The sequence below is a fragment of the Eubacteriales bacterium mix99 genome (assembly GCA_038396605.1).
Taxonomy (GTDB): Bacteria; Bacillota; Clostridia; order Caldicoprobacterales; family DTU083; genus UBA4874.
Genome location: CP121690.1, coordinates 346,029 through 461,371, shown reverse-complemented (window position 1 = coordinate 461,371; position 115,343 = coordinate 346,029). Strand labels below are relative to the sequence as shown.

90 protein-coding genes and 1 tRNA gene (1 of these 91 only partly in view) are annotated in these 115,343 nt (G+C 50.0%); 78 read left to right on the top strand and 13 right to left on the bottom strand.

What is annotated here, in order from left to right:
- From QBE55_01880 to QBE55_01850, 7 genes are all read left to right on the top strand, one after another.
- Positions 1–200: the 3' portion of a carbohydrate ABC transporter permease gene (locus QBE55_01880; GenBank protein ID WZL78941.1), read on the top strand. 673 nt of this gene lie to the left of the window's left edge; 200 of the gene's 873 nt are visible here — the last part of the coding sequence; its start codon lies off the left edge, out of view; the stop codon is at positions 198–200.
- Positions 201–273: 73 nt separating this feature from the next.
- On the top strand, positions 274–5,190 hold the full coding sequence (locus tag QBE55_01875) for a family 43 glycosylhydrolase (GenBank protein WZL78940.1): 4,917 nt from the start codon (positions 274–276) through the stop codon (positions 5,188–5,190).
- Positions 5,191–5,397: 207 nt separating this feature from the next.
- A complete protein-coding gene (locus QBE55_01870; GenBank protein WZL78939.1) occupies positions 5,398–6,315 on the top strand; it encodes a sugar ABC transporter permease in 918 nt (305 codons plus the stop codon).
- A gap of 13 nt (positions 6,316–6,328) precedes the next feature.
- On the top strand, positions 6,329–7,174 hold the full coding sequence (locus QBE55_01865; protein ID WZL78938.1) for a carbohydrate ABC transporter permease: 846 nt from the start codon (positions 6,329–6,331) through the stop codon (positions 7,172–7,174).
- A gap of 101 nt (positions 7,175–7,275) precedes the next feature.
- Positions 7,276–8,736 carry an extracellular solute-binding protein gene (locus tag QBE55_01860; protein WZL78937.1) on the top strand — a complete coding sequence of 487 codons (1,461 nt, stop codon included), beginning with the start codon at positions 7,276–7,278 and terminating at the stop codon, positions 8,734–8,736.
- A gap of 92 nt (positions 8,737–8,828) precedes the next feature.
- Complete coding sequence (locus tag QBE55_01855) at positions 8,829–11,060, top strand: family 43 glycosylhydrolase (protein ID WZL78936.1); 2,232 nt, start codon at positions 8,829–8,831, stop codon at positions 11,058–11,060.
- A gap of 91 nt (positions 11,061–11,151) precedes the next feature.
- Positions 11,152–14,760, top strand: coding sequence for a glycoside hydrolase family 2 TIM barrel-domain containing protein (locus QBE55_01850; protein WZL78935.1), 3,609 nt, complete (start codon positions 11,152–11,154; stop codon positions 14,758–14,760).
- A 19-nt stretch (positions 14,761–14,779) separates the two neighbouring features.
- Here QBE55_01850 and QBE55_01845 read toward each other — a convergent pair whose 3' ends face one another.
- Positions 14,780–15,874, bottom strand: a complete 1,095-nt coding sequence (locus QBE55_01845) for a metallophosphoesterase (GenBank protein ID WZL78934.1) — start codon at positions 15,872–15,874, stop codon at positions 14,780–14,782.
- Between the two features lie 241 nt (positions 15,875–16,115).
- On the opposite strand from QBE55_01845, the gene QBE55_01840 reads away from it, so the two are divergent.
- Positions 16,116–17,771: an amidohydrolase family protein gene (locus tag QBE55_01840; protein ID WZL79840.1), complete on the top strand. Its 1,656-nt coding sequence runs from the start codon at positions 16,116–16,118 to the stop codon at positions 17,769–17,771.
- Positions 17,772–17,827: 56 nt separating this feature from the next.
- Positions 17,828–19,060, top strand: a complete 1,233-nt coding sequence (locus QBE55_01835) for a mechanosensitive ion channel family protein (GenBank protein WZL78933.1) — start codon at positions 17,828–17,830, stop codon at positions 19,058–19,060.
- A 45-nt stretch (positions 19,061–19,105) separates the two neighbouring features.
- Here QBE55_01835 and QBE55_01830 read toward each other — a convergent pair whose 3' ends face one another.
- The gene (locus tag QBE55_01830; GenBank protein ID WZL78932.1) at positions 19,106–20,347 is read right to left on the bottom strand and encodes a pyridoxal phosphate-dependent aminotransferase; all 1,242 of its coding nucleotides are present in this window, start codon (positions 20,345–20,347) and stop codon (positions 19,106–19,108) included.
- 89 nt (positions 20,348–20,436) lie between these two features.
- Positions 20,437–22,080: a cellulase family glycosylhydrolase gene (locus QBE55_01825; protein ID WZL78931.1), complete on the bottom strand. Its 1,644-nt coding sequence runs from the start codon at positions 22,078–22,080 to the stop codon at positions 20,437–20,439.
- A gap of 447 nt (positions 22,081–22,527) precedes the next feature.
- On the opposite strand from QBE55_01825, the gene QBE55_01820 reads away from it, so the two are divergent.
- The 3 genes from QBE55_01820 (at position 22,528) to QBE55_01810 (ending at position 26,605) form a co-directional block, all read left to right on the top strand.
- Positions 22,528–22,812 carry a hypothetical protein gene (locus tag QBE55_01820; GenBank protein ID WZL78930.1) on the top strand — a complete coding sequence of 95 codons (285 nt, stop codon included), beginning with the start codon at positions 22,528–22,530 and terminating at the stop codon, positions 22,810–22,812.
- A gap of 20 nt (positions 22,813–22,832) precedes the next feature.
- Positions 22,833–24,644, top strand: a complete 1,812-nt coding sequence (locus tag QBE55_01815) for an ABC transporter ATP-binding protein (GenBank protein WZL78929.1) — start codon at positions 22,833–22,835, stop codon at positions 24,642–24,644.
- Between the two features lie 134 nt (positions 24,645–24,778).
- Positions 24,779–26,605 (top strand): ABC transporter ATP-binding protein, encoded by a 1,827-nt coding sequence (locus tag QBE55_01810; GenBank protein ID WZL78928.1) that lies wholly within the window; start codon positions 24,779–24,781, stop codon positions 26,603–26,605.
- A 109-nt stretch (positions 26,606–26,714) separates the two neighbouring features.
- Here the strand turns inward: QBE55_01810 and QBE55_01805 are convergent, their stop codons facing one another.
- Positions 26,715–26,996 (bottom strand): CD3324 family protein, encoded by a 282-nt coding sequence (locus QBE55_01805; GenBank protein WZL78927.1) that lies wholly within the window; start codon positions 26,994–26,996, stop codon positions 26,715–26,717.
- Positions 26,997–27,636: 640 nt separating this feature from the next.
- On the opposite strand from QBE55_01805, the gene QBE55_01800 reads away from it, so the two are divergent.
- The 11 genes from QBE55_01800 (at position 27,637) to QBE55_01750 (ending at position 43,233) form a co-directional block, all read left to right on the top strand.
- Positions 27,637–28,533 (top strand): sugar phosphate isomerase/epimerase, encoded by an 897-nt coding sequence (locus QBE55_01800; protein ID WZL78926.1) that lies wholly within the window; start codon positions 27,637–27,639, stop codon positions 28,531–28,533.
- Between the two features lie 12 nt (positions 28,534–28,545).
- On the top strand, positions 28,546–29,256 hold the full coding sequence (locus QBE55_01795; protein ID WZL78925.1) for a phosphoglycerate mutase family protein: 711 nt from the start codon (positions 28,546–28,548) through the stop codon (positions 29,254–29,256).
- Positions 29,257–29,727: 471 nt separating this feature from the next.
- Positions 29,728–30,510 (top strand): alpha/beta hydrolase family protein, encoded by a 783-nt coding sequence (locus QBE55_01790; GenBank protein ID WZL78924.1) that lies wholly within the window; start codon positions 29,728–29,730, stop codon positions 30,508–30,510.
- Positions 30,511–30,514: 4 nt separating this feature from the next.
- Positions 30,515–32,014: an exonuclease SbcCD subunit D gene (locus tag QBE55_01785; protein WZL78923.1), complete on the top strand. Its 1,500-nt coding sequence runs from the start codon at positions 30,515–30,517 to the stop codon at positions 32,012–32,014.
- Entirely contained in the window at positions 31,989–35,609 is a 3,621-nt protein-coding gene (locus tag QBE55_01780; protein WZL78922.1) for an AAA family ATPase, read from the top strand. The genes QBE55_01785 and QBE55_01780 overlap by 26 nt, the downstream gene beginning before the upstream one ends.
- A gap of 274 nt (positions 35,610–35,883) precedes the next feature.
- The gene (locus QBE55_01775) at positions 35,884–36,993 is read left to right on the top strand and encodes an Ldh family oxidoreductase (GenBank protein ID WZL78921.1); all 1,110 of its coding nucleotides are present in this window, start codon (positions 35,884–35,886) and stop codon (positions 36,991–36,993) included.
- Positions 36,994–37,187: 194 nt separating this feature from the next.
- Positions 37,188–38,003 carry a glycerophosphodiester phosphodiesterase gene (locus QBE55_01770; protein WZL79839.1) on the top strand — a complete coding sequence of 272 codons (816 nt, stop codon included), beginning with the start codon at positions 37,188–37,190 and terminating at the stop codon, positions 38,001–38,003.
- 150 nt (positions 38,004–38,153) lie between these two features.
- Entirely contained in the window at positions 38,154–38,717 is a 564-nt protein-coding gene (gene wrbA / locus QBE55_01765; GenBank protein WZL79838.1) for an NAD(P)H:quinone oxidoreductase, read from the top strand.
- 314 nt (positions 38,718–39,031) lie between these two features.
- A complete protein-coding gene (locus tag QBE55_01760) occupies positions 39,032–39,619 on the top strand; it encodes an HD domain-containing protein (protein WZL78920.1) in 588 nt (195 codons plus the stop codon).
- 98 nt (positions 39,620–39,717) lie between these two features.
- Entirely contained in the window at positions 39,718–40,815 is a 1,098-nt protein-coding gene (ddlA, locus tag QBE55_01755; protein WZL78919.1) for a D-alanine--D-alanine ligase, read from the top strand.
- 12 nt (positions 40,816–40,827) lie between these two features.
- Positions 40,828–43,233, top strand: a complete 2,406-nt coding sequence (locus QBE55_01750) for a family 78 glycoside hydrolase catalytic domain (protein WZL78918.1) — start codon at positions 40,828–40,830, stop codon at positions 43,231–43,233.
- Positions 43,234–43,375: 142 nt separating this feature from the next.
- Here QBE55_01750 and QBE55_01745 read toward each other — a convergent pair whose 3' ends face one another.
- Positions 43,376–43,753, bottom strand: coding sequence for a DUF1292 domain-containing protein (locus QBE55_01745; GenBank protein WZL78917.1), 378 nt, complete (start codon positions 43,751–43,753; stop codon positions 43,376–43,378).
- Positions 43,754–44,227: 474 nt separating this feature from the next.
- Here QBE55_01745 and QBE55_01740 point away from each other — a divergent pair, with 474 nt between their 5' ends.
- The 9 genes from QBE55_01740 (at position 44,228) to QBE55_01700 (ending at position 51,596) form a co-directional block, all read left to right on the top strand.
- Positions 44,228–44,674, top strand: coding sequence for a PspC domain-containing protein (locus QBE55_01740; GenBank protein WZL78916.1), 447 nt, complete (start codon positions 44,228–44,230; stop codon positions 44,672–44,674).
- 141 nt (positions 44,675–44,815) lie between these two features.
- Entirely contained in the window at positions 44,816–45,211 is a 396-nt protein-coding gene (locus tag QBE55_01735; protein ID WZL78915.1) for a NusG domain II-containing protein, read from the top strand.
- A 56-nt stretch (positions 45,212–45,267) separates the two neighbouring features.
- Positions 45,268–45,783 (top strand): Gx transporter family protein, encoded by a 516-nt coding sequence (locus QBE55_01730; GenBank protein ID WZL78914.1) that lies wholly within the window; start codon positions 45,268–45,270, stop codon positions 45,781–45,783.
- Complete coding sequence (locus QBE55_01725) at positions 45,767–46,780, top strand: polyprenyl synthetase family protein (protein WZL78913.1); 1,014 nt, start codon at positions 45,767–45,769, stop codon at positions 46,778–46,780. The genes QBE55_01730 and QBE55_01725 overlap by 17 nt, the downstream gene beginning before the upstream one ends.
- Before the next feature lie 181 nt (positions 46,781–46,961).
- Positions 46,962–49,025 (top strand): beta-galactosidase, encoded by a 2,064-nt coding sequence (locus QBE55_01720; protein WZL79837.1) that lies wholly within the window; start codon positions 46,962–46,964, stop codon positions 49,023–49,025.
- A 292-nt stretch (positions 49,026–49,317) separates the two neighbouring features.
- Positions 49,318–49,770, top strand: coding sequence for a hypothetical protein (locus tag QBE55_01715; GenBank protein ID WZL78912.1), 453 nt, complete (start codon positions 49,318–49,320; stop codon positions 49,768–49,770).
- A 1-nt stretch (position 49,771) separates the two neighbouring features.
- Entirely contained in the window at positions 49,772–50,116 is a 345-nt protein-coding gene (locus QBE55_01710) for a hypothetical protein (GenBank protein ID WZL78911.1), read from the top strand.
- Positions 50,085–51,194, top strand: a complete 1,110-nt coding sequence (locus tag QBE55_01705; GenBank protein WZL78910.1) for a transposase — start codon at positions 50,085–50,087, stop codon at positions 51,192–51,194. Before QBE55_01710 ends, QBE55_01705 begins: the two co-directional genes overlap by 32 nt.
- Positions 51,195–51,519: 325 nt before the next feature.
- Positions 51,520–51,596, top strand: a tRNA-Ala gene (locus tag QBE55_01700).
- A 546-nt stretch (positions 51,597–52,142) separates the two neighbouring features.
- On the opposite strand, the gene ucpA is transcribed toward QBE55_01700, so the two are convergent.
- Complete coding sequence (gene ucpA / locus QBE55_01695; protein WZL78909.1) at positions 52,143–52,934, bottom strand: SDR family oxidoreductase UcpA; 792 nt, start codon at positions 52,932–52,934, stop codon at positions 52,143–52,145.
- 227 nt (positions 52,935–53,161) lie between these two features.
- Here ucpA and QBE55_01690 point away from each other — a divergent pair, with 227 nt between their 5' ends.
- The 6 genes from QBE55_01690 to QBE55_01665 all read left to right on the top strand — a co-directional run bounded on the left by QBE55_01690 (position 53,162) and on the right by QBE55_01665 (position 58,870).
- On the top strand, positions 53,162–53,314 hold the full coding sequence (locus QBE55_01690) for a hypothetical protein (protein ID WZL78908.1): 153 nt from the start codon (positions 53,162–53,164) through the stop codon (positions 53,312–53,314).
- 341 nt (positions 53,315–53,655) lie between these two features.
- On the top strand, positions 53,656–54,480 hold the full coding sequence (locus QBE55_01685; GenBank protein ID WZL78907.1) for an Mrp/NBP35 family ATP-binding protein: 825 nt from the start codon (positions 53,656–53,658) through the stop codon (positions 54,478–54,480).
- A 184-nt stretch (positions 54,481–54,664) separates the two neighbouring features.
- Positions 54,665–56,317, top strand: a complete 1,653-nt coding sequence (locus QBE55_01680; GenBank protein WZL78906.1) for a spore germination protein — start codon at positions 54,665–54,667, stop codon at positions 56,315–56,317.
- The gene (locus tag QBE55_01675) at positions 56,314–57,525 is read left to right on the top strand and encodes a Ger(x)C family spore germination protein (GenBank protein WZL78905.1); all 1,212 of its coding nucleotides are present in this window, start codon (positions 56,314–56,316) and stop codon (positions 57,523–57,525) included. Before QBE55_01680 ends, QBE55_01675 begins: the two co-directional genes overlap by 4 nt.
- A 2-nt stretch (positions 57,526–57,527) precedes the next feature.
- The gene (locus QBE55_01670) at positions 57,528–58,658 is read left to right on the top strand and encodes an endospore germination permease (protein WZL79836.1); all 1,131 of its coding nucleotides are present in this window, start codon (positions 57,528–57,530) and stop codon (positions 58,656–58,658) included.
- Positions 58,655–58,870, top strand: coding sequence for a hypothetical protein (locus QBE55_01665; protein ID WZL78904.1), 216 nt, complete (start codon positions 58,655–58,657; stop codon positions 58,868–58,870). Before QBE55_01670 ends, QBE55_01665 begins: the two co-directional genes overlap by 4 nt.
- Before the next feature lie 43 nt (positions 58,871–58,913).
- On the opposite strand, the gene QBE55_01660 is transcribed toward QBE55_01665, so the two are convergent.
- A complete protein-coding gene (locus QBE55_01660) occupies positions 58,914–59,360 on the bottom strand; it encodes an Rrf2 family transcriptional regulator (protein ID WZL78903.1) in 447 nt (148 codons plus the stop codon).
- Positions 59,361–59,584: 224 nt separating this feature from the next.
- On the opposite strand from QBE55_01660, the gene QBE55_01655 reads away from it, so the two are divergent.
- The 4 genes from QBE55_01655 (at position 59,585) to cysK (ending at position 65,959) form a co-directional block, all read left to right on the top strand.
- Complete coding sequence (locus QBE55_01655; protein WZL79835.1) at positions 59,585–60,607, top strand: LacI family DNA-binding transcriptional regulator; 1,023 nt, start codon at positions 59,585–59,587, stop codon at positions 60,605–60,607.
- Positions 60,608–61,034: 427 nt separating this feature from the next.
- Positions 61,035–62,600, top strand: a complete 1,566-nt coding sequence (malQ, locus tag QBE55_01650; protein ID WZL78902.1) for a 4-alpha-glucanotransferase — start codon at positions 61,035–61,037, stop codon at positions 62,598–62,600.
- Positions 62,573–64,900, top strand: coding sequence for a glycogen/starch/alpha-glucan phosphorylase (locus tag QBE55_01645; GenBank protein ID WZL78901.1), 2,328 nt, complete (start codon positions 62,573–62,575; stop codon positions 64,898–64,900). Before malQ ends, QBE55_01645 begins: the two co-directional genes overlap by 28 nt.
- Positions 64,901–65,026: 126 nt before the next feature.
- Positions 65,027–65,959 carry a cysteine synthase A gene (cysK, locus tag QBE55_01640; GenBank protein ID WZL78900.1) on the top strand — a complete coding sequence of 311 codons (933 nt, stop codon included), beginning with the start codon at positions 65,027–65,029 and terminating at the stop codon, positions 65,957–65,959.
- Between the two features lie 203 nt (positions 65,960–66,162).
- On the opposite strand, the gene QBE55_01635 is transcribed toward cysK, so the two are convergent.
- Both QBE55_01635 and QBE55_01630 read right to left on the bottom strand, forming a co-directional pair.
- Positions 66,163–67,506: a hemolysin family protein gene (locus QBE55_01635; GenBank protein ID WZL78899.1), complete on the bottom strand. Its 1,344-nt coding sequence runs from the start codon at positions 67,504–67,506 to the stop codon at positions 66,163–66,165.
- A 436-nt stretch (positions 67,507–67,942) separates the two neighbouring features.
- Entirely contained in the window at positions 67,943–68,296 is a 354-nt protein-coding gene (locus QBE55_01630; GenBank protein ID WZL78898.1) for a hypothetical protein, read from the bottom strand.
- Between the two features lie 32 nt (positions 68,297–68,328).
- Here QBE55_01630 and QBE55_01625 point away from each other — a divergent pair, with 32 nt between their 5' ends.
- The 4 genes from QBE55_01625 (at position 68,329) to QBE55_01610 (ending at position 73,050) form a co-directional block, all read left to right on the top strand.
- Positions 68,329–68,784 carry a ferritin-like domain-containing protein gene (locus QBE55_01625; protein ID WZL78897.1) on the top strand — a complete coding sequence of 152 codons (456 nt, stop codon included), beginning with the start codon at positions 68,329–68,331 and terminating at the stop codon, positions 68,782–68,784.
- 414 nt (positions 68,785–69,198) lie between these two features.
- Positions 69,199–70,245, top strand: a complete 1,047-nt coding sequence (locus tag QBE55_01620; protein ID WZL78896.1) for a LacI family DNA-binding transcriptional regulator — start codon at positions 69,199–69,201, stop codon at positions 70,243–70,245.
- 73 nt (positions 70,246–70,318) lie between these two features.
- Positions 70,319–72,133 (top strand): L-fucose isomerase, encoded by a 1,815-nt coding sequence (locus QBE55_01615; protein WZL78895.1) that lies wholly within the window; start codon positions 70,319–70,321, stop codon positions 72,131–72,133.
- Positions 72,134–72,315: 182 nt separating this feature from the next.
- On the top strand, positions 72,316–73,050 hold the full coding sequence (locus tag QBE55_01610; GenBank protein WZL78894.1) for a sugar phosphate isomerase/epimerase: 735 nt from the start codon (positions 72,316–72,318) through the stop codon (positions 73,048–73,050).
- A gap of 294 nt (positions 73,051–73,344) precedes the next feature.
- Here the strand turns inward: QBE55_01610 and QBE55_01605 are convergent, their stop codons facing one another.
- Positions 73,345–75,156, bottom strand: coding sequence for an IS1634 family transposase (locus QBE55_01605; GenBank protein WZL78893.1), 1,812 nt, complete (start codon positions 75,154–75,156; stop codon positions 73,345–73,347).
- A gap of 310 nt (positions 75,157–75,466) precedes the next feature.
- On the opposite strand from QBE55_01605, the gene QBE55_01600 reads away from it, so the two are divergent.
- The 17 genes from QBE55_01600 to QBE55_01520 all read left to right on the top strand — a co-directional run bounded on the left by QBE55_01600 (position 75,467) and on the right by QBE55_01520 (position 94,630).
- Complete coding sequence (locus QBE55_01600; GenBank protein ID WZL78892.1) at positions 75,467–77,023, top strand: response regulator; 1,557 nt, start codon at positions 75,467–75,469, stop codon at positions 77,021–77,023.
- A gap of 135 nt (positions 77,024–77,158) precedes the next feature.
- Positions 77,159–77,518: an IS66 family insertion sequence element accessory protein TnpB gene (locus tag QBE55_01595; GenBank protein WZL78891.1), complete on the top strand. Its 360-nt coding sequence runs from the start codon at positions 77,159–77,161 to the stop codon at positions 77,516–77,518.
- Complete coding sequence (tnpB, locus tag QBE55_01590; GenBank protein ID WZL78890.1) at positions 77,518–77,868, top strand: IS66 family insertion sequence element accessory protein TnpB; 351 nt, start codon at positions 77,518–77,520, stop codon at positions 77,866–77,868. The genes QBE55_01595 and tnpB overlap by 1 nt, the downstream gene beginning before the upstream one ends.
- Before the next feature lie 64 nt (positions 77,869–77,932).
- A complete protein-coding gene (locus tag QBE55_01585; GenBank protein ID WZL78889.1) occupies positions 77,933–79,465 on the top strand; it encodes an IS66 family transposase in 1,533 nt (510 codons plus the stop codon).
- A 212-nt stretch (positions 79,466–79,677) separates the two neighbouring features.
- Positions 79,678–81,276 (top strand): sensor histidine kinase, encoded by a 1,599-nt coding sequence (locus tag QBE55_01580; protein ID WZL78888.1) that lies wholly within the window; start codon positions 79,678–79,680, stop codon positions 81,274–81,276.
- 111 nt (positions 81,277–81,387) lie between these two features.
- Complete coding sequence (locus QBE55_01575; GenBank protein WZL78887.1) at positions 81,388–82,317, top strand: ABC transporter permease subunit; 930 nt, start codon at positions 81,388–81,390, stop codon at positions 82,315–82,317.
- A gap of 16 nt (positions 82,318–82,333) precedes the next feature.
- Positions 82,334–83,209 carry a carbohydrate ABC transporter permease gene (locus QBE55_01570; protein ID WZL78886.1) on the top strand — a complete coding sequence of 292 codons (876 nt, stop codon included), beginning with the start codon at positions 82,334–82,336 and terminating at the stop codon, positions 83,207–83,209.
- 80 nt (positions 83,210–83,289) lie between these two features.
- Positions 83,290–84,825 carry an extracellular solute-binding protein gene (locus QBE55_01565; GenBank protein ID WZL78885.1) on the top strand — a complete coding sequence of 512 codons (1,536 nt, stop codon included), beginning with the start codon at positions 83,290–83,292 and terminating at the stop codon, positions 84,823–84,825.
- 160 nt (positions 84,826–84,985) lie between these two features.
- On the top strand, positions 84,986–86,239 hold the full coding sequence (locus QBE55_01560; GenBank protein ID WZL78884.1) for an FAD-dependent oxidoreductase: 1,254 nt from the start codon (positions 84,986–84,988) through the stop codon (positions 86,237–86,239).
- Positions 86,240–86,344: 105 nt separating this feature from the next.
- On the top strand, positions 86,345–86,527 hold the full coding sequence (locus tag QBE55_01555) for a hypothetical protein (GenBank protein WZL78883.1): 183 nt from the start codon (positions 86,345–86,347) through the stop codon (positions 86,525–86,527).
- Between the two features lie 457 nt (positions 86,528–86,984).
- The gene (locus tag QBE55_01550) at positions 86,985–88,088 is read left to right on the top strand and encodes a glycosyltransferase (GenBank protein WZL78882.1); all 1,104 of its coding nucleotides are present in this window, start codon (positions 86,985–86,987) and stop codon (positions 88,086–88,088) included.
- A gap of 236 nt (positions 88,089–88,324) precedes the next feature.
- Positions 88,325–90,619, top strand: a complete 2,295-nt coding sequence (locus tag QBE55_01545; protein WZL78881.1) for a glycoside hydrolase family 3 C-terminal domain-containing protein — start codon at positions 88,325–88,327, stop codon at positions 90,617–90,619.
- Positions 90,620–90,757: 138 nt separating this feature from the next.
- A complete protein-coding gene (gene acpS / locus QBE55_01540) occupies positions 90,758–91,126 on the top strand; it encodes a holo-ACP synthase (protein WZL78880.1) in 369 nt (122 codons plus the stop codon).
- Positions 91,127–91,190: 64 nt separating this feature from the next.
- Positions 91,191–92,798 carry an NAD(P)H-hydrate dehydratase gene (locus tag QBE55_01535; protein ID WZL79834.1) on the top strand — a complete coding sequence of 536 codons (1,608 nt, stop codon included), beginning with the start codon at positions 91,191–91,193 and terminating at the stop codon, positions 92,796–92,798.
- Between the two features lie 177 nt (positions 92,799–92,975).
- Positions 92,976–93,251, top strand: coding sequence for a ribbon-helix-helix protein, CopG family (locus QBE55_01530; GenBank protein WZL78879.1), 276 nt, complete (start codon positions 92,976–92,978; stop codon positions 93,249–93,251).
- Positions 93,248–93,601, top strand: coding sequence for a type II toxin-antitoxin system PemK/MazF family toxin (locus QBE55_01525; GenBank protein WZL78878.1), 354 nt, complete (start codon positions 93,248–93,250; stop codon positions 93,599–93,601). The genes QBE55_01530 and QBE55_01525 overlap by 4 nt, the downstream gene beginning before the upstream one ends.
- A gap of 162 nt (positions 93,602–93,763) precedes the next feature.
- Entirely contained in the window at positions 93,764–94,630 is an 867-nt protein-coding gene (locus tag QBE55_01520) for a YitT family protein (protein WZL78877.1), read from the top strand.
- A 96-nt stretch (positions 94,631–94,726) separates the two neighbouring features.
- Here QBE55_01520 and QBE55_01515 read toward each other — a convergent pair whose 3' ends face one another.
- The 3 genes from QBE55_01515 to QBE55_01505 all read right to left on the bottom strand — a co-directional run bounded on the left by QBE55_01515 (position 94,727) and on the right by QBE55_01505 (position 96,675).
- Positions 94,727–95,452 (bottom strand): hypothetical protein, encoded by a 726-nt coding sequence (locus tag QBE55_01515; protein WZL78876.1) that lies wholly within the window; start codon positions 95,450–95,452, stop codon positions 94,727–94,729.
- A 234-nt stretch (positions 95,453–95,686) separates the two neighbouring features.
- Positions 95,687–96,151: a transporter gene (locus QBE55_01510; protein ID WZL78875.1), complete on the bottom strand. Its 465-nt coding sequence runs from the start codon at positions 96,149–96,151 to the stop codon at positions 95,687–95,689.
- A gap of 392 nt (positions 96,152–96,543) precedes the next feature.
- Positions 96,544–96,675: a hypothetical protein gene (locus QBE55_01505; GenBank protein ID WZL78874.1), complete on the bottom strand. Its 132-nt coding sequence runs from the start codon at positions 96,673–96,675 to the stop codon at positions 96,544–96,546.
- Positions 96,676–96,978: 303 nt separating this feature from the next.
- On the opposite strand from QBE55_01505, the gene QBE55_01500 reads away from it, so the two are divergent.
- From QBE55_01500 to QBE55_01430, 15 genes are all read left to right on the top strand, one after another.
- Positions 96,979–98,475 carry a sulfatase-like hydrolase/transferase gene (locus tag QBE55_01500; protein ID WZL79833.1) on the top strand — a complete coding sequence of 499 codons (1,497 nt, stop codon included), beginning with the start codon at positions 96,979–96,981 and terminating at the stop codon, positions 98,473–98,475.
- Between the two features lie 65 nt (positions 98,476–98,540).
- Complete coding sequence (locus tag QBE55_01495) at positions 98,541–99,560, top strand: alpha/beta hydrolase family protein (GenBank protein ID WZL78873.1); 1,020 nt, start codon at positions 98,541–98,543, stop codon at positions 99,558–99,560.
- 185 nt (positions 99,561–99,745) lie between these two features.
- Positions 99,746–101,083, top strand: a complete 1,338-nt coding sequence (locus QBE55_01490; GenBank protein WZL78872.1) for a lactate racemase domain-containing protein — start codon at positions 99,746–99,748, stop codon at positions 101,081–101,083.
- A gap of 54 nt (positions 101,084–101,137) precedes the next feature.
- Positions 101,138–102,058 carry a hypothetical protein gene (locus QBE55_01485; protein ID WZL78871.1) on the top strand — a complete coding sequence of 307 codons (921 nt, stop codon included), beginning with the start codon at positions 101,138–101,140 and terminating at the stop codon, positions 102,056–102,058.
- Between the two features lie 132 nt (positions 102,059–102,190).
- A complete protein-coding gene (gndA, locus tag QBE55_01480; protein ID WZL78870.1) occupies positions 102,191–103,633 on the top strand; it encodes an NADP-dependent phosphogluconate dehydrogenase in 1,443 nt (480 codons plus the stop codon).
- A 353-nt stretch (positions 103,634–103,986) separates the two neighbouring features.
- On the top strand, positions 103,987–104,892 hold the full coding sequence (locus QBE55_01475) for a diacylglycerol kinase family lipid kinase (GenBank protein ID WZL78869.1): 906 nt from the start codon (positions 103,987–103,989) through the stop codon (positions 104,890–104,892).
- 242 nt (positions 104,893–105,134) lie between these two features.
- Positions 105,135–106,400 carry a serpin family protein gene (locus QBE55_01470; GenBank protein WZL78868.1) on the top strand — a complete coding sequence of 422 codons (1,266 nt, stop codon included), beginning with the start codon at positions 105,135–105,137 and terminating at the stop codon, positions 106,398–106,400.
- A gap of 396 nt (positions 106,401–106,796) precedes the next feature.
- Positions 106,797–108,050: a zinc-binding dehydrogenase gene (locus QBE55_01465; protein WZL79832.1), complete on the top strand. Its 1,254-nt coding sequence runs from the start codon at positions 106,797–106,799 to the stop codon at positions 108,048–108,050.
- Between the two features lie 12 nt (positions 108,051–108,062).
- Positions 108,063–109,346, top strand: a complete 1,284-nt coding sequence (locus tag QBE55_01460; GenBank protein WZL78867.1) for an ectonucleotide pyrophosphatase/phosphodiesterase — start codon at positions 108,063–108,065, stop codon at positions 109,344–109,346.
- Positions 109,347–109,409: 63 nt separating this feature from the next.
- Positions 109,410–110,471, top strand: coding sequence for an ABC transporter ATP-binding protein (locus QBE55_01455; GenBank protein ID WZL78866.1), 1,062 nt, complete (start codon positions 109,410–109,412; stop codon positions 110,469–110,471).
- Positions 110,455–111,345 carry a sugar ABC transporter permease gene (locus QBE55_01450; GenBank protein WZL78865.1) on the top strand — a complete coding sequence of 297 codons (891 nt, stop codon included), beginning with the start codon at positions 110,455–110,457 and terminating at the stop codon, positions 111,343–111,345. The genes QBE55_01455 and QBE55_01450 overlap by 17 nt, the downstream gene beginning before the upstream one ends.
- 14 nt (positions 111,346–111,359) lie before the next feature.
- Positions 111,360–112,184 carry a carbohydrate ABC transporter permease gene (locus QBE55_01445; protein ID WZL78864.1) on the top strand — a complete coding sequence of 275 codons (825 nt, stop codon included), beginning with the start codon at positions 111,360–111,362 and terminating at the stop codon, positions 112,182–112,184.
- Between the two features lie 89 nt (positions 112,185–112,273).
- On the top strand, positions 112,274–113,605 hold the full coding sequence (locus QBE55_01440) for an ABC transporter substrate-binding protein (GenBank protein WZL78863.1): 1,332 nt from the start codon (positions 112,274–112,276) through the stop codon (positions 113,603–113,605).
- 150 nt (positions 113,606–113,755) lie between these two features.
- Positions 113,756–114,367, top strand: a complete 612-nt coding sequence (locus tag QBE55_01435) for a DUF624 domain-containing protein (GenBank protein WZL78862.1) — start codon at positions 113,756–113,758, stop codon at positions 114,365–114,367.
- 48 nt (positions 114,368–114,415) lie between these two features.
- The gene (locus tag QBE55_01430) at positions 114,416–115,174 is read left to right on the top strand and encodes a DeoR/GlpR family DNA-binding transcription regulator (protein ID WZL78861.1); all 759 of its coding nucleotides are present in this window, start codon (positions 114,416–114,418) and stop codon (positions 115,172–115,174) included.
- The last annotated feature ends 169 nt before the right edge of the window (positions 115,175–115,343 follow it).

The window sequence follows — 115,343 nt, the reverse complement described above, 5'->3', positions numbered from 1 at the left end:
CTTCCACTTTGTTTGTCACACAGGAGAACATGAGAACCCTGGCGTTTTTCATGAATTCCCTGGCTTCCAACACCAATATTGTTGCCGGACAGGGCGTTGCTGCAGCGGCTGGTCTGATTATGTTCATGCCAAATGTTGTTCTCTTTGTGATTCTTCAAAGCAATGTCATGAACACAATGGCTTACTCCGGGATGAAGTAGCGGCAGATGGCTGATAATCGGACGGACTGCAGGAAGGAAAGCAGGAGAAGGAAAGATCGGGAGGGGAGAAAAATTGCGGTTTTCTGATTTCTGTAAAAAAGCCGGCATCTTGTTCATTGCCCTGTGTATGGCATTTTCTGCCGGATGCAGACCGGGAAAGCCCCGCGGTGAAAAGACTGCTGTAAAGAAAGCCAGGAAGGAGATAGAAAACGACATGCGGGAGAAGATTCCTCACCGGACGGAACGAGTTGGGTCCGAAAAGGCGGAAACCTATCAGAATCCCATGGAGATCAAGGGCCAGCATGGGAAAAGTCCATTCACCGGGAGTGGGGAATATGGGATCGGAGATCCTTTCGTGATGCGGTATAACGGCAGATATTATCTGTATCCCTCTTCCTGCGAAAACCGGGTCCGGGTCTATGAATCCGTGGATCTGGTTCACTGGGAGTATAAGGGGTATGCCACGGAAGGCGATGATGTGTATTTTGCCTATGCACCGGAAGTGGTATATTACGACGGATCCTTTTATATGTGCACCTCTCCGGAAGGCAAGGGCCATTTTATTCTGAAAAGTGAAAGTCCCCTGGGACCGTTTCGACCGGTAACCGATAATTTCGGACATTCCATAGATGGCTCTTTCTGGATCACGGACGATGAGGACCTGTTTTTCCTTTATCCGGGAGAAAACCGGATTCACTCAGCCCGTCTGGATCCTGCAACCATGCTGCCTTCTCTGCGGAAGGTGGATCTGAATGCCACCCTTCACGGCTGGACAGAGGGCCCCGGGATGTTCCGGCGGGGGAAGTATCATTACCTGACCTATACAGGAAATCATGTGCTCAGTACCGGATACCGGGTTGCCTATTCCTATACCGGGGACAATCCCTTCGGGCAGTATATCATGCCGGAGGATAATATCCTCTTTTTGCGGTCGGAGCAGGAGGATCCGTTTCACGGGCTGGGGCACAGTTCCAATGTGACAGGCCCGGATCTGGACAGCATTTATTCCCCCTATCATAATCTGGTTGCGCTGGACGGTCCCCAGAGAAGGTATGACCTGGACCGGCTGATGACCAACGGCGGGCTGGTTTACAGCACGGGAGACACGAGCTTTCCGGTACCGGTTCCCTCCATGCCTTCCATATATGGATGGCTGGACGAAGAAGATCCGCATACTACGGAATCCTTTATGGTTTCTGATCAGGGAATCCTGAGCAACGACAGGGTACCCGGCGTCTTTACCGCAGAGTATCATTTTCGATTGTCAGGGGAAAAATGTCCGGTGGATCTGAAGTTCGGGATTGACGGGGACTCCTGGTGGGCGGTCCGGGTGGATACGGAAAACAACACGCTTTCTCTAGTCTCGGCAGATCATGGGGTGGAGAAAAGGGTGGCTATGGAAAAGATCAGAGTCCACAACTATCAGAGATTGTGCACGGTTCGTGTGGAGAATACGCCGGAGGTGACCTATGTATACTGGAATGGCGCCCGAAAGCTGGCGCTTCACAAGGCGGATATTCCAGGGGGAAAAATCGGGGCTTCCGGCAGCCATGCCATATTCGGTTATATCGCGGCCAACGGGGAGGCTCTGGGTTCCGGGGATTTCGATGGGGTCAAAAACCTTCCCGGCAAGTTTGCCGCCATGCATTATCTGAAAGGAGAAAACCGGGGCTTTCATATCCGGAAGGCGGCAGAAAAGGAAGACGGACTGCGTCCCGGAGAAAAGGAAAGCAGTATGGTACACCGGAACGGATCCCATTCCCTGGTTCTGAACACTCCCGGTGACTGGACCGAATATTCTGTCAATGCTGCCGAAGACGGTCTTTACGGCGTTACGGCCACTTTGGGTCCGGAAAGCAGCGGTGCGGTGTGTCAATGGATTGTGGATGAAGATCCCGGCCAGGCGTTTTCATTTACGGTCCCGGAGACAGGACTGGAAAAGGAGGATCTGGCGGGGCTCCATCTTGGAAACCTGGAGCTGGAGAAGGGATTTCATACGCTGACGCTTTGCCTTCTGGAAGGGGAGCTGCGGGCAAACATGTTTGAATTTCATAACATCACATCCCGGGACTGGGATTATGACAGTCAGTTTTCCATCCGGCAGGACCGGAAGGAATGGCTGCTTCTGGGGCCATGGAAGATGCAAGGCGGAAAACTGGCGATAAAAGGTGAACAGGATGGAATGGCCGTGGTTGGCAAGCCGGGAATGATGGATTATGAAATGGATCTGGATATGGAAATTCCCCGGAAAGGATCCGGCGAATCCGGGGTCATGTTCCGTGTGACGAATCCATCCCGGATGGATGCACAGGTACGGGAATCCTTTACCGGGTATGGGCTCAGCATCGGCGAAGAAAATATGACATTCTGCAAGTATAACTATGGCAAAATAGGAACCAGTCGTATCATCCGGCTGGGGGAAAATCATTCGGATCATGTCCGGCTCCGGGTCGTCGTTCAAAACAACCGGATCCGCATTTACCGGAAAGGGGAAAAGAAACCGGCAATGGACTTTTACGATCCCCGGCCATGGCTGTACGGCCGGATTGGATTCTACAGTTTCGGAAGGGAACTGACAGTCCGCCACCTTTCTGTGAAACCAATTCCTTTCACGAACTCATCAATACATCAATCCGAAGGAAAGGAACGGAAAATGAAAAACACGACTTGCAACCCGATATCTCTTCCTGTGAAAACGCGGGATGGAGCAGCAGACCCCTTTATCATGCGATACAATGGATGGTATTACCTCTATACCACCGGGGAAGTAAACATCTGGCGTTCCCGGGACCTGGCGGACTGGACCTATGCGGGCACGGCCAATCCTCAAAAACCGCTGAAGGCAGCGTATGCGCCTGAGGTTTATTACCGGAACGGACAGTTTTACATGTATACGTCTCCTGCGGGGAACGGTCATTATGTTCTCCGTTCGGATCAGCCGGACGGTCCCTTTGAACCTGTAACGGACAACATTGGCCTGACGATCGACGGTTCGATTTTCATGGAAGATGACGGATCCTGGTATTTTACCCATGCAGGCGATCGGGGGATCCTGGGCCATTCCATGTCGTCTCCCACGGAGATTGATCTCCCGGGGAAGCTGCTGGGCTCCACGTATATGGGACACTGGACGGAAGGCCCCATGATCCTGAAGCGGGATGGGCGATACTTTCTGACCTATACCGGCAATCATTTCCAGAGCAGCGGGTACCGGGTGAATTATTCCGTTTCCGGGGATGGGCCACTGGGACCGTATCGCCGGCCGACAAATAATCCAATATTGATCAATGATCAGGATTCCCAGCATTCTCTGGGTCACAGTTCCTTTGTTCCCGGCCCGGATCTGGATTCCGTTTATATTGCCTATCATTGCTATTCGGAGGGCGTTTCTCCCAGACTGCTGAATCTGGATCGGCTTTCCTTCAATGGCAGTCGCATGACGGTAAACGGTCCCACCTGGTTTCCCATGCCGAAGGCGTCTCTGCCGAATTTTGCCCTGTGGCCGGAGAACGATCCGGTATCCCATATGGAAACGTCGAAGGACGGCGAATGGAAGATTTTGTTATCCCGGGAAAAGACGCAGGATTGTTATACTGCGGAATGGAACCTGTCCGGAGGAAGCGGGGATACCGGGATTGTTTGCTGCAGCGATGGGAAAGGTTCAGACATCCGCCTGCTCCGGGAAAAGGACGGGACGGAGATGAAAATTGAAAAGCACAGCAGGGGCACTGCGGAGCTTTTAGGGACCTTCGATCTGCCGGAAGGATTTGACTGGAAGGTGCTGCATACAATCCGGATCCAGTTCGGTCCGCAGAGGCTGGATGTCTTTCTGGACAATATGCATCAGCTGACATGTGCCGACCCCGGTCCGGGTGCCGGAAAAATCGGATATATCTACACCGGTTCCCGGCCGGAGATTGGCTTTACGGGCTTTTCCGATGCTTGCCGGGGATCGGGAGACGGGCAGTCAGTCAAGCCCGTACCAGGGCAATTTGATGCCATTCATCATTTGCCCGGGGAAGGTGAAGGCTTTGGCGGGAAGGTTGGGACAGGCAGCCTGCCGGGGGATGTTCGGACTTTGAAGCTGAAGGAAGAAGGAGCCTGGGCATCCTATGCGGTGAATGTGGAAAAAGAAGGTCTCTATGGGGTGGCGCTTCAGATGCGCCGAAAGGAAAAGACGACAGATGATGAGGCTTTTCAGGACAGCAAACTGGAGATCCTTCAGGATGGAAAAAGTCTTGATATTTTTTCCGCCCATCCGCAAAACGATTCGCAAAATGGGGAAAGCAGGGCAGCCTCAAAGGGAGAAAAGGCAGGCCCGGCGGATCTTTCCCCCGTTCCGCTGGGGAAAATACGGTTATCCTCCGGCCAGCACCGCCTTACCTTCCGGTTTGCCGGAGGGCGGGATCCGGAGATTCTGGACGTGCAGCTGTATCATGCGGAGAGTCTTGGTTTTCCCATGGATTTGCCGCTGACAAGGAAGCAAAAGGAAATGAAGATCATCGGCAGCCCACGCTTTGTTTTCCGTGCAGAGGGAATGAAGATGCCCCGCCGTGGCGACGGGAAGATGATCACAGGCAGTAAGGCATGGACGGATTACACGGTGCAGGTTACTGTGACGCCGGGCTCCTTTGGTATGGGAAGATCCGGACTGATGGTGCGTTCCACCAACGAATCCTATCATCCCGATCAGAATCCCAATGCCATGCAGGGCTATTTTATAGGGATGGAAAGCGACGGGATTTCCTTGTGGCGGATGAATTACGAAGATTCCAGGGTGATGGAGAAAGTGCCCTTCCAGCCGGAAAAGGGAAAAGAGTATACCCTTCGGGGAACCGTACGGGGCAGCTGCATTCAGGTATATTTGAACGACCGGAAGGATCCCGTTATTTCCTGCACGGATCCGGAGCCTTTTCTGTATGGGCGGATTGGCATCTGGTCTTTTCATGAGGAAGCCGTTTACAGGGATCTGAAGGCCTGGTCGGATTAGCCTGTTCGCTGCTGTAACTTTAAGAAATCCATTTCTGGTTTCGCATTTTTTGCCAGAAAGATGGGGATACTATCGCTTGAGCAAAGCAGGGATGGAGGGAATGATTTTTGCATCATTCTATCGGAAGCCGGCTCATTTTATCATGTATTTTATATATATTGCAGGAGTTCCATATGCTAAGCTTTGAACTGAGAGGGGAGGATGACTATGAGAGACAGGAAACATAGAAGCGGGATGGTTCGGCAGACAAACCTTTCCACAAGACTCGCACCGGTGGTATTTCTGGGGCCGGCCATTATTCTGTTGATTCTGATTTCTGTTGTGCCATTATGTTATTCACTGTATCTGAGCACACAAAACTACAATCTTTCCATGCCAAATCGGCCGATGAAGTTTGTCGGGCTGGAGAACTACCGCACCATGCTCTTAAAACCTGCGTTTCGGGAATCTCTGGGCTGGACGCTGATCTTTTCCTCGGTGTCGGTGGTGTTTGAAACCGTCCTCGGTCTGGGCATTGCCCTGATGCTGCACAGTGACAGCACAAAAAGATATTCGGCGCCGTTCAAGACCATTATGATTATCCCGATGATGATTGCGCCGGTGGTATCGGCAACCATCTGGAAACTGATGTACTATCCGGTATATGGCGTGTTGAACAACACATTGACCATGCTGGGAATCAATGGTCCGAACTGGCTCGGCGAAACGTTTTATGCGAAGATTGCCATTATCATTGTGGAGATCTGGGGGGCAACGCCCTTTTGCATTCTGGTATATCAGGCGGCGCTGAATACCGTATCCACGGAAATGATCGAAGCAGCCAGGGTGGACGGAGCCTCGGCAGGCCGGGTTTTCTTCAGCATTACCCTGCCGAGCATCCGGAATTTCATTGCATTGGTGGTGTCCATCCGGATTGCGGATTCCCTGCGGATATTTGACATCGTCATGCAGTTGACAAACGGGGCCCCCGGATCCACCACGGAAACCATCGGAACTACGATTTACAAGGCAGCGTTCCGGTATTATCAGGTAGGGCAGGGGTCGGCCGGTGCATTCCTGTTCTTTATCGTCATATCCATCGTATCATTGCTGTCCATGATGCTGATGAGAAAACGGGAAGACTAAGGAGGTGACTCATTTGAAATCAAAAAAACGTTCCGGGCACGCCGGGCGGGTTGGTATGTTTATTGGTCTGCTGGTGGCTGCAGTTTTTTTCCTGTTCCCCATATACTGGGCAATTACCATGTCCTTTAAAAAGAAGGGGGATATCCTTGTGACGATCCCGCAGTTCTTTCCCATTCGGCCAACACTGGAAAACTATGTGGAAATCATGCAGAGATCCAGTTTCCCGACGTTTGCAGGGAACAGCATTATGGTTTCCCTTGTGACCACGTTGATCTGCGTGATCATTGCTGCAATGGCAGGTTATGGACTGACGCGGTTTTCCGTATCGGGACGCAGTCAGATTTCCACCGGGATCTATATCATACGTATGGTGCCCGGGCTGGTTTACACGGTACCGCTGTATATGATCTACCAACAGATTCATCTGATTGACAACCGCTGGGGTTTGATCCTTGCATACTGTACCTTTTCCCTTCCCATGTCCATATGGCTGTTCCTCAGCTTTTATGAGGAGATCCCGAAGGAAATCTATGAATCAGCAAGCATTGACGGATGCTCGGACTACAGAATGTTTATTTCCATTGCCCTGCCGCTGGTTTTATCCGGCGTTTCCGTTGTTGCGATTCTCTGCTTTATTGGAGCCTGGAATGAGTTCAGCCTGGCACTGACGCTGACCTTCCGGGATGCTTATAAAACACTGCCCATCGGCATTAATTCCATGATCCAGAGGGAACGGGATACGCCCTTTGGTTCCATGGCTGCGGTGGGAACCATGGCCATGCTGCCTGCCATTATTCTTTCGCTGACCATGCAGAAGTACATTGTGAAGGGATTTACTGCCGGAGCGGTCAAAGGGTGATGGCTGGTACAGGCAATCACCCGGCAGGCGGAGCTCATAGAATGTTACACATTTTATAAAATTCATGTAAGTAAAATTACAACAGGAAAGGTGGATCATTGATGAAAAAGTGGAAATCCATTTCAGCCATTTTGCTGTGCATGCTGCTGCTGGCTGCTACGGCATGTAAGTCCGGCACTTCCGACAAGAAACCCGGCGGCGCCACGGCAACCCCGGGTGCTTCCGAAGCCCCGGTAAAAGGTTCGGTTTTGAAGAAATATCCGATGCTGAAAAATCTTGATCTGGACGGCACATTGAAGCCCGGCATGTACAAAGGCAAGAAGATTGTCGTTGCCACCAGCGCCGGAGATTATGAAAAAAGCATGAAGGTGTACAAACAACTGTTTCATGAACTCACCGGCGGCGAGGTGGAAATACAGTCTTTTCCGGACCAGCTGTTTGAAAAGGCACAGATGGCCCTCAATACCGGCGGCCAGTTTGACGTGATTGTCATGCCCATTGCCTATATTCATTCATTTGCCTATTCCGGTCTGCTTGCTGACTTAACGAAAATGCTGAGTTCCAAGGCCAGCCCGGGGTACGATCCGGACGATTTTCTTCCCGGCCTGTACGATACTTACGCAAACTACAATCATATGATTGTCGCGCTCCCTTTCAAGCCGGATGCGCAGATGCTTTTCTACCGCAAGGATCTTTTTGAGGACGAAACACAGAAAAAGAACTTTCAGGCAAAGAATGGACGGGAACTGACCGTCCCGGAAACACCGGAGGAAATGCTGGACGTCGCTAAATTCTTTACCAAATCTATGAATTCGGATTCCCCGGTTCAGTATGGATACTCCACCATGCTGAACAAACCCAACAGCCGTTTCTCCTGGTTCAACCGGCTTGGTTACTATGGAGGCAGCGAAGTCGGCGATCATTTTGAACCGGGTTTTACGAACGGCAGCGGGGAAAAGGCCCTTCAGTTCCAGGTGGATCTGGTGAAATGTGCTCCAGAAGATGCTCTGACCTTTGACTGGGATACGTCCAACACCTATTTTGCCCAGGGCAATGCGGCCATGATGGAACAATGGCCGGGGCTGTATCTTACCTGCAATCAGGAGGGCTCTCCCACCAAAGGGAAAGTGGGATATGCGGTTTGCCCGGGCAAGAGCCCAACCCTTGGCGGATGGGCCATGGCAATCACAGGGGACAGTGCTGAGGAGGAAATGGCGTTTAAGTTCTGTGAAATGGTTACCTCAAAGGACGGCGAATATATTAAGATCGGATACACGATGGATCCGTGCCGTACTTCAAATTATGAACGTGACATTGTAAAGGAAACCAGCGATCCGGCATTCTATAAAGCACTGATGGACAGTCTTTCCGTCGCAAGGCAGCTTGCCGATACGGATATTCCGTTTGTGTCCGCACAGATTGCGGATATTGAAGAAAACTCGATCCAGTCCGTGCTGACCGGAGACCTTTCCGTGAAGAAGGCCGTCGACCAGATGGCCAGGCAGTTCAGGGATGCGGTAAACGATGTCAGTGACCAGCTGAAATCCTCCAAAAAATCATAACTACAAAGGACAAAGGAACAAATCATAACCGGTGCGGGCCCCTTTGGGGGTCCGTGCCATATAAACTGATCCATTGCGAAAGGACGGCGCATATGAAAACGTATCAGAATCCTCTTTCGTTGCCCAGGCAGGACCCGGAACAGGGGCTCGGCGATCCATTTGTCCTTCGGTTTAACGGACGGTATTATCTGTGCCCTTCCCCCGGCGGGGAAAAGCAGGGTGTTTTATTATGGGAATCCACGGATATGGTGACATGGAGTTTCCTGGGAAATGTAGCTCCTGATGCATTGCTGCACCATACGTATGCACCGGAGATTTTTTATTACAACGGTACGTTTTATCTCGTCGGATCCCCAGACGGGGAAGGACACTACATTTTTGTTTCCGATTCTCCCGGAGGTCCGTATCGAAAGCTGACGGGGAATCTCGGCCAAACCATTGACGGTTCCATGTTTGCAGACAATGACGGTTCGCTTTATTTCTATCATGCGGAGTATCCCTCCATTTACGGACACCGCATGGATCCGGACGGTACCCTGCACCCCGGGCAGGAGCTGTACGGCACTTCCATGGGACACTGGACGGAAGGCCCCGGGGTTTTTCTGCGCGGAAACAAATACTACATTACCATGACAGGCAATCACCTGCACTCCCGGGCCTATCGTGTGGACTATGCGTACAGCAACGAGGGTCCGCTTGGCCCGTTCCGGATACCGCGGAATAAAACATTGCTGGTCAACTCGGCATATGAATATGGAAGCCTGGGACATTCCTCCACGGTGATCGGTCCGGATCTGGACAGCTACTGGATTTTCTATCACAGCTTCCGGATGGAGCCTAAGGACGCCGGCCATGGAATCCGCCGGCACGGCCGGTTTGTTCACATGGACCGCATGCTGTTCAATGGGGATGAACTATATGTAAGCGGTCCGGGCCTTTCGGAAACGCCGGTGCCGGAGCTGCCGGATTTTTACGGCTGGGCAGATGAGGAAACGGATTCAAATTCCCGGCTGTTTCTGCATAAAGATAACCTGGTGCTCTCTGCACGGGAAATGTCCCCGTGCGGAACGGCGGAAATCACGTTTTCGCCGGGAGAAAACGGCGCCGCTGTTTTTGCCTGGCAGGATGCGTCCAACTATCATGAAGCAGTGCTTTCTGACGGGGAGCTCCGTATCTTCTCCGTGAAGAACGGCAGCCGGAGCTGTCTTCTTTCAGCACCTCTTTTTGAAGGCTTTCGGCAGGATGTGCTGCATACCCTGAGGATGGAGGGAGACGAAGAAAACATTACCTTCCTTGTGGACCGGATGCGCAGGGGATGTATCCCGGCAATCTCCTGCACCGGGCGGATCGGAACGAAGGATGCGCTGCGCACATCTTACATGGCATTTACCCATCATGTTCATCAATCCAGCGACAGGGAGCATTATCAGCATATCCCCGGCTTTCTGGGCTGTATGACGGCACTGTCCGGCAGCGGCGGCGAAGCGCTGGCCTGTCCACAGGAGGAAACGCGGCGGATTCTGCATGCCGGAGAGAGCATCCGCTTTCGGATCAACGTTACCCGGGAAGCACGGTATCATCTTCAGGCTACTCTGCAGTCCTTCGGCGAAACCAAAGTGGAGTGGTGCGTGAAATCAGGGAAGGGACAAAGGGAGTTTTCCGTTCAGCCGGCCCTTCAGCGGGTCGGGCTTGGCACGGCTGTCCTGAAGAAAGGGTGTCAGGAATGGGCTCTGACTGTGTTAAGCGGGGCGCTGCAGCTGCGCGGATTTGATCTTTTTCCGGTGGAGGAACCGTCTGCTGAGGAATTCAGCGGCCTTACGCTCTGCAAAAACACAAGGCAAATCGAAGGGGACATTTGCATTGACCGGATGGAAGGGCTGCAGATGGACCGTCCGGGTCATGCCCTGTGTCAGTTTGGGTCGCGGTTCCATACCGAGGAGTGCATGGAGGCCGATGTGATTTTCCGCGGGGATGAGATCCAGCGTTCCGCAGGCATTTTTCTCCGTGTCAGTGAAAATTCTTTTTACCCGGACCAGGTCCGGATCGGCCATCGGGGATATTATGTGGGGTTTGACGGGAATCACGTGTTTATCTGGCGCATGAACTTCGATAAAAAGGTGCTGGCCCGGGCCCGCTTTCCTATTCAGCCGGGAACTTCCTGCCGGATCCGCGCGGAGATCCGGGGAAATGAGATCACGGCATCCGTAAATGGGAAATATGTCCTTTCAGCAGTGGATAACGATTCCCTGCCCTATGGGATGGCAGCAGTGGGTTCTTTTGGAGCGCGCGTTACCTTTTCACGGGTCCGCTTTGATCTGAAATAGCAGGATAACAGCACAACCTGAATAACAGCATGATCTTAATTAATGGAACGAAAGGACGAAAGGACGAAAGGACGAAAGGAGAATACGGAGTATGATTTGGACGGACCATTTTACGGAGGAGTCCCTGCAGCCGGAGCACTGGGTTTTCTGCAATATGACCAGTCCGTGTACGGAAGCTGCAAAGCATGTGGGGGATTCGGTCCTGGCACTTCCGGAGCATGACAGATGGAACGAAGGAAATTGTCTCCTGAGTCGTCGTTTTCTGCAGGAAATCAGCTGCGTCCAGGGTACGTTTACCGGATGGGACAGGGGAATTTCCGGTGCGGCAGTGGGATATTATGCAGGAGACGGCAGCTTTTCCAACTATGTGCTTCTTGCGGCTACAGAGACGCATATCGAACTGCGCGTCCCCTCCGGCGGACAGAACGGGGATGCCTTTATGCCGTCTCAGCCCAGGTGGTATGTCGTCGCACAGACGGGGTGGAAGCCCAGGTTTCCGGTACAGCTGGCTCTGAGACGAAACGGGTGTACCTATCGTGGGGAAGTCAACGGCAGGCTTTGTCTGGAGGCAGATATCCCGGAAATCCAGGGGGATGCAAGGGCTTTGTTCAAGGCCCTGCCATGGAAGGATCGGCTTACGCCAGGGTATGCCTGTCTGGACCGGGCCGGCATGGAAGGATTTGCTCCGACAGGAGAATTGTCCGGTACTGTCCGGGACGGGACGAATCAGGCTCCGGTACCTTATGCGGGAGTGCATATTGCCGGATTTGATGCGTTTTTTACACGGGCGGATGAAACCGGGCACTTTCATATAGGGGACGTACCCCGCGGCGCCCATATGCTGATCGCCGCTGCGGAGGGCTATGCGTTTTCCGGCACGGAAGTTTCCTGCATCCCGGGGCAGCTGCGGGAGGAGACCCTTGTCATTCTTCCGGAAAGCGCAGGGACCTGCCCTCGGAAAGAATACAACAACCCCTTGTTTGACCGGAGGGAAGGCGGGTTCCTGCAGCTGAACGGCACCTGGGAATTTCAGTTTGATCCGGACAATACCGGAATTCAGGATCACTGGTATGAGCCGGAGCATGTCCGGTTTGACCGGCACATACGGGTTCCGTTTTCCTGGGCTTCCCTGATGGGCTTTGGGGAAGAGCATCTTGTCTGTGGAGATACTCTGCATGAGAGCAATACCATGTTCAACAATTATCACCGGACCGGGGAGCATGCCTGGTACCGCCGGAAATTTACCGTCCCCGAATCTTTCCCGGCCGGAGAAGATGTCATTTTGCACATCGGTGCGTGCTCCAACGTCACAAATGTCTGGCTGGACGGCCGCTATCAAGGCATGCGGGTAGACGAATACAGCGATCTTTCCTTTGATCTGGGCCGGCTTGCCCCGGGTTCGGAACATTTGCTTGTCATAAAGGTGCAATATCCCCACGATATTCTATCCCACAACATGGGGAAACAGATTTTCTGGTTTTCCAGCGCGCCGGGGATCTGGCAAAGCGTGTGGCTGGAGCACCGTGCTTCCGCCTACATTGAAACCTTTCATTTGACGCCGGAGCTGGGATTCGATGGGGAGACCTGTACTGAAGCGACGGTGCGGGCCTCGGTATCCGCCTCCGGAGTGGAAGAAGGGCGGGATGGGCATATTCTCCTGTCCCTGAAGGCGCCGGAATCCGGCAGAACTTTTGAGGCGGACATTCCGCTTTCCAACGGGGGAGGAGAGATCTCCAAAAGGAAAGGACAGGCGGAAATCCCTGTCACGGAACCGGAACTTTGGCAATACCGGGAAGGGCGGCTTTATCTGGCGGAAGCAAGGCTTCTTGTACACGGAAAACAAACCGATGCCGTAAAAAGTTATGTGGGGCTCCGCAAGGTGGAAACAAAATGGCTGCCCGGGCACAGCCCGGAGGAGACCCGGGATCCGGAGGAGCAGTATCAGTATGTATACCTGAACAACCGGCCGTTTTATGTACTCGGGGTTCTGGATCAGTGCTACAACCCATTTGGCATATACACATACCGCAGTTTTGGAAAGGAAGGCCCGCAGGGAGTACGGGGATCCATCGCTTATGATATCAACCGGACCCTTGCCTATGGATACAACGTGTCCCGTGTTCACATCAAGGAAAACGAACCGCTTTGGTATTACGAATGCGACCGCGCAGGGCTGCCCGTCTGGACCGAGCATCCGTCCAATTTTTACGCAGAACCGGAAAATCCGAACTGGCAGGCGGCATATCGCCGGGAAATGACCGGCATGCTGTCCCGGCTGCACAATCATCCCTCCATCCTCATGGTATCCAGCATCAACGAATCCTGGGGCGTCACCGGTACCCATAACCGGACGCCATGGGAGAACGAGCTGAAATCCCGCTTTCTGGAAGACGCTGCCCGCGAAACAAAAAATGCCTGGCCCCATGTGCTGATTTGTGACAATTCCGGATATGGGAAAACCGCCGCCTGTGAGCTGAATGACTTTCATATCTATCCCCCGGGGCATTGGGATGCCAAAAAGCACTGGGAAAAGCTCGTCCGGGACTGCTATCCGGGTTCCACCTACAACTGCATTCATCACAGTCACTCACCCCATGCCATCGGGGAAGCGGTGCAGACCGGCCGGCCAATTCTGGTCAGCGAGTTTCTTCATATCAACGGCATTGACATGCAGCTGCGTATGTTTCAGAAGATTGCCGGATATGTGCGCATGAATGTGGCATCCCATGAGACGGAGGATTCCGGTCCGCTGACTGCGGAACGATGGGAACGGGATTATGGATACGTGGATTCGGATCTGAATCCTGTTGGCTATGATATGGTCAACAACATGGACATGGTGGTCTGGGATCAGAACCGCATCTTTTATGCCAGGCCCGGCGAAACTGTATCTGTGGGTCTCTATACTTCCCATTTTTCATGGAAAGCCGTGAAAAAGCCGGTCCTTCACATTACGGTGACGGGGATCGACACGTTGGGGCGATACCTGCCGGATTTGTTTTCCCGGGATACGGCTGTGGATTTCCTACCGTTTGCTGTGGAAAAGCAGGCTGCTTTTGAAATGGCCGTTCCTGAAACCATCCGGGGCGCTTATTTGTTCGCGGAAGTAAAGGACGGCGAAACCGTTCTATGCCGCAGCTACATTCAGCTTTGCGTGCGCAATGTCCGGGACAGGATAGGGAAACTGGCTGAGATTCCTGTGGAAAACTATCGGAGCGCACAGGGCGATTATCTGTTTGAAGAAAGCTGCGGCGGGGCTTCGGCCGTTGCCGTTCACGGGCGCGGATCCCTGGAATATTCGTTTACGGCGGAACGATCCGCGGCACAAGCCGTACTCATTCTGGAAGCCGGCGCCAGGGAGGGGAAGAATGCCGTAAAGGTAACCGATGAATGTCTCCACGGGAGCCATATTGAAATCCATCTGGATGGGAAACTTCTTCAAACCATCGCACCGGCAGATGACCCTTCGGACGAACGCGGCCTCTTCTCCAATTCCATGCAGGGCGGTGATCCGTATCATTACGGCAGGACAGGGCGGCTTGGCTACGGAGAACGCTTTGAGGTGCCGGTCCCGGATGGACTGGACAGAGGAACACATACCCTGCGCTTTTGCTGTGACGAAGGAGGCATGACCCTGTATGGTGCCTGTTCCGGCCGCTATGGTTTTGCACCCTGTTTTGTGGAAACCGCTGTGCTGTAAGTCCCGGAAATCTAAGGAATTATGGGATCCTATGCAACGGCGTGTCCGGATTTTCCTTCCGGAAATTTTCATCAGGGGACTTCAGGGAGAGCACAAAGTCAGACAGGACAGGGGTCGTCGGAAACTCGCTGCCGGATACGGGGTATCCTGTTTCATAGGGTGAGGGTCCGACGAAGGTACTTCTGGTTCCTTTCAGCCGGACCTGATCCTCCGATATCGTTACCATGGCATAAAGCGGATCCCGATAGGGCGCCGTCTTTTTAAGATAGGGATACTCCCGGTCGATTTCTTTGCTGTATCGGATATGGGAGTATTTCTCTCCCAGCCACATGTTGGAGATGCTGTTCACGTTGGCATAGCAGATCCCGCCGCGCAGGGTCACACCGTCGATATGACTGTGGCCGTTCATGCATAGAATGACACGTTTTTTGTCTTCATTGACCCTGTGGAACATCCTCCACACATCTTCCCGATTCTGTAACCCCATGTGCGAGTCCGACAGGGATGGGTGGGAAAAGACCACGGACGGCCATGGCGAAGCCATAATATCCTGTTCCAGCCAGGAAAGCTGCTCCGGAGGAAGAAACGGAAAACTTTCATTGGAATATTGGTAATGGTTGCAGTGCTGAAAGTGCAGGAACTTGCCGTCCTTTCCGCGCACATAATTGCAGTCCAGCACAATAAAATGATGATGCCCCCTGTCAAAGGAATAGAAAGCACGGCCGGCTCCCAGAAATTTCAGCGCCTGATCTCTGGTACAGATATCCATGTCATGATTGCCCAGCACATGATGGACAGGCTTTTTAAAGGAATGCAGCATGCGGATTGCCTCGCGCTTTTCATCATCCCGGTTACATTGGAAGGCCCTTGGATCTATCTTGTAGCCGGAAAGCTTTCCGTTTGTTTCCCGGTTCAGAAAGTCCCTGTCCGGATAGGAAAAGTCTCCGAGGTTTACAATAAAGTCCACATTGCAGCGCTCCGCCGCATTCAGAAAGGTTCTCAGCCGGAAAAGGGAGTCGTGCATAATATCCATGTGCAAGTCCGTAAAGACTCCAAACACAACGCTCCCTTCGCCGTTTTTTACTGTGCCGGATTTTTCATTATTTTCGTACATGATACTCCTCCTTGATCATTATAGAATTATACTACGGGTTCCATCCTGTTTCCATATTCTTTTTTGATCCGCTATTACGCCATTGCTTTATTACTCTGCTGATCTCTTTTTCCATTCACTATAATTTACGATGACTTTTTCAGCCATTGTCCATTCTCCTGGGTTTCGTAATTTGAAACAGGATGGTATAATCGAAAGGGGCGGAAGAAAAAAAGATGGGGGAGAGGTTCCTGTGAGGATCATGATAGAGGACGGCATGATTTATGACGGCAGCGGCGGAAAGGCTTACAACGGAGATATTCTGATCGAAAATGACCGGATTGCAGCAATCCGTGTCCGGCAGGGAATGCCTGCCGATCAAAATGAAGCTCATAAAAATACAATCGATACATACAATGAATGGAATCCCGACTGGGTGATGGATGCCGGCAAAAAAGCGGTGACGCCTGGTTTTATTGATTCTCACCGGCATTGCGACATTGCTGCCGTCTCGGATCCGGATTTCGGTAACCTGGAACTGGCGCAGGGGATTACGGCGGTTCTCGGCGGAAACTGCGGCATGTCGCCGTTTCCGTATACGAAGGATACCGGGCGGCAGATGCTGGATTTCATGGAACCGTGTCTCGGGAAAGCTCCGGAATGGATGAAGTTTTCCGGGTTTCCCGAATATATGAAAGCATTGGAGGATGCGAATCCGGTTCTTCATGTGGGGCAGATGATCGGAACCGGTGCCGTGAAGATTGCGGCAAAGGGATTTGAAAAGACACCTTTTACCCCATCGGAGATGGACCGGGCGAAGGGATATCTCCGGGAAGCACTGGAGGCCGGTGCTTTTGGCGTGTCTGCGGGGATCATGTATGTTCCGGAGTGCTATTCCACCACGGAAGAGTTTGCAGAACTGGTTCGGGAAGCGGCAAAAATGGGCCGGATTCTGACCTGCCATATCCGTGGGGAGGGGAACAGCCTGGTTTCTTCCGTTGAGGAAGTGCTGAAAATCGGCAGGGATGCAGAGATACCGGTGAACATCAGCCATTTCAAGGCAGTGGGCCTGAAAAACTGGCACAAAACCATATATCAGGCGATGGATAAAATTGAGAAAGCCAGAGCCGCCGGGCAGGATGTAACCGTGGATTTCTATCCCTATACCGGAGGATCCACCACTCTGATGACACTGCTTCCTCCCGGCATACAGGAACCGGACCTTCAGGATACCCTTCGCATGCTGGATACTCCCGGCGGCGCCGGGCGGTTGAAGCGGGAGATTTACCGGGAACACAAGGGCTGGGACAATATGGTTCTGGATATCGGCTGGGACCGGATCCGGATCAGCTCGGCCAATCGGGAGGAAGACAAGCCGTACGTGGGGAAAAGCATCCAGGAAGCCGCGCACGAACAAGGCTATGGGGATCCGGCAGATTTTATGTGCCGGCTGTTGGTGAAGGAACAGGGCAGAGTGGGGATTCTCCTCATGAGTATGGATCAAAGGGATGTGAATGCCATCGCGCAGCTGCCCTACTCCATGATTATCTCCGATTCTCTGTACGGCAATGTGGATTCACCCCATCCCAGGCTGTATGGCTCCTTTCCCAGAGTGATCCATGAACTGGTCCGGAACCGGAGAGTACTTCGTCTGGAAACGGCGATTCACAAAATGACGCAGATGACAGCGCAGCGTTTTCATATTGCCGGGCGGGGGACCCTGTCGGTGGGGAATTATGCGGACATCAATATTTTTGATTCGCAGAGGCTGAAGGACAGAGCGACCTATGAGAATCCGAAGCGTCCGGCGTCCGGACTGGATATGGCTTTTCTGGACGGCAGACTGGTCTGGAACGAAGGCAGGCAGATCGGTGCCTGCCATACAGGAGCCATGAGATATGGAGACGCAGGGTTTTGAGTCTGGCATGGCAGCAGGGCATATAGAAGGATAGCGATAAATAAGGCGGGGGCGTTATGGTACAATCGATTCAACAGTTTTTACTTCATCACGGGTTCTATGAGATATGGGCAAGGATTCTGGCCAATTTTGCAGCTGTCGTACTGATCCTGCTGGGCAGTACCTTTGTGTATTATGTTGTGAAGCGAATCCTTACCCGGATGGTCGAAGTGTATGGGAAATTTATTAAAAACAAATGGGGCAGTGCCCTTCGGAACGGGAAGCTCATTGTACTGCTTTCCAGGCTGGCAGCTGCGGTTGTCATTCATGTTTCGGCACCGGCATTTCCAAAGCAGCAGGGCTGGATCCAGCGGCTGGTGTTCTGCTTCATTCTATTCACGATTATCCGGATCCTGTTTACGCTGCTGGACGAGATTGAGAGGATCTATCGTTCCTTTTCCATCTCCAGGGAGAAACCGATCAAGGGGTTTCTTCAAATCGTGAAGATTGTTCTGTCCATATTGGCTGCCATTATCATTGTTTCGGCATTGATTGAGCGGTCTCCCTGGGCGCTGCTCAGCGGGATTGGCGTGTTTTCCGCCGTACTGATGCTGATTTTTCAGGACTCCATTCTGGGTTTCGTTGCAGGAGTGCAGCTTTCCGGGAACGATATGGTTCATGTGGGGGACTGGATCGAGGTGCCGAAATATAGCGCGGAAGGGGAAGTGGTGGACATTACCCTGAATACGGTGAAATTGAAGGGCGGGGATAAAACCGTTGTTATGATACCGACCCGCGCCATGGTAACCGATTCCTTCCGGAACTGGAGGGGTATGGTGGAATCCGGCGGACGGAAGATACAGAGCCCCATTTTCATCAATATGGACAGTATCGAATTTTGTAACGAAGAGATGCTGGACCGATTTGAAAAAATGGATTATTTAGAGGAGTACATCCGCGGTATCCGGCAGAAACGGGAGGCGGGAGGGGAAAGCCTCCGGATTTCCAATGTTGTAATCTTCCGGGAATATATCCAGGCTTATCTGAAACATCACCCTTCGCTGCGCGGGGATATGACCCGGATGGTGCGGCAGCTGGCTCCGTCCCAATACGGGCTTCCGGTGGAGATCTACTGCTTTGCCGATACCACGGACTGGGCAATCTGTGAGGAGATACAGGCAGATATTTTTGATCATGTCCTTGCTGTCCTGCCGCAGTTCGGTCTCCGGATTTTCCAGAGTCCGTCCGGTTCGGATATGAAAACTCCCCAGTCCGACGGCAGCGATACCACTGAATCGGGGAGATCCTGAAGATCTCTATTCTGAAGGGGTTTCCAATTCCATTCTGAAGGGGTTTTATTCTGTAGGGTTTCCTCCGTCTTCCTGCCGGTAGTCTTCCAGGAAAGAGCCGATGCGCCGGATGGCCATTTTCAGGTCTTCCTTTGCCGGCAGGAAAACCACCCGGAAATGATCCGGAGCCGGCCAGTTGAAACCGGTTCCCTGAACAAGAAGCACTTTCTTCTCCGACAGGAGATCCTTGATAAATTGCATATCGTCCGTTATATGAAACCTTTCGGTATCCACTTTGGGAAAAGCATAAAACGCGCCTTTTGGTTTCACGCAGGACAGGCCGGGAATGGCGTTCAGCATTTGATAAACGATATCCCGCTGCTCTCTCAGTCGTCCTCCCGGTACAATAAATTCCCGGATGCTTTGATAGCCGCCGAGAGCCGTCTGGATGGTGAACTGGGCCAGGGCGTTGCTGCAAAGACGCATGGATGCCAGCATATTGATGCCCTCAATGTAATCCGAGGCGCCGGACTTGTCCCCGCTCAGAACCATCCATCCGGCCCGGAACCCGGCGATCCGGTGGGATTTTGACAGCCCGTTGATGGTTACACAAAGCACCTCATCATCGATCAGGGATGCAGTGGATACATGTTTCTCATCGTCGTAAAGAATCCGGTCATAAATCTCATCCGAAAACAGGATCAGGTGATGTTCCACTGCCAGCCTCACAATTTCCTGAAGGACGGATTCAGGATAGTTTGCTCCTGTGGGGTTGTTGGGATTGATAATGACGATGCCCCTGGTCTGGGGAGTGATTTTCTTTTTCATGTCTTCAATATCGGGGTACCAGTCGGATTCCTCGTCGCACAGATAATGGACGGCAGTCCCGCCGGCCAGATTGACCGATGCGGTCCACAGCGGATAATCCGGCGCAGGCACCAGAATTTCATCTCCATGGTCCAGCAGGGCCTGCATGGACATAATAATCAGCTCGCTGGCGCCGTTTCCGATAAAGATATCATTTACCGATACATTTTCGATGTTTTTATGCTGACAGTACTGCATAACGGCCTTGCGTGCCGGGAAGATACCTTTGGAATCGGTATATCCCTGGGCATTCCGTACATTTGAAATCACATCCTGAATGATTTCGTCCGGGGCGTTCAATCCAAAGGGGGCCGGGTTGCCGATATTCAGCTTGAGAATATGGTAGCCTTCATCTTCCATACGTTTGGCTTCATCCATAACGGGACCCCGGATGTCATACAGGACATTGTCCAGCTTTGATGACTTTTTGATAACTGACATTTTCCAGCCTCCCAAATCCATTGAAAAGTAATGTATAAATTTTCATTCAGTATACATGAATTCCGGGGGAAAAGCAATGAAAATGCATCTCAGTCCTTTTGAAAAATCAGTCGGAAGAACCGGAGCGATCCGCTCAATACATGAATTTTGACAAGGGATCTTTTTGCTTCGGAAAGTCTGCATGCAAAAAGTGTCTGCGGCTGCATGGCCGGTTCCGGGGTGAACGTCCGGACCGTTTTGCTGTCCTGCGTGAAGCAAATCTGTGCAGGTTCCCTGCATAACAGCTCAACACGGACGGTGCAGCCTTCCGGTACTTCATTGATAGAATACGTTGCAAATTCTCCCTGCCGCATTTCCAGAGCCAGCAGATCCCATCCGCTGTCGAAGGCAAATCTTCGCGGAACGGGCTGCTTTTCTGCAGCAACAATTGCCATCCCGGTCCTTGTCTGATAATGATACAGATTGCCCTCAGTTCGGAAACCGCTGCAGGAAATACCCTTTCCGGGCACCAGGTTAAAGTCCGTGGCGCGTACGCTGCAGTCCGGCCGGCGAAAGACAGCATTCGTGACATCGGGATTCCACCTGCAGTGTGAAATACGGATATTCTGCAGAAATTCGTCCAGTATCTTTCTTGTCCGTTCGGTACCGGGATGCTTTGCTCCATGCGTATATTGAATGATTTCATCCCATCCTTCCGGTTTGTTCACTGAGCAGGGGGAATTTGTACAGTCCATTTTTTTCCATGGCCAGAGATTGAAACCGATTCCCAGGGAGCTGCACAGAGGATACATAGCAGTATACCATTCCAGAGTGTTTTCCCCTGTTTCTCCCAGCCATAGCGGCTGATCCAGCCGTTCGGAATACTCCAGAAAAGGCTGCAAGGCCTCCATGCCCGGTTTACAGGCATACCGATGGAAATGGATCACCATGTTCCCGTCGTATTTCTTAAAGAATATGGATGGATCGGTGGCCCATTGGGAACCTTCCATGGAAAGCATATGTCTGGTATCTGTTTTCCGGATTTCAGCAATCAGTTCCTCGTAGAATACGGATAGGGCGGGCGCCAGCGGATTCAATGCATATTCCCTGCCATGGACCGGCGACAGGGGCTCATTGAGCAGGTCATAACCGCCTACAATCCACCGGTCCCTGTAACGCCGGGCGATCTCTTTCCAAAGCTCCAGACATTTGGTTCTGCTGTCCTCATCGGTGAATAACCGGGGAATATCGTCAATGGAGTCATCAATGTTTGCGCCTGTCTGGCCGCCCGGAGCGCCGTGCAGGTCCAGAAATGCGTATAATTTGAATTCCTCACACCAATCCAGGCAGCGGTCGATCCGCGCAAAACCATCTTCCTTCCAGATACAGCCCGGGCCTTCCTCCATCAGGATCCTCCAGTTTATGGGAATTCTTACCGAATTGTAACCAAGATCCGCCATGAAGGCGATATCTTCCCGTGTCACATAATTTTCCCGGTATTGTTTCCAGAAAGCAGCTGCATAGTCCGGACCGGTCAGTTCCCGGATGACGGCTTCGATTCTTCTTGGCCGGTCAAAGCGGTTTCCGTCCCCCGCAAGCCACATATACCCTTCGGGCAATAACCAGTTTCCCAATCCCCAGCCGGTCAGCAGGATCCTGTCTCCGGATCCGTTTACAATTTTCTGCCCGCGGGTGTGCAGGAATCCTTTTACATTGGAGTTTTCTGCATGGGAAGGACAAATCTTTTCACTCATTTTGTCAGGGCCTCCTTTTTTGTATGCCGGATCTGCAGCCTTTGTGCTTTTCCTTCCGTAACGTTTCCACATCCCTGTAAAGGGGTGTGGCTGTTTCTGTGAAAATTCAGATATCCGGGGAAGCTGCATGATCCGAATGGTTCTTACCTGATTCTAACACAGGGCAAAGAATATCAAAAGAGTGCGGGACAAAGCGGGAAATAAGTATGGAGGAAAGCAAGACATTTGCCGGCGGTTCCGGAAAGAATGATTATAATCAATAGTTCTGTAAATATCTGCTTGCTTTTCCCCGGCGGACATCGTATACTGATATCTGGAAAGTGCATGGAAACTTGTTATCATTGCTTTATGAAAGTGTGTAAATTCTATTGAAAATTTCAAGGAAAAGGAGGAACCTGGAGATGAGGATGAACCGCATGAAGTTTCGAATGACAGGATGGACTGCTGATGTTTCTGCCGATACGTATGACAGTTCTGATGCCGGAATTCCTGCATACTCTTTTCCTTTCTCCATATGTTCCTGGATCGGATAATCTCTTACGATTGCCGGTTTTGCTTTTTGACAAGGAAAAGCCATGGGACTGCAGTGGAGAGCCCTGTGGCTTTTTGCAGAAAGATGTATGGGCAGCCATGCAACGATGCGCTGCCGTGAGAAATACCATTTCGCAGAAGCCATGGGAGGATCAGGCCCTGTGGCTTTTTTATGCTATAAAAGCCATCCACACAGATTAAAAACAGGAAGTGACAACTACATGAAAAACATGAAACTGCTGATGAGCTTTATGAAGGGGAGCCGTCTGCTGTATGTTGGATCCATTTTGTGTGTCGGGATATCCACCTTCCTCTCAATGATATCCCCGCTGATTGTTCGGTTTACCGTGGACTCCGTGATCGGAAAGGAACCAGCGGATCTGTCTGCCCGGATTGCCGGTCTTCTACGGTCCATCGGAGGCATGGACTATTTGAAACGCAATATGTGGATCTGCGCTTTGGTGCTGCTTGGCATCAATCTGATCAATGGCCTGTTTGTCTTTTTCAGGGGCAAATGGTCCGCCCGGGCTTCGGAGTCCATAGCGAAAAGTCTGCGGGACCGGCTGTACGGCCATTTGCAGAGCCTGGACTATGACTATCATGTCAAGGCGGAGACCGGGGATCTGATTCAGCGCTGCACCTCCGATATGGAGACCATCCGCCGTTTTCTGGCGGTGCAGCTGGTGGACGTGGGCCGTGCCCTGTTTATGCTGGTTATGGCGATTGCCATCATGCTTTCCATGAATGTACGCATGACCATTGTTTCCCTTGCCGTTGCTCCGGTTCTCTTTCTCTTTTCCTTCATCTTTTTCCGGATGGTTCAGAAAGCCTTTCTGCAGGCGGATGAATCCGAGGGAAGGTTGTCCAATACGATTCAGGAAAATCTGAACGGGGTGAGGGTCGTCCGGGCCTTTGGGCGTCAGGCCTATGAGAATGAAAAGTTTGATCAGAAAAATACGGAATACAGGGACTTGTCCTTTCGAGTTACGAATCTGATGGCCCTGTACTGGTCCCTGTCGGATCTGATTGCCATGCTGCAGATCGGCATTGTCGTTGTAATGGGCGTTTATTATACTGCGACAGGTTCCATTACACTGGGCACCTTTCTGGTGTTCAGTTCCTATGTGAATATGCTTCTCTGGCCCATACGCCAGATGGGCCGGATTTTGACCGACATGGGCAAAACCCTGGTGTCTGTGGGCCGGATCCAGGAGATCCTGGATGTTCCTTCAGAAAGTCAGGACCCGGGTTGCGGGAGGCCGTCCATTGCCGGGAATATCGTATTCCGGAATGTCAGTTTTGAATATGAAGGGGGACATCCGGTTCTGAAGGATCTTTCCTTTGAAGTGAAGAAAGGGGAAACGGTTGCCATTCTGGGCCCCACCGGTTCGGGGAAATCCTCCCTGGTTCATCTGCTGCAGAGGCTGTATGACTATAAAGGCGGATCCGTCACCATAGGCGGGGTGGAGCTGCGGAAGATTGACAGGAAGTGGCTGCGTCAGAAGGTGGGCATTGTTCTGCAGGAGCCGTTCCTGTTTTCCCGCACCATTAAGGAGAATATCGGCATTGCCAAGCGGAATGTCAGCGAAATGGAGATTTATGAAGCCAGCCGCATTGCTTCCGTTCATAAGGTGATCGAGGAATTTGACGACGGGTACGAAACCTTTGTGGGGGAAAAAGGCGTTACCCTGTCCGGCGGGCAGAAGCAGAGGGTGGCCATTGCAAGGACGTTGATCCAGGACAGCGATATCCTGATCTTTGACGATTCCCTCAGTGCGGTGGATACGGAGACCGACGCCGCGATCCGGAAGGAATTGAAGAAAAGAAGCAAGGATGTTACAACCTTTATCATATCCCACCGGATTGCAACCCTGTCTGAAGCAGACCGGATCCTGGTCCTGGACGACGGGCGGCTGATTCAGTCCGGCACCCATGAGGAATTAATTCATCAGCCCGGCCTGTATCAGCGGATCTGGTCCATACAGAACAGTCTGGAGAAGGATCTGCAGGACAACAGCCAGCTGGTTGGCTGAGAAAGGGTTTCGTACCCGGCACCTTCGTCCATGAACTCCGGCTGCGTTGGCCGATAAGTGGTCTGAGCCGAAGGGACTGAAGGATAGCGTGATTTGTTTCGACTTCGTATTTAAGAATAAGGAAGGTTCAGTGTATGAGTTATCCGGAAGAGCAGGAATATACCAAGGGACTTGACCTGGGGCTGTGGAGACAGCTCCTCCGTTATGCAAAATCCTATCGAAAACAGTTGATTGCCATTGCCTTTATTATGATCCTGACCGGCGGAATTGATGTCGTGTTTCCTCTGATGACCCGGTATGCCATTGATCATTTCATCATGCCGGGGAAACTGGAGGGCATGGGGAGGTACGCGGTTCTTTACGGCCTGTTGGTTGTCTGCCAGGCAGGGAATACCTGGATATTGATCCGCACGGCAGGAAAAGTGGAAAACGGTCTGGTTTATGATATCCGCAAAAGCGGATTTGAAAGATTGCAGGAATTGTCATTTTCCTATTATGACAAGACTCCGGTGGGCTGGATTATGGCCAGGATGACATCGGACTCCCAGCGCCTGGGGGAAACCATATCCTGGAGCCTTGTGGATCTGACCTGGGGTGTGACCATGATGCTGGGAATCGTCGTGGTCCTGCTGATGCTGAACTGGAAGCTGGCATTGATCACAATGTCCGTTGTCCCGTTCCTGGCGCTGGCCAGTGCCTATTTTCAGAAGAGAATCCTGAAGGGATACCGACAGGTCCGAAAGGTGAACTCCCGGATCACCGGAGCATTCAACGAGGGAATCCTGGGTGCCAGGACAACCAAGACCCTGGTCCGGGAAGAGCGAAACCTGGAAGAATTTGAAGGCCTGACCGGGGAAATGCGGGGCGCTTCCATCCGGGTCGCGATTTTTTCCTCCATCTTTTATCCCATTGTATCAGCACTGGGTGGAATCGGAACGGCCCTGGCACTCTGGATCGGCGGCGGAATGGTGATCCATTCTGCCATCAGCTTCGGAACGCTTGCAAGTTTTATTACCTATACCATCCAGTTTTTTGAGCCCATCGGCAATATTGCCCGTATTTTTGCCGAGCTCCAGTCCGCCCAGGCATCGGCGGAGCGGGTCTTATCCATGATTAATACCCCGCTGGAAATCGAGGACCGTCCGGATGTGCTGCAAACCTACGGGGATGCGTTTCATCCGATTCGGGAGAACTGGGAGCCCATCAAAGGGGATGTGATATTTCGGAATGTCAGCTTTTCCTACCAGGGCGGCGAAACCGTACTGGAGAATTTCAATCTGCAGGTAAAGGCAGGGGAGACCATTGCGCTGGTGGGAGAGACCGGTTCGGGGAAAAGCACCATTGTAAACCTGATCTGCCGGTTCTATGAGCCCACGAAAGGTGAAATCCTGATAGACGGGGTGGATTACCGGGACCGGTCGCAGCTCTGGCTGCAGTCCAACCTGGGCTATGTGCTGCAGTCCCCGCATCTGTTCAGTGGAACCGTGAAGGAGAATATCCGTTACGGAAGACTGGAGGCAACGGACGAAGAAGTTCGGGAGGCGGCCCGGCTGGTCAACGCGAACGGTTTTATCGAAAAACTGGAAAAAGGATACGATACGGAAGTCGGGGAAGGGGGCAACCGGCTGTCCACCGGTCAGAAGCAGCTGATATCCTTTGCCCGGGCCATCGTGGCGAATCCCAGGCTGTTTGTGCTGGATGAAGCGACTTCTTCCATCGATACGGAGACGGAACAGATCATTCAGAAAGCGATTCAGAATGTGCTGGAAGGCAGGACCAGCTTCATCATTGCCCACAGGTTGTCCACTATCCGTACTGCCGACCGCATCCTGGTGGTTGTAGACGGGAAAGTGACGGAAGAAGGGAATCATCGGCAGCTGCTTGCCCAAAATGGCTATTACTATCGGCTGTATACCAATCAGTTCATGGAGGAAGAAGGAGACCGAATCATCAACGAATGACGATAAAAATGCGGAAGACCATCCCGGAAATGGGGTACGGTTCTTCCGCATCTTTTTTATGGGAGGATGGATGGAATAAGATCTGCCCACCATTGAAATCATCGACTTCTCAGCATGTCTGTTCATGGGACGTCTTGACGATGATTTTACGGATACTGTCTTCCGACAGATGATATCGGCTGACCAGTTCTTCAATTTTTGCTCCGTTGGTATACCGGTGGTATATTTCATGGTTCCTTTTTCTTAATTCGGACCGTGTGCCGTTGTTTTCTCCCCATCCGGCACGGGCAGTACCTTCTTTCGGTATATAGACCAACTCACCCTGTATATACTTTTGCAGTTCCCGGAGCAATTCACGGGGAAGGACATCCCTCCCGTTTTTGTAACCCAATGATCATTCCCTCCTTGAAATAAGACACCGTATTCGAAGAACCAACTGAAGTTTCTGTCATCTGGGTCCCCTCCTTCCTTATTTTCTGAAATTCCCTTAAAAAAGGGTGCAAAAAACCCCGCGGAACCATCCACGGGGCAGGAAATAAAAAACACGATTTCAACCATTCGTGTTTGTGCTGACAAAAAAATTATCCGTGATCAATAGATGATGGTTGCAAAGATACGACTTCAAAGGCATCAAAAAACGACCCTGAAGTCCAATATTCAGTTCAGAAGCATAGGCCCTCCAGCTCATTTTTTGCGTTGATCATTTTATCCTGCACTCCTTTCTGCTGAATTTTTCTTTTTATCTCAACCTTTAATAAAATTATATAGTAAAATATCCCACCCTGTCAATAGGGATTTACAAAGGCCTGAATCTAGAATTTTAGACAAAGGGTATCGCCTGTACTACAGGCGATACCCTTTTTTGCCCATTTTACAGATTGACTTGGTATATACAGCAAAACAGATGTAATTCTATCATGACAAATTCCACGAAATGAGATAAGATAAGGTTTGGCAGGATCCTTATATACAGAAGGAAGGGTTACTTTTCCCTCTGCGCCATTATTTTTAGAAAAGGGGGAGGGCTTTCCATGAATGTATCCACATCCATAAATGTAATGTTCGGACAGGGTCCGGTGGCCTCACAGATGAAGCGTATATACGATGCAGGCTTTCGGCATATGGATATCAACTTTAACGACTGGGTGGATCAGAAGACCGGCAACGGTTATTTTCCCTGCTCCGAAGAGCAGTGGCAGGACTGGGTGCAGTCCATCCGGAAGTTTTCAAAACAATATGGTGTTGTACTCAATCAGGCACATGGTCCCCTGTTCAATATTTTTGCAGAGGGCGAACGCGGTGACCACCTGAGGGAAATGTGCGGACCAACATTGAAAGCCGCTGCGGAACTGGGGATTCCATGGGTTGTTTATCATGCAGGCACCGCAGAAGGGGATTTTTCGTCTCCGGAGCATGTGCGCAATCTGAAGGCAGAGAACCATCGCTTTTTTGATCCGCTGGTGAATTTGGCGGAAAAGCTTGGCGCAGGCATTGCCATTGAGAATATGTCTGATAAATTCAGCCGGAATCACAGAGGGGTTTACTGCGCCCATACCGGGGATCTTGTTGATTTGGTGGACAGTTTTGGCAGCAAACAGGTTGGCATCTGCTGGGATACCGGTCATGCCAATCTGCAGGGGGTCAATCAGCGCAAAGAGCTGAACAGGCTGGGCAGCCGGCTGAAAGTCCTGCATGTTCAGGACAGCGACGGGAAAACCGATCAGCATACCGCTCCCTTTTACGGAAACATCGACTGGGATCAGCTGCTGGCCGGGCTGCGGGATATCGGATATGCCGGGGAGCTGACCTTTGAAGCGCACATGTTGATTCGAAAGGTACCGATCAGCTGTCAGAATGTCGCACTTCAGCTGCTGTATCAACTGGGATGCGAACTGAAACGGCGCTTTGATGCCCTGCCGGTCGCATAAAGGAGGAGACCTTTGAAGATTCATATTATTCGGCATGGTGATCCGGATTATAGAAACGATGCACTTACCGAACTGGGAGAAGAGGAAGCAAAAAAGCTTTCGGATTATATGCGTTTGCTTCCGGTCACCCGGCTCTTTTCTTCTCCCATGGGCCGGGCCAGGAAAACTGCAGAATATACTTCCAGGGCTCTTGGGATGGAAGTGGAGACCCTTCCCTGGATTCACGAGGCAGGCGCATTTATGACCAGACCGCAATATACGGGGCTGGATGTTCCGGTGATTGCCTGGAATCTGCCCAGACACAAGATAGATGAGCTGGAACATCTTGGGGAGGATTGGGTTTTCTCCAACTGGTTTTCCCATCCGGACGCGGAGGATTACCTCTTCAATCTGCAAGACGGCATGAACCGGTTTTTGCGGAACTATGGGATCCGAAAGGAACAGGATGCTTTTTATGGGACAGGCCATGTTTCCCGGGAGGAAATCGCTGTTTTCTGCCATTATGGTTCCGGATTGACGGCAATCTCCTATCTTTTGGGAGTTTCGGTTCCGTTTCTCTGGAGAAGTGTCTGGCTTCCGCCTTCCAGTGTCACGACGGTTCTGGCGGAAGAGCAGCAGGACAATCGGATCAATTTCCGGATTACCGGGCTGGGTTCCTCCACTCATTTGTTTCACAGGGAGTATGTTCAGAACACCAGCGGGCTGATGTACAATACCCGCTGAAAGACCAGGCCGAAGGGAAAATAAGCCAGATAAAAGCGGATAAAATGAGAAATGCGAAAAAGCTTACGAAGAAGCCCGGGAGACAACATAAAACAGGGAGGTTGACCCTCCCTGTTCCGGTCTGCTAAAGGGCAGACCACCTTCCCAACATAATCAAATCAGACCATCTCCTTTCCGTTGGTATGATGGACCGACTTGCCTCGCCGGTCATTTTTATTTTACCGAATCCGTGAGGGGAATGCAAAGGGAAGAACAGATAAAACGGTTCTTTCCCAACGGTTTCATAAGAAAACCGGTCATGGAGCGAGGATGGCAGGAGGGAGAGGATAGAGCAGGGGGCATGCAGGAATTCCGCTGTCCCATATCGAATGACATGGAGGGGATAACGGGCTGCTCTCATCCATAAAGGCCATTCCATAACGGGGGACCAGCCGCACAATACAGATTGAACAAAATGAAAGGATGAAGAAAATGGCGTTTCTGCAATGTGACTTTTTTTCCGAGGTTCTTGGACTTTCCTGTTCCATGAACGTGATCCTGCCGCAGCAGACCAACAATCAGATCGGCATGGAGAGCCGGGCGGCCGGCAAAAAGCATCCCACTTTGTACTTGCTGCACGGACTGTCTGACGATCACACCACCTGGATGCGAAGGACTTCCATCGAACGATATGTCGCTTCTTTGGGGCTGGCTGTCGTGATGCCTGCCGTCCACCGGAGCTTTTACACCGATATGGCAAGGGGATATCGGTACTGGACCTTTATCAGCGAAGAGCTGCCGGCTATCTGCCGTTCTTTTTTTCCTCTGTCCGACAAGCGGGAGGACAATTTTGTCGCCGGACTTTCCATGGGCGGCTATGGTGCCTTTAAACTGGCTTTGGCCTGCCCGGATCAGTTTGCTGCCGGTGCCAGCCTGTCCGGTGCAGTGGGCACGGGCGTTCTGGAGGACTCAAAGCGCAATCCGGAGCTTGAAAATATTTTTGGTGATCTGGATCAGATCAGGGGCAGTGAGAATGATTTGTTCCATCTGGCAGAGCAGGTTTCCAAATCCAACGGTCCGAAGCCCAAACTGTTCCAGTGTGTCGGCACGGAGGATTTCCTGCATCAGGACAACATTGAGTTCAGGAAATATGTGGAGGGCCTTGGCCTGGATTTAACCTACGAGGAAGGCCCCGGGACTCATGAATGGGGGTATTGGAACAAAATGATACAGAAGGTGCTGGCCTGGCTTCCCCTGAAAGGCACGGGAGACTGAGCCCATGCGCATTCTGCATACGTCGGACTGGCATCTGGGAAGGACATTGGAAAATATCTCGCGGCTTCCTGAGCAGCAGGACTTTGTGGATACCCTTTGCCGTCTGGTAAAGGAGGAAAAGATCGATCTGGTGCTGATTGCAGGGGATATCTTTGATACCTATAATCCGTCCGCAGCAGCGGAAGAACTGTTTTACGATGCAATGGAGCGGCTGAACGACAGCGGGAAGCGGGCGGTGATCGCCATTGCCGGCAATCATGACAACCCGGAGCGTCTTTGCGCCGCCAGTCCCCTGACCTACCGAAACGGCATTTTCCTGCTGGGATATCCGGCCAGCGATGCCGGCGCGTATTCTTCCGGGAACGGAGAGATCCGGATTCTCCGGTCCGGTCCCGGGTGGCTGGAGCTGCGGGTGCCCGGCTGTTCCTGCTCTGCGGTGGTCCTTACCATGCCATATCCTTCCGAGTCCCGGCTGGAACAGGTATTGTCCGATGAAGCAAAGGAAGAAACCCTTGGCAGGGCCTACTCAGACAAGATTGCCGGCGTTTTTCAAAAGCTCAGCAGTCATTTCCGGGCCGATACGGTGAATCTGGTCATGGCGCACCTTTTTATGGCAGGCGGAAAGGAATCGGAATCGGAGCGCACCATTCAGGTCGGCGGAGCCATGACGGTTCATCCGTCAGCCTTGCCGGCTCATGCCCATTTTGCCGCGCTGGGGCATCTGCATCGTCCGCAGCAGATCAAGGCTGCTCCCTGTCCGGCCTATTATTCCGGTTCTCCGCTGGCCTACAGCTTTTCCGAATCGGATTATGCCAAAGCCCTCTATATTGTGGATGCGGAGCCCGGGGAACCTGCCGATATCCGTACGGTTTACCCGGATTGCGGCAAGCCTCTGCGCAGGTGGAGGGCTAAGGAAGGCGTGGAACAGGCAATACGCTGGTGTGAAGAGGGCCGCGATCCCAACGCCTGGGTCGATCTGGAGATTGTGACAGGTCGGATCCTGACGGAGGAGGAACAAAAGCGGATGAGGAAGCTGCATCCGGGGATCATCAACATCCGTCCCGTGTTTCCGTCGTCTGCCGGACAATTCGTGGAGCCGGAAAACCGGGAGAACAAAAAGATTGATGAATTGTTCCGGGATTATTACCGGTATCGGACCGGCACGGAGATCCGGGAGGATCTGATGACGGCTTTTCTGAATGTCCTGAACGAAAAGGAAGAGGATCCGGGGATTACGGAAACCGACGGCGATATGGAAAAGGAGATTCAGGAGATTTTGTCCAGGGAGGAGCCCGGACTTCAGGAGGCTGCTGCCGGAGCGGAGGAAACGGAAGAACCTGTGGAGACATCGGGATCCATGGAAACATCCGGAGAGAAGGAACCGGACAGCGGCGTAAAGACGGATGAAAAGGCGGACTGGTCGGACCGTATGGAAAAGAACGTGCCGGACTCCATGAAGGAGGAAAGGGGGAACAGACATGAGGCCAATCCGGCTGGAGATTGAAGGACTGCAGAGCTTTCGGGAGAAGCAGGCCATTGATTTCACAACCCTGAGCGAGACCGGCTTATTCGGTATTTTTGGCCCGACAGGCAGCGGCAAATCCACCATACTGGATGCCGTCACCTTCGCTCTGTACGGCAGGGTGGAGCGGGCCTACAGGGGGACACAGGGAATTATTCATGCCAATATGAATCATGTCCGTGTATCCTTTACATTTGGGCTGAAGAAGGGCAGCCGGGAGAAAGTGTATCGCGCGGAGCGGATGTATCGGCGGAAAAAGGATACAGCATCCTGTGAGCCCCGGATTGCCCGGCTGATAGAAGTAAATGAGACCGGGGAGATTCCTCTTTCGGATAAGGCGACGGACGTAACCGCCAGGGTGGAGGAATTGATCGGCCTGAACCACGATGACTTTGTACGGGCGGTGGTTTTGCCTCAGAATCGGTTTCAGGAATTCCTGATGCTGGACACTTCAAAACGGCGGGAAATGCTGGAGCGGATCTTTTATCTGGAGGAGTACGGGCAGCAGCTGACCGATCGGATAAGAAAAAAGGCGGATCATCTGGGTAAAAAACTGGATCATGTCCGGGGGATCCTGTCCGAATTGGGGGATGCTTCCGATGAAGCCGTGGAGGAAGCCAACCGGCGGGTGGATGCCGCACAGGCCGATCAGGAAAAGGCGAGCCGGATCCTAAAGGCTGCGGAAGCGGAATACCAGAGTGCAAAGGAACTCTGGCAGCTGATGCAGGATGCGGAGCTCCTGGACAGGCAGGAGCAGGCCCATGCAGTCCGGAAGGAACCAATGGCTGCAAAAGAGGCAGCCCTTCAGAAAGCCATTCAGGCAGAAGGCCTGGTGGGGATGATCCAAAAGCATCGCAGAACCGCTGCCCTTTTGAAGAAAGCCCAAAAGGAACTGGACCAGGCGGAAGCTTTGCTTCCCGCCACGGCTGCGGAAATGGACAAAATCCGCAAGCGGCAGGAGAAGGTCCGGGCCGAAGCGGAGGAGCGGCGTCCACAGCTGATGGAAGCCCGTACCCGGCTGACGGATGCTCTTTCCCTGCTGGACTCCATAGAAGAGGATACCAGGAAGCTGAAAGGGATCATTGAGAAGAAAAAAGGTCTGGACAGCAGGATTCAGGAAATGGATCGGCAAATCCGGCGGAAAAAGCAGGAATGGCAGCGGACAGACCATAGATGGAACGAAATCCGCGAGGAAATGAATTCCCTTACCGTGGATCCGGATTACCGGCAGGCCATGCAGGCCGGCGCCTCCCTTCAGGCTGAGCTTCAGACGGCAGAACGGGAATTTCACAGGAGTACGGAAAAAAGGGAACGGCTGGCGGACCGGATTGGGAAGCTGAAGCAGCAGGAGGCAGAGCGTCTGGAACAGCTGGAAAGCGAAAAGAAGGAAATCCGGCGCCTGATGGAAAAAGAGGAAAAGCAGAAGAAGGCAAAGCCGGGGGACCGGGATGTCTGCATGGAGCAAACCCGGAAGCTGAACCGCCTGCAGTCCCTGTGCGTTGAGCTGAAACGGGAAGCGGAGGATATGGCTTCCCTTCAGGGAAAAGAAAAGAAACTGCTGGAGGACAGGGAAAAGGCCGTCCGGAAGAGGGAAAAAGCAGCGGCGCAGCAGAAAGAGGCTGCAGAAGAGACAGAAAGGTGCAGAGCCCGGGCAGAAGAACAGGAAAAGGTTTTGAGACAACATTCCGCCTGGATGCTTTCTGGAAATCTGAAGGAGGGCGAGCCCTGTCCGGTCTGTGGGTCCCTTCATCATCCGCAGGTTGCCGGAACGGCCGGCAGGGCGGATATCGCAGCCGCGGAGCAGGAGGCAGCAGCTGCCGGGGATCGGGTCCGCGCCGCGGAAGATAAAGTGCATGCCAGGGAAAGGGATCTGCTGATTGCAGAGGAACAGATCCGCAGCCTGGAGAATACGCAGAAGCAGATTCAGGACGAAAAATCCGGCGCAAGGGACCGCTATTGCAGAAAGGCGGCGGATTTGCCGGAACGGCTCCGGCATTGCAGGCCGGATTCGCTTCAGGAGGATATCCGGGCGGAATGGAAACGGGTGGAGGAAACGCTGCAGTCCATCGATGCCTGGGAGACATCCTGCCGAAAGCTTCAGAATGTCATCCAGAAGGGGAAGGAAGTTTTATCAAAACGAAGTTCCGCTGCAGAGTCCATTGCCGCACAGCGAAAAGTGAATGAGGAAAACCTTTCCCAGGCGGAGGAAGAGTGCAGGGAGGCATCCCGGAAATGGGAGGAGAAAAAGACAGCCTTTGCGGAGTTCCTGCAGACCCGGCCGGGTAAAAGCCCCTCGGAGGAGCTGAAGAGAATTGCCGATCAGGACCGGAAGTTCCGCAGCCGGTCCCGGGAAGCGGATCAATTGCAGAAGACCGTGCGGGAGAGCCGGGAAATTCTGGATCAATGGACGGAGGAGCACAGCGGGCTGGAAAAGCAGGCAGAAGCACTGGAGCTGGAACGGGAAAACAGGGAGCAGTCCGTTTCCGGGAGGAAGGATAAGATTCGGCAGGTTTCCCCCGATGGGCGGATCCGGGAGGGAATCCAGCGGATCAACAAACAGCTGGACGCTTTTATCCGGGAGGAAAAGCAATGCCGGGAAAAGCAGGAGTCCCTTCAGAGCCTGTATCAGGAGCAGGTTGCCGGACAAAACGCCCTGAGGAACCAAAAGGAAATCCACGCCCATGATTATGACAAGGAAGAGGCGGAATTAAAGGACGCAAGAGCAGAGAAAGGCTTTTCTGACGACCGGGAAGCCGAAAAGGCAGCTCTTCCTGAAGAGAGCCGGAAGAAGCTGGAGGAAGAATGCAGGGAGTACCGGAAGGAAACGGATAACCTTCAGGCGCAGCGCCGGGTACTGGAGAGCCGGAGGAAAGGCCGGGTTCTCACGGAAGAGCAATGGAACGGGATTGCCGGACGGTATCAGCAGGCCGTGAAACAGGATCAGTCCGATTCCGCACGCTATGAAGTGGAAAAGCTCAGAAAGCAGGATCTGATGCAGAAACACCGGCGTTGGATTGCCTGGAATGGGGTTCAGGAGAAGCTTTCAGAGAAGCTGGGACTGCTGGAACAGATTCAGAAGCTGTTGAAAGGCGATAAGGGAAAAGACAACAGCTTTGTGGACTATGTTGCGGAGGAACGGCTGCGTTATGTGGCAGCGGAGGCATCTGAGATTCTTGGCCATATTACCCGGTATAAATATGCCCTGGAGCTGGATGTTAATGAAGGATTCCGGATTCGGGACAATGGCAACGGCGGAATCTCCAGAATGGTGACTTCGCTGTCCGGAGGAGAAATTTTCCTGACCTCCCTGTCCCTTGCCCTGGCTTTGTCCGAACAGATCCAGCTGAAAGGGCAGAGTCCCCTGGAATTTTTCTTTCTGGATGAAGGCTTCGGAGCTTTGGATAAACAACTGCTGGATATGGTAATGGACTCTTTGGAACGGCTCAGCACAAAGGAAAGGGTGATCGGGCTCATCAGCCATGTTTCGGAGCTGCAGGACCGCATTTCCAGACGCCTGATTGTGGATCCGCCCTCTTCTCAGGGAGAAGGAAGCCGGGTGCGGATCGTAAAGGCTTAAACACCTTAAAGGGATTGCAAACGTCTGTCCGGCAGGGGACAGCAACGTTTCGGAAATTTTGAAAAATAAATGATTGCTTTTATGTGAAAAGTTTATCAATAATGGGGGAGAGTTTTTCCCATTATCGGGATGCCTTTTTACGGGTTGGTCATTGGAGGAGTGGATGCGGGAAAGACAAAGATAAGGCGGATAGAGACAGAGCGCAGAAACAAGGCAGAACAAACAGAACAAACAAGACAAAAGAGACGGACAGAAAACGAAGGGAGACTGATAAATGATGGACAAGGTATGTTGGATTGATTTTGACACAATGGAACAATTTATGGTGGATGTATTTCGGGGGGTCGGCGTTCCGGAGCAGGATGCCAAAACCTGTGCGCAGGTGCTGATCACTTCGGACAAAAGAGGAATTGATTCCCACGGCACCGGACGGCTGAAGCCCATTTATGTGGACCGGATCAACGAAGGGATCATCAATCCGGTCACGAAGGTGGATGTGGTAAAGGAAGGCCCCACCACAGCAGTACTGGACGGCAACAACGGAATGGGTCAGGTCATAGGAACGAAAGCCATGGGAATGGCCATCGATAAGGCAGAAAAATATGGAATGGGTATGGTGGCGGTACGGAATTCCAATCATTACGGGATTGCCGGCTATTATGCATTAATGGCTGCGGAAAAGGGTATGATTGGAATGACCGGTACCAATGCCAGACCATCCATTGCACCGACCTTCGGTACGGAAAACATGCTGGGTACCAATCCACTTACCTTTGGGATGCCGACCGATGAAGCGTTTCCGTTTGTGCTGGACTGCGCCACTTCCATTGCCCAGAGAGGGAAAATCGAAGTCTATTCCCGGCAGGGAAAGCAGCTGCCGGAAGGATGGGTCATCGGGAAGGATGGCAAGCCCCGGACGGATACGGAGCAGGTACTGAAGGATCTGGTGACAGGCGGAGCGGCGCTGGCGCCACTTGGCGGCATAGGAGAAGATCTGGCAGGCTACAAGGGTTACGGTTATGCCACGGTGGTGGAGATTCTGTCTGCGGCTCTTCAGGGCGGCAGATTCCTGAAGGCATTGTCCGGTATGGATCATGGCAAAAAGGTTCAGTATCATCTGGGACATTTCTTCCTTGCCATCAACGTGGAGGCATTCATTTCCCTGGAGGAATTCAGGAAGACCACCGGAGATATCCTGAGAGAGCTGCGGGCATCCAGGAAGGCGCCGGGCGAGGAACGGATTTACACAGCCGGGGAGAAAGAATATCTGGCCTGGCAGTTCCGGAAGGATAAGGGAGTTCCGGTGAATGTGTCCCTGCAGAAGGATCTCATTGCGCTGAAAAAGGATCTGAACCTGACCCAATATCATTTTGAATTTGAGTAAGGAGTTCATAGGATGAAAAGTTTTGAAAAATAAGCTCTGCAATGTAATACAGGATTAGAATAAAAGATATAATAAGACAGGAGATACCCATTGATCCGGAACCTTTTCCCCCGGAAAACAAGGTGCTTTTGTTGAATGATTTGTGCTTATTCAGGGCGAGTGCCCCGTTATTCGGAGGATAAAGAGTGAAAAGTATGGAGAAGTTGATTGATCGAAAGAGCCCGCTGCTTTTTTCACACCGGGGTGGAGCCGGGCTTTTCCCGGAAAATACAATATTGGCCTATCGGCAGTCTGTGGAGCAGTTTCACGCGGATATGGTGGAATTGGACATCCACATGTCCGCGGACGGGGAGCTGGTCGTGATTCATGACAATACGGTGGACCGTACGACCAACGGCACCGGAACGGTCCGGGACATGCCATTGAAGGAGATCCGGAAACTGGATGCCGGCTGGCGGTTTACCGCCGACGGAGGGAAAACCTACCCCTATCGGGGAAAGGGAATCACCATTCCCACTCTGCGGGAAGTTTTTTCGGCTCTGAAAGACTATGAGGTCGGCATCAACATTGAGATCAAGAAGCATTACCGGAATATTGAGAACAAATTGTACAACCTGATTACCGGCTTCCATATGGCGGACCGGGTGATCGTTGTCTCCGGGCACCGTTCCGTGATGAAGCGGTTTCGGAAGATCAACAGAAGAGGCATTGTGACGGCGGCGGATGCCGTGGAGGGTGTAAAGGTTTATCTGTTGCAGAAAATGCATATGGGTCATCTTTACCGGCCCATGGGGGAAGCCCTCCAGGTGCCTTTTCGATTCAAGGGTATGGTACAGGTTGCAACCGAATCCCTGGTGTCGCTATGCAGGGAAAACGGAATCAGGCTGCATGTATGGACCATCAATGACGGCTACACAATGAAAAAGCTTCTGGACTGGAAGGTGGACGGCATCATTACAGATTATCCGGATCGGTTGTATCAGCTGTTTCGGGAATACGGATATAAGTAAGATAAGGTTTCGCACCGGCCTTTTCCGGTTATTAGTATCATGTTGAGAGTCTCTGGCGGCCGGAGAGCCACGGGATATAAAAAGTTGAGGAGGTCTTTTTCAGTGAAGATATTGGTATTGTTTTATTCAGCTTACGGACATGTGTACCAGATGGCGGAAGCCGTTGCGGAAGGCGCCCGGCAGGTGGAAGGTGCGGAAGTAACCATTAAGCAGGTTCCGGAAACTCTTCCGCAGGAAGTGCAGGAAAAAACCGGGATCGCACAGGCTCATAAGGCGTTTGCCCATATCCCGGTTGCCAAACCGGAGGAACTGGCGGATTACGATGCCATTCTTTTCGGAGCGCCGACCCGGTTCGGTATGATTGCCTCCCAGATGAAAGCTTTCCTGGATGGAACGGGAGGTCTTTGGGCCAAAAGGGCCCTGGTGGACAAGATCGGCAGCGTATTTACCAGTACCGGTACCCAGCATGGCGGGCAGGAAGCCACCATATTGAGCATGCATACGGTGCTGCTGAATCATGGCATGCTGATTGCCGGCCTTCCCTATGCCTTTGAGGGCCAGAGCCGGATGGATGAGATTACCGGGTGCTCCCCCTATGGTGCATCCACCATTGCAGGCGGGGACAGCAGCCGGATTCCCAGTGAAAATGAGCTGGATGGCGCCCGCTATCAGGGAAAGCGCGTGGCGCAGCTGGCAAGGAAACTGGCAGATTAGGATTTCAGCCGGGAGCCGGAACGAGGTTTCAGCCGAAACAAAATTGTCCGGTATAAAGTTTGGGAATAAAGATTTTGTACGAAGCAAACGTGCCGGTGGTACGGAAGATTTTTATACGGCATAAAAGTTGGAATAAAGGAAATATGGAAAATGGCAGGGAATGATTTTCGTTTCCTGCCATTTTTGAAATCTTCTTTTTTATTTTTGGATCCTTTTGCAGTCCCATATCACAGGTTGGGATGATATGATATAATAATGGGTAAAGAAAAAAAGAGACCATCCGAAAGAAAAAACCAGGGCGAAAGGGTGATACCATGGATAAGGAAAGACTGAAAAAACAAATTGATTTTATCGTGGAAATCGACAAGGCAAAGCATATTCTGCGGCGGACCGTTTTAATGGATAAATCCAGAAGGGAAAACGATGCCGAGCATTCCTGGCATCTTGCGGTTATGGCTATTTTACTGAAAGAGTATGCAGCGGAGGATGTGGATCTGGAAAAAGTCCTGAAGATGGTATTGGTACACGACCTTGTTGAAATTGATGCGGGGGATACTTACTGCTATGATGCAGAGGCCAATCTGGATAAACGGGACCGGGAGCTGTGCGCTGCGGACCGGCTCTTTGCCATTCTTCCGGAGGATCAGGAAAAGGAAGTCCGTGGCCTGTGGGAGGAGTTTGAAGACTGCACCACTCCGGAAGCGGAGTTTGCTGCTTCCCTGGATCGCTTCCAGCCCTTCCTTCATAACTTATATACGGATGGGCACACATGGAAGAACGGGGTGACCAGCGGCATGGTGCGGGACCGCATGGCGGAAGTGCGCTGCGGTGCCCCGGAGCTGTGGGAGATCGCCGACCGGAAAATAGATGAATGTGTGGAGAGAGGAATTTTGAAGGAATAGAACACTTTTTTGCCCTTTCTTTTGCCAGTTTCATGAAATTATAGATATCCTTCGTGGTTGGTGCTATAATATTTATAATTGTTTTGGGGGTGTAAGGTTTGAAAAAAATCAGACTAGGTATCATTTTTGGGGGGAAATCCCCGGAGCATGAGGTTTCCCTGCAGTCTGCAAAGAATATACTTTCTGCATTGGATCAGGAAAAATACGAACCCATTCTGATTGGAATAGACAAAACCGGGCGATGGTATCGGTTTGACAGCTCCGAGGCCCTTCTGAGCGGCGACCCGGGAAAGATTCCTCTGAGTTCATCAGGTGAGGAACTGGCTTTGGTGCCCGGAGTGGACAGCAGTCAGTTGATTCATCTTGCTGACCGAAGCAATCCGGGACAGATCGATGTGGCGTTTCCGGTCCTGCATGGCACATACGGGGAGGACGGCACGGTGCAGGGCATGTTGAAGCTAGCCAATATTCCGTTTGTCGGCGCATCCGTATTGGGTTCTGCGGTGGGCATGGACAAGGATGTTACAAAAAGGCTGTTGAAGTCGGATGGGATCCCCGTTGCAGATTTCAGGGCCTTTGGCTACGGAGAGCAGAAGGACGTTGATTTTGAAGAGATATCCGAAAAACTGGGAATGCCTGTGTTTGTCAAGCCTGCCAATATGGGATCTTCCGTCGGCGTCAGCAAAGCTTACGACCGTAAGGGACTGAAAGAGGCCATTCAAAAAGCATTCCGATACGATACAAAAATCATCATTGAGGAGAATATCAGCGGGCGGGAGTTGGAATGCTCTGTATTGGGCAATGAAAATCCCATTGCCTCACTGCCCGGTGAGATTTTGCCCCGGATGGAGTTTTATACCTATGAGGCAAAGTATATGGATGAAAACGGGGCCGCCCTGGAGATCCCGGCCAGGCTCTCCGGGCAGGAAACGGAACGGGTCCGGGAGTGTGCCCTCAGGGCCTACCGGTCTCTGTGCTGCGAGGGAATGGCCAGGGTGGATCTGTTCCGAAAGGAAAATGGGGAAATTGTGGTAAATGAAATCAATACCATTCCGGGCTTTACCAGGATCAGCATGTATCCCAAGCTCTGGGAAGTAAGCGGCCTGTCCTACGGCGAATTGATTGACCGGCTGATCGGACTTGCCCTGGAGCGCTTTAAAAGGGAACAGGCGCTGAAAACAAATGTAGAAATATAAAGGTGTGATTGAATGGCTCCAAGAAAAAAAACGAGGAATGCCTATTGGATCGGAGTGCCGGAGGAAGCCTGTCAGGCTGCCGGCATATCGGTTGGTCGGAATACAAATACAACAGCTTATTTTCGTTATGCATTTCATGTGACCCGGCCCACGGGACTGAAGTTCAGAATCAGTGCAAACAGCAGGTATCGGCTGTGGATCAATGGGCGTCCTGTTGCCTCCGGCCCCTGCAAAGGGGATTCCTGGCGGCAGTATTACGATACGATAGATGCATCCGGGTATCTTCAATCCGGTCTGAACTGTATTGCAGTCAAGGTGCTTGCCTATCCTGCCTATGCAGCAAAGGACGAAGGGATGAATCCGGCACCGCTTTCCGTCATGACAAACGGAGCGGGGCCCGCACTGATGGTGGAGGGGACCTGCCGGAAGGGAAAGGGCAGGATCCTTGCCGATATTGCGACGGGCTATGGGAAATGGCTTGTTTCCCTGGACAATGCAACTGAATGGGTCGCCTGTCCGGAGAATTTCTGGATGGGAGCATCCGAGAAGGTAAACGGAAACCGTCTCCCCTATGGATGGAAGACGCTTCCCGATCCGGAGGGGCGCTGGTTCCGGGCAAAATGTGAATGGATGGCTGCAGGGGATCCCAATGATGCCATTCATGGGATTCTGCCGCCTATGCCTCTGAAGGAACGGCCGATCCCCATGCTTTCGGAAACGAAGCGCTTTTTCCATCGGGAAATGCCCCTGGGCCATGCAGACGGGGAGTTGTCCGGCAAGCCGGCGGAGTCTTTGTCTTTTCCTGCTCTGGATCACGACGATATGGCAGTTTCACTGAAACCCATGCGTCGGTATGTGACGGTTCTGGATGCGGGAGAGCTGACGACCGGTTTCCTGATTCTGCGGCTGCGGGGCGGAGCAGACAGCTCCATCCATATCCGCTATGCGGAAAGCTTTTGTCGGACAACGGAAGACGGCGGGGTAAAAAAGGAAATACGGGATGATTCGGAACACGGCATTCTGCCGGGGCATGAGGATGTTTATCTGCCGGCCGGCAGGGAGGAACAGGAGACATATGAGCCTTTCTGGTTCCGTACCTTCCGCTTTGTCCGGCTGGAGGTGAACACAGGTGCAGATCCCATGAGCCTTTATCCTCTGACGTTTCTGGAAACCGGATACCCTTTGGATGTCATAACCAATGTGGAGTCCTCCGCTTCCTGGGTCAACGGGGTATGGGATATCAGCCTGCGGACGCTGAAGCGCTGCATGCATGAGACTTACGAGGACTGCCCGTATTATGAGCAGCTTCAGTATGCGATGGATACCCGTTCGCAGATCCTGTTCACCTATATGATAAGCGGAGATACGCAGCTCGCCGAAAAGGCCATGGAGGATTTCCGCTGCTCCCTGATGCCAAACGGACTGCTTCAGTCCCGCTATCCGTCCAGGCAGCCACAGGTGATCCCGATATTCAACATCTACTTTATTTTCATGGTGGAGGATTATTATTGGCAGACCGGAAAAGTGGATTTGATCCGGAAATACCGTTCGGTCATCGACGGGATTCTGGAATGGTTCCAGGGCCGGATCGGGAGTTCCGGTTTGATTGAGGATCTGGGATACTGGCCCTTTGTGGACTGGGTCAACGGATGGGATCATGGTGTTCCGGCGGCAGTTGAAAAGGGGCCGGCTACGGTTCACAGCCTGCTGTACGCGGCAGGATTGCAGTCTGCAGCACGACAAAATGAGCTGACCGGCAGAAAGTATATGGCGGCAGAGTATGAGGAACGTTCCCGCGGGATTCTTCAGCAGGTGGAAAGCCAGTGCTGGAGCAACAGCCAGGGTCTGTTCAAGGAAGGGCCGAAGGTTTCGGAGTTCAGCCAGCATACGCAGGTTTGGGCAGTTCTTTCAGGACTGGTCCGGGGAAAACGGGCAAAGAGCATGATGATGAAGTGCCTTGCATTGGATGATATCTATATCTGCTCCTATTCCATGCGGTTTTATCTGCTTCGGGCTTTGGAAAAGACGGATTTGTACGACCGGAGCGAAAGCATATGGGAGGACTGGCAGAAAATGCTGGAGCAGCATCTGACGACATGCCCGGAAGATGATGTGAATATGAGAAGCGATTGCCACGGCTGGAGTGCCCTGGCCCTGTATGAATTCCCACGTTGTATTCTTGGGGTAAAGCCTCTGGAGCCGGGATGGGCAAAGATCGGCATTGAGCCGCATGTGTTGTCCCTGCCTGACTTCAGCGGAAGTGTGGTGACTCCGAAGGGAGTGGTTCAGGTTTCCTGGGAGAAGCAGGACGAGCACTTTTCTATATCCGGTCATGTACCGGACGGGATTCCGCTGGAGCTGTATTTGCCCGACGGGACCAAGCAGCTTTATCTTCAGGGCGGTCCCTTTGAATTTTAACCATGACGTTAAAATCTTTCCAGGCCTTCGGGAGTGGAAGCCGTTCATTGGATTACAGAGAGCAAGAAAGCACAAAGAAAAAGAGTGGAAAAGAGAAGAGTCTCTTTCCGCTCTTTTTTAGTCCTTCCTGTGGGGAGTTTTGTTATTTTTCTGTATCGTCAGATCCTTCTCCGATGTCGGAATCGTCGGTGTCATCATATTCCACATCGTCGTATTCTTCCCAGTCCTCTTCCCCGTCTTCCCCGTCCTCTTCCTCCTCGTCGTACATGTTCTGAAGAGCATCGATGAGTTCATCCATCCTATCCTCTTCCACCGGGAGAAATTCCTCGTTTTCACCGTCTCCGACGACTTTCATGATATAGACGTCCCTTTCTCCGTCAGTGTTTTCCGGTTCCGGATCATTGGCGTCTGTCAGCAAGGCAAACTCTTCGTCCCCGTATGTGAAGTAATCAACAACCTCCATCTCAATTTCCTGTCCGCTGTCGTCCGTAAAGACCAAAAGATCTCTTTCCTCACTCATAGGAAGTACCTTCCTTTCTGTTTGATAGGATCATTTTATCCTATATTTTTTGCCAATACAATGATTTTATGAAAAAATAAGCGAGAATACGCCCGCTTCTTAAACGGTGAGGAATCGCCTCTGAATATACATCATATACTTCTGAAAAGGGGTTGCATAAAGTTACCAACAATGATACGATCAGAAGATAGGTTCTAAAGGGTAGGGAGGTGTCATTTTGTTCAAGGCATTCCTTGAGGATTTGGATAAAGCATATCAAAATTTTTTCCAGAGTAACGGTTTTCCAAAGTTTAAAAGTAAGTATGATCCTTCCCATAGTTACCGTACCCAAATGGTGAACGATAACATCAAAGAAAAAAATATGTTATAATACATCTAAGAGAAAGCGTTGTCGCAGCCGGTTTTCACGGGAAATAGACTGCCGGCAGGAACAGAAACAGGGCTTTTGATTCATACTCTGAAGGAGGTTTTCAAGTGAGCAGCAAAAAATTATACCGCTCCGCCAAACAGCGTGTTTTGGCCGGTGTCTGCGGGGGCCTGGCCGAATATTTTGACATTGATGTTACCATGGTCCGGCTGATCTGGGCACTGTCTGTTTTGCCGGGGGGTATCGGCCTGATATTGTACATTGCAGCCATTATCATTATTCCGAAAGGGGAAAACGGCAAAGGCACGGTCATCACGGATGAGGACGGAAAGGAAATCTATGTATCGGAGGACGAAGATGCCGGTACCATCAGGCATAATTCCATGCTCTTTATTGGAATTATTTTGATTGTTCTGGGCGGATTGACCTTGCTGAGCCGGCTGTATCCTTTCCGGATCTTCTGGAATCAGGTGGGGAAATACGGATGGCCCATTGTATTGATCCTCATCGGGATTGTGATATTGGTGACTGCTTTTCAAAATAAAGGCCGATAGGAATCTGTCCATGCTGGATTGAAAAAGAAAAATGCGGGCTTGCGGTTTTTTCTTCCTCTCAGGGGGGATAATGATTATCGGACAGACGGTATCACAAATCCGGAATCAGGAGGGGGACCGAAGCCGAAAGGGGCATGGAGAATGAAGGCTCCGTTTAGAATCGGTGACCTGTTGGTCTATGTGTTTATCCTGCTGCTGACGGCTGGCAGCTTTGCAGGGCTGTATCGGATGGGAGTCGGTAAGGATGTCCGCCGCGTAACGGTTGAGGTGGGAGGAAAGCTGATCGCCACATATGATCTTCCGAAAGGGAACAAGGAAAGGGAAGTTCGTGTCGACGCCGGGAATGGCTGTTATAATCTGTTGAAACTGACCAGCTCCGGCGTTTCTGTTGAGGAAGCCAACTGCCCGGATCAGGTTTGTGTAAAATGGGGCAGGATAAGCAAGCCGGGACAATCCATTGTGTGTCTTCCGCATAAGGTAGTCATCAGCATTGTCGGCAATCGGGAGGGGGAACCCCTGGACGGCATTGCATCTTAGGATGGAACCATGGAACAGCGGTTGGTATGATGGTAGGAAATAGCGGATGGTGAGGCATGAAGCAAAGCAGGAAAATGGTTTATATGGCTTTACTGATATCGCAGGCGCTGGTTCTGCATTATCTGGAAGGCTTTCTTCCGCCTCTGGCTCCGGGTGCCAGATTGGGGCTGGCCAATATCGTATCCCTGATTGCCCTGCATTTGTTCGGGTTCCGGGAGGCGATGGCCATCGTGTTGATTCGTTCTGTACTGGGACCTATTCTGGGAGGAAGCCCCATGGGGATCCTCTACAGTCTGGCGGGAGGGACGCTTAGCTGTATCGTGATGGCAGTTCTGTATAGCCGCTTTAACAAATACTTCAGCTTGCCGGGCATCAGTGTGGCAGGAGCGGTTTTTCACAATATCGGACAGATTCTGACCGCTTCCGTGGTTTATGGTACCATCGGCATTCTGTTTACTTATCTTCCAGTTTTGATGCTGTCGTCTGTTATCACCGGGAATTTTATCGGACTGGCAGCAAAATACATCATTCGGTTTCTGGACAGAAGACAGCTTTTTGAGCAGACCGGCTGAAGGGTACAGGAGGATTGCTTTTCGAAATATGGGAATCTGGGAAAAACACCGGGGGATGGAGGAGGATTTGGACAGGGTTGACAATCTGATACGGAAAACCCTGCAGTCCAGTCAGCGGACCCTGAAGGATGTGGTAAACGATCTGCTGTCCGCAGGGGGCAAACGTCTGCGGCCGGCTGTGGTGCTATTGTCCGGCAGATTCGGCAGGTATGACGTACATAAGCTGATTCCCCTTGCCGCTTCAGTTGAGATTCTGCATATGGCGACTCTGGTCCATGACGACATTATTGACAGATCAGAGATGCGCAGGGGAAAGCCCGCGGTCCACAGCCGCTGGGGCGTGGAAACGGCGGTTTTCACCGGCGATTTTTTATTTACCAGGGCATTTGATCTGCTGAACCGAACCATATCCCAAAAGAACGTCCGTTATTTGTTCCAGACCGTCCGGGCAATCTGTGAGGGAGAAGTGGAACAGTTTGAATCAAGATATCGGGAAGAGAGATCGGTAAGGGAGTATCTCGGGCGTGCCTCCCGGAAAACAGCCATGTTCTTTGCCCTTTGCTGCCGGCTGGGCGCATCGGAATCCTGCTGCCGGCACGAAACCATCCGGCATCTGAGAAAGTTCGGCCTGAATTTCGGCATGGCATTTCAAATTACCGATGATCTTCTGGACTTTGCCGGGAATGGAACGGAGATGGGAAAGCCGCTTTGCAGTGACTACCGGGAAGGCATCTATACCCTGCCGGTAATCTATACTCTGCAGGATCCTGACTACAAACATAAAATAGTTCCTTATATCGGGGAAAAAGGCCCGGACGATCAGGACATTTCCATGGTCGGGCAGCTGGTGGAAGAGAGCGGCGGCATGGCCCGGTCCCGGAGGATGGCGCAGCGTTTTCTGAATCGCAGCCGGGACAGTCTGGCTGCTTTGCCGGATATTTCTGCCAGAGAGGTGCTTTGGGAGCTGACCGATGAGCTTATCCGGCGAAAGTCCTGAGGAATGCAGCAGGAAAAATCTTCTGATTTCCTGAAAAAAGCGGATTTCGGCAGGAAAACGGCTTTTCATGGGCGAATTCCGCATATAGAATGACATGGAGTGAAACAGATGAAGAGCAAAAAAAGCAATCAATGGGTTTTACTGCATGCAATGAAATAAGCGGAAAGGTGGTCTCGTTATGATCACAAAGTATCCCCCTGTAAATGGGAAATTTCCTCACATACTGCACGGTGCTGACTACAACCCCGAACAGTGGAAGGACACCCCGGAGATATGGGATGACGATATGCGGATGATGAAGCTGGCTCACTGCAATGTGGTGTCGGTGGGGATTTTTTCATGGTCCAGTCTGGAGCCGGAGGAAGGCCGGTTTACCTTTGACTGGCTGGACAACATCCTGGACAAGCTGGCAGAAAACGGCATCCGTGCCATACTTGCCACTCCCAGCGGCGCACGGCCGGCCTGGATGTCCTATCGTTATCCGCAGGTTCTGCGGGTCCGGCAAAACCGGCAGCGCATTCTGCACGGTGAACGGCACAATCATTGCTATACTTCTCCAATCTATCGGGAAAAGGTTCAGATCATCAACCGAAAACTGGCAGAGCGGTATAAGGATCATCCGGCGCTTCTGGTATGGCATGTTTCCAACGAATACGGAGGTGCATGCCACTGCGATTTGTGCCAGGAAGCCTTCCGGGCATGGCTGAAGGAAAAATACGAAGGAGATCTGGACAAGCTGAACCGGACGTGGTGGACGGGCTTCTGGAGCCATACCTATACGGACTGGTCCCAGATTCAGTCGCCGGCCCGTCATGGGGAACAATCGTTACATGGACTGAATCTGGACTGGAAACGGTTTGTCACGCATCAGACTATTGATTTTTTCAAAAATGAGATTGTTCCTTTGAAGGAAATCACGCCGGATGTTCCGGTTACGACCAATTTCATGGGAACGTTTCCCGGTTTGGATTACTGGAAATTTGCCAGGGAACTGGATGTTGTCTCCTGGGATAGTTATCCCGCATGGCACGGGGAGATACCGGACCGGGAACTGGGCGCCAATGTCGGATTTCTCCACGATATCAATCGTTCCCTGAAAGGCGGCAAACCTTTTATGCTGATGGAAAGCACTCCCAGTGTGACCAACTGGCAGCCCGTTTCCAAGCTGAAACGGCCCGGAATGCATTTGCTTTCCTCTCTCCAGGCAGTTGCCCATGGCTCCGATACGGTGCAGTATTTTCAATGGCGCAAGAGCAGAGGGGCGTTTGAAAAATTCCATGGAGCCGTTGTGGATCACTACGGGCATGAGGACACCCGGGTTTTTCGTGATGTGACAGAGGTTGGCAAGGTACTGGGCAAGCTGGATGAACTGGTCGGTACCACCGTTCGTCCGGAGGTCGCCGTGATTTATGACTGGGAAAACCGATGGGCCATGGACGATGCACAGGGAGTCCGGCGGGAAAAGGGATATCAATCCACCTGTGAACTGCATTACAGGGCATTTTGGAATCAGGGAATCCCTGTGGATGTCATCAGTGAGGATTGCGACTTTTCCGGTTATCGCCTGCTGATTGCCCCCATGCTCTACATGGTAAAGCCCGGTGTGGCAAAACGGATGGAACAATTTGTGGAAAACGGCGGAACTTTGGTGACCACCTATTGGAGCGGGATCGTGGATGAGAATGATCTGTGCTTCCTGGGCGGCTTTCCCGGCCCGCTCCGCAGGCTGACGGGAATCTGGTCGGAGGAAATCGATTCCCTTTATGACGGGGAGTGCAATTTTGCCGTTCCTGCAGCCGGCAATTCCCTGTCCCTGAAAAGGGAGTACCGGGCAGTGGAGATGCTGGATCTGATCCATGCGGAAACGGCGCAGGTGCTGGCTTCCTACAAAACTGATTTCTATCAGGGCAGACCGGCGCTGACGGGTAATTCCTTTGGGAAAGGAAAGGCATACTACATCGCATTCCGCAGTGATTTGGACTTTCTGACGGATTTCTATACCCGGCTGGTTCATGATCTGAGGATCACAAAGGTGATCGACACGGATCTTCCGGAAGGGGTAACTGCACAGAAGCGGAGTGACGGGGAAACGGATTATGTTTTCCTGATGAACTTTTCCAATACGGAGAAGACCGTGGATCTGAACGAAGACGTTTTCCGGGATATGCTGGACGGAACCAGGGTGGAGGGCAGACTGCAGCTTTCGGGCTACGGTGTCCGGGTTCTGGAACGGAAACAGGGATAGACACAGGACACAGAGACAACGGGTTCGGGGCGCATAACAGACAAGGCGCTTATGCGTCCGGAGCCCGGTATTTTCAGAAATGAATCATTATTTATGGGAGGACATTATGCCGAGGCCGGAACATACATTTAAAACTGAAAAGTTGGTATAAGAAATCAACGATAAAAAAGCCATAAAAATAGCCAATTACAGCGATAGCGGGAAAATATTTTAGAAAAATATTGCATCCCGCTGCTTTTTATGATATAATATTACGTTATAATATATAATAACAACGTAAAGGAGGAAAAGAATGGAAGGCATTTCACAAATCCACCAGAAAATCTATCAACTGAATCAAAAAAGGTGGGAGCTGCTTGAGAAGATTATGACCCCGGGACAGCTGCTGGCTGCGTCATTTTACGAAAGAATGACCAAGTGCGGCAATCCCAACTGCAAATGTGCATCCGGTGAACTGCACGGTCCTTTCCCCTGGATCTACCAGAACCTGAAGGGCAAGAAGCTGATCTCAACTTCCTGTGTGGCGGACAAAGTCGAGGATGCCCGAAGATTTTCTGAGAATTACAAGGCGTTTAAAGAAAACCGGGCGCAAATCAAAGCATTGGATCAGGAGATCGATGAATTGGCGGCTCAGATCCAAACCTTTTATGAAGTGGACGTAACAGAATTCGTAAAGAAAGCGGGGGAAAGACGTGGTAGAAAACAAAAGAGAAGCGAAGAAGGCCCTGAAAAACAGGAAGGTTGACATGGCCATCCAAACAAATTGGCCGTTCATCGGCCCATTCATGAAATTTCTCGGGAATATGGGGATTCTGTGGGATCTCAGGAAGATCACCGGCACCCATATCAGAACGATGCTTGGAATTCATATTTATGTGCTGTTGTACTTACTGAAAATTATTGTGGGTATCCCAACAACACGGGGCAGTGAGGCGTTGCTTGGGGATAAAGGAGCCATGAGTCTGATCGGCTTTGATGTGGAGACCGTTAAGGAAGGCCTGTGTAAAAGAGGAGACGCCAATCAGCACGGAGAAGGCTATAAAAAAAATACCCTGTGTCATGAATGTGTTTACAGTATTAGACAATATTGAGAAATGCTGTATCGAAAGCACAATGGGGGTTTACAATACCGTTGTACGAAGACTCAGGAGACTGCTGCGGAGCGGAATATTTGCGTTGGACTCTACAATCGTTGAGACAAGGCCGGATTTTCCGGGGTGTGGGAAGACGAAAAGAAAAAAGGAAGGCCGTCCCAGCGACCCTCCCGAGTACAAATACATATACGGCTTCAAAGTATTCGTGCTGTATGAGATAAAGTCGCGAATCATTGTTGCCGTAAAGATTGTACCAGCAAATGAGGATGATCACAAGTATTTCTTGCCTATGATCAGGCAGGGCATACACAATTGTGGGAAAAACCGCATTGAAACGGTCATTGCGGACCGGGGCTTTCTGGACGGCGCTCAATTATGGGAATTGAAACACAGACTGAAGATTGACTTTATTATCCCGGCAAAGGCAGGCATGATTATCCGTGAAGATGCGATAGCTCTGCGGAAGGAGTATCAGAACAAGCCATTGGCACAGTGGGTTTACGGAAAGGGCATATGCCAGGGTTACGGGGTGGACGGTCTGCAGTCGTATCTTGAGTATAACCCGAAAGGAGTACAGAACAATAGCAAAACAAACGGCACTCCTCTGAATGCTGTGGTCGTCACAATGTGGAAAGGACAGGCCGTGCCTGTGGAAGATCAGATTGTACTGCTGACCAGCCTGCCGGCCGAGGAGGATGCGGCAGGCATTCCAAAAAGATATCGGCTGAGGTCGCTGATCGAAAACGGCGGGTTCCGGGAACTGAAACAGGCGGCATATCTGAAGCGGTTACCCAGAAGGAAGGGCAAGTACGCAGAAAACGCGGCATATATGCATATCATTCTATGCATCTTTGCTCATACGCTTTTCTATGCCTTTCTGGGGTGGCGTAAAAAGGAAGCTCCCAGGCAGTCTGACGGGGACTGCCTGCGGGAATGGAGAAGGCGGGAATCCATAAGGGATGGTGGTAAAATCCTTATCATCGCCAACGTTAAGTACTACGCATTCTTTGATTTAGATGAAGTACTGGATATACTTGGTGTCAGGCAGAAATTCCGGATAAAGAGGAATTGCTGAACAGACCGGCTTTTCATAAGATTACCAATTGGAATTAATTGGCATACCTAGTGTATGTCTATTCGTGTTACCCATTTTTAGTCAAATGTCGCTGTCCTGATGGATTACAGTTGGTTCTCTGGCTTAATTTAACCCAGTAACACCCATATATTTACTTTTAAAGAAATATAGTTCTAATAATGCTATTTTTATAAAAACATGTGCTGTCCCTCAGATTTTTTGCATTTCTTATACCAACTCTTCAGTACATTTAAAAAGTTTTGCTTGATTTGTTTTGCGAGATCGGTTATAATAAATGTTGTCAAAGGAAAGGTATCATATTTATGGGGACGTAGCTCAGTTGGCTAGAGTGTCTGACTGGCAGTCAGAAGGTCGAGAGTTCAAGTCTCTTCGTCTCCACCATAGAAACCTGCTGATATCAAGGATCGGCGGGTTTCTTATTTTCTTGGAGTATCATACAAAGTTAAAAATGGGGACTGTTTGGGGACCAAAGCCATATAAAGGTACAAAAATACGCAAGCAGGTAAAAATAGCAATAAAGAATTGAGAGATAGGTTTAGGTTAGTGAGAACATATGGTGGTAAAGCAGAAGACTGGGATAAGAAAGTAGGAAAGATAGAATCAGATAGATTTATTTTTGATATGTCCTTTTTCTAGAGATTGTATATCTGTATCCTTTGATGGGGAAGTTAAAGATTATAATGGTATTGATGATGTGATGAAAGATCCATTCTATGATGGGAAATCATTGAATGAAATATCTGAGAAATTGATACTTGGATAGAGGGTCGGATTTCAATTTGCTGTACAACAGTCGGAGAAGCTGAAACGCAGTTCGAAAAGTTGGATTGTCTCTTAAACATTGCCGGTATTAATGATCTCAGTTACCAAAAGCTGATGCCATGCGGCTAACCGCACGGCATCAGCTTGTACGATGGATGCATACCATCAGACACCTACGGAAACCGTTTCCGGCAATGTACTTCCTCCGTCAATCACAATCGGGGTTCCTGTGATATAGCTGGATTCATTGGATGCAAGAAAAGCGGCCAGCTCGCCAATTTCTTCAATTGTCGCAAGCCGACCCAGCGGTACTGCGTCTGCAATTCCCTTTGTTACCGAAGCCGGATCCTGTGCATTCGATTCGCGTGCAATCTGATCTGCCATCGGAGTCTGTACATATCCGGGCAGAATCGCATTGCAGGTAATCCCGTCTTTGGCAAATTCACGTGCAACGGAACGGGTAAAGCCCATAATGGCGGCTTTGGTCGTTGCATAGGCACATTCACCGGGATCTGCAACGGAAACGCCTGTCACAGAAGACATATTGACAATGCGTCCGTATTTCCTTTTCTGCATGGAAGGAATGACGGCCCTGGTGACATTCCAGACACCCTTGATATTGATATCAAATTGGAAATCGCGCATTTTGTCCGTCGTTTCAAGCAGACCGCCCAGGCGAATGACACCCGCATTGTTTACCAGTGCATCAATTCTGCCGTATTTGTCAATTGTTTGACGAACTGCCTTTTGAACGCTATCCGGATCACTGACATCTATATGAACGGCAGTTGCCTCATGTCCTGCATCTTTCAGCTGCCTGGCAGAATCCTCCACCTGATCAGAAATATCGGCGAGAATAACTTTTGCGCCGTATTTTGCCAGTACCCTGGCTATTCCAAGACCGTTGCCCATTGCAGAACCCGTGATTAATGCTATTTTTCCATCCATCTTACTCATATAACTACCTCCCAATAATAATTTCATATGGAACGAACAGGAAGAAAAAGCACCGATTCAGTGGGTTTCCAGTACTGTAAACAGCAGGAATCCCTTGTTCAAGTATATATCCGTCGGGAGGGAATTGCAATAAATTTGGCAGGAGTCTGGATTTTAAAGTGGTCATGATCATTGGGATCATTCTCTTGGTTCTGTACTTTTTGATGAGCCTGCAGGATGTTCAATTTATGGTGAAAGTCCAGGCGGTTATGCTGTTCGGAAATATTGGGGCAGCAGTGGTCACCGGATTGCTTCCGTTTTTTTCCGGCCATTGGAGTTTCTCGAATATCGCTCCGATATTTCATACGAATCTTTCTTCGTCACTGGGCATTCCGGGATAGATTATTGGTATGGCGCTTTTAATCAGCCCCTTTTTCGGGTTGATCAGTATTTTATTCATTATACTTGAGAATACGGGTACTTTTATGAAGGACTTCTTCAATCTGATGTCTTTTGGCTGCTCGGGCCTTTTTTATTACATGGTCACAGCAGCATCGAAAAAGAGTATGTGTCATTTTGTCGATCCGGAAGCAAATTCTATTCCGGTAATATTTATACAAGTGTTTTTTTATAAACTCTGATGAAACAGCAGGACAAAGAGCATGCGCATTGAAAATGGAATGAATTATGGGGTATAATGAAATGGAAGATTGTCGAAGTAAATTCAGTAAGGAGAATTCATATGAGTGAGAAACGCAATCAAAGCGGGGAAGAGCAAAGCAGTGAGCATACGGGCAGGGAAAGAGCGAATGCGGATTTTCGGGTGAAGCCGAATTCGTTCAGTCATATCAAAAAAGTCATTGGTGTGGTAAGCGGCAAGGGCGGCGTGGGGAAGTCCCTGATTACATCGCTGCTGGCAGTTTCCATGAATCGGGCGGGCTATAAAAGTGCCGTGCTGGATGCGGACATAACAGGTCCCTCCATTCCCACGATGTTCGGGCTGAAACAAAAAGCCACCGGCAACGATCAGGGTATTTTACCGGTACCAAGTAAAACCGGTATTGAAATCATGTCGCTGAATCTGCTGCTGAAAAATGAAACAGATCCTGTGATCTGGAGGGGGCCGATCCTGTCCGGAACGGTAAAGCAATTCTGGACAGAAGTAAGCTGGGGCGATATCGACTGTATGTTTATTGATATGCCTCCGGGCACAGGCGATGTGGTACTTACGGTTTTCCAGTCCATTCCCGTGGACGGGCTGATCGTAGTGACCTCTCCCCAGGAGATGGTTTCCATGATCGTATCCAAAGCGGTAAGAATGGCGGAAATGATGAGCGTACCGATTCTTGGCCTGATTGAGAACATGGGATACATTACATGTCCGGACTGTGGAAGGAAGATCAAACTGTTCGGTGAAAGTCACATTCAGGATATTGCAACAAAGCATGGAGTGGATGTGCTTGCGAGCCTCCCTGTGGATCCCGGACTGGCTGCGGCCTGTGATGAGGGAAGGATCGAGGAGTTCCGGGGCGACTGGCTGAACCATGCAGTGGACAGGCTGAAGTAATATGGGGATAACGTTTTCTGAAATAATGTCTGAAGCAACATTACCTGGAAAGTGAAAAAGCAGAGTGTCCTGCCGCGGAAAACTCTATCGTCAGTAAATTTTGAGAATAAATGAAAAAAATACATGATTTCGAATCATTTTTATCATACTATGGATGTTTGGAAAACTATGAGTATGAGAAGGAATGATTCGATTGCTTTTTGGATATATCATGCGAAAGATCCACTTTCTGATGAATTATAACCGGACACAGCACGAAGAGAACCGGAAGGCGCATCAGGAAGACACGGAGAGCAAAACGGAAACCGGGAAAGATCTTTCACAGAATCTCAACACACTGGAAGCCATGCTCAGTGACAGCAGCGATCTGAAAGTCCACTCATTCCGGACCGGGCCGGATAAGAGTCTGTCGGGAGCATTGGTCTATTTCGACGGGATGGTAAACAATACCACTCTGACGCAGGCGATTATGCGTCCTTTAATGGCCTGGAACGGGGAAAACACTCATTTGCCAACGGGGAAAGGACGCGGGAATCTGTTGGATGTGCTTGCTCAGGAAGTGCTGAATGTTGCCAGCGCATGCCCGGTGCAATGGATGGAGGAGCTGGTGTCAGGCTGTTTGTCCGGGCATACCATACTGCTTCTGGAGGATTGCCCCGGCGGCCTGGACATCAATACGGAGGGATGGGAACACCGGCAGATCACCGAACCGCAATCCGAGACGGTGGTGCGAGGTCCGCGGGAAGGGTTTACGGAGGATCTGCGTACCAATATCACCATGCTCCGGCGTAAAATCCGCAGCGGACAGCTTCACGTTGAGCAGATGAACATGGGAGAAAAAACCCGAACCGCCGTAAGCCTGCTGTATCTGAAGGATGTCGCCGATCCCCGGGTAGTGAAGACGGTAAAGACCCGTCTGGACCTCCTGGATCTGGATTCCGTCCTGGAATCGGGATATCTGGTGGAATATATCGAAGACGCGCCTTTCTCCCTGTTTTCCACCGTGGGTTACAGTGAAAAACCGGATGTCATTGCGGCGCGGGTTCTGGAAGGACGTGTGGCCGTTCTGGTGGATGGTACGCCTTTTGTTTTGACGGCGCCGATGCTGTTTGTGGAAAGTTTCCAGACAGCAGAAGATTATTATGCCAGGCCGCTGTATTCCAGTCTGATCCGGCTGCTGCGCTTTATCGCCTATCTCATGACAATATTCCTACCCGCCGTTTATATTGCCCTTACCGTCTTTCATCAGGAACTGGTCCCTACCCAGCTCCTGTTTACCTTTGCAAATGCGCGGGAGGGGACCCCCTTTCCTGCCTCTGTTGAGGTAACCACTATGATGTTTACCTATGACATCCTGCAGGAAGCGGGAATCCGTCTTCCCCGCCCGGTTGGTCAGGCCATCAGTATCGTGGGAGCCCTGGTCATGGGGGAGGCCGCTGTGGAAGCGGGCCTGGTGGGGGCTCCCACTGTGATTACCGTGGCGCTTACGGCGGTAACCAGTTTCCTGATTCCCATGCAGAACAACTCCACCTATATTTTACGCTACATCATGATTGCACTTGCATCCTTTGCAGGCATATACGGCATTTCCATGGGACTTCTGAGCCTTTTGATTCATCTGGCTTCGCTTACTTCCTTTGGGGTCCCTTATTTCGACGGGCTGTCCTGGACCCGGAACCTGCAGGATTCGGTAGCCCGCATGCCTCTTTGGACCATGACCCGGCGTCCGAAGTACATTGCCCACGGTGATATCAAAAGGCGCCATTTCTTTGTGCCGCCACGTCCCTATTCAGAGGAAGAAGGGGAAGAGGGCGGTCCGGAGGGGGATTCGACATGACGGTATCAGGGATGCGATTTCGGCGAACACGATTCCGGCGCATTACAGCAGCTGTTCTGCTGAGCTTTTTGATCCCTGCAGCTTTATCCGGCTGTTGGGACAGCCGGGAGCTGAATGAGCTGTTCATTGTCACCGGTGTCTCATTGGACAAGGCGGATAACAGCGACGAGATGAATATTGCCTTTCAGATCGGAAAACCGGAAGCCAAGGGATCCGTAGCGCCCGGCGGCGGCGGGTCCACTGAGGAAAAGCCAACATTGCTTGTCCGAAGTACATCAGATACCGTATCAGGAGCGGTTTTGGACATTGACCGGGACAGCAGCCGTACCCTGATGCTGGATCATAATCAGGCCGTGCTGATTGGGTCGGATCTGGCAAAGCAGGGGGGAATCAGGGATCACCTGGATCTGTTCCTGCGGGATGAGGAAACGCGTATGGAAGCACTGATCATGGTGGTGGACGGGCACGCAGAAAAGTTGCTTACCGCCGATACGGGAGAGGACAGGATTTCGGGCGTCTATCTCTGGCGGATGATGGAGAAGCTGTCCCAGACATCTCCTTACTATCATGTACGCCTGAAGGATTTTGTATCCCGGCTGCTGGAGCAGGCCACATCTCCTGTCGCGCCGGTGGTAACACTGACCCGGATGAATGACAAGGACCGGATAAAAATTGTCGGATTGGCAGTGTTCAAGGGAGATCGGGTGATTGGCCGGCTGGACAATCAGAATGTACCGGGATATCTCTGGGCCATGGGGGATGTAAAAAGAGGCAGGTTTAAAACCAGATCCGAATCGGGGACTGCGGAAATAGAGATTACAAATCTGGATTGCAAAAGGGATGTCACACTCCGGGAGGATGGGAGCGTACAGGTAAAGCTGAATGTGGATGCCTCTGCCATTGTTGGTGAGCTGAAGGGATTTCAGGGCTTTACACCGGATGGACTGATGACTTATCTCATGGCGGCTTCCCGGAATGAAATCCGGAATGCCATCGTAAATACGTTTGACATAGTGCGGGATTTGAATTCCGATATTTATGGGATTGGTATGTCCGTATACCGCAAGTATCCCAGGGAGTGGAGAAAAATGAAGAAGCAATGGGACAAAATCTTTCCGGAAACGGAGCTGGATGTGAAAGTCCGGGTGCGGATTCCGTCTACCGGGCAGGTTGTGGAATCGCTGGAGATGGGAGTGGATCAAAATTGAGGATGGAAAAGGCCCGGATTTCCGGCCCGCAGTTCCTTTTCACGATTGCCTGCTTCCTGCAGGCTTCTTCGTTTCTGACCCAGTTCGTTGTGGATGTGGCAAAGCAGGATTCCTGGATTGCCATTCTGTCCGGAATTGTGTGTTTCCTTCCTGTCCTGTGGGTGTACCGGACCTTGATGGTAAGGTTTCCGGATAAAAATCTGCTTCAGATCTTTGAGGAAGTATATGGACGGGTGGTGGGGAAAATTCTGGGATTGCTTTATGTCTGGTACTTTATCACACTAACTTCCCTGAATCTTGCTGATCTGGGTGGAATTACAAGGTCTGCTGTGATGGAAATGACGCCCACGGTTGTGCTGCTTGTAATGTGTGTGATCGTTTCGAGCTGGGCAGTCCGGTTTGGCATTCGGGTGGTTACGCGGTACAGCTTTCTGTTTTCCATTCTGTCCGTCCTTATATTGACTGCTTCCGTACTGCTGCTGATGGATCAGATGAATCTGCAGAATTTTCTGCCTATGCTGGATCAGCCGGTTATGAAATATGTACAGGGCATTCATGTCATTACCACAATTCCCTTCGGTGAGCTGGTGGCACTTCTGATGATTACGCCCAATCTTCAATTATCCGGGAAGGAGGTTTCCAAATACCTTTTCCTCGGCTTTCTCATGGGCGGAATCTTCTTTTTGATCACTATGATGCGTGACATTGCAGTGCTGGGCAACACGATGAATCTGTTTTCGTTCCCCTCCCTGATGGCATTCCGGCTGATCAATTTGGGCGAAGCCTTAAGCCGCATGGAAATTCTGTTTGTCATCGCACTGGTTTTGCTGCTGTTTTTCAAGGTTACTTTTTTGCAGTATGTTTCGGTGGCAGCCGTTGCGCAGCTCACGGAAACCAGATCCTTCCGCCATCTTGCGCTGGCCGTCGGCGCGCTGATAGCTGTCTGCGGGCTCACGATGCACCAGCCATCTGAGGTGCAGTATGCCGTCACCGGTTATGAAAGCACACCGATTGTCTGGACGTTCTTTGAAATTTTTATACCGTTCCTGACGTATCTTCTGGCCAAATTGAGAAAGCTGCCCAAAACGGACGGGAAAAAGCCTGCGGCAAAGGGGAAGAGGTGCAGGACATGAGCCTGGCACTGGTCGTGATCGGATTTGCACTGATTGTGCTCCTGGACCTGATTCCCCTGATCCGGAAAAGGGACGGACATGGCATCGCTGCGTTTCTTCTGCTGTTTTCACCGGCACTGGTGCTGGCGGTATTACAGGCAGTTGGTGTGGAAGTCCCGGGCATTGTAATTGTGCTGTGGAGAAAGCTGCATGCCCTGGGACTCACTTACTGATCATCCGGCAGACTGCGGATGGCATTCTCCATCTGATGCCGGATCAGATATAGAACATATATCCCTGGCCTTTTTTGTGCTTCTCTGCCTCCACAACCAGATCATACAGTGTGATCCGGCCCAGCGTATCCCGGATGGTACTGTCCAGCACATCAAACGCAGAATACCGCATGGCTGCCTCAATATCCGGAGCCTTCTCCTGTACGGTGTCCTCCGCCGGTTCAAACAGGGACAGCTCCACTGCGGATAAAACGTCCAGAACGGTGATCTGCCCCGGCATCCGCATCAGCTGGTACCCGCCCTGGGCACCTTTTATGGAACGGACAATGCCGCCTCTTTTCAAAAGGGAAAAAACCTGTTCCAGATAAATTTTGGAAATCCCCAGCTTTTCCGAAATGCTGATGACGGTAATATATTCGCCGCTGTTGTACTTTTCGGCCATACGGATCATGGCGGCAAGCGCATAGCGGCCCTTTGCTGAAATTCTCATATTGTTGTCTCCATTTCATACTTATATGATATGTATTCAATGATATGTAATAATGAGAGGATTGTCAAGGGCGGCACAGAAGATATGTCATGGCTATGGAAAAGCAGACTCCTGTTTGACATATGCGGATGGGGATGCTAACATGAAAATCATGAAAATGAAATCCGGCGGGAGCGTCGCAGAAACGCGCAGTAAGCAGAAAGACGAAGGGAAAAGTGGAAAGTATGAATGTCAATATCCGGGATATCGCAAGAATGGCTGGAGTATCGATCACAACAGTTTCGCGTGCATTGAATGGTTACCCGGATATCAGCGAGGCAACCAGGGCACGGGTACAGCAGGTGATGGAGGAATGCGATTACCAGCCGAACAATGCGGCGCGCAATCTGAAACGCACCCGCAGCAATACCGTCGGGTTACTGATGGAAGGCAGTGCCACCCCATTTCTTACCGATCTTTCGGATATCATTGAAGGGGAAATCAATGAGCACGGCTATTCCCTGGTGCCGCACCGGGTAACAAACGGGGTCAGCGGAGTGGATACTGCCGTACAGCTTGTGATGGAGAAGCGCCTGCAGGGGCTGATTATCTGCGGAGGGTATTTTATCCATACCTTTGAGCAGCTGCAGCGTTTGCCGGTGCCCAGCATATTCTGCACGACCACGCTGACCGGGATTGATCCGGAGGCCTATTCCAGCGTAGGCGTGGATGACCGGAAGGCGGCAATGGAGGCAGTGGACTATCTTTGCTCCATCGGACACCGGGATATTGCCATTCTCGGCGGCATTGAGCAGGACCAGGGCGGTGTTTCCAGCCTGCGGCTGCGCGGTTACCGCGACGCGTTGAACAAAAACGGCATCGGTTTTGATCCGGCTTTTGTCCGCTACTGTGGATTGTTCACCATGCAGCGCGGTTATGACGCGACCCGTGAACTGCTGGAAGCCGGCCGCAGACCCACCGCGATTTTCTGCGTGGCAGATCAGCTGGCGGTAGGCGCATGTAAGGCAATCTTCAATGCAGGTCTGCGCATTCCACAGGACATTTCCGTTATGGGCTATGACGGCACCGATATTACACGCTTTTATGAGCCTTCCATCTGTACAGTGCGACAGCCGAAAAAGAGAATTGCGAAAAAGACTGTGGAGATCCTGTTCCATCGGATGGAGCGGAAGGGGCCCAACCTTCATGTTGTTTACCAGACCGAAATCGTTACCGGAAAATCATGTGCTTCTCCCCGAAAGGCTTAGTTTTTAAGAGATTATACTGTTTTTGAAAACTACAGCGAGAAACTGCAATAAGGAAATTATTTGAGCTTCTATGGTTAGTTTGTAAAATTTCTATAATATTTATCATAATAATTACGATATATTTATGAAAACGAAACTGTAATATCATGAAAGGATCGTTTTCACGAAATTTCTTGCATATCTCAAATACAGATGTTAAGATAGAGATAATTCCGAAAACGTTTTCGAAAAATCAGTTGTCGGACACATATTGAAAAGGCATGAACCTGTGTATGCAAGAAAGGAGAGTATTGGTTATGAAACGCGGCATGAAAGGAAAAAGAATCCTTGCAGCGGCATCGGCAGCATTTCTGGCAGCAACCTAATGTTCGCCATGACAAAAATTCCGAAATCATAAAATTAAAATATGGAACAGAAGAGTGAATATATGAAGACAGTAAAAAAACAGACGCGGTTTGGCCGCGGTGCAGGTGTATTACTACCGGTGGCAAGTCTGCCCTCGCGCTTTGGCATTGGCACGTTTGGCAGGGAAGCCTATCGGTTTGTGGATTTTCTTAAGGCGTCCGGTCAGCGCTACTGGCAGGTGCTGCCGCTGGGCCCCACCAGTTATGGCGACAGCCCATACCAAAGTTTCTCTGCTTTTGCGGGCAACCCCTATTTTATTGATCTGGAAACGCTGGTGGGGGAAGGACTGCTTACCCGGGAGGAAGTCTGCACGCCGGACTGGGGCAGCAACCCTGCCGATGTGGATTACGCCAAAATCTATCAGAGTCGCTTCACGGTGCTGCAAAAGGCGTTTTCCCGCAGCCGGCATTGTCCGACGGAGGAATATCGGAAATTCTGCAGCCGGAACCAGGACTGGCTGGAGGACTATGGCTTATACATGGCGGTCAAGATGCATTTTGATGCTCACGAGTGGCTGAAATGGCCACAGGACATCCGCACCGGCGAATCAGTGGCGGTGGATCACTACCGGAACGTCCTGCAGGACGATATCGATTTCTGGAAGTTCTGCCAGTTTCAGTTTTACAGGCAATGGGGTAAGTTGAAATCTTATGCAAATGATCACGGGATTCAGATCATTGGTGATATTCCGATTTACGTGTCGCTGGACAGTGCAGACGTCTGGAGGCATCCGGATTTGTTCCAGCTCGATGAAAATCGCCGTCCCATCGCGGTTTCCGGTGTGCCGCCGGATTATTTCAGCCCTACAGGTCAATTGTGGAGCAACCCGCTTTATAACTGGAATGAGATGGAAAATGACGGATTTACATGGTGGAAAAACCGTATGGCTTTTTCTGCAAAGGTGTATGATGTCGTACGGATTGATCACTTTATCGGTATTGCCCGTTATTATGCCATTCCTTATGGCGATCTCACAGCGGAAAAAGGGGAATGGCGCCAGGGACCCGGCGAGGCTTTGGTCTGTGCCATTCATTCGGTGATGGGGAATTCCAGAATCATTGTGGAAGACCTGGGCTGTGTGGTGCCGGAGGTGGAAAGGCTCCGGGATGCGGCAGGGTATCCGGGAATGAAGGTGTTGGAATTTGCGTTTGACAGCGGAAACGGCAATACAAATCTGCCCTGTCATTATGTACAGAACTGTGTAGCCTACGGTGGAACCCATGACAACGAGACACTGGTCGGCTTTTTTCAGCATCAGCCCTCTGCGGTTCTCCGCTTTGCAAAGGATTATCTGAATGTGAAAAGGAAAGAAGACCTGCCGGAAGCCTGTATTCGTGCCGTTTATGCAAGCACGGCGGATACGGTTGTGCTGCAGATGCAGGACTGGCTTGGCCTGGGAAATGAGGCGCGCACCAACTGTCCGTCCACCGTCGGGACCAACTGGCGCTGGCGCCTGCTGCCGGGGCAGCTCACGGAGACGCTCAGCGCAGGAATGCATGATTTGTGCAGGCTGTATGCGCGCCTGCCGGAGGAAACGATGGCACAAAGGAGGACACGCGTATGCAGTCATTTCAACAAGCAATTGTAAGGAAATTAAAGGAAGAATGTCATACCACGCTGGACAAAGCTACTACCAGACAGCTTTACAATGCAGTGTCCAAAGCAGCTCTGGATACCTGCCTGGACACCTGGGAGAAGCCGGTAACAGGCAAGATTGCCTGCTACTTTTCTGCAGAATTCCTGGTGGGCCGGCTGATTCACAGCAATCTGCTCAACCTGGATCTGCTGGAGGAAACGGAAAGTCTGCTGAAGGAAGCAGGAATCCATCCCAATGTTTTTGAGGATGTGGAGGACGATGCTTTGGGAAACGGCGGCCTGGGCCGGCTGGCAGCTTGTTTTTTGGACAGTGCAGCCACACAGGGGATTCCGCTGATGGGCTTTGGCATCCGTTACCGATATGGTCTGTTCCGGCAGCGTTTTGTGAACGGCTGTCAGCAGGAGGAACCTGATGACTGGCTGGCATGGGGGGATCCATGGAGCATCCGTCGTGAGGAGGAAAAAGTCCGGGTTGATTTCGGAGATCAAAGCGTCTGGGCGGTTCCGTATGATATGCCGGTGATCGGCTATGGTGGCAAAATGGTGAATACCCTGCGTTTGTGGCAGGCGGAAGCCATTGTGCCGTTTGACTTCAAACTGTTCAACGAACAGAAATACAGTGAATCGGTACGTCAGAAGAGTGAAGCGGAGGCGATTTCTGCCGTGTTGTATCCCAATGACGATACCGAAGCAGGCAAGCGCCTGCGCCTAAAGCAGCAGTATTTCTTTTCCAGTGCTTCCCTGCAGACGATATTTGCAGCGTGTACAAAGAAGGACGGCACGGATTATCGCAGATTTGCGGATGCCTATGCCATTCAGCTGAACGATACCCATCCGACGGTTTCCATTCCCGAGCTGCTGCGCCTGCTGATGACAAAAGGGCACATAGAGTTTGAGCCTGCGTTTCAGATTGTACGGAACACTTTTGCCTACACCAATCATACCATTATGGCAGAAGCATTGGAAAAGTGGAGTCTGCCGCTGTTTCAGTCTGTTCTGCCGGAAGTTTATCCGTATGTGGTGATGCTGCAGAACCGTCTTTCCAATGAGCTGGCAAACAAACATATCACGGATAGCGGCAAGTACAATCTGATTCAGGACGGCATGGTGCACATGGCCCGCATGGCGATTTACGCCACCCATTCCACCAACGGCGTTGCAAAAATCCATACGGAAATTATTAAGAAAAGTGCTCTGCCGGAATGGTACGCACTGTACCCGGAGCGGTTCAACAACAAAACCAACGGAGTAACCCAGCGCCGGTGGCTGGCATTGTGCAACCGGGAGCTGGCTTCCTTTCTGGATGAGCGTATCGGCAGGGACTGGATTACGGATTTTTCGCAGCTTTCCAGGCTGAGGCCCTATGCGGACGATCCGGACTCCCGAAAACGGTTCCGGAAGATCAAGCATGCAAAAAAAATGCAGCTTGCGGATTATATCCGCCGCAGGGACCACTTTGAACTGCATACCGATCATCTTTTTGACATTCAGATCAAGCGTCTGCATGAATACAAGCGTCAGCTGCTCAATGCTTTTTCCATTCTGGACATTTACTTTGGCCTAAAGGAGGGCCGCATACGGCAGTTTTATTCGACGACCTTTATTTTTGGCGCAAAGGCGGCACCGGGGTATTACCGTGCCCGGGGGATCATCCATTTTATCAATGAGGTGGCGGACCTGGTGAATCATGATGATGATGTCAATCGCAAAATGCAGGTGGTTTTCGTCAGCAACTATAATGTTTCCTATGCGGAAAAGCTGATCCCCGCCGCGGATATCAGTGAGCAGATTTCCACCGCCGGTACCGAGGCTTCCGGTACCGGCAACATGAAATTCATGATGAACGGTGCGCTGACCCTGGGTACCTATGACGGTGCAAATATTGAAATTGTACAGAACGCAGGCATGGAGAACAACTACATCTTCGGCGCACGGGTGGAGGATCTGGAAAAGATCAGCGACTCCTACGATCCGGAAAAGCTGTATGAGAGGGAGCCGCGCATCCGGCGTGTGATGGACACGCTGGTGGACGGCACTTTTAACGATGGCGGTTATGGCTGGTTTGAGGAGCTGTATCAATCCATCTTGAAGGGTGCAAGCTGGCATAAGCCGGATCCTTATTATCTGCTGCTGGATTTTCTGCCGTACTGTGACGCACGCCTGCGGGCAAACAGGGACTATGGGGATCCGGATGCGTTTGCGAAAAAATGCCTGCTGAACATTGCTGCCGCCGGGCCGTTTACCAGCGACCGCACCGTAAGGCAATATGCCGGGGAAATCTGGCATATTTGATGCCTGCTATTTATTTTCACTAAATTTTCGGATTGTATTGACAAAAAGGCCATCTCATACTATGATAATACTGTAATGAATATTAAACATATATGAAAAGGTTAAATTGAAAAGGAGGGCAATACAATGGCAAAGGTATTTCAGAATGTGACAGATTTGATAGGGAGGACTCCTTTGCTGGAGCTTAAAAATTATGAAAAAAAGCATGGACTGAAGTCTGGTATCATCGGGAAGCTGGAGTACTTCAACCCGGCAGGGAGCGTAAAGGACCGGGTTGCAATGGCAATGATCGATGACGCGGAAGAAAAGGGGGAGTTGACTCCGGATTCCGTGCTCATTGAACCGACCAGCGGCAATACCGGCATTGGTCTTGCTTCCGTTGCGGCGGCGCGGGGATACCGGATTATCATTACCATGCCGGATACGATGAGCGTGGAGAGGAGGAAGCTGCTGAAAGCCTACGGCGCAGAACTTGTCCTGACAGAAGGGGCAAAGGGAATGAAAGGCGCCATTGAAAAGGCCAATGAACTCGCCGGGGAGATCCCGAATTCCTTTATTCCCGGGCAGTTTGATAACCCGGCCAATCCTGCCATCCATAGGACCACCACCGGCCCGGAGATCTGGGAGGACACCGATGGAAAAGTGGATTTCTTTGTCGGCGGAATCGGGACCGGCGGCACCATTACAGGAGTCGGGGAGTTCCTGAAATCCAAAAATCCGGAGATTCAGGTAATTGCTGTCGAGCCGTCCAGTTCTCCGGTACTTTCGAAGGGAACGTCCGGCCCGCATAAAATCCAGGGAATCGGTGCAGGCTTTGTTCCGAAGGTCCTCAATACAAAGGTTTATGACGAGATCCTCCCGGTGTCCAATGAGGATGCGTTCGCAACCGGCAGGGAGATTTGCAAAACAGAGGGCCTGCTGGTAGGAATTTCATCCGGTGCAGCCCTTTGGGCGGGAACACAGATCGCCCTGCGGCCCGAAAACGAAGGGAAGAACATCGTCGTTCTGCTGCCGGATACCGGAGAGAGATATCTTTCCACACCGCTCTTTACTGACTGATACCGGAGAAGATGTTACCTATTCCATTTCACTTCAACGTTTGTAATCTTGTCTGACAGTGCTTTGCTTCCCAGCTGTTTCACAACAGCTGTTTCACAGCAAAAAACCACCCCGTTGAACCGGGTGGTTTTTTTGCTGCGGCACGGGCCGCTCTATTTTATTTCTATATGGTTGATATAATTCATATTATGCTGTTTCTCTTTTTATTCTTTTTCTGCTTCGCTTTGCTGTTCCTCATCTGCCAGGCATACAACCGCACTGATCAATCTTCGTTCCTTGATCTTGGTGATTTTGATCACCAGGCCGTATTCCTCCAGAGTCGGCGTACTCCCATCGGCAGGAATGGTTCCCAGAATGCCGAATACCAGGCCGCCGAACGTGTCATAATCCTCATCCGGCAGCTCCACACCGAGTTGTTCGGCTACGTCGTCCAGTTGTGCGGTACCCTGAATCCGCCAGGTTCTGGAATCCAGGCGCTCAATGGGAGGAGCTTCCCTCGGCACGGAGGCGTTGTCGTCCAGATCTCCCACCAATTGCTCCAGCAAGTCGTTCATCGTGACAATTCCGCTCATTCCTCCGTAATCATCCACGACGATGGCAAAATGCTCCCTGGATTTCTTCATATTACGGAACACCAGGTCCGCGTGGGCTGTCTCCGGGACAAAATAAGCATCCTTTACCGCACGCTTCATTACTTCCTTACGGGACTTGTCCTTCAGACGGAAGTAATCCTTTGTATTCAAAACTCCCACAATATTGTCCGGGCTTTCCGCACAGACAGGGTAGATGGAATGCTTGCTTTCATAAATCGTCCGTTCCCATTGCTCATCCGACTCTTCCGTCCATAGCAGCGATGCTTCCGTACGATGGGTCATGACTTCTTCCACAGAGATATCGTCAAATTCAAAGATATTCTGGATCATATCCTGCTCATCCGGCAGGATGGTACCCTTTTCCGCACCGGCATCCAGCATCAGGCAGATTTCCTCTTCCGGGTTCACCTCGTTCTCCGCCTGGGGATCGATCCCAAACAAACGCAGAATCCCGTTGGTCGATACGGTGAACAACCAGACAGCCGGTGTGAAGATTCTGGATACCACGTAAATCAGTCCGGACATTTTGAGGGAAATCTGCTCTGCCTTGTTCATGGCAAGCCGTTTGGGGACCAATTCCCCGAGCAGCACGGTAAAATACGTCAGAACAAGGGTGATGACCGCTACGGAAATCACATTGAGCACCGGTGCAGGGATATTGAGCCCGATACGGAGCAGCCACATTTCCAGCCGTTCGGAAAAGTTCCTGGAAGCGACGGCACTGCTGAGCAGGTTGACCAGCGTGATGCCGACCTGAATCGTCGACAGAAAGCGGGACGGCTGCTCCGTCAGACTGGCAAGCCTCATGGCCCGCTTATCCCCGGACTCGGCAAGCTTTGCAAGCTTGTTGTCGTTCATGCTGACCACGGCCAGTTCGGCGCAGGCAAAAATCGCATTGAAAAAGATAAAGATAAACTGAAGCAGAATCAACCATAATAAAGGATCATCTGACAAAAAATAACCTCCTAAGCTATTCTAATAGTATTATGCCATTTTGAAACCGCTGTATGTTGGAAAGCGATTTCCAATGCAAAAAATTCTGCAAATCCTATCATGGAATTATCCAGTTGAATATAAAAAATCATGGATCACCAAATAGATCTGTTTATTACAGTTTATCACAGTAAAAAAGCACACAACAACAAAAGCAACAGAACATTGCCTTTTTTTCCGTGTGCAGAACTTTTGTTGATTAAATTGATTAATCTGAGAAAAAAGTTAAATCTGCAACTTTGTCGTCCGGGGCCCGGTTCAGGGCCAGAAGAATCGTCCACTTACAAAACACCCACCTTTCCATAATAACAGTATAGCAAAACTTTTTATTCCTGTCAACTTGGTATTAACTCTTTTGGAATTGCTGCATAGTATGGTGTGTGATGAGATATCTTTTCTATTTAAGGAGGTTCAAACTATATGGCATACTATGATTATCCCAATTACCCGGGAAATCCAAACCCATGGTATGAAGGTTACCCCTGGTATGGAGGGTATGACAGCAACGATGCTTCCTATATGAGGGAAATGCCGATGCCGCCGATGCCGTGCCCGGGTCCCATCCCCCCAATGCCGTGTCCGGAGCCACCGATGCCGCAACCGTGCCCGGAGCCACCGATGTCGCAACCGTGTCCGGAGCCACCGATGCCGCAACCGTGCCCAAAGCCACCGATGCCGCAGCCGTGCCCAAAGCCACCGATGCCGCAACCGTGCCCAAAGCCACCGGCACCGAAGCCATGTCCGAAGCCATGTCCGAAGCCGCACGAGTGTCCTCAGCCCGATATGGACTACTATACCTATCCTTCGAACCTGGAAGATGCCTTACATTTGATTGAAGAGGCGGTAAAAGGGGAAAAGCACGACGTAATGTTCTACGAATGTCTTATGAAAATGGCTCCGGCCGAAGACAGGAAGATCATAAAAGGAATCATGGCAGATGAAAAGAAGCACGGACAGCTGCTGCGTACCATCTATTGTGAAATGACCGGTCATACTCTCCCTGCTGCTCCCCAAAAGGAGGTTAAGCCTCCAAAATCCTACTGCGATGGGATACAGGACGCTTTATATGATGAGTGGAAGGCAATGGAAAAATACCGCAAAATTCTGTACGCAATGCAGAGCAGAAGGCACATCAACATGCTGACGGAGATCATTACCGATGAGATGAAGCATGCAGATAAACTGACCTATCTGTATACCCGGAACGAATGCTGGGAGAAATGCGGTCCGAGGAAGTAAGAATTCATTTGCAGGGGAAGGGTTCGGGAAGATAACCTGCACACAGGAAAAGAGATTGTCCCTGTCTGACAGGCTCAGATGGGTGCAACCTCTTTTTTTAATTACTCCGTATCTTCGGATAGAAGTAATCAATGTATTTCTGATAGATATCCTGCAAATTCAGGCAGGTATCATTCCAATATCTTATGCAGCGCCCTTATGATTTCCCCGCAAAGCGGTTCGTTTGCCGTGTCCAGCATAAACCATTTTTCCTTTGCGGCATTCTTTTCATGACATCCTTTGCAAAGGAAAAAAATTCGTCCATTGACAATTCCCTTGCAATGGGGTAAAGTAGAAATGATTAAAGTTGAACTGGTTCAAGTTTGATTTCGTGAATGCAGATCCTGTTTAAATTTTGTTTCCGGGAGGTGTGGTATGTCAGTTACAATCCGGGACGTGGCCAAACGGGCACAGGTATCCCTTGGCACGGTGTCCAGGTATTTGAACGGATATTCCCTCCGGGAGCAGAATCGTATCCGGATTGGGGAAGCGATCCGGGAGCTGGGCTTTCAGGAGAACATCATTGCCAAGGGCCTGAAAAACAATCGTTCCATGACCATCGGTGTGGTGCTGTCCAGCCTGACGGATCTGTTTGCCACCTCTGTGATTACCGCGGCAGAGGATGTGCTGGCGGAAGCCAATTACAGCATCGTTGTATGCGATTTCCAGTCCGACCCGGATATTTTGGATCAAAAGCTCCGTTTTCTCAAATCCCGTTCCGTGGACGGTCTGATCCTCCTTCCGGGAAGCTGCGACCGATCGGGAGTTCTGCAGGAGTTTCAGGACGATGGCATACCGGTTGTGATGGTAAATGATGAGATGCCTTCCCTTTCCACGGATCTGGTGGCGGTTGACAACGCCAACGCCTCTTTCCGTGCTGTCGAATGGCTGATTCATCAGAACCACAGGGACATTGCCGTCATCAACGGTGATCCTGACACATCCACCGGCCGGGAGCGGTACAGGGGGTATCTGGAGGCGCTGCGGACCTATGGCATTGAACCCCGGGACCAATGGATCACCTGCGGGCATTTCTCCAACAGCGGCGGATATGAAGCGGCAAAGTCCCTTTTTTCCCTGGAACATCTGCCCACAGCCATATACATCACCAATTACTACATGACATTCGGGGCCGTTATCGCTGCCAATGAGCGGGAGCTCCGGATCCCGGACGATATTTCTGTCATTGGGTTTGACCATTTTGATCTGTCTGACGTGATTCATCCGCCCCTGACCGTAGTGGAGCAGCCAATGGACCGAATCGGCAAAGCGGCAGCCCGTATGGTAATCCGGCGCATCAAAGGGGATTCGGAAGGCTTTCCTGCCTGTATCCGCGTGCAGACCCGCATGTTGATCCGCGATTCCGTTAAAAAATATGAACCGGTTCAATCATTGACGTCTTCCGACAGGCACCAGCCGTGAAACATCGGGAGATCAGAGCAATCCTAAATATTTTCATATCTACGTGAAAACATAATAAAAGGAGGAGTATCTCATGGCAAACGTAACAGATCTGAAGGTTTCGTCACCTGTCAACCGTTATCAGGAAGATCTCCCCAAAATCGGCATCCGTCCGATTATTGACGGGAGAAGAAAAGGCATCCGGGAATCCCTGGAGAATCAGACCATGGACATGGCCAGGAAGACAGCAAAATTATTAAGTGACAATCTGCGCCATCCCAATGGCTTCCCGGTGGAATGTGTGATTGCGGATACCTGCATCGGCGGAGTAAAAGAAGCTGCTCAGACGGCGGAGAAGTTCAAACGGGAAGGCGTCGGCGTTTCCATCAGCGTAACGCCATGTTGGTGCTATGGTTCCGAGACCATGGATATGGATCCGCTGATGCCCAGGGCAGTATGGGGATTCAACGGAACCGAACGGCCCGGTGCGGTTTACCTGGCTGCTGTGCTGGCGGCTCATGCCCAGAAAGGGCTTCCCGCTTTCGGCATCTACGGCAGGGACGTACAGGATATCGACGATCCCACCATTCCGGAAGATGTCCGGCGGAAACTGCTGCGGTTTGCAAAAGCCGGACTGGCCGCTGCTACATTACGAAACAAGTCCTATCTTGCAATGGGCAGCACCGCCATGGGGATCGCCGGTTCCATGGTCAATCATGACTTCTTTGAAAATTATCTGGGAATGCGGGTGGAGCAGATCGACATGTCCGAGTTTCGCCGGCGCCTGGACCTGAATATCCTTGATCCGGAGGAGTTCCGGCATGCCCTCGCATGGGTAAAGGAGAAATGCAGGGAAGGAAGTGACGTGAACCGGATCAAAAAGAGCCGGCAGGAAATGGATCAGGACTGGGAAACCGTTGTGAAGATGACAATGATTGCCCGGGATCTGATGATCGGAAATCCCAGACTGGCGGAGATGGGCTATGCGGAAGAGGCCATGGGGCACAATGCCATCGCCGCAGGGTTTCAGGGGCAGAGACAGTGGACGGACTATATGCCCAATGGCGACTTTATGGAAGCCATGCTGAATTCTTCCTTTGACTGGAACGGCATCCGGGAGCCTTATATTGTGGCAACGGAGAATGACAGCCTGAACGGCGCCGCCATGCTGCTGGGTCATCTGCTGTCCGGAACAGGGCAGCTGTTTTCCGATGTCCGCACCTATTGGAGCCCGGAAGCGGTAAAACGTGTCACCGGCAGGGAACTGACCGGTTATGCTGCAAACGGCATGATTCACCTGCTCAACTCCGGAGCCTGCACACTGGATGCTACCGGGGAACAGCAGATCGACGGCAAACCGGGGATGAAACCCTTCTGGGACATCACACCGGCAGAAGCCGGAAAATGTCTGGATGCCACCGAATGGCGCCCGGCCAATACGGATTATTTCCGCGGGGGCGGGTATTCCTCGGACTTCCTGTCCAGAGGTGGGATGCCTCTCACCATGTCCCGCATCAATCTGGTCAAAGGCCTGGGTCCGGTCCTTCAGATTGCAGAAGGTTACTCCTGCAGTGTCCCTCCGGAAGTCCACGACAAGCTGGATCTTCGCACGGATCCCACCTGGCCTACCACCTGGTTTGCACCGATCCTGACCGGCAAAGGCCCCTTCCGGGATGTGTACTCCGTCATGAACAACTGGGGAGCGAACCACGGCGCCATCAGTTATGGGCATATCGGCGGGGATTTGATCACACTGGCTTCGATCCTCCGGATTCCCGTTGCCATGCATAATGTTCCGGAAGACCGGATTTTCCGGCCTGCCTCCTGGGGTGCCTTTGGAGCCATGGATCCGCAGGGAGCCGATTATCGTGCCTGTTCCGCTTACGGACCGCTTTACGGCAGGGTATGAGAGAAATCTGTCTGTCCTCCCCCGGGCATTTGATAAATCGGAAAAGATGAACAGGGAGTTGCTGTTGTAATAACCCATTTAACATGGAAATATGATAAACTATATAGGAGAAGGGAGAGTGACAGGGAGCAGGGAAAGCCGTCTGCTCCCTTTCTTCCATACAGAATAGGAGAGTGAATCATATGGAGTATGGCTTGCAGCTTTACAGTGTCCGTGACGTAACGGAAAAGAATCTGGATGACGCACTTCGCCAGGTTGCGGGGATAGGTTACAAATGGGTGGAATTTGCCGGCTTCTTTGGCCATTCTGCGAAGGAAGTGGCGGATATGCTCGGGAAATACGGGCTGAAGACTTCCGGAACGCATTCGGACTGGAGAGATCTGGTCAGGGATTTTGACGGCACCGTTGCCTATCACAAGGCAATTGGAGACAGGAATTTTATCGTTCCGGGGACGGATCTCTGGACCCGCAACAAACTCAATGAGTTCATTCATTATGCCGGAGAGCTTCAGCCGAAGCTGGCAGATGAAGGCATGACTTTTGGCTTTCACAATCATTTCAGGGAGTTTACCAGGACAGAAGAGGGATATATTCCGTATTTTGAACTTGCGGAAAAGACAGATATCAGGCTGGAGCTGGATACCTACTGGGCATTCGTTGCCGGTCAGGATCCCATTCAGCTGATGGAACAGTATAAGGGTCGCCTCCACTTCATACATATCAAGGACGGCGATTCGGAAGGGCACGGCAAACCTCTTGGCATGGGTACCGCACCTGTGGCAGAGGTCTATCGGAAAGCCTGCGGGCTTCATGTCCCGATGATTGTCGAGAGTGAAACGCTCACTCCCAGTGGGATGGAGGAAGCGAGGATTTGCTTTGACTGTCTGAAGAAGATGGAAAAGGAGATGAACCAATAAGAGGAATCGGGCGATAGATCGATTGGGCGATAGAGCAAAGTAGGGAAGAGCAATTGATTGCATGAAAGAGGGGACACCAATCTATGCGGTGCTCCCTCTTTCACGTCCATTTTTTAGGTATTCCCCGATATGGATTTCATAGGAACCTTGCGAACAATGTTAATACTTCTTGTAGTCTATTCGTAGATCTGACTCAATTCTTCCTGTCCGATACTATCCTTTTTTCATTGATTGAGGTATAAAGTGATATATCTCAAGTTTGACAGTAAAAAAGAGAAAAAGGAGCCGTAAGCCTTAGGTATGAGCAAGGTTGCGGCTTTTATCATATGAGAAGAAGTTGTAGTGAAAATTATCTTTTTTTGCTTGTCCTAAACTTTTTTTAATTTCGGATCGGGTAAGTCTCTTCTTTGTAAAATCGAAGCCCATTGCCTTACCGATTGCATCCGTTACATCTGACCTGTAATCAAAAAGATAGATATTTTGGGATTCAGGTGAGCAGGTAATGTTCTTCAGGGCATTGATGATAGCTTCGGGGGAGTACGCGCCACCAAGACGTTTTTGGATCAGTCTGAGGATTACCAGCGATATATAACAAATGAGGAAGTGCGCATGAATCCTGTCTTTACGGGAAACGTACACAGGCCGCGTTTCAAGATCACTTTTTGTAACACGGAAATTATCCTCAATTCGCCAGAGCCCGCGGTACATATCGATGATCCTGTCATCAGAGAATGTGTCGGATCCATCTTCATCGAACAGGTTTGTCACGATGCAGTAATAACCGTCATACTTTTCATCTTCCCTGAATTTCTCCATGTCGATACATGGCCGGCCTTTGGGAGCTTTTTTGATTTCACCTGTTTTCTTATCCACCTTGATATTCTTAACATATCTGAGAGCCCCATAGGACGTGGCCCTTGTGTATGCAGACGGTGTTGAGGCCATACACTGGGCCTTTTTGAGCACAGCTTCCCGTTTCGCTTTGGAGCGGTCCGCATACTTCTTGTTATAGAAAACGATTTGCCGCTGATCCACAAGTACCTTCTTTTTATATGTTCTTCCGCCTTCCTTTAACATATCGACTTCTATCTCCCGCCTGATTACCCGGGACTTGCGCTTGTACTGATCACTGAACTGCTTGTAACCGGATTGATTATTAACATAATCCTTGAATTCTTTGCTTCCTCCCCGGATCGTCTGGCTGAATACGTAGGAGCATTTGCCGCTTTCCAGGTAATAGATGTTGTTCCCGGTATTTTGGGCCGCATCAGCCACTGCGACAACTCTGCCGGATTCATAGGCTCGTACAAGCTCTCCAATCATAGGCCTCAGGTGCAGCTTTTCCGAATTGTTACCAGGGAACAATTCGTAAGAAATCGGAATGCCATCCGCATCCATGGCAAGGCCCAGCTGTACAATGGGATCGGGCCGGTGTTCCTTGGAAGGACCTTTTGCCCTCAGTTCGTCTTCCATATCAATCTCAAAGTAGTAATTCGTCGCATCATAATATACCAGGCTGGTGTCCCGGCTGTATTGCTCTGTAATCCGCTTATGGATTTGAAGCTGTATGGCAGAATCGATCCCTGCATAAAAGCTCAGTGACCGGTATATGTCAATAAGGGAGAAATCATCTTTCTTCTCGAAATCAAAATAGGTGCTCCGATGCTCAAAGGTGCGTTTCTTTGATGCAGGTTCAAGAATCCGCGATATGACAAGCAGTTTCAATATGGTGCTTGTGTTGTAGTCGAAATTCCTGCCTCTCTGCCTGTTGAGAAGGAGCCGGTCCAATCCCAGCTCATAGTAGATCTTTAGAATGGCAATATATCCAAAATTTTTACGGCCGGCTGTATTTTCAGGGAGAACAGTGTCCTTACGTTCTTTTACGATATATTCCGCATCGTTTAAAGCCTTTTCTTTGTTCTTCTCCTCTACATAGGCCTTAAAGTGGGCAATGGGATCATCGTAAACTTTTTGAAGATCATCCAGATACCCGAAGGACTCGACAGTAGTACTGCCTGGATATTTCTTTCCTTTTTTCCGATAGCTTTGCGCCATGCTTAAGTATGTACGTCCAGTTTTTTTGTTTGTTACAGTTTTTAGATACATGACAAAACCTCTCCAAACGGTGTAATATATATCTATTATACCATATATCTCTACGATTGTCTACTATTATTTATCATAATTTTGGTTTAAAAAAAGCCCTGTAGCCTATCGGCTGCAAGGGGTTCAGGAATCGTTGTTCTGTTTTCTACTGTCAAAGAAGCGTTGCGAACAATGTTAATACTTCTTGTAGTCTATTCGTAGATCTGACTCAATTCTTCCTGTCCGATACTATCCTTTTTTCATTGATTGAGGTATAAAGTGATATATGGTATACTAAAGTTATAAATAAAGCAGCTGGAAGGTGCTATTTTTGCTTAAAATCATCATAATTGAAGATGATATGGATGCAAGACTAGGTCTAACTGATGTTATGGACTGGAATGATTTGGGACTTTCTTTATGTGGGAGTGCAGCGAATGGACGGCTTGGGCTCGAGCTTGCCCGCAAAGTAAGACCGGATGTTATTATTTTGGATGTGCGTATGCCGATTATGAATGGTATGGAATGTGCGAGGGAAATACGAAAGTTTCTACCACAATGCAGTTTTGTTTTTTTGAGCGGTTATAGTGATAAGAAGTATTTGAAAGAAGCGATTAAACTTCAGGCTGTGGATTATTTGGAAAAGCCCGTTGATTTGAATGAACTTTCCGAATTACTTGAAAGAATTGTACGAAATTATAAGATAACTCAAATATGGAAAGGATTTTCTAAAGAAAGCAACCAATATCAAAAGGTTTTTTCCCTGGTCAATGAGTATATGATTCTTTGGATTGATAATCAGTTGGATAAAGAAAGATTTATCTCCTGGACAGCACGATTACACATCGATATGGATCCGGATGGATATTTTTATAGTTTTTATACGCTGTGCAGTGAACGAAAAATGTTGAACACGGATACTTTCATAAAGATATATGATATATTTGCAGATCACATGGGTAAGTATTCTTTTGTAGCTCATCCTTATGATGACGGAATTGCTACTATAGTGGAGTGTGATCATCCAATAAGATTGGATTCTATTTATGAGGTGGCAAATGGAATCAACACTATATGTCAACAGGGATGTAAGAAGAATTGCGTTACAGCATTTTCGGAAGAAGCAAAAGGCTATCATTGTGTGGCACATCAATTCCGGAAATTGAATAAAAGAATACAATTATATTTAATATATGGATATGGAACTGTCATTACGCCAGCTATGTCAAAGAATTCAAAATCTGTATTGTCGGAATCAGATATCAATCATGTCATATATTTAATATCTATTGAGAAAGTTCAGGTATCTCTGTGTGAGTTGAGAAAACTTGAGCAATTGGCATACGAAGCAGGCGATAATGATATCAAGCGAGTACAGATGTTGTTTATCTACCTGTATTTTTCACTGAACAATCTGTTATCAGAAAAAGGAATTCTTTCGGAGGCGGATGTTTTTACTGAAATGATGAATAATTTGAATCAGCTGCAAAGTTCTACAATCAAAGACATTGTTCACCTTTGTGAAGAGAAAGTATCTATTATTTCCCAACTATTAAAGGATGTAGAGATAAGTGATGTAAGGATCAAAAAAGTGATTTCATACATGCAAAGCAATTATTCAAGTGATGTTTCACTGGATAGAATGGCGGATTATGTTTCTCTATCACCGACATATTTAAGCGGTATCTTTAAGAAAGAGACAGGGAAAAATGTCCTGCAATATTTGGAGGATATTCGTATAACAAAATCTCTTTCATTGCTGAGCAGAGGTGACCTAAGTATTTCGGAAATTGCCAATATGGTTGGATACCGTACACCACACTATTTTGCTCAAATTTTTAAAAGGGTTACCGGGATATCACCGAGTATGTACAAGAAACAGGTCTGATTACTTTGAATCAAAACATTGTAACCGTCAACCCGGCCGTCACATTGCAGGAAAGGCGTCAGAAAGGGTACAATTTACTTCAAAAGAGTTCAAAACGCTCTAAGAAGTGTTTTGAAGCAAATTGGAGTGAATTGAGTGGATACACAAAAAATTGTGACGAGGTTCCGGCTGTCGGGCTGGGGTGAAGAGGTAAAAGAACGGATAGCCAGCGGGCAGACCGTAAACGCATTCTGCGAAGAAAAGGGAATCAGCAAAGCCACCTATTACTACAGACAGAAGAAAGTACGGGAAGCTGCCTGTAGGGGGCTGTTGGAGAAACAAGGCGGCGAGGGTGGGCTTGTGCCGAACGGATGGACGCAGCTTGAGGAGCCTAAACTTGCCGCTGCTGCCGAAAGTATACTGACCATCGAAATCGGCGGCTGTCATATCAAGGTAACTGCTTCGACGGATTTGGAACTGCTGGCGAAGGTCTGCCGCGTACTGAGGTCGCTGTGATGCGCTTCGACGAAAAGCCCGTGTATCTGTGCTGCGGATGCACGGACATGAGGAAATCCATCAATGGGCTGATGACGCTTGTGCAGCAGAGCTTTTCTCTGGACCCTTTCGCCGATGCGCTGTTCGTTTTCTGCAACCGAAACCGTGACCGCATAAAAATACTTGAATGGGACGGCGACGGCTTCTGGCTGTATTTCAAGCGGCTGGAACGCGGACATTTCCGTTGGCCGTCGTCGGATGGAGAAGCGACAATGGCGCTGAACAGCGAAGAATTATCCTGTCTGATTGACAGTGCAAGGCTTGCAAAGAAGCTCAGCCGAAGCGAGGTTTCCGAACGTAAAATTTCGTAAAATATCGGGTGCGAAAAAGCCGATTTTTCTTGATTCCATGCGGTTTTTACGGTATAATTAGAGCATGGAAAAGCGAGAGAAAACAGTTGAAATTCCGCTGCATGTTTATGAGAATTTTCTCAAGCAGGCGGAGCAGATTGCCGAGCTGAAACAGCAGGTAGAGTGGCTGACGGAACAATTTCGACTTGCCAGTCACAAACGATTTGGCACGTCCAGTGAGCAGACGGACAACGGACAGTTGTGCTTATTCAACGAAGCGGAGGAAACCGCCGATTTGACCGCACCGGAGCCGGAGATCACTAAAGTCAAAGCGCATTATCGCCGGAAGACCCGTCTGACCACCGACAAGCTGCCGGAAGATTTGCCCGTCGAGGTCATCCTGCATGAGCTGCCGGAAGAAAAACGTGTCTGTCCTGACTGCGGCTGTCCTCTGCACAAGATGGGCGAAGAGGTGCGCGAGGAACTGAAAATCATCCCGGCAAAAGCCGTGCTTGTCCGCCATGTACGGCATATTTACGCCTGCCGGCACTGCGAGGAATCTTCCGACCGTGTGCCGATCGTCAAGGCGAGCATGCCGGAACCCGTCATCAAAGGCGGTTTCACATCGCCCGAATCGGTCGCCCACATCGCTGTGCAGAAATTTGTGATGGGCAGCCCGCTTTACCGGCAGGAGCGGGAATGGGCACAAAACGGCATTCTGCTTTCCCGTCAGACGATGTCGAATTGGCTCGTAAAAGCCAGTGAAGGTTGGCTGGAGCCGATATACAAAGAGATGAAACGGCAGCTATGCGAGCATCAGGTCCTTCACGCAGACGAAACCACCCTCCAAGTGCTGCATGAGGACGGCAAGCCCGCCCGGAGCAAGAGCTATATGTGGCTTTACCGGACAAGCGGCGAGGCGGAACACCAAATTGTGCTGTATGACTACCAAAGGGACCGAAAGTATACCCACCCGGAAACCTTTTTGAAAGATTTTTCGGGTTTTCTCCATACGGACGGTTATGACGGCTATCACAAACTCCCTGACCGGATTACCGTTGTGGGCTGTTGGGCACATCTGCGCCGAAAGTTCGACGAGGCGCTGCAAACGCTGCCGAAAGAAAAACGTGACTCGTCCGATGCCCAAAAAGGGATCGCCTACTGTGACAGGCTGTTTCATTTTGAGAAACAGTTTGCTTTGCTGTCCCCGGAAGAACGCCGGGAAAAGCGTGAACAACTCTCCAAACCGATGATGGAGGCTTTTTTCACATGGGCCGATTCGCTTCGCGCGCTGCCAAAGTCCCTGCTGGGCAAGGCGGTCTATTATGCGCAGAGCCAGCGCAAATATCTCAGAGCTTATTTATTGGACGGCAGGCTTGAAATCAGCAACAACCGCGCTGAAAATTCGATCCGTCCCTTTGTGATGGGACGCAAAAACTGGCTGTTTTCCAATACCCCTAACGGCGCGAGAGCTAGCGCGGTTTATTACAGCCTGATCGTTTCCGCCAGAGAAAACGGGCTTGTGCCGTTTGAATATCTCACGAAGATTTTCACTCAAGCCCCGAACGGCGTCGATCCTAAAACCCTTATGCCATGGAAGGTGTCACCCTTGGCTTGACGGTTACAAAACATTACGGGTATGGTGATCTTATGAAGTGGATGATATCGTTTTTTAAGAAGTTGTCAATAAAGACAAAGATAGCAGTGTCATTTTCTCTTGTCAGCATCTTTTCCCTTATTGCCATGGTAAGTGTTTCCTATATTCGAAATTCCGAAGTACTCAAGGAAAATATACAGGAGATGTCCTTCAGGGATGTTAATATTCTGAAGATGGATATTGAGCGTTATATGGGTCTTGATTCGGAAACCTATATCAGAGGCATATCCAATAGCTCTATTACAGATGTTTTGAGTAAGGATTTTGAAAAATATAATGATTATGAAAAGGCTCAATTTGTCAAGCAACTAAATCACTATGTAACAGAATTGGAAAGCAATCGAATTATTCGCATCCGAGTCTATATAGAAGATGAAAGACTGCTTTTTTTAGATAGCAGGAATTTCTTCCCGATGAGTAGTATAGAAGGACAATCGTGGTATCATGAGCTATTGAAAATGCCTGACGAAATTCAATGGAGCATTCCACATTATCCGGAATATTTTCCTGTATCGGAAAAGATAATTACTGCTAATTATTTGCTTACAAATCCTCAAAATTTCATGGATCCTATTTGTGTGGTATCTGTGGATTTCAGCGAAAAGGGGCTCAGGGATCTTTTGAATAGTCGCATCATTGCAGGAAAACACTTTGTGACAATTATTGATGACAGATCCCAGATAGTCAGCACGACTGATTACAATAAGCAGTTCTCCCGTAAATTTCTATCTAATATTGCAGGAGAAGATGCATGGTATAGCAGAAAGTATCATCACGAAAAATATATGACTTTATCACTTCCCATTGAAAAAACCCCATGGCATCTTCTTTATATTGTCAACTTAGATGCAGCTTTGGAACCAATCGCCAAAATACGAGACTTTATGATCTTGCTTTCCTGTGGTATGATTGCGCTGGTGATCCTGCTTTCTGATGTCTTATCACATATTATGACAAAACGAATAGTCAGTTTGAGAGATGCAGCTGTGAGAATTAGCGAAGGCAATCTGAATATCATCTTGGATACGGATGACTATTGTGATGAAATAAGTGACGTGCAAAGAAGTTTTTGTAAGATGGTATCCCGTATTTCCGATTTGCTGGATGAAAGCTTTCAGATGGCAATCAATCTGAAAAATGAGGAGATAAAAGCATTGCAGGCACAAATCAACCCGCACTTTCTTTATAACACACTTGATATAATTTCCTGGAAGGCAATTCGGCAGAAGAATTATGATATCTATCATTTGATAAAGAATTTAGCGAAATATTATAAGCTAAGCCTCAATCAAGGACAGGACATCGTTCCACTCGATGATGAGCTGAACCATATTAAATATTATGTAAACATTCAGAATGAGCGTATGAATAATGCGATCCAATTGACGATTGACGTGGATGATGCTTTGTGTGATCATACGCTTCCAAAATTAACGTTACAGCCTATTGTTGAAAATAGCATTCTTCATGGCCTTATGGAAAAAGATCCGCCTGGAGGGAAAATATCCATAAACGCTTTGTCTCATGATAACGTCATTGAAATCCGAATTGCTGATAATGGAGTGGGCATCAGTCCTGAGAAGCTGGAAGGAATTCTTGGGAAACATATAAGCAGCGACCACCACACTGGTTATGGATTAAACAATGTCAGGTATCGTCTGCGTTTTACTGTCGGTGGAGACTTAAGGATCGAATCAAAACCGGGTCTTGGCACAAAGGTCATCATTCTTCTTCCTGACCGGAAAGATTCTCATAATTTTTGCATTGGTTGAAATCTTATCATCCAATCCTAAAAATGTGATGATAACGTAAAATCCTTGTATTGTACCGATCTGCCTGATTGTTTAAAATGATGCTGTAAAAGAAAAAGGAGGCTGATCGGGATGCATATGAAGTCCGGGGGAAAGGAGTATTGGAAGCGTTACTATCCCCTTTATCTGATGCTGATTCCAGGGCTATTATACGTTATTATTTATAAGTTCCTTCCATTAATAGGATTGACTATGGCATTTCAGGATTTTCAAATTTTTGCAGGAGATAACATTCTGGAATCTTTATTTCTAAGTCCTTTTGTAGGAATTGATAATTTCAAGAAGCTTTTTTCTTATGGAGATTTTGCCCATGTATTTCAGAATACTATTATCATAAGCCTTATGAAGTTATTTGCTCTTTTTCCGGTTCCGATTATATTAGCAGTGTTAATCAGTGAGATTCCATCTATACGATACAAAAAAACACTCCAGACGGTGGTATATCTTCCCCATTTTCTTTCCTGGGTTGTTGTATTCGGTATTTTATCCACATTACTTGGAAGCTATGGAGCAGTAAATGCTCTACTTACAGATATCGGATTACAACCAATTGGCTTTTTCAGTGATCCGCAGGTATTCCGATGGACATTGGTTTTTAGTGATGGCTGGAAGGAGATGGGCTGGGGAAGTATTATATATCTTTCTGCTATAACTGGAATAAATGGTGAACTATATGAGGCTGCAACTATTGATGGAGCTCAAAAAATGCAGCAGATCTGGTATATTACTTTACCTGGTATTATGCCAACTGTTGCCATGATGCTGGCATTAAGGATGGGAAGCATACTAAATGCCGGATTTGAACAAATACTTGTGATGTATAATCCGGGCGTATATTCCACCGCCGATATTATTGATACGTATGTTTATCGAATGGGACTTGGGAAAATGGATTATAGTATGGGGACAGCTGCAGGATTGTTCAATTCAGTTATCAGCTTTATCATGGTAATTGGCGGTAATTATCTGAGCAAGAAAGTAACGGATTATAGCATTTGGTAGAATGGAGGGGTGGATAATGCAGAATAGGAAGACAAAAGGCGATCGTAGTTTCATCACTATAAACTATATTCTTCTTACACTGACAGGCTTTTTGACACTTATACCTATATTACACATACTGGCAGTTTCCTTAAGCGATTCAAAGTATGTTATCTCCAATACTGTTGGTATTTTGCCTAGGGGCTTTGAATTGGAATATTATAAATATGTGTTATCAAAGCATGACTTTTACAGTTCATATCGCAACACGATACTGATAACTGTTATTGGAACAGTTCTGAGCATGATAGTTACGGTATTAACTGCTTATCCGCTGTCCAAATCCTGGCTGCGGGGGAGAAAATTTTTATTGCTGTTGTTTGTATTCAGCATGATATTTTATGGTGGGATTGTACCATCTTATATGTTGATGAAGATGCTGAATCTCATTGATACCTTATGGTCACTGATCATACCTTTCTTATTGGCTCAGTTCAATATGCTGATAATCAAATCCTATATGGAAGGGTTGCCGGAAAGTATTGAAGAATCAGCTGAAATTGACGGAGCAGGTCCAACGAGAATATTGTTCTCCATAGTTCTGCCGATGTGTCTTCCTGTGCTGGCATCAATGACCTTGTTTTATGCGGTTGGATACTGGAATAATTATTTCCATGCCAGAATGTTTATCAGCAGTCCTGGTAAACGAACATTGCAGCTATATTTGAACGATCTGATTATTTCAGCGACACAGCTGCAAAATGATATGTCGGCAGATGAATTTATGAACTTATCTCCGGGAGGAGTTCAGGCTGCCACCATTTTTGCTGCTACCCTGCCCATTTTGCTTTTTTATCCCTATTTGCAGAAGTATTTTGTTACCGGGATAACAGTTGGATCTGTTAAGGGATAGCACATTGAACTTTAACGTATGTAAGGGGTTATGCTTAGAACATTCTGCGAGAATATAACAATCTTTAGGAGGGCTCTATTATGAAAATCAAAAAATCAATTGTATGTCTTCTCTTGGTGACGGCTTTACTTCTCTCGATTACTGCCTGCAGCAAAGGACAATCCGGTAACGCCGGTAAAGCAAAATCAGATTTGTCTCAACAAAAAAATACGGAGGATAATTCAAAATCCTCCAATTCCAAAAAGCCAAAATTAAAAATTTTGACTTGGTACGCACCTGATGTGGATATCAACAACGATCCTACTTATCATGATGTAGTGGAGCGCACCGGCTATGATGTGGAATACTTTATGCTGCCGGCGGATAACCCCGGTGAAAAACTTAATCTGGAGGTTTCCGGAGGTACTGTTTATGACATTCTGAAGCTTGCACCTATTGATTACAGTCGTTTGGTCTCTCAGGGAATTTATGCGCAATTGGATGATGTACTTGCAACTCATGGGAAAAATATTTTAAATTCGATATCTGAAGAAAGTTTTCAAACAATCCGTAAGGATGGGAAGACATATGGGATTCCGCAGATAACGGAAAGACCTAATATTGATGCCTGTCTTGCAGTGCGACAGGATATTTTGGACGAATTGTCCTTGCCGGTTCCCACGGATCTTGATGGGTTCTATAGCATGTTGAAAACGATAAAGCAGAAGAAACCGGACATGATACCCTATACATCGGATAACCCATTCAACCCGATTATCCTGAGTGCTTTTGATCTCTATGATGCATGGCCTGAGAGGAATGGAGAAATCACCTGGTATGGTAAATTGCCTCAGATGAAGAAATATCTGACCTTCATGAAGAAATTATATGATGAAGGTCTGCTGGATAAAGATTTCTCCATGAATAAATCAGATACTATCCTTGCGAAATTTACCAGTGGAAAGGCGGCGGCAATGCCTTATGGTTGGCTGAGAGCGGTAGGAACTCCTGAGGCTCTGCAAAAGAATGTACCGGAAGGGAAAATATCATTAATATTTCCACTGAAAGATGAAAACGGAAAGGTGGGTATTGTCCCTGCAGGCTTTAGTCTTAACAATGTAAGTGGTGTGATGAAGAAAAGCCCGAATATTAAGCATGCGGTTTCCTTTATGGATGCCAAATTGGACCCCAAGAATTTTACGTTTTTGACATTGGGCGAGGAAGGCGTTACGTATAAAGTTGAAGATGGGAATAAATACCGTCCGATTATGCCGGAGTTCACCAAACAGCGTGGGAATGCCTATGCTTACTTAAATGGCTTTGATGAGAAGATTTATCCTGATATGTGGCTGGCGCGAATCTGGCGGGATCCGAGCCTTGGGGAAGCCTTTGAGACATTGAACAACAAATATGATCAGTATGCAGTGAAGCCTGCCCTGGCTTATATGCCACCTCTCCCTGCAGAGGGAAAGTACATTCAATCATTAAATGCTTTTGTACAGGATACCTTTACTCAGTTCATTATGGGTGTCAAGCCTATGAAGGAATATGATGATTTCCTGAATCAGTGGGAAAATCAGGGAGGAAGAGAAATAACGAAAGAGCGAAATGAATGGTATCAGGAACAGGCCAAATAAGAATTGGATTATAAATTACAGATGAGTTGTTTAGATAAGTGTTATAATACTCGCAGAATGGGATCTTGAGCTGTTACAACCGGTGCATATTTGGCCTCCGGTTGTCATTAGGGTTAATTTACGGTTGATGTTAACCTGGCTGAAAAAGAGGAGTGGTTTCATGTCAGAGAAGTACGATGTGATCGTGGCAGGAGGAGGGCCAGCCGGCCTGGCTGCGGCAGTGTCCGCGGCAAGACTGGGCGCCCGGACAGCTGTGATTGAGAAAAACGGGGTTTTGGGCGGCAATCTGACTTCCGGGCACGTCGGCCCGATTATGGGATCGACGGACAAAGGCACCATGACGGAGGAGATATGCGATCTTCTGAAAGTCGGGGGCCCTCAAAGGATGCATGATGTGGAGTGGGCCAAGATGGCCCTGCCCAGATGGGTTTCCGATGCAGGGGTGGATATTTACGTGCAGACCCAGGTTGCAGATGCCATTATGGAGGGCAATACCATCCGCGGTTTGGTGATCGCCGGAAAAAACGGATTGGAAGAGATCTATGGTGATGTGGTGGTGGATGCCACGGGAGATGGTCTGGCTGCCTATTGCGCAGGAGCGGAATATGGGATGGGACGACCGGGAGATAAACTGGTGCAGCCGGCGACACTGATGTTTACGTTGGAAAATGTGGATACGGATTGGGCAGTATTCTGTTACGGAGAGGAATGTGCCACTCCGGTTCATGGGATGCGCTACGATGAATATTGTATCAAGGCCAATGACGAAGGAAGGCTGCCGGAGAACGTCAGTGTGGTGCGGCTTTATCCGCATGTGAACAAGGGCGAGGTGCTGTGTAATACCACACAGGCAAATCATACCGACGGAACCGATCGGAAGGATCTGATCAAGGCAGAACTTCTCCTGAGGGAGCAGATCGTTCAGGTCGTGGATTTTCTCCGGAAATATATACCGGGATATGGGGACTGCAGACTGAAGGACAGCGCCGATGTGTTGGGCGTGCGGGAAACCAGACGGATCCTGGGAGAGTATGTACTGACCGATGAGGACGTATTGACGGGAGCGCGCTTTCCCGATGTTGTAGTGCATAATGCGAGGTTTTCGGTGGATATTCACAATCCCACAGGAGGAGGACAGGCGGAAGGAAAGGCCAAAAAGACCAGGCCCTACGATATCCCCCTTCGCTGTCTGATTCCCCGAAAAATTGACGGGCTGATCGTAACCGGACGCTGCATCTCCGGTACGCACCGGGCCCATGCCTCCTATCGGGTCATGAAGATTGCGATTCCCCTGGGGCAGGCGGCAGGTATTGCAGCGGCACTGTCGGCACAGAAGGACGTTCTTCCCCGTGAACTGCCTGCCGATGCCGTACAGAAGGTTCTGCTGGATTCCGGTGTGATTTTATTTGACTGATTGCCATACACCCATTGATTATTTCCTCATATACTGTAAGTGAAGGGCATACCGGGATAAAATCCCTGTGCCTGATACTTTACAATTCAAAGAGGGGGTTTAAGTATGGGATTCTTCGGTAGAGACGATGACAGCTTGTTATTCTTCTTCCTTCTGCTGGTTATCTTCTTCTGCAACTGCGGACTGTTCGAGTCCGGATCCGAATTACTCTTCTTCTTCCTGATTCTTGTCATTATGTTTGGCGGAGGAAGGTTCTTTGGTGGTTGCCGTGGAGTGGCAGAGGCATAAGAAAGTCGGAGTACAATGAACTGACAGAGAAATTATGGAAGGAGTCGCTTATTTTAGGCGGCTTCTTCTTTTCGTTCCTGGCTTTCCCTGCTTTGGTCCTGCAGCGTTCCTGTCCGGTCATGAAAATGCCATAACAGTATCACGAAAAACGCGAACTCTTTCGCTACTCCATCATTGTTTCCGCCCGGGAAGAGATAAAAATGGACGTGTCGCTGTTTCCACAGGCCTGGGGCTTTCCATCGCAAAGCAATTGACAGAACGCATGGGAGGCAGCATGCAGCATTCAAGCAGATTACGCGGCCGGAAAATTGACCATTACGGTTTGCTTTCCCGAAAAGCAAAAAAGTCGTGCCCGCTGATAAGCGAAAGAAAAGTTTTACTGGAAGGAACATCGGAAATAAGTTAAAATAGGGGGGAAAAGCAAATATGGAGTATACAAGGGAAGAGAGAGATCGTTATGAAGGTCCTTTTTTTATCGGTTACAGCCGGACAAGGGCATAATCAGACAGGAAAGTCTGTGATGGAGTGTCTGCGGGAAAAAAATGTGGACTGCATTATGCTGGACACATTTGAATACATCAACCCAATTTTAAAGGCGTCAATTTCCCAGGGCTATCTGCTGTCCATCAAACTGACCCCGGCTTTATATGGCAAGATCTATCGCGCGGCGGAAAAGCTGGAGAAAAACAATCTGAAAATGTCCGTGGACCGGAAGGCCAATTCCATATGGGCAAAAAAACTGGTCTGCTATATTGATGAATACGACCCGGATGTCATTGTCTGCACGCATATTTTTCCTGCGCAGATTTTAACGCAGATCCGGCGCCGTGTCGGCCTTCGTGCCAGGATAATCGGCATCGTGACCGATTTTACCATCCATCCGTTCTGGGAAGAGGCGGACCTGGACTTCTATATCATTGCCAATGAACTGCTTTCCAGGCAGGCTGTGAGAAAGGGACTGAGGGAGGACCGTCTGAAATCCTTCGGGATCCCCATCAATAAAAAGTTTGCAAAAAGAATGCCGGTGGGAGAAGCCCGTGCAGCTCTTTCCATCCAGGACAAGGACACCGTACTGATAATGAGCGGCAGCATGGGCCATGGGGATGTGGCGAAGGCAGTGAAGCAGATCGATCGCCTGAATCTGGACTTTCAGATTCTGTCCGTTTGCGGAAACAACCGCAGTCTGAAGGCAAAACTCGATGAACTGGATCTTGCCAGATCCATATATAACTATGGCTTTGTAAAAAATGTCGATGTTATGATGGATGCATCCAACTGCATCCTTACCAAACCAGGGGGACTGACCGTATCGGAAAGCCTGGCTAAGGGGCTTCCCATGCTGCTGATTGATCCCATTCCCGGACAGGAGGACCGCAATGTGGAGTTTCTCCTGAACAATGGCCTGGCAATGAAGGCAAGCAAAACCTTTCCTGCCGATGAAGCGGTTTATCAGCTGCTGACCAATACGGAAAAGGTTCATACCATGATCAGCCGGATGAATTACATGGCCCGTCCCAACTCTTCCATGGATTTATGCGATTTTATTCTGAGCCTTGAATAAACAGGGTAACAGAACCTATTCATTGTCATAAAATATAAAAAAGGATTCCGGGCTGGGGCGAAAAAAATGGACAGCCGGTTTGCCCGGAATCAGGCCCCGTGGAACGGGAAACGGGAGAGGTGAGACATATGTATGGAATGGAGCATGATTTACCCATAGCGGATTTTGTGATAGGATGCAATGGAAGGACAGGAGAGTTTTTGTAAAGGGTTTCCCTAAACTATGGAGGTGCAGTCATGAACATCAAAAATGTAATTGCCCGGATGACTCTGGAAGAGAAAGCATCCCTGTGCAGCGGTCTCGATTTCTGGCACTTAAAACCGGTTGAGCGGCTTGGCGTGGAAAGCATAATGGTGTCGGACGGACCTCACGGATTGAGAAAGCAGGATCAGAAAGGCGACCATCTCGGCATCAACGATTCCATTGAGGCGGTTTGTTTTCCTGCCGCCTGCGGTCTGGCGTCGTCTTTTGACCCGGAACTGCTGCGGAAGATGGGCGTGGCACTGGGCAACGAATGTCAGGCCGAAGATGTCGGCGTGCTCCTTGGACCGGGGATCAATATCAAGCGCAGTCCCCTGTGCGGCCGGAATTTTGAATACTATTCCGAGGATCCATATCTGGCCGGACAACTGGGCGCTGCCTTTACCGAAGGGGTTCAGAGCCGGCATGTGGGCGTAAGCGTAAAACACTTTGCCGCCAACAATCAGGAAGAACGGCGCATGTCTGTTTCCGCGGAAATCGATGAGCGAACCCTGCGGGAAATTTATCTGGCAGCATTTGAACAGGTGGTCCGCCAGGCAAAGCCATGGACGGTCATGTGCAGTTACAATCGGATCAACGGGGAATATGTGTCCCAGAGTCCCCGGCTGCTGACGGAAATCCTGCGGAAGGAATGGGGATTTGACGGATATGTGGTGACGGACTGGGGCGCCTGCGATGACCGGGTGGCCGGGCTGATTGCCGGTCAGGATCTGGAGATGCCCGGAAGCGGCGGTGTAAATGACGCTGAGATTGTACAGGCCGTTCGGGATGGCCGGTTGAAGGAATCGGTTCTGGATACTGCCGTGGAACGGATTCTCCGTATCAGTCAGCGTTTTCTGGAAAACCGGGATCCCCATGCGGTGTTTGACCGGGACAGGGATCATGAGCTGGCCTTTGATATTGCCTGCCAAAGCATGGTACTGCTGAAAAACGAAAGGAAAGTACTGCCGCTGGACGGCCGGCAGAAAGTTGCTTTTCTCGGCGCTTTTGCCAAAACGCCCCGCTATCAGGGCAGCGGCAGCAGTCACATCAACGCCCACAGGGTGGTAGGAGCCCTGGAAGCTGCGAAGCAGCAGGGGTTTTCCGTTTCCTATGCTCCCGGATACCGTCCGGACAGCGATGTGCCGGATAAGGCATTGATTGCCGGGGCAGTGGAAGCAGCCAAATGCGCTGATGTGGCCGTGGTGTTTGTCGGTTTGCCGGAAAGCTATGAATCGGAAGGGTACGACCGGATACATATGCGCATGCCCGAAAGCCACAATGCTCTCATAGAAGCGGTGGCTGCGGTTCAGCCGCATTGTGTGGTGGTGCTGCAAAATGGCAGTCCGGTGGAAATGCCATGGATTGATAAGGCGGAAGCTGTACTGGAAAGCTATCTGGGCGGAGAAGCGGTCGGCGAAGCCCAGGTGGATCTGCTTTACGGATCGGCCAATCCCAGCGGTAAGCTGGCGGAAACCTTTCCCCTCCGGCTTCAGGACTCCCCGTCCTATTTGAATTTTCCGGGAGACAGGGACCGGGTGGAATACCGGGAAGGGGTTTTCACAGGGTATCGCTGGTACGACAGTGTGGACCGGGAAGTGCTGTTTCCCTTTGGTCACGGTTTGTCCTATACTTCCTTTGAGTACAGCGATCTGCATGTGGACCGGAAGAAAGTTTCCGGCGAGGAATCCTTAACGGTGACGCTGAAGGTGAGAAACACCGGAAAGCGGAGCGGCAGGGAAACGGTGCAGATCTATGTGCAGCGGCCTGCCGGAAAAGGCCCCGTCCGTCCGGACAGGGAGCTTCGCGGTTTTGCAAAGATATCCCTGGCGCCCGGGGAGGAAAAAGAGGTATCGGTGGTCCTGACCAAACGCGCTTTTGCCTGTTACAGCGCGGAAACCGCAGATTGGGTGGTTCCCGCCGGGGAATATGGAATTCTGGCCGGCGCGTCCAGCCGGGATATCCGCCTGGCGGGCAAGGTTGTCCGAACCGATCAGCCGGCGGCGGGATGGCGTGTCACCCGGAATACCACTCTGGGGGATATTCTGGCCAATCCGGTGTCGGCGGCCGCCCTTCAGAAAGCGGCACAGCAGGCCGGCATGCCTTTATCATCCGGTTCCGGGGACGAAGAGCTGGGAGGAGGGGCGGATAGCATGGCAAGGAATATGTTCTTCAATGCTCCCCTGCGTGCAATCCGAAACTTTGCCGGCGGGAAAATCACCAACGCCATGCTGCAGCAATTGGTCGACAACATCAACGATGCCCTGACAGCAGCCGAAAAGGCAGAATAAGAGACAGGGAAGTGCAGGACAGGACGTTTTCCCTTGCTTATCTGACGTTTGTTGCTTTTTTCACAGGTTTGGGGTATATTAATAAGGAAGAAAGTATGGAAAAGCGGAAATGGATGGTCAGAGGATGATTGCAGGAATATGATTGCAGGAATTGGATTGGATCTGATTGAAACAGCCCGGGTGGGACGCTCCATCAAACACCCGGGTTTTTTGAGGAAAGTTTATACCCCTTCGGAGCAGCAATATATTTCGGATCGGAACCAGAGTGCGCAGACCGCTGCCGGGATATTTGCAGCAAAGGAAGCAGTATCCAAGGCTCTTGGAACCGGTTTCGGATATGCCCGCTGGCTGGATGTGGAAATCCTTCAGGATGATCTGGGAAAGCCTTATGCGGTGCTGACCGGAAACGCCCTGGAACGGATGCATGCCATCGGGGGAAAGAATGTTTTGATTTCCATTACCCATATCCGGGATCTTGCCGCAGCACAGGCTGTCATTGACGGCTGAGATCCTGACAGTGCACGGGGAAAAATCGGAATGGATTTTATCAGAGAGGTGAACGGTTTTGTATGTGGTGACTCCTTCCCAGAGTAAAAAAATCGATCATAGGGCAAATGCGGAATTTCAGATTCCCGGTATGGTTCTCATGGAGAACGCGGCTATTCGGGTAACGGACGTCATCCGGGAACGCTATCCGCTGTCCTTTTTTGGCCGGTCCGGCAGGGTCCTGGTTCTTGCCGGCTGCGGCAACAACGGAGGAGACGGATTGGCGGTAGCCAGGCATCTCGCCCTGTCCGGCTACCGGGTGACGGTTCTGATCCTGGGCCGCAGCGGGAAAAATCCTTCGGGGGATGCCGGTACCAATTTTGCAATCCTGAAGGCCCTGCAGGAAAAGAATTCGGGTCCGGATGGCGTATCCCTTACCGTTCTGCGTCTGGAGGATGGGCAGGATCCCGGACGCGCCCTGGCAGTGATCCGGGAGGCGTTTCTGATCATCGACAGCCTGTTCGGTACCGGCCTGGACCGGCCGATCGAAGGAAACTATGCCGCTGTGATCGGGGAAGCCAATAAAAGTGCAGGCTCTGTCGTGGCGATTGACATTCCCTCCGGTATCAACGGGGAGACGGCCCAAATACAGGGAACAGCGATGCGGGCCGATGACACCGTTACCTTTGGCTATCTGAAACCAGGCCACATTCTGTTTCCGGGCAGGAATTTTTCCGGGCGTGTCCATCTGCGTGCCATCGGGTTTCCGCCGGACAGTGCAAAAAGCGTTGGTGCCGGCATGTTCACGCTGGACGACCGGGAAGCGGCAAGGAGGCTTCGGGAGCGGCCGAGGGACGGACACAAGGGGACCTTTGGCAGGGTCGCCGTCCTTGCAGGCTCCACCGGGCTGACCGGCGCGGCTTGTATGACATCGGTCTCCGCACTCCGGACCGGAGCCGGGCTGGTGACACTGGGGATTCCTGCCGGACTGCAGCCTGTGCTGGCGGAGAAGCTGACGGAGGTTATGACCATGCCGCTGGAGGACGAAGGGCAGGGCCATCTGATTCCGGAAAGCTTTCCGGACGTGGAAGAGCTTCTGAAGGGCAAGGATGTACTGGCACTGGGGCCAGGCTGTGGAAAAGATCCCGGTGTTTTTGAAATAATCAGGAATATTTTCAGCCGATATCATATATCCATAGTAATAGACGCAGATGGTTTGAATCAGATATCAAAGGATAAAGACCTGCTGAGGGAGTATCCGGCTCCGGTTATTCTGACGCCTCACCCCGGGGAAATGTCCACGTTGACGGGAATCGCAACGGAGGATATCCTGAAACGGCCTGTTGAGACTGCACTGGAGACAGCCAGGAAGTACCATGTGATCGTTTTACTGAAAGGTGCGGCCTCTGTTGTGGCGGGTCCCGACAGCCGGGTATACCTGAACCGATCGGGAAATCCGGGAATGGGTACGGGCGGAAGCGGCGATGTACTCACCGGGATGATCGCTTCCCTTGTGGCACAGGGATATTCCCCGTTTGATGCCGCTGTGCTGGGATGCTACCTGCATGGCCGGGCAGGGGATGAAGCTGCCTGCCGCATCGGCGAAGCGGGCATGACGGCAGGGGATCTGATGAATGCCATTCCGCACACGCTGAAGAGACTGTATGCGTTGAAGCAGGAGGAACCCGGCTGAATGCAGCGGATCCCTGTTTCTTCTTCATGGGAGGGGGCAAGATAGCAAGGAATATATTGCCAGCAGGATTATTTCTGCCATCGTAGAATATACTAAGTGCATAATGCAAAATGCAAAGTTGTAAGAATTTCTGCAGGGATTTTTCAGTGGGATGCAGCAATTTAGGAGGTGCCTTCTGTGGCTGAGTTGAAGAAGATTTTAGTGAGTCTGCCGGACAGTTTGCTTCAGGAAGTGGACGAGATCGTAGCCATTGAGAAAAAGAATCGCAGCGAATTTATTCGTGAAGCGATGAAACTTTATATACGGGAAAGGCATAGGATAGAGATAAGGGAGAAGATGAAAAAAGGCTATGAAGAAATGGCCAGGATCAACTCAGAGATGACAGAAGTCGGCCTGGAGTCGGATGTCCGGGCATTGGAGGAATATGAGGCCATTTTATCGGAGTGTGAATGACCATGGTAAGAAGAGGAGAAATCTATTATGCCGATTTGAGCCCCGTGGTGGGTTCCGAGCAGGGTGGTGTCCGACCGGTGCTGGTTGTCCAGAATGATATCGGCAATAAGTACAGTCCCACCGTGATTATTGCTGCCATCACATCCCAGATCAACAGAGGAAAGCTTCCAACCCATGTGGAAATCAGTGCCAGGGACTATGGCCTGCCAAAGGATTCGGTAATTCTGATGGAACAGGTTCGGACCATAGACAAGAAAAGGCTGAAGGAAAAGATCGGATTCCTGTCTGCGGAAGTCATGAAAACCGTGGATGAGGCCATTCAGATCAGCTTCGGTTTGATAGAACTCTGATGAGGGATTGTAAGGGAACCTGACTTACAATCCTTTTTGATTTGGGACAAGCTTCCGGGAGAGGATCCTTCAAACTGTACGCTGAAAATGGTATAATAACAGGGACAGGATATTTAGCAGTAAAGGAGTACTTCTTAATTACATATGAAAAAAAGCAAAACAATGAAAAAAAGCAAAACAATGAACAAAAGCAAAACAATGAACAAAAGCGTGATAAAGGAATATTTTCTAATCGTATTGGGCTCCCTTCTGACGGCTCTTTCCTTTAATTTTTTCTTTATTCCCAATGAAATCGCACCGGGCGGATTAAGCGGACTTGCTTCCGTTTTTTATTTTCTGTTTGATTTCCCGGTTGGCGTTACGACCCTGGTTCTGAATATTCCTCTGTTTTTAACCGGCATTCGGCAGTTGGGAGGAACATTCGGCGTCCGGACACTGCTTGCCACCATTCTCCTTTCGGTGTTCATTGACCTGGTCAAGGTACCAGCGCTTACCAACGACAGCCTCCTGGCCTCCATCTACGGCGGAATTCTGATGGGACTGGGGCTTGGCATTATTTTCCGCATGAACGCCACCACCGGCGGGACGGATCTCCTTGCCAGACTGATCCATCAGCATTTCTCATCCATTTCCGTCGGTCTGGTGCTGTTTATGGTGGATCTGTCCGTGGTGCTGCTGGCAGCTATTTTTCTGGGACCCAGCCAGGGCCTGTACGCTGTTGTGGCGCTGGCCCTGAGCTCAAAAGTGGTGGATATGGTGCAGGAAGGTCTGAATTCGGCCAAGGCTGTTTTCATCATATCGGATCACTCCGAAGAAATCTCCCAATGGATTTTGAAGGAACTGGACCGGGGAGCTACCTTGCTGAGCGGAAAAGGCGCCTATACCGGCAAGGGAAAAGATGTCATACTCTGCGCGGTCAACCGGACGCAGATAGCCGAATTGAAGGGCATGATCCATGAAATCGATTCCGCTGCCTTTATTCTGGTAGCCGATGTAAGGGAGGTGACGGGGGAGGGGTTCAGCGGCTGATGCCGCGGTCGTACTTTCCCGGGTTCCGGATTCAGGGGTTTCTCTATCCGTGCCCTATTTCCCTGATCTGATTTCTTTGACCCTATCTCTTCAGCCCTATTTCTTTGGCCGGTATTTTTCCACCAACTCCTTGATCCAGATCCGATGCGGACCCTCCACTACGCCAAAAGGCTCATTTTCCTTGCCTTTTTCCTTTGGAAACAGCAATATCTTTGGTCCCTTTCTGGACTGGCTTTCCCACACATGAGCCTGAAAAAGGGCATATTCAATGTAGTCCGGACAATATACCAGGATCGTAACCTCGCTCCATGGCTTTGGCTCGATCTTTTCAAAATGCGCGTCTTCCTGTATCGGGATCCGGATCGCAGCTGTGTATCCATCCTCAGCGGTCACAAACTTCTGGTTGATCTCGGGAATCACCACAGTGGCTCCCTGGATCGGCTCCTCTGAAAAGCCGTCCACCACCTGCGGCTGGAGGTATCCGTAATGATCCCCTTTTGTGCCGGCTTTATCGGTATCGTCTGTACGGACGGCCTGGTTTGCCTTGGAGCTGCCTGTATTTATGACTTTGCCTGTCCCTATGGCTTTGCCTTTGCCTTCTTCACTGGGAATTGCGTTCGTGCCGTTGGTGCCTCTGCCGGTTCCAATGGCGTTGAATGTCGCAATCTGTTTGCTTACATATCGGTCAAACGGAATGTAGCTGCTGACATACAGGGAGACCAGCATAACCGCAAGAATGAGGACGGAGACCAGCGGCTTGACCTTTTCCCTGATGGCTTCATTCCTTGTTTTATTTCGTGGATGCCGGACCGGATGTTTCATGAAAATGCACCTCCTGTATTAATCTATTCCGTACCCCGGTCCGGTAGACACCCGAGATGATGAGAAAGGAAAAGGAGAATCCGATATCAGGCTCTCCCGTGAGAGACCATCCGGCAGTGCTTATTGCAGGGCCTTTCCGTTCTGATAGGCCGTACCTGCTTTGCCGCCAGACTTCAGATAGATGCCATAGGCCCTGTCAAAGGGGGGGTTCGGACTTTAAGCTTCGCTGCTGTCTTAGCTGTCTTCCTCCGGCAGTTCCTTTTTGTTTCTTCGTTTTCTTATCGTATGCCGAAGATTTTTGATGTATATATTGCCGTCCTCCTCGGAAAGCCCTGGCTGAAGATATTTCCGCATGGCAAACAACAGGCCGATGGCAATAACGCCCAGTAGCGTATCCAACGGGCCGGAGTGCTCCACAATCATCTGCCTGGCTGTGGCAAACATGAGTACCTCAACGATGGTTTCAGGGGTATGCTTGCAGAGCATCCGCGTAAACTCCAGGCCAATGATGATATTGAACAGTCCGGACAGCAGCTCATGAAAATCAAACTGGCCCAATAAAAATTGCCGGGTGAACAAGCCGGCGATCACATGTCCCAGAAGGCATAAAACGGCGATAATTATAATGAATGCAATGATCAATTCCACAAGATCTGCTATACGGTTCAATGTTTTGGTGATATTCAGTTTACTTTTCATCGGGATCCCCCTTCACAGCGGTCTCAATATTTTCACCATATTGGATCCTTACGGACACGATAGGTGCTCGGATACGATGAGCGTTTGACAGCCGCAGGGCCAATCGGAAGCCTGTTATAAGAATATCACAGGCAAATGCGGCTTCACAAGCTGAATTATCACATTTGCCTGAATATTCATGAATTCGTATTTAATTTTTAGGATCTCGAATACTGTTTGGCGTTTTTATGATCTATGTACTTCCTTCTCCTAAAAGTGAGTTTTTGATTATGTATGGTCATGGCCATCAATGCCTTGATAATATATTTATATATTCTGTAAGGATCGTAGTCGTTTCATAACATCGTTGCCATGGCAGCCAAAATAATCATGCAGCAGGACATATTCGTTCATTAATTTTCGGTAAGTTTGGCGATTCTTTTCACAGGGGAAATACGGGATGAATCTACGGTCAGCCATTGCATCAATGGCGTCATAAACGGAAGCCCATCCACCGGCGCCTTTGCCTGCAGCTGTGGCTGCATTGATCGCACCTCCAAGCCAGATTGTGAACCAGATTGAACATGAATCGTAAGGTATGCGGAGAGTGAAGATACTCTTCCATTTTTTTATTTATTTTTACGATCTGAGAGGTTTAACTGGAATTTCCGGACTCATTGCCTGTGTTCTTGGCAAGCTCGGAAATTGGATATATAATGAAAAGGCGAAACGGTTTGGCATACACAATGGAGTGGTCAACCATGGCGGGCGGAATGCCTCCGGAAGAGACATCCGGAAGAAATCAAATAAGGATTTAAATAAGAAACTAAACAGGAGGAAAAAGCGTGATGCTAAAAAGTCGGAAGATCGTTTTCATCATGACCGACACCCAGCGCTGGGATATGCTTGGGTGCTACCGGAATACCGGGCTGAGAACGCCCAATCTGGACCGGCTGGCGGGGGAAGGGATCCGATATGACCGGGCGTATACGACACAGCCGGTATGCCAGCCTGCCCGCGCTGGCATTTTTACCGGCCAATACCCGCATTCCGTGGGCAGCTGGGCAAACAGCTCCGGCCTTTCCAATAATGCGAGGACCATTGGGCAGCGGCTTTCCAAGGAAGGAGTCCATACTGCATATATCGGAAAATATCATCTGGACGGAGGAGATTATTTCGGTCTGGGGAAATGTCCCGATGGCTGGGACCCTGAATATTGGTACGATATGAGAAACTACCTGGAGGAACTGACAGACCGGGAACGGCTGGATTCCCGGAATGCAGATCTCATGCTGAGCCGGGACTTTTCGGAGACCTTTCCCTTTGGACACCGATGCACCGACCGGGCCATCGACTTTCTGAAACGCTGTCACAGTGAGGATTTTTTTCTGGTCCTTTCCTATGATGAACCCCACTCTCCTTCCATTTGCCCGATGCCTTATTCCAAAATGTATCAGGATTTTGCTTTCCCCATCAGCGATAATGTATATGATGATATGCGTGGGAAACCCGAACACCAAAAGATCTGGGGCAGGGAACAGATGGAAAGGGACAAGTCGGATCTGCGTATCCGCGCGCCGTTCTTGTTTGGGTGCAACAGCTACATTGACCATGAGATTGGCCTGGTAATGGGTGCGGTGGAACAGTACGCACAGGATGCGATTGTCATTTATACCTCCGATCACGGCGATATGCTCTGCTCTCATAATCTGACGGGGAAAGGTCCCTGTGCTTATGATGAGATTACCCGGATTCCTTTGATTATAAAGGGGAAAGGGGTGCCCCGGGGACAGGTGGATCCTCATCCCGTCTCCCATATCAATCTGACGCCGACCATTCTGGAAATGATGGACGCCACCATTCCCCCTGTCCTGGAGGGAAAGAGCCTTCTCAGGGGAATCGAAGACCCGGCCGTACGGGTCAATGATTATGTGTTTATGGAGTTTGGCCGATATGAAGTGGATCATGACGGATTTGGCGGCTTTCAGCCCCTGCGCACCGTATTTGACGGACGGTACAAACTGACAATCAACCTGTTATCCGGGGATGAACTGTATGACTTGCAGGAGGATCCGGGGGAAATGAAAAATCTGATTTCATCTGCCCGGCACAGGAAGATCCGCAATCAGCTTCATGATGTTCTTTTGCAGCATATGAACGAGACCCGCGATCCGTTTCGCGGATATTATTGGGAAAGGCGTCCCTGGAGGGAGGATGCCTCCCCGGCAACCTGGGACTATACGCTGATGACGCGCCAGCGGGAGGAAGATCCTTACTTTGAGGACCGGCAGCTGGATTACGGTACCGGCCTGCCCATGAAAAATGCAACCCGGAAAAAGGGATAAGCAGGAAGCAGGAGATCCAATCCGGGTATTGCCGTAATATAATTATGGGAGAGAGGGGTGCAAAAATGAAGTGTGTGACACCGTATGAGCATAACCAGTCCCTGTTGGCAAAAATGGTGCCGTCCATGCGTTATGATGGGAAGGAGCCCTTTGAGAACTGGCAGGGGAAGGCCCGTCAAAAACTTACGGAGCTGCTGGGGCTGCCTTTTGAAAGATGTGCCGATGAGCTTTCAGTGGAATACACAGAGGAGAAAGAAAAATTCCGGGAGATCCGTTTTCGATTTCAAAGTGAGGAAGGATATTTTGTTCCCTGCCATTTGCTGGTGCCAAGGGGGAAAGCGGAGCCCCTGCCTGTAGTAATATGTCTGCAGGGGCATACCACGGGGATGCATCTTTCCCTGGGCAGATCAAAGCATGCGGATCCGGGGGAGGAAGGATCCGCTGTCGGAGAGGACCAGGATTTTGCCATCCGCGCGGTGAGGGAAGGTTATTGTGCCCTGGCGATGGAGCAAAGGAATTTTGGAGAGTGCGGCGGGACGGAAAAAGGGCCCGACTGCCAGAATTCCACCATGACGGCTCTTTTGATCGGAAGGACCACGATGGGGGAACGGGTGTGGGATATCCAGAGGGCGATTGATGTACTGGAGAAACATTTTTCAATGGTGGATGCCCATAAAATTATCTGCATGGGAAATTCGGGAGGAGGAACGGCAGCTTTTTACGCCGGATGCCTGGAGCCCCGTATTTCCTATGTCATGTCAGGCAGTGCAGTCTGCACCTACGAGGATTCCATCGCCGCCAGACATCATTGTACCTGCAACTATATTCCCGGCATTCGCCGATATTTTGAAATGGGGGATCTGGCAGGCCTGATCGCGCCGCGTTATCTGGAAATCGTTGCGGGAAAAGACGATCCCATTTTTCCGTTATCCGGAGCAAAAAAAAGCTATGAACTGGCCCGGTCCCTGTTCCGTGTGGCAGGCGTGGAAGACCATTGCCGACTTGTAGTAGGGAATGGCGGTCATCGCTTTTATGCGGATCCTGCCTGGCCGGTGATGAATGTTTTCGTGAAGGAGAACGAATGAAATTTTTGACCGTAATATCCATCTGTGCTATAATCTTTGTAAGCGCTTACATACCAGGCCGAAACAATCGGCGGCCTGAAAAGCTGCCAGGCTGCCTTGAAAAAGAACAAGTCCAAGATACGGACAAAGAGTTTTTTCGGAGGACCGGAAATCCATATTGCATCCGGAAAGGTGGTACATTGATTATGGTTGAAATAATCCGAAAGGATGACGGGGGCCTGACGGACAGTGTCCTGAAGGAATCCCTTTCCGAATCCCTGGTCCGATACCGGGAACAGTACGGGAGGCCGCTTCAAAAGGTCCTGCTGCTGCCGCCCGATTTTACCCGGTTTCATTCCGGCACGGGAAAGCTGACAAATCTGTACTATAAATTGCTTTCTCCTGCCTGTCATGTGGATATCATGCCGGCTTTGGGCACCCATATGCCCATGACCAATGAGGAAATCACCGAAATGTTCGGGGCCGACATTCCCAGGGAGCGATTCCTGGTACATAACTGGCGTACTGATGTGGTGACTCTGGGGCAGGTGCCCGGTTCGTTCGTCCGGGAGGTTTCCGACGGACTCATCGATTATTCCATTGATGTTCAGGTAAACAAACGTCTGGTGGATCCTTCCTATGATCTGATCATTTCCCTGGGGCAGGTCGTTCCTCACGAAGTGGTGGGGATGGCCAACTATACCAAGAACATTCTGGTGGGCTGCGGCGGTTTTCAAATGATCAATAAAAGCCATATGCTGGGAGCCATCTATGGCCTGGAGCGGATGATGGGGCGGGATGAGACCCCGGTCCGCCGGGTCTTTGATTATGCCGAGCAGAAGTTTTTGAAGGATATCCCGCTGCTGTATGTGCTGACCGTAACGTCCAGGACAGAAGGTCGTCAACGGATGAACGGACTTTTTATCGGGCGGGGACGCAGGATATTTGAGGAAGCGGTGGCTTTGAGTCAGGAGAAGAATCTGACCTTTGTGGACCAGCCTTTTCAGAAAGTCGTCGTTTATCTGGATCCTTCCGAATTCAAAAGCACCTGGCTGGGCAACAAGGCCATTTATCGCACAAGGATGGCCATTGCGGACGACGGGGATCTGATCATACTGGCACCGGGGGTCCGGCAGTTCGGGGAGGATCCCGACAACGACCGGTTCATCCGTAAATATGGCTATGTGGGCAGGAAAAGGATCCTGGATCTCTATCAAAAAAATGATGAGGGACTGAAGAGCAATCTTTCCGTGGCCGCCCATTTGATTCATGGCTCTTCCGACGGCAGGTTCCGTATTACCTACGCGGTGGAAAAGCTGACCCGGGAGGAAGTGGAAGGCGTCAACTTTCATTATATGCCCTACCGCGAGGCAGTCAAAAAGTACAATCCTGAAACTTTGACGGATGGGTTCCATACGCTGGAGGACGGCGGGACCATTTACTACATCAGTAATCCGGCAGTGGGACTCTGGGCACTGAGGGAGCATTTCTTCCCGGATCACAAGCCCAAAGAACAGCAGGATAAAAAGGAGAAACAAGAGTAGGATATAATGATTCAGTAATTATTATTCAGTAATCATTCAGGAGGATGAGCAGCAATGAATTTACGGACAATCCGAAACGATCAGACAGCGGTATCTGTCTGTCCGGAAGTCGGATCTTCCATTTGCTCCATGCGCTTTCTTTTAAACGGAAAGTGGGTGGACATCATGCGTCCCACCCCGCAGGGGGCAATGGAGGCAAAGGATCCCGGTGCCTTTTCTTCCTTTCACCTGATGCCCTATTCGAATCGGATTGAGAATGGGATCCTGCATTTCAGGGGAAAAACCCTTTCGCTTTTCCGGAACGATGCGGATGGTCATGCCATTCATGGAGTCGTCCGGGATATGCCGTGGAAAGTCCGGTCGGAGGACGGGCAGCAGCTGGAGGTAGGTCTGGACAGCAGAGAGCAGGAGAATGTCAACTGGCCCTGGCCGTTTTCCTGTAGAATGATGTTTCGCCTGAGCGGCAATGTGTTTACCATTCGCTTTTGTATCCGGAACGAAGGATCAGAAGTGATGCCTGTTGGCTTTGGCACCCACCCCTATTTCTCCAGGAAGCTGACAGGGCAGGATGACAGGGTTCTGGTGAAATTGCCGGTGAAGGGGCTTTACCCGGGAAATACGCCCATTCCCACCGGGAAGTGGATTCCGGTACCCCGGGAACTGGACTTTTCCGAAGAAAGGATTCTGAGAGAGGATCGGCTTGTGGATAACTGCTTTCGTGCCGGGGAAGGCAGCGTGATGGTCCAATGGCCGGGCAGCGGCGTTGCCATGACCATGGAAGCGGATCCGGTCTTTGAGAATCTCATTCTGTATGCTCCGCCAGGCAAGCCGTTTTTCGCCATTGAGCCGGTTACCAACTGCAACAACGGGTTCAATATGGCAGAGTCGGGCGTGGACGATACCGGGACAATCTGCCTGAGGCCGGGAGAGGAAGCAGCGGGGAACATTCGGATCACAATCCGGGAAAACCGGTAAGCAGGGTTGCAGGCAGGAAGGCAGGAAAGGCATTCGATTGAGTCCGTAAAATTCGAATCAGAAGGAATGCCGAAAACTGACAAAAGACGATGGACAAAAACGAAAAGGACGCAACGGAGGAGGATACAAGGTATGAAAAAAGCAGATATCGGCTTGATTGGTCTGGCAGTTATGGGGGAAAACCTGGTGCTGAACATGGAAGGCAAGGGTTTTACCGTGGCAGTATTCAACCGGACTGTGGAAAAGGTCACCCGTTTTGTGGAAGGCAGGGGGAAGGACAGGAACATCATCGGCGCTTATTCCATTGAGGAACTGGTAAGTTCCCTGAAGAAACCCCGCAAGGTCATGCTGATGGTCAAGGCCGGCAAACCGGTGGATGACTTCATTGAAAAACTGATTCCTTGTCTGGAGCCGGGGGACATCATCATTGACGGCGGAAATTCCCACTTCCCGGACACCATACGCCGGACAAGGGAAGTGGAGGCAAAAGGACTTCTCTATGTTGGAACTGGTGTTTCCGGCGGTGAGGAAGGCGCTTTGAAAGGCCCCAGCATTATGCCCGGAGGTTCGAAAGAAGCGTGGCTCCATGTGGCTCCCATTCTTCAGAAGATTTCCGCGAAGGTGGAAGACGGTACTCCCTGCTGTGAGTGGCTGGGAAACGACGGCGCCGGCCATTTTGTAAAAATGGTTCATAACGGCATTGAATACGGTGATATGCAGCTCATCAGCGAAGCCTACTATATCATGAAGCACGCCCTGGGGATGTCCGCAAAGGAAATGCATGATGTATTTGACGAGTGGAACAAGGGGGAACTGAACAGCTATCTGATAGAGATTACCCGGGATATTCTGTCCAAAGTGGACAAGGAAACCGGAAAGCCCATGGTGGATGTGATTCAGGATACGGCCGGCCAGAAGGGAACCGGCAAATGGACCAGCCAGGCGGCTCTGGATCTGGGAATTTCCGCTCCCACCATTACAGAAGCGGTATATGCCCGCTGTGCTTCTGCCGTGAAGGAAGAGCGCAAAGAGGCATCCAGAATACTGGTCGGACCGGCAGGCAAATTTGACGGGGTCCAGGAGGAGTTTGTCGAGGCCATCCGGCAGGCATTGTTCGCATCCAAGATCTGTTCCTATGCCCAGGGCTTTGCCATGATGCGGGAAGCTTCGAAGGTATATGGATGGGATCTGAATTTTGGCGACATCGCCCTGATGTGGCGGGGAGGGTGCATTATTCGGGCACAGTTCCTGCAGACCATCAAGGACGCCTTTGACGAGCAGCCCAATCTGACCAATCTGCTCCTGGCTCCGTACTTCCGGGATGCCGTGGAGAAAGCCCAGTCCGGATGGCGTCTGGTGGTCAGCAAAGCTGTCAATCTGGGGATTCCGGTACCGGCCTTCAGTTCCGCTCTGTCCTATTTTGACAGCTACCGGAGGGAAACCCTGCCGGCCAATATGATTCAGGCCCAACGGGATTACTTTGGCGCTCATACCTATCGGCGGCTGGACAAACCCGGTGTATTTCATACCCAGTGGCTGAATCCGTCGGATGAAGTCACCAGCGATCCGGTATAAACCGGAAATGGATGAGGAGAGCAGGGAAAGACAGGAGAGCAGGGAAAGACAGGAGAGCAGGGAAAGACAGGGGAACAGAGCAAGACAAAAGAGGGAACAAAAAAGGGTCATGGAATTCCATGGCTCTTTTTTATTCCCTGTAACAGGAAATGTTTCTTCGCATTACCTTTAAAATTTTTTATGGCTCGTCTTCATATAAAATGGTATAATAACTGTGATTTATATTTGTATTTGTGTATTGCTTCGATATTGGCTCGGTTTTCCGATAGGGTATCTGCTTTTACACTTTTGTTTGCATTTTCAGTTTGTTCCGTGTTCCATTGGGTTAAAGTATTGCGATGGGGGATGAAGTTTTGCGCTGTGTTCTTATTGTGAATCCAAAGGCGGGCACCCGAAACCCGCTGGAGACGGTTTTTCCCTCCGTTCGGGCGGCTTTTTGTGATCGAAAGGTGGATTTCACCTGGTATGAAACAAAATATCCGGGTCATGCCACGGAGATTGCCGAAAGGGAGGCAGCCAGGGGAGACACTGTGGCAATTTACGGTTTTGGCGGCGACGGAACGCTGAGCGAAATCGCTTCGGGGCTGATCGGCAAAGAGAATGCAGCGGTTGGCATTTTTCCATGCGGTTCCGGAAATGACTACATCAAAACATTTGGTTCGATGGAGGACTTTCTGTCTCCGGAAAAGCAGCTTCACGCGCAGCCCGGGGTTGTGGATATGATCCGTTCGGGAGATCAGTATGCCATGAATCTCTGCACAGTGGGCATGGACGCTAAGATCCCCCTGGAGGTGGAAAAGCTGAAACGTTTCCGTTTTCTCAGCGGGCCGGCTGCCTATAACCTGGGGCTGATCAGGACGATTCTTGGCCGGATCGGAGACGAGATGCTGATTACCATCGACGGAAGCAGGAGATATGAAGACTGTTTTCTGATGGCAGTGGCCGCATGCGGACGCTATTACGGAGGCGGATACCATGCTGCACCGGAAGCGGTTCCGGACGACGGTCTTCTGGACTTCATCCTGATCCGCAAGCCTGCTTTTCATCGTCTTCCGAAGCTGATCTCCCTTTATAAGGCAGGCAAGCATTTGAAGTCGAAGGAATTTGACGGGATTCTGACGTTTCATCGCGGGAAACGGATGGAGATCATGACAGCTCAGCCGGTGGCGCAGAACCTGGACGGAGAATGCAGTATGGTGGAGCGGACTTCCTTTGAGGTGGTGCCGTCTGCGGTGCGGTTCCTGATTCCGCAGGGATAAATCCCGGCATTTTGGACAGCCTTCTCTATGCTCTTAACGAGTCCGACCCTTCAGGGATAAATCCCTGGAACTCTGGTTATCTCTTTGCTGGACAAAGCATCTGTGTCATGTTGCCGTGTCCTGCAGCATAAAGTCAGTCAGTGGGGATGTATTTGTATCATACAGCTGATGTATGCAGAATAATAGTACTGTTTGAAAGATGGCTCGTACAAACTCAAAACCATTGAAAGGAGCAGAACTATATGAAAAGACAGATAACGGCAGGAGTCCTTGATTTCCTGTTCCTCTTTTCCATGATGTTTTCCCTCACCGGCTGCAGTACGGATACGGATAAAGTGCATGCAGCGGATCTCATGGACGGCATAAAACCCAATCAGATGATTGACGCTTACCTGACTGACGAACAAACGGATGCAATAGCTGATTTTTCTGTGAAATTGTTTCAAAACACTGCAACCGGCGCTAAGAATCCATTGATTTCACCTGTCTCTGTGCTGTGTGCCCTTGCCATGACAGCCAATGGAGCGCAGGGCGAGACCCTTGCACAGATGGAGAAAGTTTTCGGCCTTCCGGTATCAAGTCTGAATGAATATCTGCACATCTATATGGATCATCTTTCTTCCGGCGACAAATACAAGGTCCACCTGGCCAATTCCATCTGGTTCAGGGATGACGACAGGCTGAAGGTGGAGAAGGATTTCCTTCAGATCAATGCGGACTGCTATGGAGCATCTGTCTACAAGGCAGCTTTTGACGATGCCACACGGAAGGACATCAATCACTGGGTCGGCAGGAACACGGATGGCATGATCCCGGATATCCTGGACAAAATTCCGGAAAAGGCTGTGATGTACCTTGTCAATGCCCTGGCCTTTGATGCTGAGTGGGAGGACATTTATAGGAAGGGCGAGGTACGGGACGGCACATTTACCACGGTATCCGGAAAGAAAAAAAGCGTGAAAATGATGTACGGCGGTGAACACATGTATCTTGACAGCGGCAGTGCCACGGGCTTTATGAAATACTATGCGGATCGCAAATATGCCTTAGCTGCTCTGCTGCCTGATGAGGGGATTTCAATTCAGGATGCCATTGCAGGTCTTACCGGCAGTGAGCTTCAAAACACTCTTCGGGATGCGCAGGAAGCAGTGGTGAACGCAGCAATCCCCAAATTTGAAAGCAGGAGTGCCTTTGAAATGCAGGATGTGCTGTCCGGCATGGGAATGAGCGATGCGTTCGACGCAGGCCTTGCGGACTTTACCCGGCTGGGCCGGTACGACAACGGCAACGAAAACATCTTTATCAGCCGCGTGATTCATAAAACCTATATCTCTGTAAACGAGAAAGGCACCAGGGCCGGTGCTGCAACGGCAGTGGAGATGACAACCGAATCCGCCATGCAGGACGAAAAGACCGTTTGTCTGGACCGTCCCTTTGTTTATCTGCTTCTGGACTGTGAGACGAATCTGCCTCTGTTTATCGGGGCAGTGACGGATATCGGCAAATAAGGACCGATTAACGGGGACGGTATCGGGCAACCAGACAATTTGAATCAGACAACGGAACAATTGAAATTGGGCAGCTGAACAATTGAAATGACAAGTGGATAAAAAGCAGTGGCAGGGCATCTTGTTCCTGTCGCTGCTTTTTTTGGAGGATATTTCCCGACATTCTTTTTATGGGAAATTATAATGGAAAGGTTCCATAATCTGTTTTTTATCCCGAAAAGTTTCACGACAAGCTGTTAAAATTTTGTCGAAAATTGCTATAAAAATGATTGACATCTATCGAAAATGATGCTATTCTTGTCATAAAGCTATTCAAACAATAGTTATACTTATTGAAACAACAGTTTTTGAAAAATAGAACGCAGGATTTTATATGGACGGAAAGGGGAAAGAATGATGGAGACAAGAGCGCTTAGAATGTATGGTGCAAAGGATTTGAGGGTGGAAGAATTTGAACTGCCTGAAATCACCGATGATGAGATCCTTGTGAAGGTTATCAGCGACAGTGTATGCATGTCTACCTATAAATGTGCAATCCTGGGAAGCAGGCATAAACGGGTACCGGAGAATGTCGCCACCCATCCGGTCATCATGGGCCATGAATTTGCAGGGGAAATTGTCCAGGTGGGCAAAAATCATCGGATTAAGTTTGCTCCCGGCATGAAGTTTGCCCTGCAGCCTGCTCTGAACTACAAGGGCACCATGTGGTCCCCCGGATATTCCTACGAATACTTCGGAGGAAATGCAACCTATACCATCATTCCCCCTGAGGTGATGGAACTTGGCTGTCTGCTGGAATACAACGGCGATTCCTTTTTTGAAGCCTCTCTGGCAGAGCCGATTTCCTGTTCCATCGGAGCCTTCCATTCGTGCTACCATACCATAGCGAACACCTATGATCATGTGATGGGCACGAAACAGGGGGGAAAGCTTGCCCTTCTCGCCGGCGGAGGGCCTATGGGTCTCGGAGCAGTGGATTATGCGCTCAACTGTGACAATCCTCCTTCGCTTCTGGTGGTTACGGATCTGGATGCCAGCCGCATTGAACGGCTCGGCAAACTGTTCCCCAAAGAAAAATATGCCGCCCGGGGCATACAGGTTGTTTTCCTTCAGACGGGGAAAGATGGGGATGCCGTAAAACAGCTGATGGAACTATCGCCGGAAGGCTATGATGACGTTTTCGTTTATGCTCCGGTACAGGGGCTGGTCCGGGTCGCATCGGACATTCTGGGCAGGGACGGATGCATGAACTTTTTTGCCGGGCCGACGGATCCGGGATTTTCAGGGCAGGTCAATTTATATGATGTACATTACAACCGGACCCATGTGCTGGGAAGTACCGGCGGAAATCTGGAGGATATGAAGGAAGCCCTGCGTCTCACTCAGGAGAAGCGGATCCATCCCGCGATTATGATTACCCATGTGGGAGGCCTGAACAGCGCCGCGGAAACGGTGCTCCATCTGCCGGAGATGTCCGGCGGCAAGAAGCTCATTTATAATCAGATTGACATGGAACTGACGGCTCTGGAAGATTTACGGGAAAAAGGGAAAACCGATAAACGGTTTGCGGATCTGGCGGACATTGTGGATCACCATGACGGACTCTGGAACAAGGAAGCAGAAGACTATCTTCTGAACCATTGGAAGTAGGGGAGGGTAAAAATGAAACTGTTTGTTTTCTCGGCAGACGCAATGGTCTCGGAGGACCTGAAATTATTAAAAACTCTGCCCAACTACAGGAAATATCTATCGGAAGCTTCGGCTGTGGAGAAGGTTCGCTCCATTTATCCAAGTATCACTTACCCCTGTCATGTCACTATGTCGACCGGGACCTACCCGGATCGGCACGGTGTAACCAGCAATTTTGATTTTTCCCCTGCTGTGGATCCTATGAAGTGGTGCTGGTTTCATGATTGTGTGAAAGCGAAGGATATTTTTACCGCAGCAAAAGAAAAAGGACTCTCCACATGCAGTGTGTTCTGGCCGACAACCGGACGCCATCCGGATATTGACTACCTCATCCCCGAGTACTGGACACAGACAAAGAAGGAGTCTCTGGAGGATGCCTTTGCCGGAGCCGGTTCCAGCCCGGAGATGCTGGAGGTCATCCGCCGGCACAAAGATGTTATGGCGGAACGAACCCATCCCATGTGTGATCAGTTTGTCATCGACTGCAGCGTGGATATCTTAAAGAAATACAGGCCGGATCTGATGATGATCCATCCTGCCAATATTGATGCATATCGTCATCAGTATGGGGTTTTCAATGATAAAGTGGACCAGGGCATCCGGGAGACGGATGCCTGGATCGGTCAGATTTTTGAGGCGGCAGAAGAGGCGGATATTCTGGAGGACTTTAATTTTGTCCTTACCAGCGATCACGGACAGATCCAGATCGTCCGGACAATTAACCTGAATCGGCTTCTGCTGGATAAGGGCTATATAAAAACTGATGCAGACAACAATCTGGTGGACTGGGAAGCTTTTTGCCTGGGAGTGGGTACATCCGCTCATGTTTACCTGAAGAATAGATCGGACAAATGTCTGTATCATGAAGTTCAGGATCTTTTGTTATCTTTGAAGGAATCAAATCTTTATGGCATCAGTGAAGTTTTTGACGCGGCCCGGGCAAAGAAGGACTATCACCTGGAAGGGGACTTCTCGTTTGTCCTTGAAACAGATGGCTATTCATCATTTGGAAGTTCATGGAAGCTACCGCTGAGCTCTTCCAGCACAGGAGGTGATTATCGATATGGCAAAGCCACCCATGGACATCTGCCCGAAAAAGGTCCCCAGCCGATTTTAACGGCGGTCGGCCCTGGATTTAAAAATAATGTGAGCATTCGAAATGCCGGCCTGGTGGATGAAGCACCAACTTATGCAAAGTTGCTTGGCCTGAGCCTGCCTGACACGGACGGCCGTCCCATTCAACGGATTCTCAGGTAAGGGTACCTGTCATCATATTGTCAGCTGCTGAAAAAACACAATGAGTTATAGGGGGGATGAACATTGGCATCAATAAAATTGAAAAATGTCACAAAAAGCTTTGGCAATAACGTGGTCCTTGATGGAATGGATCTGGATATAAAGGATGGATCCTTTACCGTACTGGTGGGGCCGTCCGGCTGCGGCAAAACAACTCTTCTGCGGATGATAGCAGGGATTGGGCCCCAGACTTCCGGCGAGGTTTATATTGGTGATTCGAATGTTTCGGATGTGGCTCCGGGAGAGCGGGGTGTAGCGATGGTTTTCCAGAACTATGCGATATACCCCACAATGAGTATCCGCGAGAATATCGAATTTGGGCTGAAGAACAATAAGGTGCCCAGGGAAACACGGGAGAAGCTGGTAAGCACAGTCAGTAAAACGGTAGGGCTCACGGAATATCTGGACCGCAGGCCAGGTACCCTTTCCGGCGGCCAGCGCCAGCGTGTTGCTTTAGCCAGGGCAATGGTTAAAAACCCGCAGGTTTTCCTGATGGACGAACCGCTTTCCAACCTGGATGCGATGCTCAGGGTTCAGATGCGGGTTGAGTTAATCGAGCTTCATAATAATCTGAAGACGACATTTGTCTATGTAACCCATGATCAGGTGGAAGCAATGTCCATGGCGGATACCATTATTTTAATGAATAAAGGTAAGATTATGCAGAAAGGATCCCCCTATGAGATTTATCATGACCCGGACAACCTGTTTACCGCCAGGTTTATGGGGTCTCCTTCCATGAATATTGTGGAATGTCCGGAGGGTCATAAAATGGGATTTCGTCCGGAGCATGCTCATCTGAGCACATCAAAAACGGAAGAATTTCTTTCTGTGAAAGGCAGGATTGTTACAAAGGAATTACTGGGAAGTGAAACTATTTTCGGCCTGCGGGATGCAAAGCAGGACCTGTACCGGATAAAGGAAGAATCGGATTATACCGCCAATACAAATGATGAAGTATATTTTAATGTGCCATTGAATCATCTTTATTTTTTCGACAGCAAGGGAAGCCGCGTGAGAAATCATGATGCAGACTATAAAAAATGCGTTGAGATGGTGGGTGAGATGATTGAAGAAGGAAAATAAAGTTCTCAAAGTCTTAAAGCCTTATCTTCTGATAGCGCCTGCGATGATCGGCATTTTTCTATTCAGCATTTATCCCATATTTAAACTTGTCTCTATGAGCTTTTACAACATCAATCAGCTGAATCCGTCCAGGACAAGGTTTGTGGGCCTGGATAACTATAAAAAAGTATTTGCGCTGGAATCGTTTCATAAAGCGCTGAGCAATACTGCTGTCTATACCCTTTTCTCTGTTATCTTTATTCTGTCTCTTGCAGTGTTGATGGCAGTGTGGCTGGGAAGAAAATCCAGCAAGATGAACAGCATTACACAAACTGCGATATTTACACCCCATATCATATCCATGATTTCCATTGCACTGATCTGGATATGGCTGATGGATCCAAACTATGGCCTGCTGAATGTAATCTTAAAGGCTCTGGGTCTGAAACCGCTTAAGTGGCTGCAAAGTTCGGACACGTCCCTTATGTCCATTACCCTCGTCTCGATATGGAAAAGCGTGGGGTATTATACGATATTGCTTATTGCAGCACTTCAGAACATACCGGCAGAAATCTACGAAGCAGCAGACTTGGATAATGCCGGAAAATTTACTACACTCAGGAAAATTACTTTTCCCATGATTTCGCCTCAGATTTTCTTCAGCCTGATAGTTATGACCATCGGCTCCTTCAAAGTGTTTGAAACCGTTCGGGTGATGACAAACGGTGGTCCGAACAATTCCACCAACACGCTGGTGTTCATGATTTATGAAGAAGTGTTTCAGAATGCGAGGGTAGGCCATGGTGCGGCTGTAGGTGTGGTATTGGTGGCTATTGTTGCTGTCCTGACTGCGATTTATTTTTACGGGCTGGCCAAAAAGGTACATTATCAGTAAGGAAGGTGAGACATATGGCAAAAGCGAAAAACATTGTCCCCAGGACGATAGGCGTAATCATAAAGTTATTTGTAATCCTTGTTTTTATGTTTCCTTTTTTATGGATGGCATCTCTTTCCTTACAGACGCAAAAGGAAACACTTGTAACGACTTTTTTGCCGAAGGTGCCGCAGTTCCAGAACTTTGTAACTGCCTGGAGTTCAGGGCCTTTTGCCCTGTATCTTCGCAATTCGGTTGTCATTGTTCTGACCATTATGGTTGTTCAGATGGTCATTATGGTTCCTGCAGCGTATGCTTTTGCCAAATATGATTTCAAGGGCAAAAACATTTTGTTTACTCTGGTGCTGGTCGCCTTCATGACGCCAACGCAGATTACTTTTCTGCCCGTATACTATATGATGGGCGATTGGAACCTGCTCCGGTCCCTGTGGCCGCAGATAATTCCTTTTTTGTCCAACGCGTTTGGCATCTTTCTGCTGCGGCAGTACTTCATGCAGATACCGGATGAGCTGATTGAGGCGGCGAAGCTGGACAATGCGGGGGAGCTAAAAATTGTCTATAAGGTGATGCTCCCGCTCTGCAAGCCTGCTATTTCCACAATTTTGCTGTTCGGTTTCGTGGACCATTGGAATGATTACTTCTGGCCCCTGATGATGACGACAGTTGAGGACTTTCGTCCGCTTACCATGGGAATTGCTGCCCTGAAGGATACAGAAGGGATTGTAAACTGGAACGTTGTGATGGCAGGAAACATGTTGCTGGTTTTACCCATTCTGCTCATCTATGTTTTTGCGTCCCGCTATATTATCAAGGCCTTTGCCTACAGTGGGATCAAGTAGGCAAAGGAGTGCAGGCACTCCAATCTTCGATAATTGTAGATGCTACAATTATATAGCCCAAACATTATTTAAAGAAAGAGGGGATTACAATGAAAAAGATTTTATCAATCCTGCTTTGCATGATGCTGATGCTGGGTATGGCGGCTGGATGCAGCAATGGGGGAGAAAAGTCTTCAGGGAAAGGCACCGGCGGAACCAACGGAACCAAAACGGAGGATAAGGCAAAATCCGGATCCGGCGGCAGGAAAACGGTGGAATTCTGGCACTCCATGGCAGGGAAAAATGGAGAGCTGGTGGATGAAATGGTGAAAAATTATAATTCTCAGCAGGATGATGTGGAAATCGTCGCAACTTTTCAGGGGAATTACTGGGAGTCGGCCTCCAAGGCGCAGTCCGCTGCCAGTGTTGGTGAAAGTCCCGATCTTTTGATGATGGGAGCAGATCATGTAAGCATTTTTGCCAAAGAAGATGGTGTGCTTGCTGATTTAAAGCCTTATATGGATAAGGCAGGACTGAAAAAGGAAGATTTTGTGGATGCGTTTATATGGGATTATTATATGGACGATGGCTCCGTGATTGCCATCCCATTTGGACGTTCCACTCCGGTCATGTATGTGAATAATGACATGCTGGCAGAAAAAGGCCTGAAAGCGCCTACAAACTGGGATGAGCTGAAAAGCACGGCAGAGGCATTCGCCATTCCGGATAAGCAGTATGGCGTGGGAATTCCGGGTGCGGATACCTGGTATTGGTTTATGATCGTGGCACAGGCCGGAGGCCAGTTTATAAATGATGAGAGAACAGGGCTTGGCTGCCTGGAAGACGGTACCATGTATGAAGGATTCAAATATCTGCAGGATCTTCACAATTCCGGTGCTATGTTTTTCGGGCCTGTTACGGAGTCCGGCACCGTTGTACAGCAGATGTTCCTTGAACAGAAGTTTCCGTTATTTATCAACAGTATTGCAGGTCTTGCGGCTGTGGATGAAGGCGCGGACTTTAATTACTCCGTCGAAATGGTACCGGAAGGCAAGAAACGGGTTGTTCCCACAGGCGGCGCATCCCTGGTTATTCTGGAATCTTCGGAACGGAAGGATGAGGCCTGGGATTTCATGCAGTGGCTGATTGAAGATCCAAAGGGCAGCGCCTATTTTGTAAGTAATGTTGGATATCTGCCTTATACAAAGCAGATGGTGGAATCGGAACCGGTACAGGCCCTGCTCAAAAAGAATCCCAACTATCAGAAGGGGATTGATCAGCTGCAGTTTGCGTCGGACAAAGGACACCGCGTACCGCAGATCGGCAGTATGCTCAATGATATTCTTGAAACAGTGGATGCAATTATGTATGATAATGACGATGTCCAGAAACAGATTGATATTCTGGCGCCCAAAGTGGAGGAAGCTTTGAAGGAAGACTAAGCGGCAATCCATAAAGTGATTGGATCAACTTTTCCCTGAAACCGCAGGGATTATCCCCGAATGCATACAGGGATAATCCCTGTCAACAGGGAATCCTGTTTCCGATTTTTTGTTCTCTTTCCGAAACGACTTACCAAGGAGACAACCGATATGCAGCTTAATATTGAAAAGGTAAAAAAGTATTACAACAAGTTCGGCACAGAGTTGGCCGACATGATACTTTTGAATCTCCTGTGGCTGTTTTCATCCCTTCCACTGGTTACTATAGGAGCATCCACGACTGCGCTGCTGAGTGTAAACTTTTCCAAACTGAAAATGCAGGAGGGAGAGTTGATCAGAAGCTATTTTACTGCCTTTAAAAAGAATTTCAGACAGGCAACCGGCATCTTTCTTTTTCTGGTATTTCTTGTACTGGATGGCTGGATCTTATATCGATATCTCTTTGCCGGCAGCCAGGTACTCAGGATGGTGCTTACAGCATGTGCTGTTGTCCTGACGGCCATGTCCCTTTATCTGTTTGGACTGCAGGTATATTTCAAAAACACCGTTGTACAGACTTTTGTCAACGGCCTCGGGCTGTCTTTCCGACATTTTGGCGGCACATTGAAATTGGCCGTACTTTGGGCGGCGATACTTCTTTTCAGCAGATATGTATTTCCACCCTTTCTTCTGGCAGGGGTAGGGCTTGGAGCAAATATCAGCTGCAGAATTCTGCACGGCATCTTCGAAAAGTACACAACGGATCCGCAGTGCGTGATATAATATTCCACAGTAGCAAGAGCGCTTTTGGTAAAAGGAGGTTGTTTACACATGAAAACAGCAGCAAGAAGGAAAGCAATCATGGATCTGATTGATTCGGAAGGCTCTGTCAGCTTTGGCACCCTGAAGGCAAGTTTTCCTTCCTTTTCCGAGGCAACCCTTCGAAATGACCTGAAAGTAATGGATGAGAGAAATAAAATTGTAAGGGTATTTGGCGGGGCGAAATCCGTACAGCAGGTGATCGGTACAGACGATTACTATTCTCTTCGATCCCAGCGAAATGTTGCCAAAAAACAGCTGATTGCCCAAAAGGCTGTTTCTCTGCTGCGTCCCAACGACAGCATTTATCTTGATTCCGGGACGACATCGATGGAGTTTGCAAAATGCATACCGGATGAACGATACCTGATTCTTACCAGCGGATTGAACAGCGCCATTGAAATGGCGCGGCTTTCCCAGCCCTCTGTCCATGTGGTGGGAGGAGAGCTGAATCGGTTCAGCCTGAGTACTTTTGGAGAAAAAAGTGTTACCGAGCTTCAAAGTGTAAACTTCCATACCGCCTTTCTGGGTGTCACTTCCTACTCCCCGGAATACGGCTTTATGTGCGGCTCTGAGAATGAAAGCATCCTGAAGCGTACCGTCATGGAACGCTCCGGCAAGGTGATCCTGCTGATGGATTCCAGCAAGGTCGGGAAAACCAGCACCTACACCTTTGCGACTCCGGAGTCCGTTGACATCCTTGTCAGTGACGATGACCTCAGTAAGCAGGCGCGTCATGATCTGGAATCCGGACATATTGTGGTAATCTGAATCATTTTGCCGGATACGATAAGGCATTTTTCCCCTGCATTTCACGTATTGCATCGCGTTTCGCCATAATTTTTCCAGTATCGTTGTATTATCATAGCAATTGTGCTATAATTTTCACGTTAAATGTTTTATATCATTTATTCGATTATTATTGAAGTTATCCGGGCTT

What these genes read in the sequence shown, in the direction of transcription:
- QBE55_01870 (WZL78939.1), top strand. Translation starts at nt 5,398, where the DNA reads ATGAGAGACAGGAAACATAGAAGCGGGATGGTTCGGCAGACAAACCTT.
- QBE55_01860 (WZL78937.1), top strand. Translation starts at nt 7,276, where the DNA reads ATGAAAAAGTGGAAATCCATTTCAGCCATTTTGCTGTGCATGCTGCTG.
- QBE55_01855 (WZL78936.1), top strand. Translation starts at nt 8,829, where the DNA reads ATGAAAACGTATCAGAATCCTCTTTCGTTGCCCAGGCAGGACCCGGAA.
- QBE55_01850 (WZL78935.1), top strand. Translation starts at nt 11,152, where the DNA reads ATGATTTGGACGGACCATTTTACGGAGGAGTCCCTGCAGCCGGAGCAC.
- QBE55_01845 (WZL78934.1), bottom strand. Translation starts at nt 15,874, where the DNA reads ATGTACGAAAATAATGAAAAATCCGGCACAGTAAAAAACGGCGAAGGG.
- QBE55_01840 (WZL79840.1), top strand. Translation starts at nt 16,116, where the DNA reads ATGATAGAGGACGGCATGATTTATGACGGCAGCGGCGGAAAGGCTTAC.
- QBE55_01835 (WZL78933.1), top strand. Translation starts at nt 17,828, where the DNA reads ATGGTACAATCGATTCAACAGTTTTTACTTCATCACGGGTTCTATGAG.
- QBE55_01830 (WZL78932.1), bottom strand. Translation starts at nt 20,347, where the DNA reads ATGTCAGTTATCAAAAAGTCATCAAAGCTGGACAATGTCCTGTATGAC.
- QBE55_01825 (WZL78931.1), bottom strand. Translation starts at nt 22,080, where the DNA reads ATGAGTGAAAAGATTTGTCCTTCCCATGCAGAAAACTCCAATGTAAAA.
- QBE55_01820 (WZL78930.1), top strand. Translation starts at nt 22,528, where the DNA reads ATGTTTCTGCCGATACGTATGACAGTTCTGATGCCGGAATTCCTGCAT.
- QBE55_01815 (WZL78929.1), top strand. Translation starts at nt 22,833, where the DNA reads ATGAAAAACATGAAACTGCTGATGAGCTTTATGAAGGGGAGCCGTCTG.
- QBE55_01810 (WZL78928.1), top strand. Translation starts at nt 24,779, where the DNA reads ATGAGTTATCCGGAAGAGCAGGAATATACCAAGGGACTTGACCTGGGG.
- QBE55_01800 (WZL78926.1), top strand. Translation starts at nt 27,637, where the DNA reads ATGAATGTATCCACATCCATAAATGTAATGTTCGGACAGGGTCCGGTG.
- QBE55_01790 (WZL78924.1), top strand. Translation starts at nt 29,728, where the DNA reads ATGGCGTTTCTGCAATGTGACTTTTTTTCCGAGGTTCTTGGACTTTCC.
- QBE55_01785 (WZL78923.1), top strand. Translation starts at nt 30,515, where the DNA reads ATGCGCATTCTGCATACGTCGGACTGGCATCTGGGAAGGACATTGGAA.
- QBE55_01780 (WZL78922.1), top strand. Translation starts at nt 31,989, where the DNA reads ATGAGGCCAATCCGGCTGGAGATTGAAGGACTGCAGAGCTTTCGGGAG.
- QBE55_01775 (WZL78921.1), top strand. Translation starts at nt 35,884, where the DNA reads ATGATGGACAAGGTATGTTGGATTGATTTTGACACAATGGAACAATTT.
- QBE55_01770 (WZL79839.1), top strand. Translation starts at nt 37,188, where the DNA reads ATGGAGAAGTTGATTGATCGAAAGAGCCCGCTGCTTTTTTCACACCGG.
- wrbA (WZL79838.1), top strand. Translation starts at nt 38,154, where the DNA reads ATGGCGGAAGCCGTTGCGGAAGGCGCCCGGCAGGTGGAAGGTGCGGAA.
- QBE55_01760 (WZL78920.1), top strand. Translation starts at nt 39,032, where the DNA reads ATGGATAAGGAAAGACTGAAAAAACAAATTGATTTTATCGTGGAAATC.
- QBE55_01750 (WZL78918.1), top strand. Translation starts at nt 40,828, where the DNA reads ATGGCTCCAAGAAAAAAAACGAGGAATGCCTATTGGATCGGAGTGCCG.
- QBE55_01745 (WZL78917.1), bottom strand. Translation starts at nt 43,753, where the DNA reads ATGAGTGAGGAAAGAGATCTTTTGGTCTTTACGGACGACAGCGGACAG.
- QBE55_01735 (WZL78915.1), top strand. Translation starts at nt 44,816, where the DNA reads ATGAAGGCTCCGTTTAGAATCGGTGACCTGTTGGTCTATGTGTTTATC.
- QBE55_01730 (WZL78914.1), top strand. Translation starts at nt 45,268, where the DNA reads ATGAAGCAAAGCAGGAAAATGGTTTATATGGCTTTACTGATATCGCAG.
- QBE55_01715 (WZL78912.1), top strand. Translation starts at nt 49,318, where the DNA reads ATGGAAGGCATTTCACAAATCCACCAGAAAATCTATCAACTGAATCAA.
- QBE55_01710 (WZL78911.1), top strand. Translation starts at nt 49,772, where the DNA reads ATGGCCATCCAAACAAATTGGCCGTTCATCGGCCCATTCATGAAATTT.
- QBE55_01705 (WZL78910.1), top strand. Translation starts at nt 50,085, where the DNA reads ATGAATGTGTTTACAGTATTAGACAATATTGAGAAATGCTGTATCGAA.
- ucpA (WZL78909.1), bottom strand. Translation starts at nt 52,934, where the DNA reads ATGAGTAAGATGGATGGAAAAATAGCATTAATCACGGGTTCTGCAATG.
- QBE55_01690 (WZL78908.1), top strand. Translation starts at nt 53,162, where the DNA reads ATGGTGAAAGTCCAGGCGGTTATGCTGTTCGGAAATATTGGGGCAGCA.
- QBE55_01685 (WZL78907.1), top strand. Translation starts at nt 53,656, where the DNA reads ATGAGTGAGAAACGCAATCAAAGCGGGGAAGAGCAAAGCAGTGAGCAT.
- QBE55_01680 (WZL78906.1), top strand. Translation starts at nt 54,665, where the DNA reads ATGATTCGATTGCTTTTTGGATATATCATGCGAAAGATCCACTTTCTG.
- QBE55_01675 (WZL78905.1), top strand. Translation starts at nt 56,314, where the DNA reads ATGACGGTATCAGGGATGCGATTTCGGCGAACACGATTCCGGCGCATT.
- QBE55_01670 (WZL79836.1), top strand. Translation starts at nt 57,528, where the DNA reads ATGGAAAAGGCCCGGATTTCCGGCCCGCAGTTCCTTTTCACGATTGCC.
- QBE55_01665 (WZL78904.1), top strand. Translation starts at nt 58,655, where the DNA reads ATGAGCCTGGCACTGGTCGTGATCGGATTTGCACTGATTGTGCTCCTG.
- QBE55_01660 (WZL78903.1), bottom strand. Translation starts at nt 59,360, where the DNA reads ATGAGAATTTCAGCAAAGGGCCGCTATGCGCTTGCCGCCATGATCCGT.
- QBE55_01655 (WZL79835.1), top strand. Translation starts at nt 59,585, where the DNA reads ATGAATGTCAATATCCGGGATATCGCAAGAATGGCTGGAGTATCGATC.
- malQ (WZL78902.1), top strand. Translation starts at nt 61,035, where the DNA reads ATGAAGACAGTAAAAAAACAGACGCGGTTTGGCCGCGGTGCAGGTGTA.
- QBE55_01645 (WZL78901.1), top strand. Translation starts at nt 62,573, where the DNA reads ATGCAGTCATTTCAACAAGCAATTGTAAGGAAATTAAAGGAAGAATGT.
- cysK (WZL78900.1), top strand. Translation starts at nt 65,027, where the DNA reads ATGGCAAAGGTATTTCAGAATGTGACAGATTTGATAGGGAGGACTCCT.
- QBE55_01630 (WZL78898.1), bottom strand. Translation starts at nt 68,296, where the DNA reads ATGGCTTCGGACATGGCTTCGGTGCCGGTGGCTTTGGGCACGGTTGCG.
- QBE55_01625 (WZL78897.1), top strand. Translation starts at nt 68,329, where the DNA reads ATGGACTACTATACCTATCCTTCGAACCTGGAAGATGCCTTACATTTG.
- QBE55_01620 (WZL78896.1), top strand. Translation starts at nt 69,199, where the DNA reads ATGTCAGTTACAATCCGGGACGTGGCCAAACGGGCACAGGTATCCCTT.
- QBE55_01615 (WZL78895.1), top strand. Translation starts at nt 70,319, where the DNA reads ATGGCAAACGTAACAGATCTGAAGGTTTCGTCACCTGTCAACCGTTAT.
- QBE55_01610 (WZL78894.1), top strand. Translation starts at nt 72,316, where the DNA reads ATGGAGTATGGCTTGCAGCTTTACAGTGTCCGTGACGTAACGGAAAAG.
- QBE55_01605 (WZL78893.1), bottom strand. Translation starts at nt 75,156, where the DNA reads ATGTATCTAAAAACTGTAACAAACAAAAAAACTGGACGTACATACTTA.
- tnpB (WZL78890.1), top strand. Translation starts at nt 77,518, where the DNA reads ATGCGCTTCGACGAAAAGCCCGTGTATCTGTGCTGCGGATGCACGGAC.
- QBE55_01585 (WZL78889.1), top strand. Translation starts at nt 77,933, where the DNA reads ATGGAAAAGCGAGAGAAAACAGTTGAAATTCCGCTGCATGTTTATGAG.
- QBE55_01580 (WZL78888.1), top strand. Translation starts at nt 79,678, where the DNA reads ATGGATATTGAGCGTTATATGGGTCTTGATTCGGAAACCTATATCAGA.
- QBE55_01575 (WZL78887.1), top strand. Translation starts at nt 81,388, where the DNA reads ATGCATATGAAGTCCGGGGGAAAGGAGTATTGGAAGCGTTACTATCCC.
- QBE55_01570 (WZL78886.1), top strand. Translation starts at nt 82,334, where the DNA reads ATGCAGAATAGGAAGACAAAAGGCGATCGTAGTTTCATCACTATAAAC.
- QBE55_01565 (WZL78885.1), top strand. Translation starts at nt 83,290, where the DNA reads ATGAAAATCAAAAAATCAATTGTATGTCTTCTCTTGGTGACGGCTTTA.
- QBE55_01560 (WZL78884.1), top strand. Translation starts at nt 84,986, where the DNA reads ATGTCAGAGAAGTACGATGTGATCGTGGCAGGAGGAGGGCCAGCCGGC.
- QBE55_01555 (WZL78883.1), top strand. Translation starts at nt 86,345, where the DNA reads ATGGGATTCTTCGGTAGAGACGATGACAGCTTGTTATTCTTCTTCCTT.
- QBE55_01550 (WZL78882.1), top strand. Translation starts at nt 86,985, where the DNA reads ATGAAGGTCCTTTTTTTATCGGTTACAGCCGGACAAGGGCATAATCAG.
- QBE55_01545 (WZL78881.1), top strand. Translation starts at nt 88,325, where the DNA reads ATGAACATCAAAAATGTAATTGCCCGGATGACTCTGGAAGAGAAAGCA.
- acpS (WZL78880.1), top strand. Translation starts at nt 90,758, where the DNA reads ATGATTGCAGGAATTGGATTGGATCTGATTGAAACAGCCCGGGTGGGA.
- QBE55_01525 (WZL78878.1), top strand. Translation starts at nt 93,248, where the DNA reads ATGACCATGGTAAGAAGAGGAGAAATCTATTATGCCGATTTGAGCCCC.
- QBE55_01520 (WZL78877.1), top strand. Translation starts at nt 93,764, where the DNA reads ATGAAAAAAAGCAAAACAATGAACAAAAGCAAAACAATGAACAAAAGC.
- QBE55_01515 (WZL78876.1), bottom strand. Translation starts at nt 95,452, where the DNA reads ATGAAACATCCGGTCCGGCATCCACGAAATAAAACAAGGAATGAAGCC.
- QBE55_01510 (WZL78875.1), bottom strand. Translation starts at nt 96,151, where the DNA reads ATGAAAAGTAAACTGAATATCACCAAAACATTGAACCGTATAGCAGAT.
- QBE55_01505 (WZL78874.1), bottom strand. Translation starts at nt 96,675, where the DNA reads ATGCAGCCACAGCTGCAGGCAAAGGCGCCGGTGGATGGGCTTCCGTTT.
- QBE55_01500 (WZL79833.1), top strand. Translation starts at nt 96,979, where the DNA reads ATGCTAAAAAGTCGGAAGATCGTTTTCATCATGACCGACACCCAGCGC.
- QBE55_01495 (WZL78873.1), top strand. Translation starts at nt 98,541, where the DNA reads ATGAAGTGTGTGACACCGTATGAGCATAACCAGTCCCTGTTGGCAAAA.
- QBE55_01490 (WZL78872.1), top strand. Translation starts at nt 99,746, where the DNA reads ATGGTTGAAATAATCCGAAAGGATGACGGGGGCCTGACGGACAGTGTC.
- QBE55_01485 (WZL78871.1), top strand. Translation starts at nt 101,138, where the DNA reads ATGAATTTACGGACAATCCGAAACGATCAGACAGCGGTATCTGTCTGT.
- gndA (WZL78870.1), top strand. Translation starts at nt 102,191, where the DNA reads ATGAAAAAAGCAGATATCGGCTTGATTGGTCTGGCAGTTATGGGGGAA.
- QBE55_01470 (WZL78868.1), top strand. Translation starts at nt 105,135, where the DNA reads ATGAAAAGACAGATAACGGCAGGAGTCCTTGATTTCCTGTTCCTCTTT.
- QBE55_01465 (WZL79832.1), top strand. Translation starts at nt 106,797, where the DNA reads ATGGAGACAAGAGCGCTTAGAATGTATGGTGCAAAGGATTTGAGGGTG.
- QBE55_01460 (WZL78867.1), top strand. Translation starts at nt 108,063, where the DNA reads ATGAAACTGTTTGTTTTCTCGGCAGACGCAATGGTCTCGGAGGACCTG.
- QBE55_01445 (WZL78864.1), top strand. Translation starts at nt 111,360, where the DNA reads ATGGCAAAAGCGAAAAACATTGTCCCCAGGACGATAGGCGTAATCATA.
- QBE55_01440 (WZL78863.1), top strand. Translation starts at nt 112,274, where the DNA reads ATGAAAAAGATTTTATCAATCCTGCTTTGCATGATGCTGATGCTGGGT.
- QBE55_01435 (WZL78862.1), top strand. Translation starts at nt 113,756, where the DNA reads ATGCAGCTTAATATTGAAAAGGTAAAAAAGTATTACAACAAGTTCGGC.
- QBE55_01430 (WZL78861.1), top strand. Translation starts at nt 114,416, where the DNA reads ATGAAAACAGCAGCAAGAAGGAAAGCAATCATGGATCTGATTGATTCG.